Genomic DNA, 102,252 nt, shown 5'->3' with positions numbered 1-102,252 from the left:
CCGACGACGAACCTCACGCGGAAACCCAACACGACCACCCATAACCAACACCTCAATCAATCAGGTGTTGCAACGACCCCCTGAACCCAAGGGGCGCAAATGTCCGCTTCGGGCACAGTTACGAGACGCGAGGGAGGCTAGGCCGGCGGGGTGGGGGTGATGCCGAACTGGGCCAGGCCCGCGGCGCCGCCGTCTTCGGCGGTGAGCACCCAGATGCCGTCCTTGTGCACGGCGACGCTGTGCTCCCAGTGCGCGGCAGCCTTGCCGTCGCTGGTGGCGACGGTCCAGTCGTCGTCACGGGTGTAGGTCTCGATGTCGCCGAGCACCACCATCGGCTCGATCGCCACGACCAGGCCGGGCTTCACGTCCGGGCCCTTCTGGCGCACCCGGTAGTTGAACACCGGCGGTGCCTCGTGCATCGACTTGCCGATGCCGTGGCCCACGTAGTCGGTGAGAATCCCGTAGCTGCCTTGCGATTCGATGTAGTCCTCGATGGCCTCGCCGACCTCGTTGAGGTGCCGCGCCTCGGCCAGGCGGGCGATGCCGTGCCAGAGCGACTGCTCGGTCACCCGCGAGAGTTCCTCGCGCTCGGCGACGAGCTCGGGCCGCGACGGGTCCGGCAGCACGAAGGTGAATGCCGCGTCGCCGTTCCAGCCGTCGATGATCGCGCCACTGTCGATTGACACGATGTCGCCGGCACCGAGCACTCGACCATTGGGGATGCCATGCACCACGTCGTCGTTCACCGAGGCGCACACCGTGTGGAAGTAGCCCTGCTCGAGCTTGAAGTTGGGCCGGCCGCCCAACGCCACGATGGCCGCCTCAGCGGCGGCATCCAGCTCGAGGGTAGTGACGCCCACCTGCATGGCTTCCCGCGCCGCCACGAGCGACGCAGCGGTCGCCAGGCCGGGGGCCAGCATCAGGCGCATCTGCGCCGGGGACTTGTAGATGGAGCGGCGAAGGGCCACGGTCATACCTGCAAACTAAGTCGTCGTACGGAGCCGGCGCCGGAGAGCGCCCGGGTGAGAAAACGAAAGGGCGCCGACCGAAGCCGACGCCCCATCACAGCAAATCTAGACGGATGCCGCCACGGCGTCGGTGGGACCGACGGCGTGCAGACCGCGTTCGGCCAGCGCGGCCACGATACGGTCGGTGACCTGGTCGACGGCACCGAGGCCGTCGATGGTGACCACGACGCCGCGCTTGTCGTACAGGTCGATGAGCGGTGCGGTCTGCTCTTCGTAGACGTCGAGACGGTGCCGGATGACCTCGGCGGTGTCATCCGCGCGGCCCTGCTCGGCGGCCCGTTTGAGCAGCCGGGCGACGACCTCGTCGGTGTCCGCGACGATCTGCACCACGGCGTCGAGCGAGGTGCCTTCGGCGTCGAGCAGGCGGTCGAGCTCGAGCACCTGGTCGGTGGTGCGCGGGTAGCCGTCGAGCAGGAAACCACCACGGGCATCCGGCTCCTGGAGGCGGTCGGCGACGATCTCGTTGGTCAGCGAGTCGGGCACGTACTTGCCGGCCTCGATGAACGCCTTGACCTTCAGGCCCAGCTCGGTTTCGGTCTTCACGTTGTGACGGAAGATATCGCCGGTGGAGATGGCGGGAATGCCGAAGGCTTCGGCCAGGCGCACGGCCTGAGTGCCCTTGCCGGCCCCGGGGGGTCCGATCACGAGAAGACGGGTCATCGCAGGAGCCCTTCGTAGTGGCGCTGTTGCAGCTGGGAGTCGATCTGCTTGACCGTCTCCAGGCCGACGCCGACGATGATCAGGAGGCTGGCGCCACCGAACGGGAAGTTCTGGTCGGCGCCGATCAGCGAGAAAGCGATCAGCGGGATCAGCGCGATGAGGCCGAGGTAGAGGGCACCGGGCAGAGTCACGCGGGTGAGCACGTAGTCGAGGTACTCGGCGGTGGGCCGGCCGGCACGGATGCCGGGGATGAAGCCGCCGTACTTCTTCATGTTGTCGGCGACCTCTTCAGGGTTGAAGGTGATCGCGACGTAGAAGTAGGTGAAGCCCACGATGAGCAGGAAGTAGAACGCCATGTACAGCGGGTGGCTGCCCTGTGTGAGGTTGTTGGTGACCCAGGTGACCCAGGCCTGCGGCGTCTCGCCGGCGGCGGGCTGGTTGAACTGGGCGATCAGGGCCGGCAGGTACAGCAGCGACGATGCGAAGATGACGGGCACAACGCCGGCCATGTTCACCTTGATCGGGATGTAGGTGTTGTTGCCGCCGTAGGTACGGCGACCCACCATGCGCTTGGCGTACTGCACCGGGATGCGGCGCTGCGACTGTTCGACGAAAACCACACCCGCTACGACCACGAGGCCGATCGCGAGGACGACCAGGAAGATCTCGATGCCCTTCTGCTGGGCGATGGAGATCAGCGAGTTGGGGAACTGGGCAGCGATCGACGTGAAGATCAGCAGCGACATTCCGTTGCCGATGCCGCGCTCGGTGATCATCTCACCCATCCACATGATCACGCCGGTACCGGCGGTCATGGTGATGACCATCAGCATGATGGCGTACCAGGCGTCGTTGGTGAGCAGCTGGGAGCACTCGGAGGAGGCCGAGGTGCCGAACAGGGCGCCGCTGCGGGCCACGGTGATCAGCGTGGTCGACTGCAGGATGCCCAGGGCGATGGTGAGGTACCGGGTGTACTGCGTGAGCTTGGACTGGCCCGCCGCACCCTCCTTGTAGAGGGTCTCGAAGTGTGGAATCACCACGCGCAGCAGCTGCACGATGATGGAGGCCGTGATGTACGGCATGATCCCCAGCGCGAAGACTGACAGCTGCAGCAGGGCGCCACCGCTGAACAGGTTCACGAGCTCGTAGAGGCCGCTCGTTCCCTGGTTCGCTGCAAGACAGGCTTGCACGTTGCCGAAGTCCACGAACGGGGCGGGGATGAACGAGCCCAGACGGAACAGGGCGACGATGCCCAGGGTGAACCCGATCTTCTTACGAAGGTCCGGCGTGCGGAATATCCGCGCAATGGCGCTAAACAAAAAAGGCCTCCAGTTAGTAACAAAGAACGAGCTTGCCGAGTCAGCACCAGCGCTTTAATCGCTGGGCAGGCTCGACAAGCTCGATCTCGTCTACGGGTCTTACTACTTGATCGAGCCACCTGCTGCGACGATCTTCTGCTCTGCTGAGCGGGAGACCTTATCGACTGCAACAGTCAGCTTAACCGCAATGTCACCATTGCCGAGAACCTTGACCTTCTCGTTGTCGCGAACGGCACCCTTGGCGACCAGCGAAGCGATGGTTACATCGCCGCCGGTCGGGTACAGCTCGGCGAGGCGCTCCAGGTTTACAACCTGGTACTCGACGCGGAACGGGTTCTTGAACCCGCGCAGCTTCGGGGTGCGCATGTGCAGCGGCATCTGCCCACCCTCGAAGCCGATACGCACGGTGTAGCGCGCCTTGGTGCCCTTGGTTCCACGACCCGCGGTCTTACCCTTGGATCCTTCACCACGGCCAACGCGCTGCTTGTCCTTCTTCGATCCGGGCGCGGGACGAAGGTGGTGCACCTTCAGTACCTGCGGACGGACCTCAGTGGGCTCAGTCGGCGCGGCGGCCTTCTTAGCGGCAACAGTCTTGGCCGGAGCCTTGGCTGCAGCAGCCTTCGTGGTCGTCGCCTTGGGGGCGGCGGCCTTCTTAGCGGCGGGCTTGGTTGCTACCTTCTCGGTAGCTTCCTTCTCGTCAGCCATTAGTCAATCTCCTCGACCTTCACAAGGTGAGCAACGGTGTTGACGTAGCCACGGTTCTGCGAGTTGTCCTCGCGGATCGTGACGGCGCCAATGCGACGCAGGCCCAGGCTGCGCAGTGTGTCGCGCTGGTTCTGCTTCTCACTAATTTTGGACTTGATCTGCGTAATCTTCAGCTGAGCCATTAGGCACCTGCCTTCGCGCTTGCGGCGGCTGCTGCTGCAGCCGCGTCGGCACGCAGAAAACGGGCCGGAGCCACGTCTTCGTAGGGAAGGCCACGGCGAGCCGCGACTGCACGAGGCTCTTCGAGCTGGTGCAGGGCCTCCACCGTGGCGTGCACGATGTTGATGGTGTTCGACGAACCGAGCGACTTGCTCAGAACGTCGTGGATGCCGGCGCATTCGAGTACGGCGCGCACCGGGCCACCGGCGATAACGCCGGTACCTGCTGCGGCCGGACGGAGAAGAACGACTCCGGCAGCTGCTTCACCCTGAACGGGGTGCGGGATGGTCAGGCCGACGCGGGGAACGCGGAAGAAGTTCTTCTTCGCTTCCTCGACGCCCTTGCTGATTGCGGTCGGGACCTCGCGGGCCTTACCGTAACCAACGCCTACCAGGCCGTTACCGTCTCCGACGACGACCAGAGCGGTGAAGCTGAAGCGACGACCACCCTTGACGACCTTGGAAACACGGTTGATCGTGACGACGCGCTCGAGGAACTGGCTCTTCTCGGCGTCACGGCTTCCGCGCTCACGGTTCGGGCTGCGCTCACGGCCACCACGGCGAGCCTCACGAGGCTCGTTCTGCGGCGGCGTGGTCGAAGCTGCGGTTTCCACCGGAACTTCAGTGACGACGTCAGCTTCCTTCGCTGCTGCGGTGCTACTGGATTCAGTGCTCACAGGTCCAACCCTCCCTTTCGGGCTCCTTCGGCGATGGCTGCGACGCGTCCTGCGTACTTGCTGCCACCACGGTCAAATACGACGGCTTCGATACCGGCGGCTTTGGCGCGCTCGGCGACGAGCTCGCCGACCTTGTGCGCCTTGGCGGTCTTGTCACCATCGAAGGTGCGCAGACCGGTTTCGAGAGTCGACGCCGACGCGAGGGTGAAACCCTTGCTGTCGTCAACGACCTGCACGAATACGTGGCGAGCCGAGCGGGTGACGACGAGACGCGGACGAAGCGCGGTCCCCTCGATCTTCTTGCGAAGACGTGCGTGCCTGCGTCCGCGGGCAGCCGACTTGCTTTTTCCTCTAGTTCCGAGACCCATGGTTACTTACCACTCTTTCCGGCCTTGCGGCGAACAATCTCGCCGGCGTAACGCACACCCTTACCCTTGTAGGGCTCAGGCTTGCGAATCTTACGGATGTTTGCGGCAACCTCACCGACGGCCTGCTTGTCGATACCGCTGACCGTGAGCTTGTTAACGCCCTCGACGGTCAGGGAGATACCAACGGGCGGCTCAATGAGGACCGGGTGCGAGAAGCCAAGGGCGAACTCAACGGAGGTGCCCTTCTGCGCAACGCGGTAACCGGTACCGACGATCTCGAGTCCCTTGGTGTAACCCACGGTGACGCCGATGATCTGGTTGGCGATCAGGGTACGGGTCAGTCCGTGCAGCGAACGCGAAGCGCGCTCGTCGTCGGGACGCGTGACCAGAACCTGGCCATCGGTGACCTGAACCTCGATGGGGTTGGCGACGGTGAGCGCGAGCTCACCCTTCGGACCCTTGACGCTAACGGCCTGGCCGTTAGCTTCGACCGTGACACCCGCGGGGATCTCGATCGGAAGTCTTCCAATACGTGACATTGTCGGCTACCACACGTAGGCGAGAACTTCTCCGCCTACGCCCTTCTTCTCAGCCTGGCGGTCGGTGAGCAGACCGCTGGAGGTGGACAGGATGGCAACGCCGAGGCCGCCGAGAACCGTGGGGATCTCAGTCGACTTTGCGTACACGCGCAGGCCGGGCTTGGAAACCCGCTTGATGCCGACGATGGAACGCTCGCGGTTGGGGCCGAACTTGAGGTTCAGCGTGAGGGTCTTTCCGACCTCTGCATCCTTGACATCCCAGGCAGAGATGTAACCCTGTGCCTTGAGGATGTCTGCGATGTGCGCCTTGAGCTTGCTGTGCGGCATCGACACTGTGTCGTGGTACGCCGAGTTAGCGTTGCGCAGTCTGGTCAGCATATCTGCGACCGGATCTGTCATTGTCATTTGTGGTGCCTTTCTCGCCTGGTTTCGTGCACCCGTTACACGGATGACGACCTGTGGTGGTGGAGGGGGCCGAACGGTTGTCCGGCCCCCGGGGTAAAGCTAGTTTAGGAGTTCTCGGCCGTCTTGAACGGGAAGCCGAGCGCCTTGAGCAGCGCGCGACCCTCGTCGTTGTTCTTGGCGGTCGTCACAACAGTGATGTCCATACCGCGAACACGGTCGATCCGGTCCTGGTCGATCTCGTGGAACATGACCTGCTCCGTGAGACCGAACGTGTAGTTGCCGGCGCCGTCGAACTGCTTGTCCGAGAGGCCGCGGAAGTCGCGGATACGGGGCAGGGCGAGGCTGAGCAGCCGGTCGAGGAACTCCCACATGCGGTCGCCACGAAGTGTGACGTGCGTGCCAATGGGCTGTCCTTCACGCAGTTTGAACTGCGCGATGGACTTGCGTGCCTTGGTGACCTGCGGCTTCTGGCCGGTGATCTTGGTGAGGTCGGCGACGGCGCCATCCATGATCTTGCCGTCGCGTGCTGCCTCGCCGACACCCATGTTGACGATGATCTTCGTCAGGTTGGGTACCTGGTGGACGTTGGTGAAACCCAGGTCCTTGGCGAGCTGCAGGGAGATCTCTTCGCGATACTTCTGCTTGAGACGCGGCAGAACGACGGGCTTTGCGCCCTCGGTTGCGATGTCAGTCATTAGAGGTCCTTACCTGACTTCTTGGCGTAACGAACGCGGACCGTCTTGGTGACGCCGTCCTTCGTTACCTCTTCGAGACGGAACCCGACCTTGGTCGGCTTCTTGGTCTCCGGGTCGACGAGCGCGACGTTGGAAGCGTGAATCGATGCTTCCACAGTCTCGATGCCGCCGGTCTTGGAGCCGCGCTGGGTCTGGCCGACGCGAACGTGCTTCTTGACGAAGTTGATTCCTTCGATCAGGACGCGGTTCTTCTCGACCTGTACCTCGAGCACACGACCCTGCTTGCCACGGTCTCCGCCGCGAGCCTGGGTGCGGCCGGTGATGACCTCTACGAGGTCACCCTTCTTGATTCTGGCCATGATTTAGATAACCTCCGGTGCCAACGAAATGATCTTCATGAACTTCTTGTCGCGGAGTTCGCGACCGACCGGTCCGAAGATACGGGTACCACGGGGGTCTCCGTCAGCCTTCAAGATCACTGCGGCGTTCTCATCGAACTTGATGTACGAGCCGTCTGGACGACGGGTCTGCTTTTTGACGCGAACGATGACGGCTTTGACGACGTCACCCTTCTTGACGTTGCCGCCCGGGATGGCGTCCTTGACGGTGGCGACGATAACGTCACCCAGTCCGGCGTAACGACGGCCGGAGCCACCGAGAACGCGGATCGTCAACAGGACCTTGGCACCGGTGTTGTCGGCAACTTTGAGTCGTGATTCTTGCTGAAGCACTTTCTAACTCCTTCTATCAAGTAAGCGCGAGGCTTACTTGGCCTTCTCGAGAATCTCGACCAGGCGGAAGCGCTTGGTAGCGCTCAGCGGGCGAGTTTCGCTGATCAGGACCAGGTCGCCGACGCCGGCGGTGTTCGCCTCGTCGTGAACCTTCAGCTTGGACGTACGGCGGATGACCTTGCCGTACAGGGGGTGCTTCACGCGGTCTTCGACCTCGACAACGATGGTCTTATCCATCTTGTCGCTGGTCACGTAACCACGCATCGTCTTGCGGTAGCCGCGCACGAGAGCCTCGGCGGGGACGACCGTTTCGTCAGTCTTCGCCATGATTAGGCCTCCTTCGTCTCGACGGCGTCAGCCTCGGGAGCATCCGTGGATGCGTCCTTGGCCTTGGCCTTCTTGGTCGTCTTCTTCTCAGCCTTGGCCGGAGCCTCGACTGCGACGGGAGTGGCACGAATGCCCAGCTCGCGCTCACGGAGAACCGTGTAGATGCGTGCAATGTCCCGCTTGACCGCGCGAAGGCGGCCGTGGCTTTCGAGCTGGCCGGTGGCCGACTGGAAGCGCAGGTTGAACAGCTCTTCCTTGGCCTTCTTCAGCTCGTCGAACAGTCGTTCGTTTTCAAAGGTGTCGAGCTCGACTGAGGCGAGCTCCTTGGATCCGATCGCCATTATGCGTCGCCCTCCTCGCGCTTGATGATGCGTGCCTTGAGGGGCAGCTTGTGAATTGCACGGGTGAGCGCTTCGCGAGCAACGGTGTCAGAGACACCGGAAAGCTCGAAGAGCACGCGGCCCGGCTTGACGTTCGCGACCCACCACTCGACCGAACCCTTACCGGAACCCATGCGGGTTTCGGCAGGCTTCTTGGTGAGCGGGCGGTCCGGGTAGATGTTGATCCAGACCTTGCCGCCACGCTTGATGTGACGCGTCATGGCGATACGAGCGGACTCGATCTGACGGTTGGTCACGTACGCGGGGGTGAGGGCCTGAATGCCATACTCGCCGAACGAAACAGTGGTACCACCGGTTGCGTGGCCGGTACGGCCGGGGTGGTGCTGCTTGCGGTGCTTAACTCTGCGGGGAATCAACATTATTTAGCCTCAACTCCTGCTGCAACCGGAGCCGCGCCCTCTGCGCGAGGCGCACGGCGGGGACGGTCGTCACGACGCTCGGGGCGGGACGACTTAGCGTTGGCCTGCTCACGAGCGAGTTCCTTGTTGGTGATGTCGCCCTTGTAGATCCAGACCTTCACGCCGATGCGGCCGAAGGTGGTCTTGGCTTCGTAGAAGCCGTAGTCGATGTTCGCGCGCAGGGTGTGCAGCGGCACACGACCTTCGCGGTAGAACTCCGAACGGCTCATCTCAGCGCCACCGAGACGACCGGACACCTGGATGCGAACACCCTTGGCGCCGGCGCGCTGGGCGCCCTGCAGGCCCTTACGCATCGCGCGGCGGAAAGCCACACGAGCGGAGAGCTGCTCTGCAATGCCCTGCGCGACGAGCTGTGCATCCTGCTCGGGGTTCTTGACCTCGAGGATGTTCAGCTGGATCTGCTTGGCGGTGAGCTTTTCAAGGTCGGACCGGATGCGCTCTGCTTCCGCGCCGCGACGACCGATCACGATGCCCGGACGGGCGGTGTGAATGTCGACACGGACACGATCGCGGGTGCGCTCGATCTCGATGCGGGACACGCCGGCGCGGTCGAGGCTGGTGCTCAACAGGCGGCGGATCTTGACGTCTTCAGCGACGAAGTCGCTGTAACGCTGGCCCGGCTTCGTGCTGTCAGAGAACCAACGCGACACGTGGTCGGTCGTGATTCCCAGACGGAAGCCATACGGGTTTACTTTCTGACCCATTACTTCGTACCCTCCTCAGGAGTGGCGAGCACAACAGTGATGTGGCTCGTACGCTTCTTGATCTGGAATGCGCGACCCTGTGCGCGGGCCTGGAAACGCTTGAGCGTCGTGCCCTCGTCGACGAATGCCTGGGAGATGAACAGATCCTGTTCGTCCAGGAACTCGTTCGCAGCATCGGCCTTGACCCGTGCGTTCGCGATGGCCGATTCGACCAGCTTGTACACGGGGTCGGACGCGCCCTGCGGCGCGAACTTGAGAATTCCCAGCGCTTCGTGCGCCTGCTTGCCACGAATCAGGTTGACAACGCGACGGGCCTTCTGGGCGGTAACGCGGATGTGACGCACGCGTGCGATCGACTCCACCATTTCTCCTCCTTCACGTCACCGCGTTAGCGGCGACGACCCTTCTTGTCATCCTTCACGTGACCACGGAAGGTGCGGGTGGGAGCAAACTCGCCGAGTTTGTGCCCAACCATGCTCTCGGTGACGAACACCGGGATGTGCTTGCGACCGTCGTGAACCGCGATGGTGTGCCCGAGCATGTCGGGGATGATCATCGAACGGCGCGACCAGGTCTTGATTACGTTCTTGCTTGAGGCTTCATTCGCCTTGACAACCTTGCGAAGCAGGTGGTCGTCAACGAAGGGGCCCTTCTTAAGACTTCTTGGCATCGTCTACTCCTACTTACGCTTCTTGCCGACGGTACGGCGACGAACAATGAGCTTGTCGCTTTCCTTGTTCGGGTGGCGGGTGCGCCCTTCCTTCTGGCCCCAGGGGCTGACGGGGTGACGTCCACCGGACGTCTTACCCTCACCACCACCGTGCGGGTGGTCGACCGGGTTCATGGCAACACCACGAACGGTCGGGCGAACGCCTTTCCAGCGCATCCGGCCGGCCTTGCCCCAGTTGATGTTCGACTGCTCGGCGTTGCCGACCTCACCGATCGTGGCGCGGCAGCGAGCGTCGACGTTACGGATTTCTCCGGACGGCAGGCGCAGCTGGGCGTAGATGCCATCCTTCGCGACTAGGCGAACCGACACTCCGGCGGAGCGGGCCAGCTTGGCGCCACCACCCGGACGGATCTCGATGGCGTGAATGATGGTACCGGTGGGGATGTTCTTCAGCGGCAGGTTGTTGCCGGGCTTGATGTCAGCACCGGCACCCGACTCGACGATGTCGCCCTGGTTCAGCTTGTTCGGCGCAATGATGTAGCGCTTGGAGCCGTCCATGAAGTGCAGCAGCGCGATGCGCGCCGTGCGGTTGGGGTCGTACTCAATGTGAGCGACCTTGGCGTTGACACCGTCTTTGTCGTTACGACGGAAGTCGATCACGCGGTACTGGCGCTTGTGGCCACCACCGATGTGACGCGTCGTGATGCGACCCTGGTTGTTACGACCACCGGTCTTGGACAGCGGACGAAGCAGCGACTTCTCGGGCGTCGAACGGGTGATCTCTGCGAAGTCCGCAACAGATGAACCGCGACGACCGGGGGTCGTGGGCTTGTACTTACGAATAGCCATTTCTTATTCCTCTAGTCCTGGCCGCTTAGCCGACGGCCGTGAAGATGTCGATGGAACCGGACTTGAGCGTGACGATGGCACGCTTGGTGTCCTTGCGCTTACCCATGCCGAACTTGGTACGGCGAGTCTTGCCGATGCGGTTCATGGTGTTGATCGACGCAACCTCAACCTTGAAGATCTTCTCGATCGCCAGCTTGATTTCGGTCTTGTTCGAACGCGGGTCCACGATGAAGGTGTACTTGCCCTCGTCGATCAGGCCGTAGCTCTTTTCAGAGACGACCGGAGCGATGATGACGTCGCGGGGGTCCTTTTGAATCGGGGTAGCCATTATGCGGACACCTCTTCCTTCTTGGTCTTGTGCGCCACGAACGCGTCAAACGCGCCCTTGGTGAAGACGATGTCGTCAGAGACGAGAACGTCGTAGGCATTCAGCTGGTCCCACGACAGCACGTGCACCGTCGGGAGGTTGCGGATGCTGCGGAGAGTCATCTCGTCGGTGCGCTCGAGGACGACCAGCACGTGCTTGCTGCTGGCGATCTGGGTGAGCAGCGTGATGGCGCCCTTGGTGCTGGGCGTCTCGGACGAGAACAGCGCGGTCACCACGTGCAGACGGTCACCACGGGCGCGGTCAGAGAGTGAACCCTTGAGCGCGGCGGCAATCATCTTCTTCGGGGTGCGCTGGTCGTAGCTGCGCGGGGTCGGTCCGTGGACGATGCCACCACCGGTCATCTGAGGGGCGCGGATCGAGCCCTGACGAGCGCGACCGGTTCCCTTCTGCTTGAACGGCTTGCGGCCGGCACCGGAAACTTCTCCGCGGCTCTTTACCTTGTGCGTTCCCTGGCGTGCGGCAGCGAGCTGCGCGACAACAACCTGGTGAATCAGCGGGATGTTGGTCTGGACGTCGAAGATTTCGGCGGGCAGCTCAACGGAGCCGGCCTTCTTGCCGTTGGCATCGATGAGGTCGAGTGCGGTAGCCATAGGACTACGCTCCCTTCACTGCGGTGCGGACGAATACGAGGCGGCCCTTGGCGCCGGGAACGGCACCCTTGACCAGAATGAGGCCCTTGTCGGCGTCGATCGCGTGAACCTTGAGGTTCAGCACGGTCACGCGCTCGCCACCCATACGACCGGCCATGCGCATGCCCTTGAAGACACGGCTGGGGGTCGAGGAGGCACCGATGGAACCGGGCTTGCGGTGGTTGCGGTGCGAACCGTGCGAAGCGGAAACACCCTTGAAGTTGTGACGCTTCATAACACCGGCGAAGCCCTTGCCCTTGGAAGTGCCCATGACGTCAACCTTGGTGCCGGCGACGAACACACCGTCAACGGTGAGCTCCTGGCCCAGGGTGTAGTCAGCGGCATCCGCGGTGCGGAGCTCGGTAACGTGACGGCGCGGCGTGACGCCGGCCTTCTCGAAGTGTCCTGCGGACGGCTTGTTCACCTTGCGGGGGTCGATGGCGCCAGAGGCAATCTGGACGCCGGCGTAGCCGTCGATGTCCTTCGTGCGGATCTGGGTGACGACGTTCGGCGAGATCTCGATGACGGTAACGGGAACAAGCTTGTTGTTCTCGTCCCACACCTGAGTCATGCCGAGCTTCTTGCCGAGGAGGCCCTTGGTGGTCTTGGTATCTGCGTACGACATCGCGGGCCCTAGAGCTTGATCTCGATGTTGACGTCTGCCGGGAGGTCGAGACGCATGAGCGAGTCGACGGCCTTCGGCGTCGGGTCAATGATGTCGATCAGACGCTTGTGGGTGCGCATTTCAAAGTGCTCCCGGCTGTCCTTGTACTTGTGAGGGGAACGGATGACACACACCACGTTCTTCTCGGTCGGAAGCGGCACGGGGCCGACAACGGTTGCACCCGCACGGGTGACGGTGTCGACGATCTTGCGCGCCGAGATGTCGATGACCTCGTGGTCATACGACTTAAGTCGAATGCGGATTTTCTGTCCCGCCATGTCGAACTCTCTTTCTTGTCAAGGCTTCTTACATCCCGAGGGCTGCATTGGACGCCGTAGTAGCACTGCTGCTATCGCACCACTGTTCATCTGTCAATTTCGATCCGGCCGGGAATCCGACCTTCTCGAGCCAACTCCCCCAGGCCGGGGCCTGGCGGATGACATGGTTTTACCCGGGCATCCAAGGAGTTGATTTAAGCTTCGTTCTGCTACCCGCGGCCTAACTCCGACCCTCAAGGGGCGAGCTATGCACTGCCTGGTAGTGATTCCGGTCTCGCGTGCAGCGCGATCCGAAAGTGTTGAACTAGAAGAGTCTGCCACAGGAATAGGTCATTGTGCAACCCGGGCGTGTCGCGTTGGGCGTGTCGCGCGATCCGCGTCGTTCCGCGGGAGTTCAGCTACGCCCCTCAGTTACTCGAGCTGCTTGAGACCCCGGAAATTGAGGCAATCTCCAGCCGCCTAAGCCGCTCCTTTGGGAGTCACCACGGCACGCATCGTGCGGCACAGAATCCGCATGTCGGCCATGTTCTGGGCGTGATGCCAACGACAAAGTCGGTGTGCGGCCTTACAGAGTCGACGCTGAGGTAGATGTTACGGCCGGGGCCGCTACTTCGGCTCGGGAGTGCTGTCGCGGCCGGCGGTGCCGTCGTTGCGGCCGATGTGCTTGTCCGCCGTGTCCCGGGCATTCTGGATTTTGTCGGCGTGCTTGTTGCCGGTGACCTTGTTGGCCGCCGCGGCTGCGCCGTCGATGACCTTGTCGGACATCTCCTCGCCCTTGTCGCTCTTGAGGAAGTCCTGGGCCTTGCGGGTGATGTCGTTGAGGTTCACGCGTGTCTCCGATCCTTGGGGGTGCTTACGAGGTTAGTTCGGGTTGCGGTGTCTCGACAAGCTCGACCAACGAAACGCGCTCGACCAGGGCAACGCGCTCGATCGGCGACGGCCGGGGACGACAAAAGGGCCGGTCCCGAAGGACCGACCCTGTTGTTGTTGACTAGCTCAGCGAGTGAGCAGGTCTACTGAATTACTTGAGAACCTTGATGACGGTTCCGGCGCCGACGGTGCGGCCACCTTCACGGATAGCGAAGCCGAGGCCCTCTTCCATGGCGATCGGCTGGATCAGCGCGACAGTCATTTCCACGGTGTCGCCAGGCATGACCATCTCGGTGCCCTCGGGCAGCGTGATGACGCCGGTGACGTCCGTGGTGCGGAAGTAGAACTGCGGGCGGTAGTTCGCGTAGAACGGGTTGTGACGCCCACCCTCATCCTTTGACAGGATGTACGCGGTGCCCTCGAAGTCGGTGTGCGGCGTAACCGAACCCGGCTTGACGACAACCTGACCGCGCTCAACGTCTTCGCGCTTGGTGCCACGAAGAAGAAGACCACAGTTCTCGCCGGCCCATGCCTCGTCGAGCTGCTTGTGGAACATCTCGATACCAGTGACCGTGGTCTTGATGGTCGGGCGGATGCCGACAACCTCGACCTCGGAGTTGATCTTGAGGGTTCCACGCTCGGCGCGGCCGGTGACAACGGTTCCACGACCGGTGATCGTGAAGACGTCCTCGATCGGCATCAGGAAGGGCTTGTCCTTGTCGCGCACGGGCTCCGGGAAGTAGTCATCCACTGCCTGCATGAGCTCGAGGATCTTTGCAACCCACTTGGGGTCACCCTCGAGCGCCTTGAGGGCGGAAACCTGAACGACGGGGGCGTTGTCGCCATCGAAGCCCTGGCTGGAGAGCAGTTCACGAACCTCGAGCTCAACGAGCTCAAGGATCTCTTCGTCGTCGACCGCGTCGGACTTGTTCAGCGCGACGAGCAGGGACGGCACGCCGACCTGCTTGGCGAGAAGAACGTGCTCACGGGTCTGAGCCATCGGGCCGTCAGTAGCGGCAACCACGAGGATCGCGCCGTCCATCTGAGCAGCACCGGTGATCATGTTCTTGATGTAGTCAGCGTGGCCCGGAGCGTCAACGTGTGCGTAGTGACGCTTCTCGGTCTCGTACTCAACATGCGAGATGTTGATCGTGATGCCGCGCTGGCGCTCTTCGGGAGCGGAGTCGATCGACGCGAAGTCGCGCTGAACGTTGGTCTTGGAAGGGAACGTGTCGGCAAGGACCTTCGAGATAGCTGCCGTCAGCGTGGTCTTTCCGTGGTCAACGTGACCGATCGTTCCGATGTTTACGTGCGGCTTGGTCCGCTCGAACTTGGCCTTGGCCACTGTGGGTCCTCCTCAGGACTCTCGGCTCCACCGGACGTTGGTTTACGCCCGGTGGAACTGCTGGATTTGTGTACTTATGTTACTCGGGCCAGGAGGCCTAAGCGATTCGGCCCGAAGGCCGGTGGGTTATTCGCCCTTGTTCTTCTGGATGATCTCGTCGGCAACAGCCTTCGGGACCTCCTGGTAGCTCTCGAAAGTCATCGAGTACACCGCGCGGCCCGAGGTCTTGGACCTCAGGTCGCCGATGTAACCGAACATCTCCGACAGCGGAACGTGTGCGCGGATAACCTTCACGCCCTGTGCGTCCTCCATGGTCTGGATCTGGCCACGGCGAGAGTTGAGGTCTCCGATGACGTCACCCATGTATTCCTCAGGGGTGCGCACCTCGACGGCCATCAACGGCTCGAGAAGAACCGGGTTTGCCTTACGAACGGCTTCCTTGAAGCCCATCGATCCGGCAATCTTGAACGCCATCTCCGAGGAGTCGACGTCGTGAGCGGCACCGTCAAGCAGGCTCGCCTTGACGCCGACCATCGGGTAGCCGGCGAGCACACCCACGTTGAGTGCATCCTGGATTCCGGCGTCAACCGAAGGGATGTACTCACGCGGGATACGGCCACCGGTGACCTTGTTCACGAACTCGTACGACTTGTCGGCAGTGATTTCAAGCGGCTCGATCGCGAACTGAATCTTCGCGAACTGGCCGGATCCACCGGTCTGCTTCTTGTGCGTGTAGTCGTGACGCTCGACGGCCTTCTTGATCGTCTCGCGGTAAGCAACCTGGGGCTTGCCGACGTTCGCCTCAACGTTGAATTCACGCTTCATGCGGTCGACGAGGATGTCCAGGTGAAGCTCGCCCATTCCCTTGATGACCGTCTGACCAGTTTCCTGGTTCTGCTCGGTACGGAAAGTGGGGTCTTCTTCGGCCAGCTTCTGGATCGCGAGACCCAGCTTTTCCTGGTCCTGCTTGGTCTTCGGCTCGATGGCAACTTCGATAACCGGGTCGGGGAACGTCATCGACTCGAGTACGACCTGCTGGGCAGGGTCGCACAGGGTGTCGCCGGTGGTCGTGTCCTTGAGGCCGATGACCGCGTAGATGTGACCAGCGGTAACGAAACCGACCGGGTTCTCCTTGTTGGCGTGCATCTGGAAGATCTTCCCGATGCGCTCCTTCTTGCCCTTGGTGGAGTTGATGATCTGGGCGCCGGATTCGATGCGACCGGAGTAGACGCGCACGTAGGTGAGGCGACCGAAGAACGGGTGCACCGCAACCTTGAACGCCAGAGCCGCGAAGGGCTCGTCCGCGTTCGGGTGCAGCATGACAACCTTCTCTTCGTCGCGTGCGTCGTGCGCCTCAATGGCGGGAACGTCGAGCGGCGTCGGCAGGTAGTCGACAACGGCATCCAGCATCGGCTGCACACCACGGTTCTTGAACGCGGAACCGCAGAGGACCGGGTAGATCTCGCTGGCGACCGTGAGCTTGCGGATCGCGTGCTTGATCTCGGACACGGTGAGCTCTTCGCCGGAGAAGTACTTCTCCATGAGCTCGTCGTCGGTCTCGGCGACGGTCTCGAGGAGCAGCTTGCGGTATTCCGCAGCCTTCTCGACGAGGTCGGCGGGGATCTCTTCGATGGCGTACTTGGAGCCCATCTCGACGTCACCCTTGGAGTCGCCGCGCCAGGTCAGCGCGCGCATCTCGACGAGGTCAACGACCCCTTCGAAGTTCGACTCTTCACCGATCGGCAGCTGGATGACCAGCGGCTTGGCGCCGAGGCGCTTGATGATGGTGTCGACGGTGTAGTAGAAGTCGGCGCCGAGCTTGTCCATCTTGTTGACGAAGCAAATGCGGGGCACGTCGTACTTGTCGGCCTGGCGCCAGACGGTTTCGGACTGGGGCTCAACGCCCTCCTTGCCGTCGAACACGGCGACAGCGCCATCGAGGACGCGGAGCGAACGCTCCACCTCGACGGTGAAGTCCACGTGGCCGGGGGTGTCGATGATGTTGATCTGGTTGCCGGCCCAGAAGCACGTCGTAGCAGCGGACGTGATCGTGATGCCACGTTCCTGCTCCTGTGCCATCCAGTCCATCGTGGAGGCGCCATCGTGCGTCTCACCGATCTTGTGGTTCACACCCGTGTAAAACAGGATGCGCTCGGTCGTGGTGGTCTTGCCGGCATCAATGTGGGCCATGATGCCGATGTTGCGGACCTTGCTCAGGTCGGTGAGCACGTCAAGTGCCACGGGTGTCCTCCGGAAGTTTTGTGATAGATGAGGTTGAACAGGCCTTGCGCCGGTCGAGCTTGCCGAGACCGTGGTCCCGGCAGGCTCGACCGGCGTGGACGACTACCAGCGGTAGTGAGCGAAAGCCTTGTTCGCTTCAGCCATCTTGTGAGTGTCCTCACGACGCTTCACAGCGGCGCCGAGGCCGTTGGACGCGTCGAGGATCTCGTTGGTGAGACGCTCGGTCATGGTCTTCTCGCGACGCGCCTTGGCGTAGCTAGTCAACCAACGCAGCGCGAGAGTGTTCGCACGGTGCGGCTTGACTTCGACGGGCACCTGGTAGGTGGAACCACCGACGCGGCGCGAACGCACCTCGAGGGTCGGGCGCACGTTGTCGAGTGCCTTCTTCAGCGTGACAACAGCATCCGCACCGTTCTTGGCAACGACGCCTTCGAGTGCATCGTAAACGATGCGCTCGGCGAGGCCCTTTTTGCCGTCGAGGAGGATCTTGTTGACCAGCTGGCTAACAATGGGGGCGCCGTATACCGGGTCAGCGATAACGGGACGCTTGGGCGCTGGGCCTTTACGAGGCATTACTTCTTCTCCATCTTGGCGCCGTAGCGGCTACGAGCCTGCTTGCGGTTCTTGACTGCCTGGGTGTCCAGGGCGCCACGAACGATCTTGTAACGAACACCGGGGAGGTCCTTAACACGACCACCGCGAACGAGCACCATCGAGTGCTCCTGCAGGTTGTGGCCTTCACCGGGGATGTAGGCGGTGACCTCGGTACCGTTGGACAGCTTGACGCGAGCAACCTTGCGGAGAGCCGAGTTCGGCTTCTTCGGGGTGGTCGTGTACACACGCGTGCAAACGCCGCGCTGCTGGGGGTTGGACTTCAGGGCGGGAGCCTTGGTCTTGGTGACCTTGGGGCTGCGTCCCTTTCGCACCAACTGCTGAATGGTGGGCACTAATAACTCCTTGTTTTTGCTGCACGGTGACAGCTGACTGATGTCAAAGCATTCGAATCGCACTTCTCAGTGCTCATCGAGTTCATCTGGACCCTCCGGACATCACGGAATTGCTTCCGGTCGTTCTGGTGGGTATGCCGTGGGGGCCGCTCGGAGAGCAAACCCTGTTTGCGTGGAGTGTCGGGGCGTCTGAAGTGCAACCCGATGTCAGACAACGAAGCGGCATAACTGAAGCGCACGACAAAGCGCACACCGGATAATTCTAAACCCCGCCGGGGTGGCGGGTCAAGCGAGCCCCGTCGGTCGAGCCTGTCGCGACCCCGCAAGCCGATCTGCTCACGTACTGTGCGGGTCCAGCGTGCTGCCCAGATCGGCCAGCAGCGCCTGCACCTGCGGTTCCACGAACGCGGCGATGGCCTGCTGAAGCTCGGCGCGGTGCCCGCGCAGGTCGGCGCAGACCCGCTTGCCCACCAGGGTGGCGTAGTCATCCGCCAGCCGCATCTCCACCCGCAGGCCCGCCTTTTCCTCGATGCTCAGCGGCGGCGGCACGAGCTCGGGATCGTCGGCGGTGAGCGGCTGTACGAACTCTTCGAAGGTGAACAGGTAAGGAGAGCCCGGCTCGGCGGGCGGGTCGAGGTCGATGCCGTCGAACTCCGGCTCGAGGCCCTCGAGTGGCCGGTACGCCTGCGCGGACCGGCGCAGTTCGATGAGGCCCAGCTCGCGGTTGAGGAGCGGCAGGCTCTGCGCGGTGTACGTCTCCACCTCGTCGTCGACGAGCGTTTTCATGCGCATTGAGAGCGGATGCTGCACCGCGTGCGGCACATCGGTGTCGAGTCCGGCGGCGCGCAGCACCGGGGAGCCGAAGCAGTGTTGGCAGAGTCTGGAGCGTGCCCGGTGCGTGCCGGGCCGCCACCGCGGAACCCAACGCAACCAGGCCTCGACCTCGCGGTCGACCCGCGACTCGATGGATGCATCCATGGCTGTCAAGTTTAGTCGCTGCCGGCCCCGGAGTCACCAGGTTTCGACAAGCTCAACCAGCGGACCGGGCCGAGCGGGCCGATTAGCCGAAGTAGCGGTCGGGGCGGTGGTTCATGGCGATGATCATGTTGAGGATGACCGCACCCACCACCGAGAGCAGCACCATCGGCAACGGCAGCGTCGCGAAAGCGGCGAGCACGATGAGCACGTCGACGACGAGCTGCACGTAGCCGGCGCGCCATCCGCGGCTCTTCTGCAGGTACAACGCGAGGATGTTGACCCCGCCCAGGCTGGCCTGGTGTCTGAACAACACGATGAGACCGATGCCGGCCAACAGACTGCCCAGCAGCGTGGCGTAGATCGGGTCGATGTGCCGAATCTCCAGCAGCAGCGGGTGCACCTCGGAGAAGACCGAGACCAACACCACGGCGATGAGGGTTTTAACGGTGAAGCGCCAGCCCATCCGCCAGATCGCCAGCGCGAAGAACGGCAGGTTGACCAGCACGAACCACACACCGAACGACCAGGTGGTGACGTAGCTGGCCAGCAGCGCGATACCGGCGGTGCCGCCGGTGGCCACGCCGACCTCTTTGAGCAGGTACAGCCCGAACGAGACGGCGAAGGTGCCGATGAACAGCGCCACCACGTTCTCGAACCGGGAGTGCGGCACCCGCTGCGGGCGCTCGGACGGGTCGACGATGGGTACAGAACCGGTGCGCGTCACGCGCGCGGCTCGGGGGTGAAAATGGCACAAGTCATTACGCCATGGTATCGAGCCGTGGGGTCAGCCCAGCGCGGCCGGCTTCTCCGGCACCGGGCCGGGCCAGGGACCGTACCGGTCGGCCATCTCGTCCATGGAAACGGCGAGGGTGGGGCCGGTCATGCCCGTCCAGCCGAGGGCAGCTGCGGCCGGAGCCAGGTCCAGTGCCGAATCCCCGTCCCGGAACGCCACGGCCGCCGTGGTGGTGGGTTGCTCAACGGTTGCGGACCAGGCCATCGCGAGCGTGTAGTCCAGCAGGGCGGGCACGTCCCCCGGGTAACCGGCCTCGAGGTTGAGCCCGACGGTCAGTTCCAGTTGGTTGGGCAGCCCCACCGGCCCGGTCGACACGAACGCGGCGCTCACTCCGGGCAGCTGGCCCAGCTCGTCGGTGACCTGCGCCGTCGTCCGGCTGTCGGATGCCGGGTCGTTCGGTGACGTGGACGCGGGCTGGCCGGACCGGCCGACGGCGACGCATCCGCCCAGCGTTACAGCAGTCAGGGTTGCGACGACGAGCAGAGCCATTCGGCGGGTCGTCAACGATCGGTACTGGCCGTTCATGGTTGGCGTTGCGCTCCGTAGTCGGTGGTTTCGGATACGACCGCGCCGGTTTCGGTGTTGGTTGTGGTGGTCGTGGTGATGTGGGTTTCGGGGTCGGTGATCATTGTCACTTCGAGCTTGTCGCCCGCGTCCGGGAAGTACCCCGCTGCGGAGTCGGTCCACGCGGCGATACTGGGATCGGAGGAGCCCTCGACCTCGCCGGCCGTGATCGCGTACCGTTCGGCGTTGTGGGCGCCCTGTTCGCCGGCGATACCGACCGGAACACCGTTGTCGCCCGGCAGCGACGGGGCAGGCGCCTGCACGGTGGTCCAGTTCGCGGCGTCGGGGTTGTTGTGGCCGTCGAGCTTGGCCACCGGGTCTTCGTCGAACTCGAGCGAGAGCACCTGCACGTCGCTGGGGATGTCGAAGTTGGCGACGGGTGATCCCCCGGTGACAACGTGGGTGAAGTTGTAGTTCAGGCTCGGGTCGGCCGCCATCTGCCCGGCGACGATGCCGCCCAGGCTGAAGCCCTGGATCATCACGGGATTCTCGTTGGTGATGCCGGCCTCCCTCATCGCCGCATCCACGGCGCTGGAGAGCGCCGTCTGCTGGGCCAGCATGGCGTGGGTGTCTGCGGTGACGTCGTTCGGGGTGCTGCCGGCGGCCGGGTCCCACACCTGGGTGCTAGGCACCTGCACGATGAAACTCGGCGGGTTGCCGGGCACCTCGGTGATTCGGATGCGCGCCAGCGCGTCCTCGTCGCCCGTGGCGGAGGTGTCGTACTTGTCTATCTGCGCCGACCCGGTGAAGAGTCCCTCGAGGCTGGTGGGGGTGGCGACATCCGGACCGATGATTTCCGGCGGGTTGATCAGGTCGTCGCGGGTGAGCAGCGGACCGTCGTCGAAGAGGCCGGCCTTGTTGCCGCCGCCGATGATGGCCTGCAGGGCCTGTTCGTAGCTGGTGGGCGGCCACGGCACCCCGGTGAGTGCCGTCAATGCCAGCCGGGTGCGAGCCGGACCCAGGACCAGTGCGAGCGGCAGGGTGAGACCGGCGAGGAGCCCCGGGGCGCCCTGTGCGATCAGGTCGACGGCCCAGGCGTTCTCCCCCGCCAGCTCGTTGAGCTGGGCCAGCTGGTCGGCGAGAGTGCCGGCCACGGTCTCCTGTGCCTCGTCGGAGTCATAAGCGTCGACGGTGTTGGCTGCCAGGCTGCCCAGGAAGACGCCGGGCAGGGCGAGTTTCCACGGGTCGGCCAGGGTCTCGTTTAGGCCCTCACCGAGCGACTCGAGCGCTTCGCCGCCGTAACCGGCAACGTAGACCAGGGCCACATCGGCGGCGGCCACGGCGGCGAGGCCCACGGCCAGCGGTACGGCCACCACCCCGATGAAGAAGGTGGTGGTGTTCGCGGCCGCGTCGGCCAGGATCGACAGGCTGCGGTCAACGGCTTCGTAGGCATCCACGGCGCCGGCCAGGAACACCGCGGTGACGCCCGCCTCGGTGGCGAAGAGCAGCATCTGGCCGGTGGCGAACACGATCTGCTGCTCGGCGGCCGCCGCGGTGATCGGCGAGAGGATGGCGGAGGCCAGCAGGTCGCCGTCCACGGCGATGCCGGCCGCGGTGAGAGCCTGGTCCACGAGCTGCTGGGCCATCGCGGCGAGGTGCCCGGATTCGGTGCGCATGTCGTCGAGGTTCGCGCCGATGCCGCCAGCTCCCCCGGACACGGTGAATGTGGGCTCAGCCACGGAGCACCCCGAGCAGCGAGCCGATGGCGGTGGTGACCTGGCCGGTGATCGCGGCCGGGCCGGTGGTCTCGATGCGCACCCGGCTGGAGTCGACGAAGTCGACGGTGGACTCGATGCGACCCACCAGTGGGGTGTCGGCGCTCATCTGGAACCAGCCGGCCGCGCTGCGGAACCAGTGCACGGCGAGGCTGTCGCCGGTGAGGGAGGTCGCCGCGACGCTGTAGCCGGCGTCGATGCCGAACGCGGGTCCTTCGAGGACGTGTTCGGCCTGCGGCAGCCCCACCGTGAGCGCGGCGGCGTGGATGATCTCGGGGTTGCCGGTGCGGATGGCGCCGATCATGCCCTGCGCCAGGGTGAGCGGCAGCACGACGGCAGCGGCGGGCCTGCCGTGCGGGGGCCGTGGGTGGTATTTCGGTTCGAGGCGCACGAGCGAGCGCAGCGTTTCGCCGATCAGGGCCGAAACGGGGAACGCGGAGAGTTCCACGGCATCCTCGTTGGCGGGATGGCTGCCGTGGTCGTCCAGTCGTTGGCCGCGCACCAGGGATGCGGCGAAGCCGGCGCGCACGGCGATGGTTTGCACGATGGTGCGGCCGCCGCCCCAGGAGTGCACGGCCAGGAGCAGGGCGGGTTCGGTGAACAGGCCGAGGAAGCCGAGCACGGCCGGGTGCACCCGGGCGGCGAAGTCGTCGGTGGGTGTGTCGGTGGGTGCTGCGGTGAGGGTGTCGGTGGGCGCCGCGCGCAGCAGGCCCTGGTCAATGAGACCGAGTTCGGCGACGAGCATCCGTTCGGTGCGTTCGATCTCGGGTGCCTCGGCGGCCCAGGCGGAGTAGAACTCGGCCGGCAGGGTGAGGTCGGGGCAGCGGTTCTGCAGCAGGTGCAGCTGGTCGGCGGTGAGGCCGAACCGGGCCGGCGTGGTTGGGGAGGTGGGTGCGGTGGAGAAAGCCATGATTACCAGCCCCGTCGGTGGAAGGTGTCGGCCAGGTCGAGCCAGCCGGGCGAGCCCGGGGTCGGCAGTTCCCGCACCGTGCGGATGAGTTCGTCGGCTTCGCTCACGAGCGCGCGGGGCACCTCGGTGCCGAAGAATTCGAAGACGTTCTCGGCGCCCTCGGTGATCACCTCGACGGTGTTTCCCACCAGCCGGGCGGCATCGTTCCAGCGCTCCGAAATCCACTGTTCGGCTTCGACGATGGCCTGTTTCACGGCTTCGACCGAGCGGATGTGGGCGTCGATCGCGTCGGCCGCCTCGTCGAGCGAGGTGGCGGAGGCGTCGAGGTTATTGGCCCGCTGGCCGAGCTGTTCGATGAAGGTCGCCGCGGCGGACGACACCCAGGTGGTTCCCACGGCCGAGCGCAGCGTGGCGGCGCGGGTGCGGGTGTCCTCCGCCAGGGTGCGCAGCTCGGTGGACTGCCGGCCGAGTGCCGCCATATCGCCGTACATGCGGTCTCCCTGGGGTTGGCTGCTCGGGGTGGGGCTTGTGGCTTGGGGTGGTGCGGATTGACCAAAGGCGTGACCGGAATCCGGTCACGCCTTTGCTCTGAAGAAGCGGAATTAGCCGCCGATGCCGCGGGCGAGCTCGCTGTCGACGTTCTCCAGGGCGGTGGCCGCCCGGGTGAGGAACTCCGACATGCCCTGGAGGCCGTTGACGGCCTCGGTGGTGCCCTTGGTGAACTGCTCGTACGAGGTGTGGAAGGCGCCCGACGCGGCGTCGGTGACGAAGCCACCGGCGACGAGGTTGTTGACCAGGCTCTGCAGCTGGGACAGCTTGGCGGTGAGGTCGTCCTTGCCAGCGATCAGGCTGCGCGACGCGTCGTTCATTTCGCCGTAAGTTACGTTCATATTCGCCATGAGTTACTGCTCCTCTTTTTAGTAGTTCGGGGCCAACCCCCAAAGGCCGACCGACTACGTACAACCTAACGAACCCAGGTCGCAATGCGGAATGGGCAGCACTCCCCATGCTCTCCCCCGCCGCTGGCCGACCGGGTCGAACGAGGTGAGACGCATCCGTCGGTAAAGGCGGAGTTTTAGGGAAGCGCCGTGCTGTGCGCCACGACACGCCGACCCCGGCCGAGGATCTCCGCCTTTACGTTCGAGAACCTCGGCCAACGGACTGCGCGCCGGACGAAGACCCGGGTTAGGAGTAGGACTCGCCCGCGCCCAGGGGCTCGCCGGCACGCCAGTAGTTCACCGCGAGCAGCAGGCCGGCCGCCAGCAGGGCCAGGCCGATAGCCAGGGTGGTGACGAAGAACGGGGTGTCGTCGAAGCCGAGGGCGATCCAGCACAGCCCCACGAAGGCCCCGCCGAGTCCGGCCAGCCACAGGTCGAAGCGCCAGCGGAAGGTGACCCAGCGCCAGAGACCCTTACCGGCGCTGCCATCAACGGCCTCCGGGTGCCGGGCAACACGCGCGGTGTAGACGACCTTCTTGATCAGCGACACCACGATCGCCGCGAACAGCGCCGCGGCCAGACCGCCGTACGCGGCCAACAGCATCCATACCGCCGAAGAGTTCTCGTCCTTCAGACCCGCCGGCCAGGCGGTACCGCCGATGAGGTTGCGCAGCGGAATCACGACGAGCAGCACCCATGCGGCCAACGGCAGCAGTGCCCACGCCGCGTGCAGGCCCAGCGGCAGGGGCTTGTACTTGGCGGTGTGGGAGCCGCCGCGCCAGAAGGTGGTGTCGCGTTCGGCGATCACGCCGCGTCGGCGCAGGTAACCCGGAATGAGGAAGCACACGGCGACGATCAGCAGCATGGCCGGGACCGCGGTCATGGCGGAGAGCACCGAGAGCTCCCGCTCGACGAAACCGAACTCGGCCCGGTACGACAGGTTCTGCTCGTTGATTCGGGCTAACGCGTCGGACTGCAAGGTGGAGATACCGACCACGGTGATGAAGAGCATCACCACCGCCGCGATGGCGAACACCACCCCGGTCGAGAGCAGGAACAGTCCGCGGGTGTTGCGACCGGTCGTGGCTTCGGGCGTGGTGGTGCTCTGGGTCATAGGGTCTCGGCCTTCCAGGCGATCGAATCAACGATCGCGTCGAACAGTTCGGTGAAGAGGTCGGCATCGTCGACCATGGGCGCGGAGATCGTGATGCGCAGCAAATCGTCGGTCTGTGGCCTCGGCAGCCAATAGGTGGCCCGCAGCGACGGCACCGTTTCCTGGCCCACCCGCTGCCGGGCGCTTTCGGCCTGCCGGGCCACCAGGCCGCTGCGCTGCTCGAGCACCACGGCATCGGGCACCATGGCCCGCAGCCGGTCGGCCGGGTCCAGCTCTGCGGATGCCGATACCGGCCAGGTCTCCACAGTGGTGATCATCGCGGCGGGAAACGGCACGCCGGGCAAAAGTTCCATCGACAGAGCGAACGAAATGGCGCCGGCATCCCGGGCCTGCTGGGCCGTCTTCACGAACTCGTCGCGGGTCTGCCGGCGCAGGCGGGCCGCACGGTCACCGCCGCCGACCTGTTTCTTCACCAGGGCCACGATGCGCTTGGTCATGGCCACTTCGTCTTGCAACGGGATGACCGCCCAGGTCCCGGGCAGGATGATCGAAAAGGTCTGGTCAGGGCTGACTACCTTGCGGGTCACGCGGTCGCCTCCAGTTCGATGCGCAGGGCCGCGACAACCTCTTCGGTCTGTCGGGGCATGTTGACGAACGCGCCGACACTCTCGGCGGAGAAGACCAGCTGCACCATCTGCGCGGCGCCGGGCGGGAAGACGGCGAAGACCGTGCGTTCCTCAATGACGGCTTCATCGTCGCCCGGGTTGCGCAGGGCGATGAGGTTGTGCGCGGCGACGAACGGACCGGCCGCGACCTCACCCTCCCAGGTGGTGACGCTCAGGTATTCGATGCCGGGTGTACGGCGGCCCTCGTCGGCGCGAAGCTCGGCGAGGTAGCTGTCAGCGGCCGCTTCGGAGGTGCCGGCGGGCAGGTCGTTGAGCTGGAAGGCCAGCGCGCTGGACGCCCGGCCCGTTTCGGGGTACGGGATCCAGACGGCACAGCTCATCCGCGGGTTGCCGATGCCGATGAGCCGGATCTGCAGCGCTTCGAGCTGACTGCCGAGCGTGCGCCGGCTACTTCCGGCCCCGGTCACCTCGGCGGCCAGGGTCTCACCCCAGAGCAGCTGTTCAGACCGGTCGAGCGGAACTGGATACCAGGTGGCGTCGGCGTCAACGCTGAGGTCGACAATGTCCCTGGTGGAAGGCGAATTGCGAAATGTCATCGGTCTAGTCTCTCCCGAAGGTCTTCTCGACCTGGTGCACCAGAGGCGCGTACTCGCCGAGGAACGGGTCGATCGGGTTTTCCATCAGGCTCTGCACGGCCGTGACCGAGGTGTGCATCTGCACCACCGTGAGGGAGACACCCTGCACGACGAGCGGCGTATCGAGGATCTGCGGCGCCTTGCCGGCCATCCGGTAGAAGTCCATCAGGTCGTCGTTCAGGCTCAGCAGACTGGAGGGCGTGAAATCGTCGAGGGTCGGCAGGGCTTTCTTCGCCGCCTCCTTGAACATCTCCATCGCTTTGACGGGCGCACCATCGGGAACCAGGTCCTTCTTGAAGGCCCCGAGCACCGAATCCTTGAACGGCTTGCTGACCACCTTCGCGGCGTCGTCGATGCTCATGAACGCCTTGCTGTGCCGGCCGACCCCGCTGAGCTGGCGGGTCAATGCCGGGGCGCCGTCGAGCCTGGCGGCGGCCTTGGTGATCATCGAGGCACGCACGTACTTCGCGCCCACGGAGAAGATCTTGCCACCGAAGATCGACATCACCGCACCGACCGCGGCGCCGGCGACTGCCCACCAGCTGCCGTCGCCGTTGACGGCCGCGATGGTGGCCTCGATGAGGGTGAGCACCGCGCCGACGGCTGCGAGCACCATCAGCACCTGGCCGAGGATGGGCACCCAGGCCAGGAAGACGGCGAACACGCCGGCCCAGTCGCAGATGGTCTTGAGGATGTCGAGCGCCTTGGCGCCCCAGTCGTCCCACCAGGTGTCGTTGAGGTCCTGGCTCTTCTTGCCCTCGACGACCTCGAGGATGGCCGTGATCGCCGACTCGGCCGCCTGGTTCTTGATCGCGAGGGCCGAGTGCCATTCCGCCTGGGCCGCCTGCAGCGCCTGGCCGGCCGCTTCGGCGGCATCCTCGGCCTTGTCGGCGGCGGCGGTGTCGGTGGCGCTGGACTCCGGGGTGGCGCTCTCGGCCGTGGCGGCGGTGCGGGTGGCTGTGCGACCGGCGGTGTCGGCGGCGGTTTCCTTGTCGCCGATGTGCGCAATGGCGGTGGTCGCGGCATCCTGCGCCAGGCGCAGCTGCGCCGAGTAGGTGATCAGGGCCTGAGCGGTGCCGGCGTACCGGTCCTTGGCCTTGCCGATGTCGTCGGCGACGTTACCCGCCTCTTCGCGGATCGCGTCGATGGCTTTGGACGTCATGCCCTCCACCGACTTGATCGAGTTGAGGGTGGTCACCGACCGGGCGATGGCGTTGGCGATCTCGGCGTAGTGCTGCGCCTTGGTGCGCACCAGGTCGGGGTCACCCTCGAGGGCACGGAATTCGGTGTCGGTCATGATGATTCCTTCGGCAGGCTGCGGGAAGATCTCGGGGTGGCCGGGCGGGCGGACGGCATGGGGTGGGTCACAGGGGGGTGGCGGTCTGCAGCGGCGGAGTGGCGTCGGTCAGGGCTTTCGCGAGGCCGTCATCCACCTGGGTGAACCCGTCGGTGATGCCCTCGATCTTCTTGCGCAGACCCTCGACCGCCTCGGTCATGGCTTTGCGCTTGTCGTTCCACTTGTGTGCGAAATCGCTGACGTGGTCACCGAGGTTCTCGTGACCGGTGGCAATGGCCACGTCGTCGCTGAAGTCGTCGGCGTTGGTGAATTCCTTCACGACGGCGTCCAGGTCGTCCCGCAGCTGATGAAGCAGCTCCAGGTTGATGATGAGATCACTCATGATCGGTTCCCCCTAAGTGTTCGGCTTGACCGGCCTCGTTGCGACGGATGCGCGTGGGCCGGCTGCCTGTTAGAACAGTACCGAACCCGGTGAACGGGTTCGATGGGCAGCGGTCCCCATGACGCGAACTGTTGCCCATGCGGACATTTGCGGCCGGCGTGCCGGACGCAAATGTCCGCTTCGGGAACAGAAGGTCACGAGAGCAGCGGCAGCTGCACCCGCACGAAGTTGCCCTTAGCAATCAGCACGCCACGGCCGGGCGGGAACTCCGCCCGGTTCATCCGCGGCAGAGCGGTCTTCAGCAGGATGTCCCCCTCGACCGATTCGGGCTGCAGCAGCAGTCCGCGTCGGGCGTTCTTGATCTCGCCGAACAGCGGCCAGGACGAGTTCCAGGCGCTGGTCTCGGCCTCGGCGAGCAAGAAGTGATCGCTGCGCTTGACCGCCCGGGTGAGTTCGAGGATGCCGCCGTCGGCGGGCGTCTGCAGGAAGTCACCCAGACTCTCGACGAACACCGCGATGCGGCCCTCGGTGTCGGGGTCGGCGACCGCCGCCGCAAGGTCCTTGGCCAACGCCGCGATGGCGTCCACCGTGGTCGCGGCCTCGGTCCACAAACCCAGCCGGGAGATCGGCGAGCGGGCGTTGCCGAAGTAGTACAGGCGCGCATCCGGTTCGAACCGTTTGAACGCCAGCGCGATCGATTCGATGGCGGTGCTGCGGCCGCTGGCCGGCGGGCCCGCCAGCAGCAGGGTGCCGCTGGGCTCGAAGCCGGCCGGGCCCAGGTCGATGTCGCCAAGGCCGAGCACCACCCGGTCGCCGATCCGGGCGGGCAGCTGCGCCTGCGGGAACTCCTTGGGCAGCGCCCCGATCGACGGCGCCTCGGCCACGCCGGCACGGCGCATGGCGTCGGCGAGCCGCTTGGTGGCGGCCGACTGCGCGGACTGCGCCGACAAGCCGCCGAGGATGGCGATCTGGGTTTCGAAGCCGTCCACAATGGCGCGGCCGGCCGGCGACTTGATGCTCAGGATGTCGCCGGGCACGTCGAGCATGCCGTAACCGTCGTCGGCTAGGCGCAATACCACCTTGCGCTGGATCGCGGAGGAGATCGACGCGGGCACCGCGCCGGCCCGGTCGGCGGTGATCGCCACGTGCATGCCCAGCTGACGGCCGTCGGAGAGGATGTCCTTGAACACGTCGAACCACTGCGCGCGGCCGGCCGCGATCTCGAAGTCGTTGCGGAAGTTCGGGAACCCGTCGATGAGCAGCAGGATGCGCGGCTCGGCCGGCTGGTTGGCCAGCTGACGGTACTCGGTGATGTTCGACGCGTTCGCCTCGGCGTACAGCGCCTTGCGGCGGTCGATTTCACCCTGCAGGGTGCGGAACAACCGCACGACCCGTTCGACGTCCTCACCCATGATGATCGAACCGACGTGCGGCAGCTGCTCGAGCATGCGCAGGCTGCCGGCACCGAAGTCGAGCCCGTACACGTGCACCGGGCCACCGCGCGGGGTGATCGCGGCCGCGCAGGCGAGGGTGCGCAGCACCGCGGACTTGCCGGAGCCGCCGGTGCCGAAGATAGAGATGTGACCGTCGATGTCGGGCCGGAAGTACGCGGAGACCTGTTGCTGCTGCTCGGCGATGTCGGAGACGCCGAGCAGGAGTTCGGCATCCGTGCGCTGCCTCAGCAGGCTGAGGTCGTAGGCGCCGGCGAGTTCGTCGAGCCACGGCCGGCGGGGCGCGGGGATGCCGGTGGCGGCGTTGGCGCCGATGATGGTGGTGACCAGGCGTTGCTGGTCGGTGGGGCCGAGGTCGCGGTCCTCGTCGACGTAGTCCACCGCTCGCGGCTCCTCCCAACGGCTTTCCGCGCCGAACCGCAGCTCGTGCACGTCGATGCCGGCCCGCTCGGGTTCGCGGCTGGTCCAGCCGCCGGCGTAGGCGGACTGGAACTGGGCAAGCCGGCCGGGGCCGGTTTTGGCGACGCCGCGGCCGGGGATGGCCGGGTCGAAGTGGGCGGATTCCTTGGTGCCGATCACGTCGGTGCTGTCGGACTCGTCGGCCATCCGCAGGGCGATGCGCAGCGGGGTGTTGGCGCGCAGGTTGTCCTTGATCACACCGGCGGGACGCTGGGTGGCCATGATCAGATGGATGCCGAGCGACCGGCCGCGCTGGGCGATGTCGACGACACCGTCGACGAACTCGGGCACCTCGGTGGCCAGGGCGGCGAACTCGTCGATCACCAGCACCAGGGCGGGCGGGCTGTCGGGGTCGCCGCGCTTCTCCAGCTCGAGCAGGTCCTTGGCCTTCTTGCGGTTGAGCAGGTGCTCGCGGTGGTGCAGTTCGGCGCGCAGGCTGGTGAGCGCGCGGCGCACCAGGTGCGGGCTGAGGTCGGTGACCAGTCCCACGCAGTGCGGCAGGGTGACGCAGTCGGCGAAGGCCGAGCCGCCCTTGTAGTCCACGAACAGGAAGGTGACCCGGTCGGGGCTGTACTCGGCGGCCATGCCGAGCACCCAGGCCTGCAGGAACTCGCTCTTGCCGGCGCCGGTGGTGCCGCCCACGAGGGCGTGCGGGCCCTGGGTGCGGAGGTCCAGGTGCATGGCGTCGACGCCGGCGGAGCCGATGATGGCGCGCAACTTGCCGGCCCGGCGCGGTTTGGGGGTGCCGCCGCTTCGGTCGTGGATGGAGGTGTTCTGCTGCCACCGGTCGATGACCGCGGCGCTGGTCTCGACCATGTCATGGCCGAGCAGGGTGACCAGCGACACGGTGCGGGGCAGGTCGCTGGCGTCGGCGACGAGGGCGCCGGCGTCGATGACCGGGGCCATCCGCTTGGCGAATTCGAGGGCGGCGGCGGAGTCGACCTGTTCGGTGACGACGTTGTCGATGGTCTCGCCCAGGCGCACGAAACCGACGGTGGCGATGCCGGGTTCGTCGCCCAGGTGCAGGTAGGTGCGGCAGACGGCGGGCAGTGCCGCCACGGTCGGGCCGATCCAGATGGGGTACACGCCGGCGTCGGCGGCGATTTCGGCGAGCTGCACGAGCCGGGCCCGGTCGATAGCCACGTCGTCGGAGATCAGCAGCACAATCGCGGGGATGGCCGACTTGGTGCCCTCCTTGGTGCCGGATGCGCCGACCTCGCCGCCGCGCTCGAGCGCGGCATCCGTTTGCACCATGGCGCCGCGGCGGCTGGCCTTGGCCTGGGCGAGGCGCTGCTCCACAACACCCTCGATGCCGGAAAGCACCGCGCTGGCACTGGCGGCGCTGTCGGCGAGGTGGCTCCCTTCAATGGGGCTGTGCGGGGAGGAAGTGTGGGGCATCCACTTGAGCCATTCCAGCTCACGGGACCAGCGGGGCGTGACCAGGGAGGCGACGACAAGTTCGGCCGGTGAGTGCAGTGCGGTGAGCTGCACCAGGATCGAGTTGATCGAGCCCATCGCCTGGGCGGGTGAGCCGGCGATTCCGAGTGCGCCGGAGTCGTAGAGGTTGTCGATCAGCGGCACGCCGTCGAGGGTGCGATTGGCGTTGATGACTTCGGTGAGCTTCTCCTCGAACTCCGGCAGCATGTCGCCGCGGCTGGAGTCGGAGATGGTGTTGCGGGAGTTCATGGTGCCGCAGCCGAGCCGCACGTTCAGGAACGACCAGTGTTCGGGACGGCGGGTCCAGAGCATCGGCCCCCGGTTCATGGCGTGTTCGTGTGCTTCCAGAGTGGAGGGCGACTCCTTGAGCCGTAGCTCGTGCTCGATGACCCGTTCGGTGGCCAGCCGATTGGTGAGTACCTCGAGCCTGGCGCTGAACTTGGCCACGGCCTTGGCCATCCGGCGTTTGTCACGGCCCTTGGTGGTGAAGAAGTTGCCGATCAGCATGACCGGGGAGAGCAGACAGAACAGCAGGGTGGTGGGGCTCTTGGTGAGCGCGAACATCGCCCCGCCCAGCAGCAGCGGGGTGATCATCGCCAGCAGCGGGAACGGTGCGTCCTCCTTCTCGGTGGGCACCTCCGGGGAGACGAACTCCTGGCCGATGTAGCGTTTCTCCACCTTGGGCGACCGGTTGAAGAAGATCGGGCCGGGTTTGGGCGCGCTTTCGGGCGCGGCGCCGGCGACCAGACTGATTTCGACCTCGGAGTCGCCGAGCAGCATCCGTTCGGTCTTGGCAATGCGCAGCCGGCCCACGATGCCGCCGTCCACGACGACCCCGTTGGCGCTGCCGAGGTCGATGACCTCCACGGCCTCGCCGATCTCCAGCCGCACGTGCTTCTTCGATACCAGGCTGTCGTGCAGCACGATGTCGCAGGCGGCGTCGCGGCCCACCAGCAGGCTGCCGGGCGCCAGCGGGAACTCGCGGCCTTCATCCGGCCCGGAGAGCACCTTGAGTTGGGCTACCGGCTGCGCCGTCAGCGTTGACGGGGCCTGGTAGAGCACACCGGCGTCGGCGAGGCTCACGGATGCGCCGGAGCCGATCCAGGCCTCCCCCACCGGTCCGTCCGGCGGCAGGGTGAGTGGCACGCTCTGGCCGGGCAGCGTTGCCCGCAGGGTGAGGAACCGGTCCGGTGAGTGCGTGGTCTGCGCGTCGACCCGGCTGATGGTGCCGGCGATTTCGGAGATCGTGGCTGCCGCATCCGCGGTGACGATGATGTCGCTGGCGGCGCCGTTGGGGCGAACCAGGGTGAGCTTGAGGCGCATTCAGTTCCTATGTCAGTAGAGCTGGCGGTGCGGGGTGACGTGCTATTCGCCGCGGCGCTCCCACGGCCAGAGCGGCCGGCCGTGCTCGCCGTAGTGCGAGGCCAGCAGGATCGAGTAGACGAGCGCGACGAGAAAGGCCAGCGCACCCACGGTGAGGGCGAACGGGCTGGCGAGCATGCTGCCGGCGAACAGCAGCACGCCCAAGGGTTGGCCGTTGCCGGCGGCCACGAGGATGGCTCCGGTGACGATGAACAGGCCGTACGCGGCGATGCCGGTGGCAACAGCAAACCCCACCACGACGCGTTGCTTGTCGGGTGGGGTGTTGACGCCGAGAACGATCAGCATGAGCAGCACCAGCAGCACGGCGACGGCCGTCATGGTGGGGCCCACCAGGGTGCCGGCCGACCTGTCGGCGATGACCTCGAGGTTGGTGGCCAGGCTGATCAGGCCGAACGCGGCCACGAGCAGTGCGGCGTAGAGCACGGTCGCGAAAACCGCGACGACGGTCGCATATTTCTGGTAATCGCGCATTCTGTGCTCCCCCCGCACTGCCAGCGGTTAGACCGGACGGGCGAGCTGCGGTCCTTCGGCGAGCTGACGCTCGTATTCGGCCTTGGCGGCGATGTTCTTCGCGGTGATGCTGCGGCCGCGGCGGGCGATCCAGGCGCCGAACCAGATGGGCACCTCGCGGGCCACGACGGCCGCGGCGATGGCGCCGGGGTTCAACCACTGAGTGCTCACGAAGCGGGCCGCTTCGGCGGGGGACAGGTTCCACGCCTGCACGGCGAGCAGGGCGCCGCCGATGTAGGAGAAGTACACGACCACGGCGACAAGGAAGCCGCCGAGCACGTAGGCCCACCAGCCGGCACGGTTGAGCACCGCGACCAGCAGCGCGAAGGCGAGGAAGAAGAAGATCACCGGCACGTAGAAGACCGGCAGCACCAGGAAGTCGGTGAACCGGGTGGTGGCGTCGGCGACGGTGGCGGCGTTGGCGGCGGAGATGAAGAACGCGATGACCGCATAGACGCCGGCGAAGACCGCGGTGGCAATCAGGCCGATGAGGATGCCGGCGGCCCGGTTGCCCAGGGTCTTGGGCGGGGTGGGCGCGGTGACGTACACCGGGCTCTGCGAGAACTGCTGGGTCTGCTGCTGCACCGGCGGCTGCACGGTGGGCTGCGCGGCTGCGGCGGGGACCGTCGCGGCTGCCGGGGTGGGCACGTAGGTGGGCGTGTAGTTCTTCTGCTCCGCAGCTGCTTCATCCCGGGCGACCTCGGCCGGGGTGGGCTCGGCGGTGAGGCGCTCGACCTTCTCGGTCGGCGCCTCCGACGCGTTGACCGTCACCGGGGTGGCCGGCTCGTAGTCGATCGGCTCGCCGGGAACGTAGGCAGGCTCCGGCGTCGAGGTCTCGGCCACCGGTTCGCGCACAGGCTGGTCGACGGTCTTGCTCGGGTCGGCCACGGTGGTGGGCTCCGGGCTCGCATCGTCGTAGATGTGCTCGGTGGGCGCATCCGGGTTGTGGTTCTTGTTGCCCTCGGGGGGCGTGGTGTCGGTCATGCTGCACTCCTCGTGAGCCTCGCGGCCGTAGCTCTGTGCTGCCACTGTAGCAATGCACGCGCCAGAACTGAGGGAGGCCGAACCCGCACAGGCAGGAATGTCGGCGGGCTACTCCGCTACCGCAGCCGCAGGGGCACCTTGCGGGACGAGCACGTAGACGAGGCCCGAGATGGTGGCGTCGACAACACCGGACGTTGCCGCCGGGGCAACTGCGTTTGAATCTGTGTCGCCGTCAGTCGCGGCGACAGATGGAGCGTCGATAACGGCCACAGTGCTCACCCCTGACACCAGAAAGAGCCGTGCGCCGGTCTGCAATCCGTTGACGAAATCGAGTACGCGGTTGTAGTCGCCCGTCAGAGTGATCTGAACTGCCAGCGAAGCGAAGTTCCCGGCTGTGATCAGAGGATCGACGACGGGCGGAATACCGGCCGTTGCGACTGTTGCCTCCGGGGCCGGGACTAGCTCGGTGGTTGCACCGTCCTCGGCTACGGGTGCTGCCACAACTGCGGCTGCAACGGGCGTGTACGCAACTGCGTCGGCCACTGTGATCGACGCGACCGTTACTTGCGACCGGCCGGCGAGTTCGGAGAGTTGCTTGACGAAAGCAGGCATTTCCGTTCCCGTTGGGACCGAATCGTCCAGCGGGGCCAACTCGGCACGCAGGTCATCGATTCCAGCGAAGTCAAGCTTTAGTTGGTCCAGCACCACGGTCTGCTCCGCGTTGACGGCTTGCACTGCCAAGCTTTCCGCGCGGGCCGCGGCGGCGGCCTTGAGTTGCGGCTGAACGCCGAGCATAAATCCAAAGGCAACCACGGCAACCATGGTGAGCACCGAGCCGATGAGCCAAATTCTGTTCTTGTCCATGGCTACTACTCCTTTTCGACGAAGCGCTGCGCGAATGCGGCATCGTTGATGTGCATGGTTATGTTCACGGTGTAGAGTCCGGTCGTTTTATCCAGGCTCACAGAACCGGGGAGCGCATCCGCGAACCCCGGCAGCGTGGCGAGGCCATCCAGCCACGTAGGCACGTCGGGTAAACCGCTACTGGTTGCGGAGAAATTAAGGGTCGCAATCCGTGCCCCCTGAAGCGGAGCCGTAGGCTGCTCGTACGCCAGGATCGGGGTGGCGGAGTCGGCGGTGACTGACTGGATGACCACGCCGGCTGGGAGGATCCTCTGGACCTCGTTGAGATACGACTTCCAGTCAATCTCGGTCGAAACGCCAACGCGCTGAGCGGCCTCCACGAGAGACACCTGAGACTGCGCGCTACGAACCTCTGCGTACTCGATCTGTTCGGCAAGGAGCTCGCCCGTGAGAGCCTGGTCCGCGAGCAAATTTGTCTGCGCCTGGCTCGATAGGAAAGTCGCTCCGGCTGTACCGGCGAGTACCAAAACGAGCAGCCCAACCACGCCAAGCCCCAGGATCCTGCGGGTGGATTTCGCCCGACGGCGCTGCAACACTTCGGGAGGCAAAAGGCTCACACGGGGTTCACCCCCGACCGCCAGTTCCTCTTCAATGGTCCTGCGGCTCACGCGACACTTCCCAGGGCTAAACCCAGTGCAACGAGATAGGTACTTTGCGTCTGTCTGAAGGCGTCAGCACGAACCCCTCGCCCGAGCCCAACCGATTGAGACGGATCAGGGGCTAACACCGGAAGCCTAGTGATTTCGGTCAACGCCTCGGCAAAGCCGGCCAGTCGAGCGCCACCTCCGGTCAGCACAATTCGACTCACCGGCACGGCATTACGGGTATTGACAAAGTAGTTGACCGTGTTCCGCAGGCTGTTGAGGAGCTCCGTTGTGACCTCACGGATGACTGAAGCCGCAGTCTCCTGCCCCAAGGGCGTGGACACATAGCGCTCGGATCTTTTGAGCACTTCGGCTTGGTCTTCCGAGATTTCCAGGCGTTGCATGAGGGCCCGGGTGAGATCCTGACCGCCAGTGGGGATCAGCCGCACGAATTGTGGCGTTCCGGCGTAAGTGATGACGACGGTGGTGGTGCCAGCGCCGATATCAATCTGCACAACAGCGTCGCCGGACTGCGCGCCCCGGAAGATGGACCGGCTCAAGGCGAAGGCAATCAGATCAACGTCAACCGGATTCAGACCGGCCAACTCGACTGCCTGCACGTTTCCCAGGACGGCCTCCTTGACGGCGGCCACGAGTAGACCGTTGACGTGCGGGCCGTCGTCACCGTCGCTCTCGGAGATCGGGTAGAAGTCGAGAAGGGCTTCGGCTACAGGGACGGAGATCATGTCCTGCGCTTGGAAGGGGAGGGACTCCCGGATCCGTTTGAGCGACATTTTCGGTAAGGACAGGTCGCGAGCGACCACGCGGTGGTTGCCGATGCCCAGTACAACATTCTTGCTTTTGAAGCCGCCCGTGGACCAGAGCTGCTTGAGCGCGGATGCCACGGTGTTCGGTTCGAGCACCTCACCTCGGCTGACGGCGCCGTCGGGCAGCGGCACCTCGTGATAACGCACAAGGGTAGGTCGGGAATGTCCGGCGTCGCTCACCTCGACGGCACGCACCGACGCACTTCCAATGTCGATTCCGACGACGTTCGCAGTCATTGCTTCTCCCTAACCATCCGTGCTGTCATGTCAAGCCAAATATCGACAGATAGCCCGTTGCTATCCTCTCGCCGCCGAAGATACCCAGCCACGCCCCAGCGAGCATCCACGGGCCAAACGGTATGCCGCTATCCCGATTGGCCTTCCGAGTCAGGATCAAGACAAGACTAAACAATCCGCCGAGCAGGAATGCGCCGAACGCGCCGACTGCCAGGGCATCCCAGCCCAGCCACCCCAAGTAGAGACCCAGCACTCCGGCGAGCTTGACGTCACCGAGCCCCATCCCCCCGGGGTATAGCAACGCCATCAACAGGTACAGGCTGAACAAAACGACACATCCTGCGGCGGCCGGGATGAGTCGTTGGGACTGATCGCTCAGAATCGCAGCTGAGGTGAGCAAAGCTGAACCAACGATGTAAGCCGGAAGTACTATCCGATTCGGAAGGGTGTGGGTGTCGAGATCGATCATGGCCAGCGCAACGCTCACGGCGGCGAGATAAAGGAAAGCAATGAGCGTCAATCCAAAGGCCAGCACCGGCCGATACCCGGTCGCCATGGGCACCTCCGACAGAGCCCACCAGGTGACAATTCCGAAAAAGATCGCGGTTCCGAGTTCCACCAACGGATAACGAGGTGAGATCGGTGCGGCACAGTCGCGGCACCGTCCTCGTAAAAGCAACCACGAGACAACGGGAATATTGTCCCACGGGCGAATGCGAGCGGCGCAGGAACCGCAAGAGCTCGGGGGCGACACGAATGAGCGGCCAGCCGGGATGCGGAAGATCAGCACGTTGAGAAATGAGCCGATGAGCAAGCCGAATCCTCCGAAAACGACACTCGGAATGAGGATCACCCGACACGATCCCGCGACGAGACCAGGGCGCCCAGGACGGCCGGCGAGCCAGCCGAGCCACCCGGCGTGTACGTGCCGTTACTAAGGTTGGCACCGGGAAGTCCGATTCCGACGTATCCGAAGAGTGCGTTATTCCAGTTGGAAATTGTCCCCGCATACATTTGGCCTCGCCAGGTAAAGCCGTTCCCGGTTCTGATACTGCATGGCGTGTACAGCATCGCTGTGATCGGCGAATCAATCTGGAGGTTGTTCCCGATATCGAAGTCACCCTGATTCGCACTGCAGGTTGCCGTGTTACCTGCGGGCACCAGATCTGGCGTGATGAACCAAACCCGATGCGGCACCGCAGGGTTGGAGGACCTGAAGTTCAAGCTGTTGGCAAAGTCGAACTTGTGGGCGACGACCACGAGGTCGTTGTAGAGGGTGACATCGCCTGAATCGGAAACGCCTGCACAGTTGAGGGCGTTGAAGATAACCGGGTTCGTGCCGTTGTTCTGGGGCAACGGGCAAAGCCCAGCGGTCGCGGGTCGAATGTTCTCGTTGAAGAGGACCCCGGCGGGGGTAGCCCAGTCGTTTCGGTTGTAACCGAACTCAGTCCAGACCGGAACCGTTGGCATTGCCATCGCCGGGTTCCAGCGCGCGGCCGGGTGCGTCCCAGGTTTGGCGCCCGATGCCCTCAGAATGCCGCCAATCGTGCCTCCAGGCGGTAGGAACTGAGTCACGCCTGAGGACCATGCGTCTCCGGTGATCGTGCAGCTCTTGAGCGTGATCGTTCCGGTCACGACGACGACGTTTCCAGTGACCACCGTGTTGTTGTCGCAGTCAAGATTGCCGGTCTTCACCTGGATGGCGGGAACAGTGGCCGAGGACGTAATGGTTCCACCATTGTTGAAACTCGCGCCGTTGGCAAGAAAAATGGCCGGTCCGCTCGGGATGGACGCCGGAGTAGAGGGCGGGGTGGCCGGGGTATATGAATAGATGGCCTCGATCTTGCTTACATCCCCAGCGGTAGACCCGCTCACGCCGAGAGAGTGAGCTGTGCCCGTTGACTCGATCTTGACCTGAGTAGCGATAGCACAGGCCACCGGAGACCCCGCGGCGTTCTGAAACTCGAGCACCGCAGACGCAATTGGATCGCTGGAGACTACCGGCGACACACAAGATCCTCGGGATATGGATTCCACGGCGAGGGCGGTCCCCGCCTGGGCCGCTGCACGAGACTGCACGTGCGCTCTGCTCCCACTCGTAGTCGCAAGTCCGTTCACAGTCGCAGCGGTGATCGTGAGGCCGATCACTAACGTGACCGCCATCACACCGAGGACGGCCATCAGGGCGCTCCCACGCTCTTGGAACGCGGTCAATTTGAACCTCAGAAACATGGCAAACCTACCAATCCGGTCACCGGCACAGGAACGGGCAAGGGCTGAAGACTGCTCACGGCATTGTTTATCCGCACGGGCTCACCATCGACTGTGCTGACGTCGAGAGTGAGAATGATCCCTCGTGACGGCGCAGGAGGAGGAGGCGCTGGGCCAGGAACTGGGGTCGAAACAGGGGTAAGGCTAACTATGGGAACGCCTGAAACGGCGTTCATTCCGTCTCCAAGGAGTGTCCAGGTATCAAAATCAGTGGCTGATATCAGCAAACTGGACGTCTTGGTTCGAACTTCACCGCCGCCGAAGTACCAAGCTTGGCAGCGCCAGACCGGCGTAGTAGCCATGCTTGCGGTGCGCACGGTCAGTAGCTGCGTTCCCGGGCTGGGCGTGGTGAGTGCTAGCGCACTGGCGTTGCGCACTCCCTGCCCGATCGATTCTGCAACAAGCTGACCAGCGTTGCTCGCCTGGGTGGCATTGCGGACCGTGCGCTGAGTTGCCAACGAATTGATGAGCACTCCGCCGACGATAACCAGCACTATCACCATCATCGAGATGTATATGAGCAGTTCGATTAGCGTGAAGCCAGAGGTCGTGTCTCCTCTGTCGAACTCGGGACGGGAGTCGGCCATCAGGCGGACTTGAGGTAGACCCGTGTGGTCGCCGTTGCCGGCGCGATAGTCGAACCGACCACCGATACCGCCACCGTGACTCTGACTGTTCCCGGGTACGTCAACGGGCAAGTGCTAACGGAGCGTGTCGGCTGGTAGCTCACGCCTCGCGCGTCAGGCGGTACGGCGGCAACGGTTGCGACCTCGTACGCCTCGATGAGAGCGCACGTGTCTCCGGCGGTTCGGGCCTGATCCATCTGGTCGTTCACTAACTGTGTGGCCGTAGCAACGGAGGAGTTGATGACCGTGGACGTCATCGAGGTGACAAGGAGTGGCAGGAAGGCTATCGCCAGAAGGCCGAGGAGGAACATCGATACGACGATCTCAATGAGGCCGAATCCATCGTCACGGTTCTTTATACGCCGCGGACTGAAATCGGATTCCACTGCATCCTCCTTTCATGTGGCCCGGGAAAGGTAAGGGGCTGGTGGACGCAATCTTTGTGATCCGCGTCATGCCAGCCCCTACCCAGAAATTGGGGTTAGCAGCCGCCAGTGGTGACCCCTGCGGTGTCAGTCGCGTGGAATGTGTGCCCCGTCGCTGTATTGACAGTATCGAATCCAGCGATGCAGAAACCCGCGGGCGTAGTGGTTGTCGCGGCAATTGTCAGGTTTGAGGATGTGGGCGCCGAGAAACCAGACAGGCCGGTCAGTGTGGTTGGAATGACCCCGTTGCTGGCCACCATAGATGCCACAACTGCAGTCTTCGCATTCGCGATGTCTGATTTCACGGCGCTGTCACGTGCCGACACTTGCTGGCCAAGGAAGATCGGGATGGCAACGGCAGCGAGGATGCCGATGATGATAACGACGACCAGGAGCTCGATGAGCGTGAAGCCCTTCTCCTTCTGGTCAAGTGCTGAACGCTTGTTGGCAAGCGATGCCGAGATTCTGCGGATCATTAGGGGGGTCCTTTGCTGAGAGAGAACTGGGAAGAGCGATTGCGTTGCCTGATTTGAGCATATGGTCTCGGAGACCGTGTGCTCTCCCGCAGGTGGGGGCAGTTCAAAGAGGCACTACCCCCATTTCGGGGGGTATGACTACTTGATGTACTCGAAAATACTGAACATCGGCATGTACAGCGCCACGATCATCCCGCCGACCACGACGCCGATGAACGCGATCATGAGCGGCTCAATGAGCGCGGTGAGCTGCTCGGCCGTGGCTTGCACCTCCTGATCGTAGAAGTCCGCGATCTTGCCCAGCATCTGCTGCAGCGCTCCGGCATCCTCGCCGACGGAAATCATTTGCACCACCATCGCGGGAAACACTGGCTCCAAGGCGAGCGGTCCCGCAATCGACTTGCCCTGACGCACCGACTCCTGCACCTTGCGCAACGCGGACTCAACCACCCAGTTGCCGGAAGTCTCACCGACGATGTTCAACGATTGCAGGATCGGCACGCCAGCGCCGATCATTGTCGAAAAGTTGCGGCTGAACCTGGCGATGGCCAGTTTGGTCATGAGCGGGCCGAAGACGGGCACCTTGAGTTTGATCGGGTCGACGACCTTGCGCACACGTTCGGTGTTCTTGTTCTTGCCCCACCAGACAGTGAAAATGATCCCACCGACAATGAGCACAGGCAGGAGCCACACCATGGCGCTGGACAGCACGACAAGTATCTGAGTGGGCAACGGAAGCTGGCCACCGAAGCCGGCAAACATCTTCTCGAAGACCGGAACGATGAACGTCAACATACCGATCACCGCGAGCACCGCCATGATGAGCACAATGGTCGGGTACGCCATCGCCGACTTGATCGTGTCCCGCAGCTTCGTCTCTGACTCGAAGTTACCGGCGACCGAGTTGAGGGAATCCTCCAGGAATCCACCTGTTTCTCCGGCCCGAATCAGGTTGATCATGATCGGCGGGAAGGTGGTCGAGTACTTGCCGATGGCATCCGACAGGGACACGCCCGTTTCAACGTCGGTCCGGACGGCCGCGAGGATCTTTGCGAGTTCTTTGTTCTCCGTTTGCTCAGAGAGGATGTTGAGAGTACGGAGCAGGGAGAGGCCAGCCGAGGTCATGGTCGCCATCTGCCGGCTCATGATGGCCAGGTCCTTCAGGCCGATCCGTTTGCTAAACCCAGGAATCGTGATGTCCGTGTTGAGCCCGGTACCGACGGCAACTTCCGACACAGAGATCGGTGACAGCCCCATCGTGCGCATCCGCGTCATGGCAACGCTCTCCGAGGAGGCGTCCAATCGGCCCTTGATGACCTTGCCTGCGGCATTACGGCCCTTATAGGCGAAAGCTACACTAGCGGGCATCAGTAGCCACTCCCTCCGGAAAAGGCGTCGTAGTCGATGCCGTCGCTCGACATCGGTGACGTAGCCGTGCCCGTTGCGGTCGGGTCGATCCGACGAATGAGCTGGGCGAGACCCTCAAGATCTTGGGCTTTCTCCTCGGCGGATTCTCGGCTGATGAGACCGGCATCGACCAGTTCGGCCAGGTGCTGGTCCATGGTGTGCATGCCCAGGGCACGGCCGGCCTGCATTGCCGAAGGGATTTGGTAGGTCTTGCCCTCACGGATGAGGTTGGCGATCGCGGAAGTGGCGAACATGACCTCAGTCGCCACCACCCGGCCGTCATCGACGCGCTTCACCAGGGTCTGACAGATGACACCTTGCAGGGTCGCGGCCAGCTGGGAGCGCACCTGGGCCTGCTGGTGGGGCGGGAAGACATCGATCATGCGGTCGATAGTCTGCGGAGCGCTCTGGGTGTGCAGCGTCGCGAAGACGAGGTGGCCGGTCTCAGCGGCAGTGATTGCAACGGAGATGGTCTCGAGGTCACGAAGCTCGCCGATCAAGATCACGTCGGGGTCTTGCCGAAGGACGTGTTTCAGGGCTGCGGCGAAGCTCTTGGTGTCGCTCCCGACCTCACGCTGGTTCACCAGGGACATCCGATGCTTGTGCAGAAACTCGATCGGGTCTTCCACGGTGACGATGTGGTCGGCACGGGTGCGGTTGACCTCGTCGACGAGTGCGGCTAGAGTCGTTGATTTGCCCGACCCGGTCGGACCGGTAACGAGCACGAGCCCTCGCGGCAGCGCCGCGAACCGGGCCACCGACTCGGGCATCCCCAGCTCTTTGAGCGGTTTGATGTCTCGCGGGATCAGTCGGAATGCTGCGCCTATCGAGCCTCGCTGCTGGTAGTAGTTGACCCGAAACCGGGCACCGTTGGCGGTATATGCGAAGTCCAGTTCCAGTTCCCGTTCGAACTCCATGTGCTGCGCGGGAGTGAGGATGCTAAGCAGAGCGCTCGATACCTTGTCGAACAACCAGCGAGTCGTGTTGTCGAGTGGGCGCAGGCTGCCGTTCACCCGGAGGTTGGGCGGTGCACCCACCGTGATATGGAGGTCCGAGCCGTTGAGGTCGAGCACCTCCTGCAGGGCATCAAGAAGGTCCTGATCGACGCCCGAAGGCTCATCCGTGCGCTGGGCGCGGCGAGAGCGAACGGGGTCGGCGCCCTCCGACCGAGGCCGGAGCACCCGGACCTGCTCCGCCCCCTCCAGCGCCGAGCGGGTGAGGTCCGGGCGGATGTCCTCGCCCGACCAGGCCGGTTCGGCGTGTGTCGGCGACACGGTCACGATTTCCGCGGGCAGGTCGTACTTGGAGACGAAGGGCGCTGAGTCTCCAGCGGGGGAATCTGCCGGGTCCTTGAGATACCACGGCTCAGGCTCGATGGCGGCGGCCGCCGGGTCGGCTCTGGCATCCTCGTCGCCGTTTGGACGCTGCGGCGGGGTCACCGGAATGTCGTAGATGGGCTGGCTCATGTTGGTGTCCCCTTTTGCACTACGCGACCACTCGCAAAATTTCTTCGATCGATGTCAAACCCAGGCGGGCTTTCGCCCAGCCGTCTTCGCGGAGTGTGATCATGCCCTGGTCGCGGGCGACGCGGGCGATCTCAGCGCTGGAGGCGCGAGCGACGGCGAGTCGCTCGATCTCCTCGGTCACCGTCATGACTTCGTGGACGGCGAGTCGGCCCCGATAGCCGGTCTTGGAACAGCTCGAGCAGCCGACCGGTTCGTAGATCGTCGGCAACGGCAACTCCGGGTCGAACGCGAAGCGCAACCGAGTGAGGCCCTCGGCGGTCAGCGCTGATGGCGCCTTGCACTTGTCACACAGCCGTCGGGCCAGTCGTTGGGCGACGACGCAGTCGATGGCAGAGCCGACCAGGAACGGTTCGATGCCCATTTCGGTGAGCCGGGTGATGGCGCTCGGCGCGTCGTTGGTGTGCAGGGTCGACAGCACGAGGTGGCCGGTAAGTGAGGCCTCGATGGCGATCTGCGCGGTTTCGTGGTCGCGGATCTCACCCAGCAGCACCACATCCGGGTCGCTGCGCAGGATGGAACGCAGGGCGCTGGCGAAGGTGAGGCCCGCCTTCACGTTCACCTGCACTTGATTGATGCCCGCCATGCGGTACTCCACCGGGTCTTCGACGGTGATTACGTTGACCTCGGGGCGGGCGACTGCGCCGAGGGTCGTGTACAAGGTTGTGGACTTGCCCGAGCCGGTAGGGCCGGTGATCAGGATCATGCCGTATGGCTTGGAATATGCGGTCTTGTAGGCCTCGAAGTTGTGCTCAAGTAGGGCCAGCGCCCGCACGTCCAGGGTGGTGCTGGAGTTGTCGAGGATTCGCATGACGACCTTTTCGCCCCACACCGTGGGCAGCGTCGCCACACGCAGGTCGATTTGCCGGCCCGCGTGCCGCACCGTCATACGGCCGTCCTGGGGTTTGCGGCGTTCGGCAATGTCGATGTCGCTCATGATCTTGAGCCGGGAAATGACACCGTTTTGGATGCTTTTGGGTGCGGTCTGCATTTCGTGCAAGACCCCGTCGATGCGGTAGCGCACCCGCAGGCTGTGCTCGCCGGGTTCGATGTGGATGTCGGATGCGAGGTCCTGGATGGCCTGGCTGACGAGCAGGTTCACGAACCGCACGATCGGGGCGTCGTCGTCTCCCGCATCGGAGACGCCGAAGGAGGCGCTTTCGGCGGCAGCGGCGGCGTTCTCTTCTTCGAGTGTGGAGGTGAGATCGCTGAGTTCGCCATCGGCCCGGTGGTAGCGGCTGATGGCGGCGAGCAGGTCGGAGCGTTCGGCGACGACCTGGGTGACACGCATCCCGGAGGCCTCGCGCACATCGTCGACAGCAAAGACGTTGCCGGGGTCGACCATGGCCAGCACCAGCCGGTTGCCGTCTATGAGCACCGGGAGTACCTCGTGCCGCCGGCAGACCCCGACGGGCACGAGGGCCACGGCTAGTCGGTCGACGGGGTAGTCGGCGAGCTCGACGAAGGGCAGGTTCGCCTGCGCTGCCCGGGCCTTGGCGAACTGTACCTCACTGATAACGCCCTGGGCGACAAGCGCACGCACGGCAGATTCGTCGGCCGGATCCCCGGCCAGGAGCGTATCCAGTACTTCGATTGGCAACAGGCCGTGCAGAATCAGGATCTCAGTGAGCGTCGCCATGAGAACCTCTCCATCCGGGCTGTGGCTGCAGGGAGACGAGCGCACGCAGCTGGTCAACCAGCGCCCGAATGAGATGACGAGTCACGATAACCCAGGCCTCATGAGGTGGCGACTCCCACAAACAGGGGGCCCAGGGTCGGCCCGGCCGGTCCGGTGTCAGCTAGGTCGGTCGATGCTTATCTGTACCTTATCGGCTGGGCCGCCGCTCTGCGCACATATATGCCTCGGCCCGTCGCATTGCTGGGTCAGGCACCGGCCCAGATCGTGTTAACCATGTCGTGGGTGTAGCCATCCGGGCCGGCGTTCACCCAGAGGGTGGCCAGCCAGATGCCGCCGCGCAGGAAGTGCGACTGGCCGTAGCGGCCGACGTCGGTGGTGGTTTCGGTGATGCAGCGCAGCCCGTCCAATTCCTCGTAACACTCCATGCCCAGCGCACGGAGGCGGGCCTCGACGGCGGCGGTCTGGTCGGCGGCGACCCACACCACACTGGTGGACACGCCGCTGTCGGACGCCCCGGCGGGGCTGACCCACCGGCAGCTGAGGTGCTCGCTTCCGTTGATGATCGCGCGCAGCTCGGGGTCGTCGGCGCCGTCGCGCACATCGGCGCCGGGCTGGGTGGTCCAGGCCGGGTTGAGTACCAGGTCGCCGAACGCACCGACCATCGTGGGGCTGTAGATCTGCTCGCAGGCGGCCGGCTTGGGGGTGCCAGGTTCGAGCACGGCGGTGGGGGCGCTGACCGCGGCAGCCGCCGCCGGCGCTGCTGGCACGGGCCGGGCGTCGGGGTCCACTGCGGGGGTGGGCACGGGCCGGGGTGAGAAGACCACCCACACCGCGGCCAGCACGACGAAGACGGTCACGATACCGCCCAGGATCAGCAGCACCCACTGTGCTCCGGCCGTGATCGTCGGTGTTCCATGAACGGACATTCGGCCTCCCTGAGCGCAATCCTTCCGGAGGATTTTGCGCACAGCATAGCCCGACGGGGCCAGGGAGGTGCTGGTTAGGCGCCGGCCCAGACGGTGGCGACCATGTCGTGGGTGTAGCCTTCCGGGCCCGCGTTCACGTAGCGGGTGGCCAGCCAGATGCCGTCGCGCAGAAAGTGCGACTGGCCCGCGATGCCCTCGGCACCCTCGGTCGATTCGGCGATGCAGCGGATGCCGCCGAGCTCTTCGTAGCAGTTCAGGCCGTCGCCGAGCAGCCGCTGGTGCACCGCTTCGGACTGCTCGGCCGTGACGAAGACCACGTTGGAGGTGAGGCCGCTACCCGAGCCGCCGTCGGGGTTGCCCCATACGCAAGTGAGGTGCTCTGCGCCCTCGATGACGACGATGAGTTGTTCGTCGTCGGTACCGAACAGCACGCCGGAATTGACGTCTTTCTCGGCCCACTCGGGGTTAAGGGTGCCGGTCTCGTTGAGGGTGGCCAGCATGGCGGGGCTGTAGATCGCCTCGCAGCTGGTGGGGCGCGGCCCGGCGGCCACCGCGGGCGCGGCGCTGGCGACGGCCTGCGGCTCGGCGGTTGCGGTGGGCGTGGGGCGGGTGCCCGGCAGGGAGTCGTCGGAGCCGGAAGGAGTGCCCGCTCCCCCGCGCCAGACAACGAGCACCACGATCAAGGCCACGACCAGCAGCACGCCGACGGCGCCGAGGGCGAACCACAGCGGGCGCCGGGACGGTGAACCAGTCGGCAACGTTGCAGCACCCATGGCGGTGACCCCCTTCGAGATTTTCCCCCAGCCTAGCTGGCCGTTTGCCTCCGGGCCGGATGCGGGGCATCATGGGTCGCGAGCCACCGTGTGTTCATGACTCCTTGTTGCGCGACCTAGTCCGCACTGTCTGTCACACGGTGGCTCCTCGCATCCGCTGGTCGCGCTTGTCGGCGACGAGCCTAAGAACGAGCGAGTCAGGTGGCGAAGACGACCGCGGGGGAAGCGCTGGGAGTCGGCTTCGAGAAGAGGTAACCCTGGCCGTAGCGGCAGCCCATCGCCTGCAGCAGGTCTCGCTGGTTGGTGGTCTCGATGCCCTCGGCGACCACATCCAGATTGAGGGAGTCCGCCAAACGGAGGATTCCTTCCACTATCGCTCGATCGTGTTCGGACCGTTCAAGGTCGCGGATGAACGACAGGTCGATCTTCAACAGGTCCACGGTGAACTCGCGCAAATGTGTGAACGACGAGTAGCCGGTGCCGAAGTCGTCGATGGCGAGCCGCACTCCGATGGCGCGCAGCTCCTGGAAGGTTCGGGCGGCGGAGTCGATCGCCTCAAGCACGGCGCTCTCGGTGAGCTCCAGCCAGAGCTGGTCAGGGGCCAGACCCGAGTCCCTGAGCGCGCGCTTGACGACAGCGCCGAAGTCGTCCTGCACGAACTGCCGGGCCGAGACGTTCACGCTGACGGCCACGTTGCGCTCCAGGGCGGTCGCCGCGTGGCAGGCCTGGCCCAGCACCGTGGCACCGATGCCCTTGATCAAACCGACCTCTTCGGCAATAGCGATGAACTCCCCCGGGGAGATCATCCCGCGCTCGGGCCGCCGCCAGCGCGCGAGGGCCTCGGTCGCCACGACTCGGTTTTCCTGCAGGTCCACGATGGGCTGGTACCACGTCTCGATCTCGCCCTGAGCGACGGCGTCGCGCAGAGCCAGCTCGGTGTCGAGCCGCTGGTGAATGCGGTAGCGCAGGTCGTCGTCGAAGACCTCGTATCGGGCGCGGCCCCGTCCCTTGGCCAGGTACATCGCCTGATCAGCGTTGCGCAGCAATGACTCGGCGTCGTCATGACCGAGCCCGAATGCTATGCCGATGCTGGCATCCACGGATGCGATCTGGTCACCGAACTGGATCGGCTCTGAGATGGCCTTCTGGAACGCCTCGGCGATCTTGTTGACGTCCCCGCTGCGGCCGACATCCGGGCAGATGACCACGAATTCGTCCCCGCCGATGCGGGACACCGTGTCGGTCGCCCTGGCATGCTGGCGCAGCCGGAGCCCAACCTGCATTAGGACGGCGTCGCCGGCGTGATGGCCGAGGCTGTCGTTGACGAATTTGAATCGGTCGAGGTCGATGAACAACACGGCGACGCCGGTACCGCGACGCGACGCCTGGAGGAGAGCCTGATTCAGCCGGTCGAGTAGCAGCAGGCGATTGGGCAGGTTTGTCAGCGGATCGTGGAAAGCTAGATGCTCGACCCGGGCTTCGGCCAGGCGCCGGGCGGTGATGTCCTCGAGTTGGTACAGGAACCCGCCGGCCTGCTCACCCTCGTTGATCTCGGCGATGCTGACCTTGACCCAGGTTTCCTCACCGTCGTCGCGTCGCATCCGACGGTCCATGCGGCGGCCCGTCGGGCCGTCGAGTCCGACCGTCGCGGATGCCGCGCCATCACCGGCATTCGCCGGGCTGAACATCGACTCGATGGGCTGATTCACCACCGGGATCAATGACCCGGCCAGGTCGAAGAGCCGCTTGTTCGCCTCGACGACTATTCCGTCCAGGGACACGATGGCTGTTCCGAGCGGCGACGAGGCGAAGGCGGCCTCGAAGCGGGCACTGGCCGCCGATGCCGCGTGTTCGGCAGCGCGCAGCGCGGTCACGTCGGTCACGCTGGCAAGGTGCCCCAACACAACCCTCGCGTCTGTAATCGGGGCGGTGCTCACCTGCACCCAGTTGACCTGGCCGGAGGGAGTGCGGAATCGCATGGTCGTCTCGTAGGCCTCCCCGGCGGCGGCGTACTGGTGCCATTCCTGACGCACTCGGTCGGCGTCGTCGGGGTGCATGGCCGCGACCCAGCCGTCGCGCCGCGACTGGCGCTTCGTGAGCCCGCTCAGCTCGAGCCACTGGTCGTTAGCCGAAATGATTCCGCCCGCAGCATCCAGTTGCACGATGCCAACCGGTGCGATCTTGATCAGCGTGTGGAGCGTGTCCGCCGTCTCCGCCAGCTGCCGGGTGCGAGCGTCAACCGTCTCCTCAAGGGTGTGGTTGGCCTCGGCGAGGGCCTGCATGGCCGCGTCCCGCTGGCGATCGAGGGTGCGCAGCCGGCGCGCCGCGATCCAGGCGAGCCCCGTGCCGAGAACTGTCATGACCGCGATCAGGATGGCGACGCCGAACACCGTGTCGTACCAGCCCAGGCGGCGGCCCGCAAGGTCGGCCAGCCCCAGGACGAACGGGCCGAGGAACAAGACAGGAATGACCGGGCGGAGCAGATGCCCCGCGCTGCCCGGGTCGCCCAACAGCGCGATCAGACCGTTGGCGGGACGCTGCAGCAGGATCGACAACGACAAAATGGCCAGCCCGAGCGCCGAGGGCAAGGCCATGCTCGCGAACCCGCCGACACTGTAGAGCGAGGAGACCCCGTAGGCGTAGCCGAGAATCGCGATCAGGCTGATTATGAGCGTCCCGAAGGCCAGTCCGAGCATCACGCTGGCGCGGGCGAGCCGGCTGGCGACGACGGATGCCCCGAGCAGCAGCAGCGACACCGCCGTGGCCGGCGCCATGCGCGCGGTCTGCCCGTCGAAGTCGATACCCGCAAGCTCGTCAATGCCGAGTGATATCCCGAAGATGTACTCGGCCAGGGTGAGCACACCGATCATGGCAACAGCGAGACCCAGACCCAGGCTGACTCGGCGCCGGTCCAGCATTGCCACGGCAGCAGAGACGAGAATGAAGCCCACTGCGGTCATCGGTTTGATCGTCCACAGGCCGGCGATGGCCCCGGGGATCGCGCCGAGCCCGACGTACCATCCGATCAGGAGGATCACACCGACCGCTCCGGCGACGGCCGCTCCGGTGAGACTGGCCAACCGCATGATGTGCCTCTGCTCCCGATGGGCAGGAGCGCCACTCGTCATGATGATTCTACCGGGCCGACGCTCGTCGCAGGTTCTTAACGCAGAATGGGCCCCTGCCGAAGCGTCGGGCATCCGAAATCACGTTGACGGCGTCCGGGGAAGACCGGTGCCGGCCGGGATCAACTCACGGATGATCACGTTCTCCTTCAGGCCCGTTGGCTGAGGTTGTCCAAACCTGGTGACGTGCATTCAGAGGTCCACTCACGGGGTCTCGACAAGCTCGACCGACGAGATGGGGACGCGCCGGAGGATGGCTCACGGGATCTCGACAAGCTCGATCAACGAGGGGGCTCGATTAACGGGGAATGGCCCCCTGCCTAAGCAGGGGGCCATCCGGGAATCACACTCGGTTAGTTGTACGTACCGGGGGTGAAGTCGTCCGACGAGAAGCTGTCGAAGTCGACGAAGCTCAGGTCACCCTCGGTGAACGCTGCATCATCAGTGAAGATGCGGTTCGGGTAACGCTCAGCCTTGGCTTCATCCGTTGCCTCGACGTTGACGTCGCGGTAACGGGGAAGACCGGTGCCGGCCGGGATCAACTTACCGATGATCACGTTCTCCTTCAGGCCCATCAGCGGGTCGCTCTTGCCTTCCATGGCCGCCTGGGTCAGAACCCGGGTGGTCTCCTGGAAGGAAGCGGCCGACAGCCACGACTCGGTAGCCAGCGAAGCCTTGGTGATACCCATGACTTCCTGACGAGCCGAAGCCGTCTTCTTGCCCTCGGTGAGCGCGGTGCGGTTGAGCTCGTTGTACTTCAACCGGTCAACGAGCTCGCCCGGCAGCAGGCCGGTGTCGCCGTGCTCCACCACAGTCACCTTGCGAAGCATCTGACGAACGATGACCTCGATGTGCTTGTCGTGAATCGGCACGCCCTGCGAACGGTAGACATCCTGCACGCCACCAACGAGGTGCTTCTGCACCGCACGGACACCCTTGACGCGAAGAACTTCCTTCGGGTCGACGGCGCCGATGATGATCTGCGTGCCGAGCTCCACGTGCTGGCCATCCTCAACGAGGAGGGTCGCGCGCTTGAGCACCGGGTAGGCGATTGCTTCGTCACCGTTGTCGGGGGTCAGGATCACCTTGCGGCTACGATCCGTGTCCTCGATGGTGATGCGGCCAGCAACGTCGACGATCGGCGATGCGCCCTTGGGGGTACGCGCCTCGAAGAGCTCCTGCACCCGGGGCAGACCCTGGGTGATGTCGTCTGCGGATGCGGAACCACCGGTGTGGAAGGTACGCATGGTCAGCTGCGTGCCGGGCTCACCGATCGACTGTGCGGCGATGATGCCGACGGCCTCTCCGATGTCCACGAGCAGGCCGGTAGCGAGCGAACGGCCGTAGCAGACCGCACACACACCGACAGCAGACTCGCAGGTCAGCACCGAGCGCACCTTGATGTTCTCGACGCCGGCGGCAACCAGCTTCTCGATCATCACGTCACCGACGTCGTCTCCGGCGTCAGCAACGACCTCACCCTTGGCGTTGACCGCGGGGGCGGCCAGGCTGCGGGCGTAGACCGCGTTCTCCACGTTGGGGTGACGTGAGAGAGCGCCGGCGGCGTCGACCGTGGCGATCGGCAGTTCCAGACCCTTGGTCGTACCGCAGTCGTCTTCGCGGATGATGACATCCTGCGAGACGTCGACGAGACGACGGGTGAGGTACCCGGAGTCTGCGGTACGCAGAGCGGTGTCGGCCAGACCCTTACGAGCACCGTGAGTAGCAATGAAGTACTCGGCGACGGACAGGCCTTCGCGGTAGCTCGAGATAATCGGGCGAGGGATGATCTCACCCTTCGGGTTGTTAACCAGACCACGCATACCGGCGATGTTTCGCACCTGCAGCCAGTTACCACGAGCACCAGAGGTAACCATCCGGTTGATCGTGTTGTCGGCCGGGAAGTTCGCCTGCATGGCCGCGGCGACGTCTTCGGTCGCCTTGGTCCAGATCTGGATGAGCTCCTGACGACGCTCGAGGTCGGTCGTGAGACCCTTCTCGAACTGCGACTGAACCTTCGCGGCCATCTTCTCGTAGGTACCGACGATCTCCTTCTTGTTCGGAGGCGTCAGGATGTCGCTGAGCGCGACGGTCACACCGGAGCGGGTGGCCCAGTAGAAGCCGGCGTCCTTGATGCGGTCCAGCGTTGCCGCTACTTCCACCTTCGGGTACCGCTCTGCGAGGTCGTTCACGATGGCCGAGAGGGTGCCCTTGTCGGCAACCTTCTCGAAGTACGGGTAGTCAGCCGGCAGCGCCTCGTTGAAGATTGCGCGGCCCAGCGTGGTGTTCACCAGTACGGTTCCGACGGCCTGACCATCGACCAGCTCAACACCATCGGGCTGAGTGCCCTCGGTGAAGTACAGGTCGCTGATGCGGATGCGCACCTTGGCGTTCAGGTCGAGCGACTTCTGGTCGTGGGCCAGGATGGCCTCCGAGACAGAGGTGAACGCGCGGCCTTCGCCGGTGACGCCGTCCTTGAGCGTGGTCAGGTGGTGCAGACCGATGATCATGTCCTGGGTGGGCAGGGTCACCGGGCGACCGTCAGACGGCTTCAGGATGTTGTTCGAGGCGAGCATCAGGATGCGCGCTTCGGCCTGGGCCTCCATGGACAGCGGCAGGTGCACAGCCATCTGGTCACCGTCGAAGTCGGCGTTGAACGCCGCACAGACGAGGGGGTGCAGCTGGATGGCCTTACCCTCCACGAGCTGAGGTTCGAAGGCCTGGATACCGAGGCGGTGCAGCGTGGGTGCACGGTTCAGCAGAACCGGGCGCTCACGGATGATCTCCTCGAGCACGTCCCACACCTGGGGGCGGCTGCGCTCGACCATGCGCTTGGCGGCCTTGATGTTCTGAGCGTGGCTCAGGTCGATCAGGCGCTTGATCACGAACGGCTTGAAGAGCTCCAGGGCCATCTGCTTGGGCAGACCACACTGGTGCAGCTTCAGCTGCGGGCCGACAATGATGACCGAACGGCCGGAGTAGTCAACGCGCTTACCGAGCAGGTTCTGACGGAACCGACCCTGCTTACCCTTGAGCATGTCGCTAAGGGACTTGAGGGCGCGGTTACCGGTACCCGTGACGGGACGGCCACGACGACCGTTGTCGAAGAGCGCGTCAACGGCCTCCTGCAGCATCCGCTTCTCGTTGTTCACGATGATCTCGGGGGCACCGAGGTCAAGCAGACGACGCAGACGGTTGTTGCGGTTGATCACACGACGGTAGAGGTCGTTGAGGTCGGAGGTCGCGAAACGGCCACCGTCGAGCTGCACCATCGGGCGCAGTTCCGGCGGGATGACCGGCACGACGTCGAGCACCATCGCGGCCGGCGAGTTGCCGGTCATGATGAAGGCGTTGACGACGCGCAGACGCTTGATGGCGCGGATCTTCTTCTGACCCTTGCCCTCGGCGATCTGCAGGTGCAGGTTTTCGCTCTCGGTGACCAGGTCGAAGGCCTCGAGGCGCTTCTTGATGGCCTCGGCGCCCATGAAGGCCTCGAAGTACATGCCGAAGCGGTCCTGGAGCTCGTGGAAGACGGAGTCTTCCGGCTTCAGGTCGCCGACCTTGAGGGTGCGGAAGTCTTCCCAGACACGCTCGAGGTGAGCAATCTGCTCGTCGAGGGCCTTGCGGACCTGCGACATCTCCTTCTCGGCGGCGTCCTTGGTGCGCTTCTTCTGGTCGCTCTTGGCGCCTTCGGCCTCCAGTGCTGCGAGGTCGGTTTCGAGGCGCTGCAGGCGGTCGGCGATGCGGGAGTCGCGGCTGCCTTCGAGGGTCTTGATCTCGAGACGCAGTTCGTTCTCCAGCCCAGGCATGTCCTGGTGGCGACCGTCTTCGTCAACCTCGATGACCATGTAGGCAGCGAAGTAGATGACCTTTTCGAGGTCCTTCGGAGCCATGTCCAGCAGGTAACCGAGACGCGAGGGCACACCCTTGAAGTACCAGATGTGGGTGACCGGGGCGGCGAGTTCGATGTGGCCCATGCGCTCACGGCGCACCGACGACTTCGTGACCTCTACGCCACAGCGCTCACAGACGATGCCTTTGAAGCGCACTCGCTTGTACTTGCCGCACGAGCACTCCCAGTCGCGGGACGGTCCGAAGATCTGCTCTCCGAAGAGACCGTCCTTTTCCGGCTTGAGTGTGCGGTAGTTGATGGTTTCGGGCTTCTTGACCTCACCGTGCGACCAACGACGGATGTCGTCAGCGGTGGCCAGGCCAATGCGAAGCTCGTCAAATGTTGTTACGTCGAGCAATTTCTCTCCTTGGAAAGTTTTCGAGTATTCGTCAGTGGCCTGGTTTAGATGTCGTCGATTGACGACGACTCAAACCGGGTGGAAATGTTGATGCCCAGTTCCTCCGCTGCGCGGAAGACCTCGTCATCCGTGTCGCGCAGGCTGACTGCGGTTCCATCGGCCGAGAGCACCTCGACGTTCAGGCACAGCGACTGCATTTCCTTGATCAGAACCTTGAAGCTCTCGGGGATACCGGGTTCCTGGATGTTCTCGCCCTTAACGATGGCTTCGTACACCTTGACGCGGCCGAGGATGTCGTCCGACTTGATGGTCAGGAGTTCCTGCAGGGCGTAAGCGGCTCCATATGCTTCGAGCGCCCACACCTCCATCTCACCGAAACGCTGTCCACCGAACTGCGCCTTACCACCCAGCGGCTGCTGCGTGATCATGGAGTACGGGCCCGTCGAACGTGCGTGGATCTTGTCGTCGACGAGGTGGTGCAGCTTCAGGATGTACATGTATCCGACCGCGATGGGCATCGGGTACGGCTCGCCGGAGCGACCATCGAACAGCTGCGTCTTTCCAGTCGAGTCGATCAGGCGGTCGCCGTCACGAGTCAGAGTCGTCGAGTCGAGCAGACCGGCGATTTCTTCCTCGAGCGCGCCGTCGAACACCGGGGTCGCGACCTTGGTGTTCGGGGCGGCGCTGTGCGCGGCTTCGGGAAGACGGCCGGCCCACTTGGGCTTACCCTCGACCTGCCAGCCCTGCTTGGCGATCCACCCGAGGTGGGTCTCCAGCACCTGACCGAAGTTCATGCGGCCCGGGATACCCAGCGGGTTCAGGATGATGTCAACCGGGGTTCCGTCGGCGAGGAACGGCATGTCCTCGACCGGCAGGATCTTCGAGATGACACCCTTGTTGCCGTGACGACCGGCGAGCTTGTCACCCTCGGTGATCTTGCGCTTCTGGGCGATGAAGACGACAACACGCTGGTTGACGCCCGAGCCGAGCTCGTCGTCGCCATCCTGCGAGTCGAAAACCTTGACACCGATGATGGTGCCACGCTCACCGTGAGGAACCTTCAGGGAAGTGTCGCGAACTTCGCGGCTCTTCTCGTTGAAGATCGCGCGCAGCAGGCGCTCCTCGGCGGACAGCTCGGTCTCGCCCTTCGGCGTGACCTTGCCCACGAGGATGTCGCCGGGGCGAACCTCGGCGCCGATGCGGATGATGCCACGCTCGTCCAGGTCTGCAAGCAGGTCCGGGGAGACGTTGGGCAGGTCGCGAGTGATCTCTTCCTTGCCCAGCTTGGTGTCGCGCGCATCCACTTCGTACTCTTCGATGTGAATCGAGGAGAGAACGTCGTCCTTCACCAGGTTCTGGCTCAGGATGATGGCGTCCTCGAAGTTGTGACCCTCCCATGACATGAATGCCACGAGGAGGTTCTTTCCGAGTGCGAGCTCACCGTTGTCGGTAGCGGGACCATCGGCGATGACCTCGCCGGCCTCGATACGCTCGCCGGCGTTGACGATGACGCGGTGGTTGTAGCTGGTGCCCTGGTTGGAGCGGCTGAACTTGCGCAGGTAGTAGTCCTGCGTTCCGCCCTCGTCGAGCTGGATGGTGACGACGTCAGCCGACACCTCCATGACCACACCGGACTTCTGTGCGGTGAGCACGTCGCCGGCGTCGATGGCCGCGAAGCCCTCCATACCGGTCCCGACCAGCGGGCTGTCGCTGAGCAGCAGCGGCACAGCCTGACGCTGCATGTTGGCACCCATGAGTGCGCGGTTAGCATCGTCGTGCTCGAGGAAGGGGATGAGCGAGGTCGCGACGGAAACCATCTGGCGCGGCGAGACATCCATGTAGCCGATGTCTTCTGCCGGGAAGAGGTCAACCTCTCCACCCTTCTTACGCGCGAGAACACGGGTCTCGGCGAAGCGGGCGGCCTTGGTCAGCGGGGCGTTGGCCTGCGCGACGATGTACTCGTCTTCCTCACTTGCGGTGAGGTAGTCGATCGTCGTGGAGACGACACCATCGATGACACGACGGTACGGGGTCTCGATGAAACCGAAGGCGTTGATCCGCGCGAACGAGGCGAGCGAACCGATCAGGCCGATGTTCGGGCCTTCCGGGGTTTCAATCGGGCACATGCGGCCGTAGTGCGACGGGTGAACGTCTCGCACCTCGACACCTGCGCGGTCACGGGACAGACCACCCGGGCCCAGCGCGGACAGGCGACGCTTGTGCGTCAGTCCGGCGAGCGGGTTGTTCTGGTCCATGAACTGCGACAGCTGCGACGTACCGAAGAACTCCTTGATCGCGGCGACGACGGGGCGCACGTTGATCAGGGTCTGCGGGGTGATCGCTTCGATGTCCTGCGTGGTCATGCGCTCGCGAACGACGCGCTCCATGCGGGACAGGCCGGTGCGGACCTGGTTCTGGATGAGCTCGCCGACGGCGCGGATACGACGGTTGCCGAAGTGGTCGATGTCGTCGATGTCGATGCGGATGTCGGTCTCGACGCCGTCGCGGGTGCCGCGGATCGTGGTCTGGTTGTCGTGCAGCGCAACCAGGTACTTGATCGTGGCCAGGATGTCCTGGAGCGTGAGAACGGAGTCGGTGAGCGGCGCCTCGAGGCCCAGCTTGCGGTTGATCTTGTAACGACCAACCTTGGCCAGGTCGTAGCGCTTGGAGTTGAAGAAGAAGTTGTCCAGCAGCGCACGCGCGGCCTCGGCGGCGACCTGTTCTCCCGGGCGCAGCTTGCGGTAGATGTCCTTGAGGGCTTCTTCCTTGGTGAGGATGTTGTCCTTCTCGAGGGTGAGCTCGATGGACGCAAAGCCCTTGAACTCCTCGAGGATCTCTTCGGAGGTGAGTCCGAGGGCCTTGAGGAACACCGTGACGGACTGCTTGCGCTTGCGGTCGATGCGAACGCCGACCTGGTCGCGCTTGTCGATCTCGAATTCGAGCCAGGCACCACGGCTCGGGATGACGCGGGCGGAGTAGATGTCCTTGTCGGAGGTCTTCTCCTGTTCGCGGTTGAAGTACACACCGGGCGAACGCACCAGCTGCGACACGACGACACGCTCGGTGCCGTTGATCACGAAGGTGCCCTTGGGGGTCATCAGCGGGAAGTCGCCCATGAACACGGTCTGGGTCTTGATCTCACCGGTGAGGTGGTTCATGAACTCAGCGTTCACATACAGCGGTGCGGAATAGGTCTTGCCCTTTTCCTTGCACTCGTCGATGGTGTACTTCTCCGGCTCGAGCTCCGGGTTGGTGAAGGACAGCTGCATCGTCTCGCTGAGGTCCTCGATCGGCGAGATCTCCTCGAAGATCTCGTCGAGACCGGTGCGAGCGTTCAGGTCGTGACGACCGGCAGCCTGGGCCTCGGCGAGGCGAGCTTTCCAGATGTCGTTTCCGACGAGCCAGTCAAAGCTCTCGGTCTGCAAAGCGAGCAGATCGGGAACCGTGAGGTTGTCAGAAATCTTTGCGAACGAAAGACGGCCAGCAGCTCGTCCGTTCTTGGGTGAATTGGTGGTTGCGTTGCGCGCAGCAGCCAAGGAAGTAACCTCCGTGGACCCCGTCAGGTCTAATCACTGTTAGTAATTTGGTATGGACTCCGCAGATCCTGAGCAGGGATGTCCATCCTTGGATATGAGGACATCCGGCTCAGAAATGTGCTGCAAGGTGGCTTGAGCACGCAAAGCCGACCGCAATATGAAGGCAGAGTTAAATCTGGGAGCGCAAAGGTCAACTATATGCCGTTGTTGCGCCCGTGTCTACTGGAATATTGACCTTCGCCAAATTCTCAGGTATAACCCGGTTTCACCGGCCGGCTGGAGCGGCGGGCGGGGTGTTGAGTTGCTCCATTGTGCCTCATCCGGCAGCGTCCTGCTGCGGCCGTCGAGCGCGTGTCGTCGGTATCGCGCAGCCATCCGCTCCGGGCGTGGTCGCCGACTTGCCAGTTGGCGCCGTGTGGCGGGCCCTGAAGGGGCGTCAAGTGGCACCTCACCGCAGGGGCCGGTGGTGAATTGCCAGTTGGCGCCCGCCGCTGGCCCCTGTGGGGGCGTCAACTGGCAACTCAGCTCAGCGACGGCCGCATCGTGGCTCCCGATTTGCCGCAAAGTGCCCCTTCCGGGCCAGCTAAGGCTGCATTTGGCACAAGTCGGCGCACGGATGCGCGGGGCTGTCAGACTGGGGGGATGAGCAGGGGCGAGCACGAACATCCGACGATCACACTGAAACTGAGCGGGCACCAGGCCGTCATCGAGCCGGACCGGTTCACGCCGGGCAGCTACCAGCTGGTGGTGGACGGCACCCCGCAGTCGCACGTGAACATCGACAACCCCGACGAGTTGTTCTTCGAGTACATCCAGCGCATCGGGCACGTCATCGACCTGATCGGCGACCCTGGCGAGGCCATCACGGCCGTGCACCTCGGCGCCGGCGCGCTCACCCTGCCCCGCTATGTGGAGGCGACCCGGCCCGGCTCCCGCCAGCAGGTGGTGGAGATCGAGAGCGACCTCATCGACTTCGTACGCGCCGAACTGCCCTGGGACAAGCGCGCCAACCTGCGGGTGCGGCACGGTGACGCCCGCGAGGTGCTGGGCAAGTTGCCCGCTGGGCTGCACGGCTCGGTGGACCTCGTGGTCGTCGACATCTTCTCGGGCGCCCGCACCCCGGCGCACGTGACCAGCCGGGAGTTCTACGAGCTGGCCGCTCCGCTGCTGTCGCCGCGCGGTGTGCTCGCGGTGAACGTGGCGGATGGGCCGGGCCTCGCGTTCGCCCGCAGCCAGGCCGCCACGCTGTCGGCCGTGTTCGGGCACGTCATCGGCCTCGCCGAGACGCAGGTGCTCAAGGGGCGCCGGTTCGGCAACATCGTCTTCGTGGCCGCGCACACCCCGCTCGACCTGCACTGGGTGCCGCGGCTGCTGGCCGGCGGCCCGCATCCGGCCAAGGTCGTCGAGGGCGCCGAGCTGGCCCAGTTCATGTCGGCCGCGTCGGTGTCCACGGATGCTACCGCCACGCCGTCGCCGCTGCCCGGCCGCACCGTGTTCCAGATCGGCAACTGAGCGCCCTCGCTCACGGTTCTCAGGACCAGGCCAGCGCGCTAGCGGCTGAGCCGGATGGTGTCCCCCAGCGTTGCCGTGCCCTCCGCATCGGGCCGGTAGTACTGGAGCACGAACTCATCGGCCGTCGCCTCGATCACGCTCGCACCGGTCCCCTCCAGGCAGAGCCGACTTCCCTCTCGCAGTTCGACGGGACACACGCGGGTGTTGGCCGTACCCCCGATGCCGGCTGTGAGGTAGTGCAGACCATCGACCACGACGTCCTCATAGATGTGCTGATGGCCCGCGATGACAATATCGGCCCCCCACCCGGCGTAGTCCCAGCCAGCGGTGGGCCGCATCTCCCGGTTGTCTTCGTGGACGCCGGAGGTGTAGGCGGGGCGGTGGAACAGCACCACGTTCCAGGCATCCGGTCGCTCGGCACGCTGGTCAGTGAGTGTTTCCTTCAACCAGCCCCGCTGGATCTCCAACTCCTCTGGGGTGGTCTCGCTGTCCAGCACGATCAGGGTAACGTCGCCGATATCCTGTGTGTACCAGCGCTGCTGCTCGTCGGCGGCCGTGCTGAGGTACGGGAAGGCCGCACGATAGGCGTCGAGGCCGGCACCCACATCGGAGTAGTCGTGGTTGCCGAGCGTGGGCCACAGAGGTGGCGCGCCCCGCCCGCCCTCGCCTTGCTCGAAGTAGCCCCAGACCGATTCGGCATACGGAGTGCAGTCGACTTCGTTCTGGGTGTTGTCTCCGGCGGTCACGATGGCGTCAACGCCCCAGGAGGCGACCTGATCCGCCGTCCATTGTTCTCCGGCGTCGCACGTCCCGAAGTCGGAGATCAGCGCCAACCGGGTCGGCGGTGGCGGAGACGGTTCGATGCTTTCGGAGGGTCTCGGGTCGGAATTGGCCGGGGGAACGAATACGCATCCGGCCAGGACGAGAACAGCAGCCGCGGAGGCGACCACGCCCGCCACTGTGCGGCGGGCGCTTCGGCCATCCACTGCTCTCGTCTTCCGAGTCCTCACGTGTGACAGACCCCAATTCGGCTCAACACTTCGTCGCTCCCTAGGGCAGCGCCGGAAGGGTGGGCGTTGCCTTGGCCAGCAGGCGCACCTGGATCGCCTCGATTTGCTTGGACTGACCGGTCGTGCCCGCAGAGGCACCATTGCTCACCCACGGCTGCCAGCCGATGTCCTGCACGTGGGTGCGGTACGAGATGTCGTACTGGGAGGCCAGCTCCCCGGTCAGGCGGAACTGGATTCCCTCCATCTGCAGGGCTCGCCCGGTCGTCCCGATGTTGGAGGTAGGACGCCAACCCATCCAGCCGATGTTCTGAACGTGGGCGTTGGCCTCGATGTTCGCGACCGCAGGGGATCCCGGCGTCTCGACGACGAGCGATTCCATCTGCCTGAACTGGCCAAGGGTGCCCCCTACCTGGCCGGTGTTCACTTTGCGCTGCCAGCCGACGTCCTGCAGGTGGGCCTTGTACCGGAGCATCGGTGTGGCGCCCTGTTCCTTGATCAGCATCGTGGCGCGCGTGGCCAGCCAGTCGCGGAGGTAGCCGACCTCGCCGGCGTAGGTGCTGTGGTAGTTCTTGCCGAAACCGGCGATCAGTAGCGTCGGCGTGCCCAAAATGGGCCACACGGCGAAGTTCGCAGCGGCGGAGGCCGCGATTTCGCTCTCCCAGCGGGTGATCTTGGCCGGCATCAGACCGACCTCGTGGGAGATACCCGCTTGCCACAGCTCGTTGGCGCGCTGGACGAACTCCTTGGAACGGAACAGGTCGAAGTAGAAGCCGTTGCCCTGCTGCCGCAGAATCTGCGCATTCTTCGCGTAGTCGGCCTGCGGATCCGAGCCGAGATGCAGCGCGCGGTCGTAGTTGCCCAACGCGCTATCGAAGTCCCACACCGGTCCGGCGAACAGCTTGCTGGCAGGTCCGTTTTTGTAGAAGTAGACGCTTGACTGCGTGATCTCAGGATTGGCTGTCTGTTCGAACACGTAATAGAACTTGACGAACGAGTCAACGTCGATCAGGGCGCTCAGCGCCACCCAGTCGACCTGCGGCGCCGCCAGGATCGCGTCCACCCTGTTCAGGGTGTTCTGGATGTCGTTCCAGCCGGCCTGGGTCTCGGCTGGAAGCGGACCCCCGTCCGGAACGCCGGCCTTCGAGTCCTTCAGGACGAACAGTGACCTACTGGTCGCGGTTCGGAAGTTGTAGGGCTCGGCCAGGCCATAGTTGTTGTCCAACTCGACCATCACGCCCGTCGGGTCAGTGAGGTCCACGCGGTTCGTCTTGACCTCGGTCTTCTCGCTGATCAGATAGTTGCCGAGGTAGGTGCCGTTGACCCGGAGGTCGACCCATCTGGACTCGGGCGAGTAGGCCAGCCCAATTGACGTGGCCAGCTCGAAGGCGGCCTTGTTGCGCATCAGCGACGCATCGGCGGCGTTCGCGAGAAGAATCCACGTCTTCGACGGGGCCATGCCCAGAACAGCGGTGTTCTGCTCGAACTTGATCTGGTACGGCTTTTTGGCCAGGTTCCAGGTGTAGTTGCCACGGCCCTTGATCTCGCCGAGAGCCGGCACCGAGATGCTGTTCACCCCGGCAGGGTCCTCGACAGTCATCGTTGTCGCGACCTTATTGTCTTTGGATGCGTGCACGTAGCTCAGCGTGTTGCGCGAGGCGTCTGGGTCGCTGAGGGTGATGTTCAGGGTAGGCAGGTTCGGTGTCTGTGGTGCTGCGGTGGCGTGTGTCGGGTCACCGACATTGACGAGGGTGATGGTGAGGGCGGCGGTCATGATGACGACCAACGCTCGCAGGGCTAGGCCCTCGCGAGACTGTATCTGCATTGGAGAGGCCTTTCGTGTGGTCCCCTCAACACGGGGACATAAGCCGGATAGCGAGTCGGCGTCGGCGTTGACGACGATGCCCGTCTGGTGGCACACCATACGCCTAACCTGAGGATCTCTCATGCCTCTTGCGCAGATGAAAGCTCGGGACATACCCCCGATCGGGCGTCAGCGCCTCGCCACCGGGGTTACTCTGGAGGGGAACCCGACCTCCCCGCGGCACCCCACGGCCGCCCTGTCAAGGACATCATCCTGACCATCATCACTGGCTACGACGCCGTCACCCTCCGGGAAAAAGTCGACCTTCCTGCCGCCGCAGAACGTCTCGACGACCTCGGCCAACTCCGCAGCCTCTCGGCGCTGAACGAGAAGGTCACCCTGCTGCGCTTGCTCGACCGCCTCGACGAGGCGTTCGAGATCGCCAACCAGGCATTGCGCCAGGCCCGGTTCACCGGTGACCGGCAGGACTTCGTACTGTGCCGCATCCGCCGCGCCCAGGTGATGCAGTTTCAGGCCAAGCTCGAGGAGGCCGCGTCCGAACTGACCCAGTGCGTGCTCGAGTCGGAGACGCACGAGTGGAACCTCACCGCCGCGTTCGCCCGGGAGACTCGCGGCAAGGTGCACTTCGAACAGGACGACCTCGACGGCGCCTTGGCCGACTTCACCGCCGCGGTGTTTCTGCGCGACAAGTCCGGGGCCTCGCCCGATGAGCTGGAGAGCGCCCTGATCGCCGTGGCCGTCGTGGAGTCCTTCATCGGCGAGCGCCGCGCCCTGCGCTGACGCCCCACCGCGCACCGCTCCCGGTGCCGGGGCACGGATCTGACCAATTCCAAGAGTTTCGTGGCATTCTGCAGGAGATATGCATCACAGACGGGTTTGGGCCGGCGTGGTCGCCGCGGGCATGGTGACATTGCTGTGCGCCTGCACGGCGAGCACTCCCCGGCCCAGCGCCAGCACCAGCACGCCGGCGCGGCCCACTCCGGCGGCGACCGCCCCGGCGGCGGACGCGACGCCCGTGCCGGTGCGTCCGCTGGGTGAGCCCGTCGTGATCGCGGAGGGGTTGGACGCTCCGTGGTCGATCCTGCGGTTGCCCAGCGGCGCCACCCTGATCAGCGAACGTGACACGGCCCTCCTGCGCGAGCTGCTGCCGGACGGTGGCCTGCGGGACGCCGGGACCGTCGCCGGGGTCGAACCGGTGGGCGAGGGCGGGCTGCTCGGGCTGGCGTTCCTGGCCGCGGGCGACGGCGCGGCCGACCCGACCACCCCTGATGCCGGCTGGGTCTACGCGTACTTCACCGCCGCATCCGACAACCGCATCGTGCGGATGCCGCTGACCGGCACCGCGGGCGGCCTCGGTCTCGGCGAGCCGGAGTCGGTGCTCAGCGGCATCCCCGCGGCAAGCAACCACAACGGCGGGCGCATCGGGTTCGGCCCGGACGGCCTGCTCTACGCCACCGTCGGCGACGCGGGCGAGTCCGGCAACGCGCAGGACCTCGGGTCGCTGGGCGGCAAGATCCTGCGCATGACCCCGACCGGGCAGGCCCCGGCCGACAACCCGTTCGGCAGCCTGGTCTACTCGTACGGCCACCGTAACCCGCAGGGCCTCGCCTGGGACTCGTCCGGGCAGCTCTGGGCCAGCGAATTCGGTCAGAACACCTGGGACGAGCTCAACCTGATCACCGCCGGCGGCAACTACGGTTGGCCCGAGGCGGAGGGTGCAGGCGGCGGTGGCGCCTTCATCGACCCCGTGCAGCAGTGGTCCACCGATGAGGCGAGCCCGAGCGGCCTGGCCGTGGTGAACGACACCCTGTTTCTGGCCGCGCTCCGCGGCGAGCGGCTGTGGCGCGTCGATCCCTCCACAGGCACCGTCGATGGGTGGTTTGTCAACAGCTTCGGGCGCCTGCGCGATGTGGTGTCCGGGCCGGATGGCACACTGTGGTTCGTGAGCAACAATACGGATGGCCGGGGCGCCCCCTCCCCCGGCGACGACCGTCTTTACCAGGTGCAGGTGGGGCCCTGATGGCCGACCTGGTTCGGGTGCGCCACTGGGCGGACGCGCTGATAACCCTGCACCTTGACCCCAGCTGGTCCTTCGACTTCGACAACGCCAAGAAGCGCGCGGGGCTGTGCAACTTTACCGCCAAGAAGATCACCGTGTCCCGGTACCTGGCCGCTCGGTACGGCGACGACGAGATCCACCAGATCCTGCTGCACGAGGTGGCGCACGCCCTGGCCGGCGCCCGGGCCGGGCACGGCCCCGTCTGGCGGAGCGTGGCCCTCGGGCTCGGCTACGACGGCAAGCGCACCCACGACGGCGAGATCGCCGACGACTTGGCGCCGTGGGTGGGCACCTGCTCCGCCGGCCACACTCACTACCGGTACCGCCAACCCACTCGTCCGCTGGCCTGCGGGCTGTGCGGCCGCGGCTTCACGGCCGCGCACGTGATCACCTGGACCCGGCGCGAGATCACTCCGGCCGCCCGACGCCGGGCCGCCGCCGCCGCCCGCTGACGTCCACAGGCGGGACACACCTCGATCCCCGCCGCAGCAGCCGCGGTGGGGATCGAGGAATCAGCCGACGCCCGGGATGGGCGCCTTCTGGTGCTACCCGATGGGACGGGGATCGGGCGTGTCCGGGACATCCGCGATTTCGTTCGCGGGGATGTCGGCGTATGCGCCCAGCCCGTCGGTTCCGTAGCTGCGGTCGACGAGCACCTCAGCTCCATTGATGTCCACCCTCACCGTCGGCGCCAGCGTTCCGCCTCGACGGAAGTCATCCGACGTTCCGATGGTGTCGATGAAGGACTGAACCAGGCCGTCGGGCATGACGTAGTGCGAGTACGCCTGGAACTGCCCCGGGTGCTGGTTGAAGTCGGGCGCGAAGGGGAACCCGGCCGCGTAGTTGAGGTTGGACGGGCTGCCCAGGGCAAGACCCGAACCCCGGTTGACCGGCTCGAAGTCACTGCGCACGCCGTTACCGACGAAGCCGTACACACCTTCGGGACCGTCGATGCCCGGCGCGAACGTCGAACGGTGACTGATCGTGAAGATGTAGTACTTGCCGTCCTTCATGTAGATCTGAGGACGTTCCGTCTGGTCGGTCACGCAATTCGCTGACAGGATCGGTGGCAGGAAGTGCCACTGGGTCAGCGCCTTGTTGTCCGCGACCGCCAGGCCGACGTTACCCATCCGCAGGTTCGCGTCAGACGCGATCTCCGGCGGACCGCCCGGAACCCCCTGTCCGACCGGCACCTCACGTTGCGGATCGGCGGGATCGTAACCGAGGTCCTCTGCCGTGCACTCGACCGCCTCGCGGTCTCCTGCCGTGTTGCCCTCGAAGACCATGAAGGTCTTGCCGGGGTGAGCGGGATCCTCGAAGGTGAACGGGTCACGGAAGTTCACGGACGAGTTCTGGTCCTTGGTTTGGTACAGGGTGCCGTCTGGAACCAGCAGCTGGTGCTGGTCGCGGAAACCGGTGAGCCACACGCCGGTGTCATCGGCGAAGATCCGACCCTCGGTCTGCACGATACGCGGATCGGCCGGCTTCACGTCCTGACCGGCCGCGTCGCGGTAGAAGGCGACCGCCGTGTAGAACGTACGCAGCTTGTTGCCGGCGAAGATCCGGGTGGAACCGGACCATTCCGTCTGATGGCTGAACGACTGGTCCTCGTAGATCGCCCCGGAGGCGCCGTCAGGGAAAACCAGACCGCCGTAGGTCCAACCGCCGTTCTCCGGCCTCTGCTCGATCGGAACATCCGCCTTGCGGAAGAAGAAGCCGAGCTTGGCGTAGGTGTGTCGCTCATCAAAACCCAGATTGCGATCAGCGACCAGCGAGAAAATCACCTCCCACCCCTTGAAGCTGAGCTGATCGGCTTGACCGTTGGTCAGGGTCCAGGTGTCCCAGACCCACACCTGCCCGCCGCTCATGTCGGGAAAGCTCTGCGGGATGGTCGGCATGGTGTATTCCTCGGGCATCGAGTTCTCCCGCGGTGGTGCGCTGGGGTCACTCATCGCCTTCAGCTGCCGCGCGTCAGCGCGCGTCCAGCGTGAGGTGAAATCCGCCTCAGGCTCATAGGCCTGTTGGCTGTGCGGTGTGGGATTGGGAAAGCCCGGGTTGACGGGAACGAAGTCCGCCGCCTGGGCAGGAAGTGTGCCTAGGGCCAATGTGCCCGCGATGAGCATGGTGGCGGAGAGCAGGCCAATGGCCGCCCGCCGCGCTGGCCGGTATTGAATTTTCACGATGTCCGCTTTCGATCAAAGTTGGATGATCGACCGCTCAATGACGCTTACCCCAGGGCCAACCATCTGCCTCCCATCGCGAAAGGTCAAGCGTTCTTGAGAAAAAGTCAAGACTCCAGTCCGGGTCCTCGGCAATGTTGAGGGAATATCAAAGCTTGAGATCCGCGTGAGACTGCGGCAGGGGTGCCTCAGGGCACTCTCGCACCGAAATGGCGCTCTTGACGGTGGTTCTGGCACAGGCGTAACCTCCACGGAGATCTCTCAGGTGGCGTCTCTCCCCAGAAGCACCATCCATCGCGGTCGTCCCCCGACGACCCAACACCTGGAGAATCATGGATACCAAAACATCACGGCGCGCGGGCACCCTAGGACGGGGCTTTACCGCCGGCGTGGCCGCCGTTGCCGCCATACTGCTGACGGCCGCTCCCGCTCTCGCCGCCCCGTCCGTGTCAGTGTCGACACTGCGCGAGGTCTCTGCAGCGCAATTGGCCGATTCGCTCGCCGGCCGCGGGCTCAGAGTGCAGGACGCCACGTTCTCGGGCGTCGACGTGCAGGCCGGACTGTACAAGGCTCCGATGCTCGAAAAACGGAATTCGTCCGGCGTCGCGCTCTCGACAGGGAGCCTCATCAACGCGGATCCACAGTCGGATGCCGACGTCGACTTCACCAGATCCTCGCTGATCGGACCCAATACGAGCCTGACGACAACGGGCGACTTCGGTGGAGCCGGCGATGCTGACCTCACCGCGCAAGCGGGAGTCTCCAGCTACGACGCCGCCGTGCTGACACTCACCGTGAAGCCCAAGCACAAGCATCTTTACCTCGAATACGGATTCGGCAGCGAAGAGTATGCGAACTGGACCGCCCAGGGATACAACGATGCGCTCGGCATCTGGGTGAACGGCCAGCTGTGTTCCACCGTTCCCCGCACCTCGGAACCCGCCGGAGTCAGCACCATCAACCCGACCGCCAACCCAGAACACTACGTGCCCAACTTCACCGACCGCACGCCGGGCACCCTGCCCACGGAAATGAACGGATTCACCAAGCCGCTCCAGTGCCACGCGAGAGTCACGCCCGGCACACCGGTCACTGTGAAGATCGCCGTGGCCGACACCCTTGACGGCCAACTCGACACGACTCTGCTGCTCGCGGCAAAGTCGCTCTACTCCAGCCCGTCGCGTCGCTGACGACATGGAGAGCTCGCCGGCCACTGCCGGGACCCCGACGGGAAAGAACGCTGGGAAGAAGCGGCGTGCCCGCCTCATCGTGATCGCCTCCGTCGTGGTCCTCGCGGTGGCCGGCGCCCTAACGTGGGCGCTGCTGGCGCGGCCTACCGCGCAGCCACCCGTCACGTCGTCGCAGACGCCCGCGCCTCAGCCCACCGACGCCCGGCAATTCGAGCGACCGACTGACTGGTCCGACTACCGCCCGGCGTTGCACCTCACGCCTGCGCACAACTGGATGAACGACCCGCAACGCCCGTTCCTCCTTGACGATGTGTGGCATTACTACTACCTCTACAACGCCGACTACCCCAACGGGAACGGCACCGAGTGGTACCACGTCACCTCCACTGACCTCGTGCACTGGAAGGACGAGGGCGTGGCGATCGAGAAATACGGCAACGGCCTCGGTGACATCGAGACCGGAAGCACGGTCATCGACGTCGACAACACCGCCGGTTTCGGCGCCGGAGCGGTCATCGCGATCATGACCCAACAGGCCGACGGCATCCAGCGCCAGTCCCTGTTCTATTCGACGGACGACGGGTACACCTTCACCTCGTACGAGGCGAACCCCGTGATGGAGAACCCTGGGACGACGGATTTTCGCGACCCGAAGGTGATCTGGGATGCCGCCGGTCAGGTCTGGGTCATGGTGCTCGCCGAGGGAGCCAAGGTCGGCTTCTACACCTCGCCGGATCTCACCGAGTGGACCTACGTATCGAGTTTCGAGCGGGACGACCTGGGCACACTGGAGTGCCCCGACCTGTTCCAGATGTCCGTGGACGGGGACCCAGCGAACACCCGCTGGGTGCTGGCCGCCAGCGCCCACGGCTCGAAGTACGACAAAACCACCGGTTTGGCCTACTGGACGGGAGACTGGAACGGCACATCGTTCACGCCCGACAGCGAGGCTCCGGGCTGGCTGGATGACGGGGCGGACTTCTATGCCGCGGTGACCTGGGACGACCCCCGCGAAAGCGCCGAGGAGAGACTGGCCAGCCGTTACGCGATCGGCTGGCTGAACAACTGGGGGTACGCCGGCGACCTGCCCACGACGGACTGGCAGGGCGGGATGTTCTCGATTGTGCGCAGCATCCGGCTGGTGGACCTCGACGGTGCCGCGACCCTCGTTTCGCAACCGGTTGATGCTCTTTCCGAACTCGGCGGGGAGGCGATAACCGCCGAAACGACTGTGCTGCCGCCCGGCGACTCGGATACTCTGCCGCAGCCCGGGACCGGTTCCTATCGGCTGCAGGTGACCCTGTCGCCCGACGAGGCCGGCCCGGCGCGGGAAGTGCGGTTGAAGATCAAGGACGGCGGCGGCCATTTTGTCACCGTCGGCTATGACTTCGCGCTGCAGAACGTGTTCATCGCCCGGGATGCCGATGCGGCCGCAGCCACCATGCCGGAGCTGTACCGGGCGGTCCGCGGGGTGTCCAGCCCACTGCGAGATGGCGCCGTGGACCTCGACATCTTCGTCGACTATTCCTCCGTGGAAGTGTTCGCCGACGGCGGCCGGCAGACCCTCAGCTCGCTGGCTTTCGGGGAGCCGGGCGCCAACGGCCTTCGCGTGGAATCCGTTGACGGCAGCACGGTGGTCAGGTCACTGACCCTGACTCCGCTGGCCGTCGCGGCTCCGGAGCGCCAGTAGCTGCTCTCAGGCGGGGAAGGTGAAGTCGGTGACGACAGCGACCGCGGCATCCGTGGCCGGGGCCAGTGCGGCGGCGACCGCTGCGGTCCGGCCGGTTTCAGCGAGGGCCTGACCGGTTTCGGAGGCCTTCACGAGGTGCTTCACGGCACGCTTGAGGCCCCCGAAGCTCGCGGCAGCGGCGGCGGCTTCGGGTGAGCAGTGGTCGATGCCCCGTTCGGCAAGGGCATCGATCACGGCGCCGGCCACGAGCAGGTCCTCCATGGCGAAGCGGATGGTGCCGTCGGCACGGCGCTCCCCCACCGCGACGACCGCCACCGAGAAACGGTCACCCTTCTCGGTCTGGCGGGCCAGCGCCCAGTCGGCCACGAGGGTGCTCGTGGCGAGGTCGGCCGCGATCACGGTGTGTGCGCCGAGCGGCGTGGGGAAGCCGCGCGCGACATCCACGGCCGGCAGGGCATCGGCGAGCACGACCACGTCGGCCTCGGCGGCGAGGGCCTGGAAGCCGGCGACGCCCCAGTCGAATCGGACCTGGTACTTGATCTGGGGCTCGGCGTCGCTCACCGGTTCAGAGTACCGGGCGCGGTGCTCTCCCGGCCGGGATTCTCGTCACCGGACGACACTGTCGGCGGGCAGAACCACTCCGAAGGCGGGCAACTCGGCGAGCTAGCGGGCGTCGTAGTGCGCGAGGGCGTCGGCGTCGGTGGCGTGGGTCATGGCCCGGCGGGCGGCGTCGAGCGCGGTCACCGGGTCGGCCTCGGCCTCGGCGAGGGCGAGCTGGCGTTCGGCCTCGGCCAGACGGGTGCGGGCGCCGGCGCCGACCCGGGCGCGGTTGGCGGTGATGAAGTCGCGGGTGATGCCGATTTGACTGCGAGCGGCCAGCCGGGCGCCCACGTAGGCCTCGCGGGCGTTGTCGCGGCGCAGCTGCCGGTTGCGGGCCTCGGAGCGGGTGACGTCGAGGCCGTCGAGGGCCTCGCGCAGCCGGGCGAGGTCGGCGGACGGGTCGCTCACCCGGCCGGGACGGCGCAGCTCAGCCACGACCGCATCCGCGGCGGCGATCACCCGGTTGAGGTCGGCGCTGGCGTCGGACTCCTCGTGCCGGTCGCGCAGCGCGCGCGCCTCGGCGAGTTCGGTCTCGGCCACGGCGAGGGCCGTGCCCAGGCTGGCGAAACCCACGTGCAGCTCGTCCTCACCGGTTTCAATGGCGTCCAGCAGCGCCGAGGCGGTGAACAGGGCGTGCTCGGCGGCGCTGACCTGCTCGCCGACCGGTTCCGTGGCCCCGGCCGCCAGGCGCGCGTCGGCGGCATCCGCGGCCCTGAGGCCCACATCAATGGCGGCACGGGCGCGCTCGACATTGCCGCTGATCGAGGCGAGCGCCGACGCGGAGTAGCTGGTGGCGAGCCGGTTGAGGGTGGCGGCGCCGCCGGCCAGCCGGTCGTTCGCGCGGTCGAGGCGGCGTCGCAGCCGCTCGAGTTGCAGCGGAGCGTTCTGCTCGACGACCCGTTTGGTATCAAAATCGCGCGTCTGCGCGTCGAGGCGGGCGGTGGCCTCGTCGGCGAGACGGGTGATCTTCTCGGTCCACTGGCGGACCTGCGCGTCGGTGTCCGGGTCGCTGTCGTCGAGCTGGTGTTTCAGCGCGAAGGCCTCGCGCAGCTGGCGCCTGGACGCGGTGAGGGCGTCGGCGAAGTCGGCTGTGGCTCGTTCACCGAACTGGGCGATCGCGAAACCGAGCTCATCGGTGGCGGCCTCGATGAGGTCATCCGCCCGCACCAGGCTGATCGCCGCGGCGCGCTCTCGTTCGGCGATCTCGGCGATCTCGGCCGCACGGATGCCGCGGGCCTTGCGCCGGGACGCCGACACGAACAGCCAGATGACGCCCACGACCACGCCGAGGACGATGACGGACGGGAGCCACCACAAAGCATCAGTCATGCGGCCATCCTATTGAGCGAAGCTGGTGGAATGGCTGGTGGCAGGCCGGTCCCGGGCGCGTTTCGGACGGCGCCCGGAGGGAGCGGGACCACCCCGAGACCACCCCGAGCTGCTCACTGCACCTCCTGCGGCCCAGCGCGCCCGCTATAGCGGGCGCGGCCAGCCATACGAGGTGCAACGAAGCCTCACGGGCGCGAGGCACGGGCGGGCGGCGAGGCCGCGCGGCTAGCGGCGGCGGTCGTCGGCGCTGGGCCGGCGCATCTGCGCCCGGATCAGCTCGAAGTCGTGCCGGCTGATCTCCAGCAGCCCTCGGCGCAACTGCCGGCCCCAGTCGGGGTCGTCGCGGGTGAGGTCGAGCACCTTCAGCAGCGGCCGGATCGACGCGGGCTCGGCGGCCGGGTCGTACTGCACCCGTCGCCGCCAGGGCCGGTACTCGCTGCCGGAGTCACCCACCTGCACCACCACGTTGTCGCTGACATAGCCGATCGCCGTGAACTGCCGCAGTCGCTCCCCCTCGAATTCGGTCTTGGGCGAGTAGTAGACCAGCCCATCGGATTCGTTCATGCTTTCGAGGATCTCGCGGGCGGCAAAGTTCATCTGGGCCAGGCCCATGGCGACGCTCCGCAGCACATACTCCTGCTGCACCACCCCGAGCCAGTACCGAATCGCCACGTACCAGTTGTACTGCATCGCTCTGACAGCACAGACTGAGAGCATGCGCGTACTGCTGAAAGAGATCCTCGACTGCACCCCGGATGCCGCCTGGCGGGCCCTGGCGAGCCCCACGGTGTTCCGCGAGGTCAGCGGCCCGCTGATGAGCATCGCCTCCCTCGAAACGGAAGGCTTCCCCACCCGCTGGACGCCGGGAGAGCACCCGGTGACCATGAGCGGTCTGGGCCTGGTGCCGCTGGGCGAGCAGATGATCCGGCTGGAGATGCGCACCACCCCGGACGGCGTGCGCATCGTGCACGACACCGGCAACGGCGTCTCCGGCGCGATGAAGACGCTCACGCACTGGGACCACCGCATGGCCATCTCCCCCGACCCGGCCGGCACCGGCAAGACCCTCTACCGCGACCAGCTGATCTTCTCCGCCGGTCCGGCCACTCTGGCGGTGTGGCCCGGCCTCTGGGCGTTCTGGCAGCTGCGGATGCGTCGACTCAAGGCCCTGGCGCCCACCTGGCAGTACGACCTGGGCGCCGACGATCCCGCATTCGTGGCCTCGGGCGCGGCCGAGGGCCCTGACGGGAACGACGGGTTAGCCTGACGGTATGAGCACAAGCATCGGAGCCCTGCAGATCGCCGACTGGCGCCGCCGCGTGTTCGGGCTTTACGGCGGGGTGCGGCAGCTGAGCGCTCGCAAGCCGGCCGCCGGCCACGAACTCTGGCGCTCCGGGCGCGATGAACTCTTCGCCGGGCATCCGGCGTCGCCGCTGCTGCCGGACGACAGGGCCGCATTCACCGGGCTCACCGTCGCAGCTTACGACCCGGACTGGCGCTTCGAGGTGGAGGTGCACCGGGCAGCGGAGCCGCTGCGCATCACGGTGGAGACCGGCACCGACGGTGTCGTGCCGTTCGACCTGGTCGGCTCCGTGCGGCTGCCCTACATCGGCTCCCTCGACCTCTGGCGGCTCGCCAGCTACGGCGGCGGCCTGTTCCTGCCGCTCAAGGACGCCCTCGCGGGTAAGTCCGGCGGCACCTACGGCGGCGGCCGCTACCTGCTGGACACCATCAAGGGCGCCGACCTCGGCCCGGGCACCGGCGACGACAGCCTGATCCTGGACTTCAACTTCGCGTACAACCCGTCCTGCGCGTACGACCCGATGTGGGCCTGCCCGTTGCCGCAGGCCGGCAACATCGTCACCGCCGAGGTGCCGGTCGGCGAACTGTACCTGCCCAGAGACTAGAGTCGAAAGTCCCGGCCAGCCCCTGATACGGCGGGATTCTGGCTGCGCGCTTGACAGCATCCGCTAGAGTAGGGGTACTTGTGAGTGCGTAGTTGCGCTCACTGCGTCGTAGAACGCCCTCTTCTTATCGACGGCCGCCTCGCCCGAGTATGACTCGTTGCTGGCGGCCCTCTCGATTTCCGAATGAAACTTTCTTACGGCGAACGGATGTGCCCATCGGCACCTTCGCCATGTGAATCCTCCTGGCTCCGGCCGTCGCTCTGTGCGTCACCGGTTCGAGCGAGGAGACTGATGCCCCGAAAGGCACCACTTTGTCTGAAACTTCCTTTGGCGCGCTTGGCGTGCCCGCTCCCCTCGTTGCCGTGCTCACCTCGCAGGGCATCGACAGCCCGTTCCCGATCCAGGTCGACACCCTGCCCGACACCCTCAAGGGCCGCGACGTCCTCGGCCGCGGTAAGACCGGCTCCGGCAAGACCCTGGCCTTCTCCATCCCGATGGTGTCCCGCCTCGGCGGCAAGCTCGCCGGCGGCAAGCGCCGCCCGGGCCGCCCGCTCGGCCTGATCCTCGCGCCGACCCGCGAGCTGGCCACCCAGATCACCGCGGCGCTCACCCCCCTCGCCGAGGCCTACGGCCTGAACACCACCACCATCTTCGGCGGCGTCTCGCAGAACCGTCAGGTCGCCGCGCTCAAGGCCGGCGTCGACATCGTCGTGGCCTGCCCCGGCCGCCTCGAGGACCTCATGAAGCAGGGCTTCGTGAACCTCGACTCCGTTGAGATCACCGTGCTCGACGAGGCCGACCACATGGCCGACCTGGGCTTCCTGCCCGTCGTCACGCGCATCCTGGACAAGACCCCGTCCAGCGGCCAGCGCCTGCTGTTCTCGGCCACGCTCGACAACGGCGTGGACAAGATCGTGCGCCGGTTCCTGCACAACGAGGTTCTGCACTCCGTCGACGAGGCCACCAGCCACGTCTCCGCGATGACCCACCACGTGTTCGAGGTCGATGGCGCCGACAGCAAGAAGGAGCTCATCGAGAAGCTCGCTTCGGGCAGCGGTCGCCGCATCCTCTTCATGCGCACCAAGCACCACGCCAAGAAGCTGGCCAAGGCGCTGACGGATGCGGGCATCCCCTCCGTCGACCTGCACGGCAACCTGTCGCAGGTGGCCCGTGACCGCAACCTCGCCGCGTTCAGCGCCGGCGACGTGAAGGTTCTCGTCGCCACCGACGTGGCCGCCCGAGGCGTGCACGTTGACGACATCGAACTCGTCATCCACGTCGACCCGCCCGCAGAGCACAAGGCGTACCTGCACCGCTCGGGCCGTACCGCCCGCGCCGGCAGCGCCGGTGACGTCGTCACCATCGTGCTGCCCGCGCAGAAGCGCGACACCGACCAGCTGCTGCGCAAGGCCGCCATCACGGTGACCCCGCAGCGCGTGAACGCGTCGTCGCCCGCCGTTGTCGCCCTCACCGGTGACGTGGCCGCGTACGTCAAGCCGGTGCCGCGTGTCGAGCAGCCGCACGGCCAGTCGCAGGGCGGCCGCTCGCAGGGCGCCAACGCCCAGCGCAAGCGCGTCAACCGTGACGAGCGCGACAACGGCGGCCGCGGTTCACGCGACGCCGGTGGCCGCAGCGGCCGCAGCGGCGATGCCGTCGCCGCCGGTGGCGCCCGTCGCGACCGCACCGAGCGTCCGGCCTCCTCCGGCCGCAGCCACGCTCCCCGCACGGGTGGTTCAGGTTCGGGCACCGGCGGCTCCGGCCGCTCCGGTGGCCTTCAGGTCGGCGGACTGGTGCGCGGCTCCGGTTCCACCGGCGGCGGCGCCCGTCGCTCGGCTCCGCGCCGCGCGCAGGGCTAGTCAGCCCGTACTGCTTGTACGACCCGAACGGGCCGGCTCCTCACGGGGCCGGCCCGTTCGTCGTTCCCCGGCCCTGGCTGCATAACTCCTGCAGAGCTCTGCCCGGCCGGGGTTCCGCCGCGTGATTCTGGGGTGCCACCGGCGCATCCCTTGAAAGTGCAGGAGTAGTGCTCGGGCCGGGCCGGCGAGGGGCAGGGCGGGGCCGGCGGCTGGATGGTTCGGCGGGGTCGGTGGCCGGGGTTAGGGTCGAAGTATGAACACCACCGTTGTTGTTCGGCCCGTCACCGAGACGGATGCCGACAGCCTGGGCCGCGTCCACGCGGCTTGCTGGCACGAATCCTATGACCACATCCTCAGCCAGGCTGCACTGTCGCAGCTGCACCCGGAACGCCTTGCCCAAATGTGGCGCCGCTTCTCGGTGCAGGGCCCCGGCTACCGCCACGTCGTGGCTGAACTCGACGGCGAGATCGTCGGTTTCGCCGGCAGCGGCCCTGGCCGCGACGCCGGCAAGCCCACCGAGCACGAGCTCTACTTCGTCTACCTGCTGCAGGCCCACCAGGGCACCGGCATCGGCCAGGCCCTCTTCGACGCCGTCGTCGATCCCGGCCCCACCTACCTCTGGGTCGCCGCGGACAACCCCCGCGCGCACCGCTTCTACGCCCGTAACGGCTACCTGCCCGACGGCCAGGAGCGCACCGAAGAGGTGCTGGGCGAACCATTCCGTGAGGTGCGCCTCGAGCGTTAGCAGCCGGCCACCCAGGCCCTGAGCCGAGCCCGATCCCGCCCAGCGGGGTCGGGCTTTCGCGCGCCCACCAGCCACGCCCGGCACCGTAAAATCAGGGGATGCCTACGATTCCTGTGATCCTCGACGTCGACACCGGCGTCGATGATGCCCTCGCCATCCTCTTCGCCGTCGCCCACCCCGACATCGAGGTGCTCGGCATCAGCTGTGTCGCCGGCAACGCCTCACTCGAGCGGGTCGTGGAGAACACCCTGCGGATCCTCGATGTCGCCGGAGCTCCCGACATCCCGGTCGCGGCCGGCGCCCGCCGTCCGTTGATCTCGCCGGCCCGCAGCGCGTCGCACGTGCACGGCGAGGGCGGTCTGGGCACCGTGCACCTGCCGCCGGGCGAGCGCACGCCGGCGCCGGTCAACGCCGTCGAGCTGATGCGCCGGCTCATCACCGACAGCCCCCGCCCGGTGACCGTGGTGGCACTGGCCCCGCAGACCAACCTCGCGCTGCTGCTGCGCCAGTACCCCGACCTGGCCGAGAACATCGAACGGATCGTGTTCATGGGCGGCTCGGCCAGCGTGGGCAACGCCACTGCCGTGGCCGAGTTCAACGTGTGGCACGACCCCGAGGCGGCGGCGATCGTACTCGACGCGGGCATCCCCACCTTCATGTACGGGCTGGACGTCTTCAACCAGGTGAGCGTTGACCGCGACCTGGCCACCGCGCTGGAGAGCGGCGACTCCGGCTACGGGCGGGTGGTCGGAGCGCTGCTGGCGAACCGGGTCGCCCGCAGCGAGAACAGCGCGGCCGAGTACACCGGGCTGATCGGTGACGCCGGGGCGCTTTGCGCGCTCGTCGACCCGGATGCGCTGACCACCCGACTGTTGCCCGTGCGGGTGGAGCTCACCGGGTACGGTCGCGGCCAGACCATCGTGGACCAGCGTCGCCGGGTGGGCGAAGACATCCTGCACGGCACCGCGGGCACCTGGGAGGTCGTGGAGGTCGCCCTGGACGTGGACGCCCCACGCTTTGCCCGCCTGTTCCTCGACACCCTGGGCCTCTCCCCCCTCGCGAACTGAGAGAAAAGCCCAAAAACTCGCCCGCGAAGGTGCTTAGGTCACAGTTCGCGGATGCAGGGGTCAGCGCAGGGCGCCGACCGAGGCCAGGGCCATGCGCAGGAGGCCGCCGCGGCCGCCTTCCATCTCGGCCGAGACGGCGTCGGTGGCCGCCTCCTCCGGGGTCATCCAGGTGAGCTCGAGGGCATCCTGGCGGGGGTCGCAGGTGCCGGTGACGGGCACGACGTAGGCCAGCGACACGGCGTGCTGGCGGTCATCCGTGAACGCGGTGATGCCGGGCATCGGGAAGTACTCGGCAACCGAGTACGGCACCGGGCTCGGCGGCAGCTGCGGGAACGCCATCGGGCCGAGGTCCTTCTCGAGGTGCCGGAACAGGGCGTCGCGCAGGGTCTCGCCGTAGAGCACCCGGCCGGAGACCAGGGTGCGGGTCATTTTGCCCTCGGGGGTGGCGCGCAGCAGCACACCGACCTCGACGACCTGGCCCAGACCGTCGACGCGCACGGGCACGGCCTCGACGTACAGCAGCGGCAGCCGCTGGCGGATCTCGGCGAGCTCGACATCGCTCAGCCAACCCGGGTTCGAGTTGGGCGGCGGTGCGTCATCCCCGCCAGGCGTCCAGTCCGGATCGGGGTCAGGGGTGCGCACGCTCATAGTTCATTCTCACTCACGAGAGCCGCGGATGCACCACCGGGGTCCGCGAGTCCGCCCGCCCCGACCCCCCCGAGCTGTGAGAAAAGGCACTTTCGTGGGCCTTAGGTCTTAGTTCGCGAGACCCCGCGGGTCTCGGGCGGGCGTGGAAGGATTGAGGGAGTCGGCGCTGTACCTGCGTCGACACCGACGTGAGGAACCGACACATGGCCACCAGCATCCGCCCCGAGCCGATCGATCCGGCCGCCGTGCTGTGGTCGGCCGCCGCACCCGACCGGGTGGGGCGCCCGCTGCTGCTGGTGCTGCACGGCTATGGGTCGACCGAGGGCGATCTGTTCGCGCTGGCCCCGCACCTGCCGCTGCAGCCGACGATCGCGGCGCTGCGGGCGCCACTGCCGGCCGGTCAGGGTTGGTCGTGGTTTCCCATCGGGGTGCCCGGCGATCCCGTCGGTGACGCTCTCGACGCGGCAGCGCTCGGCATCATCGAGTGGCTCGACGCCCTCCCCGAGCAGCCCACGTCCATCGGCCTGCTCGGCTTCTCGCAGGGCGGCGCCATGACGCTGCAGCTGATGCGGCACGCGCCGGAACGGTTCGCGTTCGCGGTGCAGTTGTCCGGGTTCATCGGCAGCGGCACGCATCCGGGCGACGCACGGCTCAAAGAGCTCGCGCCGCCGGTGTTCTGGGGCCGCGGCACTCTGGACCCGGTGATCCCCGAGGGCGCTGTCGCCCGCACCCAAGCCTGGCTGCCGGCGCACTCCACACTCACCGAGGGCATCTACGAGGGAATGGGCCATTCCATCTCGCAGGCCGAACTCGGCGAGATCGTCGCGTTCCTGCGCGAGCAGTACGCGGCTCCGGCGGTGCCGACCGCCTGACCGGCGCACCCCGGCACGGATGCCCCGACGTGCCCCCGAACGGACGAATTGCCCCGTCCCAATGGAGCAACTCGTCCGGGGCGGGGCAACTCGGTGAAACCAGAGAGCTAGGAGTTCTTGCGGGCGGCCTTCTCGTTCTGTGCGGCGAAACGCTCGGCGTGCGCCTTCTTGCGGGCCTTCTCAGCATCGCGGTCCTTCACGCGGATCTGCTCCTCGCGCACCTCGAACTGGGTGGCGCGCTCTGTGACGAGCCAGGCCGGCGGCTGCTGCAGCAGTGCCTGGATCTCGGCGCTGGTCAGCGGCTCGGTGACCTCACCGCGCACCAGGCCTGAGATCGACACGCCGAGCTTGGCGGCGACGACCTGCTTGGGGTGCGGGCCGTTGGCGCGCAGCTGGGTGAGCCACTCCGGCGGGTTCGCCTCGAGGGCGGCCAGCTCGGTGCGGGACACCGGCGTGGACTGGAACTCCTCGGGTGCTGCTTCGAGCAGAATCCCGAGCTTCTGGGCAGCCGTGGCCGGCTTCATGGTCTGGGGCTTCTTCTCGCTCATGGTTCCAGCGTATAGCCTGAGAGCACTATGGTTTCGGTGTCCTGCGCCCGGACACCACCAAAACGGCCCGCCGCCGGCACGTCGCACGCGCCCGCGGAGCCACCACCCACACTGATTTTGCACACGAGAGGATGCCGGTGACCTTTTCCATTGCCTTCGTCGCCGGGGTCACCCCCACCAAATGGACCCGCATCTGGGCCGAGCGGCGCCCGGAGGTCGAGCTCTCGGTCTTCCGCACCAGCATCGCCGATCAGGAGCTCGTTCTGCGCGACGGCCGCGCCGACGTGAGCCTGGTGCGCCTGCCCATCGATGAAGACGGCCTGAGCCTGATCAACCTGTACAACGAGATCCCCGTGCTGGTGATGGCGAAGGATCACTTCCTGGCCGACGCCGACAGCGTGGTCGTGGCCGACCTGGTCGACGAGCACTTGCTGCAGGATCCCGACGACGTCCCCGAGTGGCGCGACGCGGCCGTTGAGGTGCGCGACGGCAGCCGCCGCCCGCTGCCGCCGATGCGCGACATGGACGAGACCATGGAACTGGTCGCCGCCGGCGTGGGCATCGTCATCCTGCCGCACTCGGTGGCCCGCCTGCACAGCCGCAAGGATGTCGTCTCCAAGCCGGTGGAGGACACCGCCGAGAGCCGCATCGCACTGGCCTGGCGCACGGTTGACACCACGCCCGACGTGGAGGAGTTCATCGGCATCGTGCGCGGCCGCACCCCGGACAGCTCACGCACCAACGCGGTCGCGGCCGGCGACGAGCCCGTGAAGAAGGAAAAGAAGACCGCCAAGGCCAAGGCCGCCGCCAAAGCAGTGCGCGCCGCGGCTGCGGCGGCCAAACCGGCCACCGCGCGCAAGACGCAGAGCGCCGGCCGCACCCGCAACTCCCCCAGCCCGCAGGCCGGCAAGCGCCGCGGCGGTCGCTGACCCGCCTCCCGCACGTCCCCGCGGGGAACACCACCCCCGAGATGCCCCGCTGCGGACGAGTTGCCCCGGCGCACCGGGGCAACTCGTCCGCAGGTGGGCAACTCGCGGAAGTGGGTCGCGCAATTACGCGAGCGACACCGGCTGCCGCACCACCGTGCGCAGCTTCTCCGGCGCGACGCGGCGCGGGTCGCCCAGGTAGACCTCGTGGTGCCGGCCGCGCTCGCGGAGGCCCGCCTGCGGGAGAACCTCGCCGTGCAGCCGGGCCAGCGCCGGCGCCTCGTCGTCGTAGGAGCCCACGTGCAGCAGCTGCGCGCAGAGTCCCTCGTCGAGCCGCTCTATGCGCACCCGGTCGAGGGCGGGCAGCGCCTTCTTCTTGCCGCGGGCCGCCGTGATGGCCTCCTCGATCGCCCCGTCGCTCACCCAGTCCGGTTGGCTGATCAGCATGGTCCAGCTCCACGCGGCCTTGTCGCGGGCACTGAACACGGATGCGTCGTCGGCGTACCAGAGCCCCTCCAGCGGGCCCACCACCAGGTCGCGGCCGCCACCGCGCTTGCTGGTGAACTTCACCGTGTACGACACCGCGTAGAGCGCCTCGACGGCCTCGACGTAGGCCGGCGCCGTGTTCGGATTCCCCGACCCGTCCACGGCGAGGAAGCGTTGCGGCGGCACCACCAGCGTCTCCCAGTCCCGGTTCTTCGGGGCGTAGACTGCGCGCAGTTCTCGCTTCACGTCGTACGGCGCGGTCGCGACCTCGGTCACCAAAATCAGGCTTCCATCACTGCGATGACGTTGCCGGCCGGGTCGGCGAACCAGCCGCCGGTTGGCATCCCGCCGCCGCGTACGATTCCCCGCTCGTCCTGCTCGAAGCCGTCGTAGCGCAGCATTTCCACACCACGTTCCACCAGGGCATCCACCGACAGCTCGATGTCGGCCACTGCGAGGTTGAGGATGGTGAACACCGCGGGTTCGTGGTCCTCTTTGGGGTAGACGATCACCATCGCGCCGCCCGGCAGGGTGATTTCCAGCAGGCCCATCGGGTTGTCCACGACGTCGAGTCCGAGCACATCCCGGTAGAAGCCGCGGGCTGCCTCCAGGTCCGGCACGGCGAACCCGCTGAAGCCACGCAGGTAGGTCAGTTCTGATGTTGTCATGATCAGCTCCCTCTGGTTGAGTTTCCGAACCCGGTCAGCGGGAGCTGATCGAGGCGAACTTACGGATGCACAATGGCACAAACACCACGAGCAGCACAACAACCCCGATGAGCACGGTCAGCACTGGATTCTGCAGCGTCCAGACATCCGGCACCGGAGCACTGCCCTCGTTGCCGAACAGTTCGCGGGCGGCCTGCACGAGCGCTGACACCGGGTTGAGTTCCGCGAAGACCCGCAACGGGTCGGGCAGGGTCTCGATCGGCACGAACGCGTTGGAGATGAAGGTGATCGGGAACAGGATGATGAACGAGGCGTTGTTGATCACCTCGGGTGAGCGCACGCTCATGCCCAGCAGCGCCATGACCCAGCTGAACGCATAGCTGAACAGCAGCAATAGCCCGAGTCCGGCGAAGAACTCGCCCATCGACGAGTTCACCCGCCAGCCGACCAGGAAGCCGGTTGCCATCATGATGATCATCGAGATGGTGTTGAGCACCAGGTCACCGTTGGTGCGGCCGACCAGCACCGCCGACGAGCTCATCGGCAGGCTGCGGAACCTGTCGATGATGCCGTCCTTGAGGTCCTGGGCCATGGCCGACCCGGAGAAGGTGGAGCCGAACACCACCGTCTGGGCGAAAATGCCGGCCATCAGGAACTGCACGTAGTCGGTGCCCTGCACCGCGATGGCGCCGGCGTACACCTGGCTGAACAGCAGCACGAACATGATCGGCTGGATGACGGCGAACACCAGCATGTCCGGGGTGCGCTTGATCTTGATGAGGTTGCGCTTGGTGGTCGTCCAGCCGTCCGAATACCACAGCGACAGCGGGTTCCAGGTGGGCGGCGCCGGGGCGGGCCGGGTGGCGGTGGCGGTCATTTCACCTTCTCCATCTTGTCGTCTTCGTTTTCGCCCGCCGCCATGTCGGCCTTGTGCCCGGTGAGCTTGAGGAACACGTCATCGAGAGTGGGCCGGCGCATGCCGGCGTCGTGCAGTTGGATGCCGGCGGTACGCAGGTCGGCGAGCACCTGTTGCAGCGCCGGCGGGCCGTCGGTCACGGCCACGTCGAGGCCGCGTCTGTCGCTGGAAACCTGCGGTTCACCCGCTCCGTACCGGGCGAGCACCTCGCGGGCGGCGGGGGCGTCGGCCGCGTCGACCAGGGCGATCACCACCCGGTGGCCGCCGATCTGCGCCTTGAGCTCGTCGGAGGTGCCCTCGGCGATGACCTTGCCATAGTCGATGACCGCGATACTGTCGGCCAGCTGGTCGGCCTCCTCGAGGTACTGGGTGGTGAGCAGCACCGTGGTGCCGTTGTCGACGAGCTTGTTGATCACGCCCCACAGCGCAATCCGGCTGCGCGGGTCGAGCCCGGTGGTCGGTTCGTCGAGGAAGAGGATCTTGGGGTTGAACACCAGGGCGCCGGCCAGGTCGATGCGTCGCCGCATGCCGCCGGAGAAGCCCTTCACCGGCCGGTTACCGGCCGCGGTGAGCTCGAACAGGTCGATCAGCTCCTGCGCCCGCCGCCGGGAGGCCGCGCCGCCGAGGTGGTAGAGCCGGCCCACCATTTCGAGGTTCTCGAAGCCGGTGAGGTTCTCGTCGACGGCCGCGTACTGGCCGGAAACCCCGATGATGCTGCGCACCGCCTTCGGGTCCTCGAGCACGTTGATGCCGTCCACGACAGCGGTGCCGGTGTCGGGCCGGATGAGGGTGGTCAGGATTTTGACCACCGTGGTCTTGCCGGCACCGTTGGGCCCGAGGATCGCCTTGACGGTGCCGCGCGGCACGGTCAGGTCGAGTCCGGCGAGCGCGTGCACCGGTCCGGACTTGGATTTGTAGGTCTTGGTAAGCCCGAAGGCTTCGATGATTGTCATGCCATACCCCTGCCGTCGGATGGCTACACTGATATGTGTACGTTGTGCACATGTGAGCTTTTATCGTAACGAAACGGATGCGCGTTGACAACGGGTCTCGGCAATTCTCCGGCGCGAACTTCGTACCGGCATGGCGACCTGCGCCGCGCCCTCATCGAGGCCGGCGTCGACCTGGCCGGCGAGGGCGGGCCGTCCGCTGTGGTGCTGCGGGAGGCCACCCGGCGGGTCGGGGTCACCCCCAGCGCGGCGTACCGGCATTTCGCTGACCGGCAAGCGCTGTTGGATGCCGTGTGCTCGAGCTGCCAGGCGCTGGTGGCGGGGGCCATCGAGGCCGATCAGGCGCGCATCCCCGCGACGGACGCGACAGAGTCGGCCCGGCTGCGCTTTCGCGCCGTGGGCACCGGGTACCTGCGTTTCGCCCTCGAGGAGCCCGGCCGATTCCAGACCGCGTTCTCGGCGTCGTCGGACCTGGAGAGCGCCACCAGCTCCGCGCGCGCCGGCGAGCGCGGCCTCACCCCGTTCCAGCTGCTCACCGTCGCGCTCGATGATCTGGTGACCGAGGGTCTACTGCCGGCCGAGCGCCGGCCGGCAGCGGAGTTCCTGGCCTGGTCTGCCGTGCACGGGCTGGCGGAACTGTTCATCGACGGGCCGCTGCGGGCCCTGCCGGACCCTGTGAAGCAGACCCTGATCACCCGGGTGATCGACATGGTGGAGCAGGGGCTGTAGCCGCCTCAGCCGACCGCTGCCTCGGAGCCCAACTCCACGCTCCCGTCGGGTCGCCAGGTGAGGTAGGTATTCAGCGGGCCCGTCAGGGAGCCGTCGACCGGCGACGAGAAGATTCCCTCCGCCCGCCAGTACAGCCGCAACCCCGTCGCCGGGAACTCCTGCTCCAGGGTGCACGTGGACAAATAGTCCAGGGTCTGGGGCACCACGATCAGGCAGACCATGTTCGAGGTCGTGCGGGCGACGTAGTAGACCAGCTGCGGCACGGATCCCGCCTCGACCGAGCCCATCGAACCCAGTTGCCGCAGGGTCGGCGGGTCAAACACCTCGGGGAGCGGGATCGCGGGCAGGTCCTCCGGCGTCTGCTCCCGCTGGAAGGCCGACAGCGCGAGGGGTGGTGAAGTGCTGGCAGCGGTGGTCGAGGGCGCGGGCGCGCCGCCCGGCACGGTGCCGGCGGAAAACTGTCCGCCGACGATCACGCCCACCAGCACCGCGGCGGTGAGTCCGCCGATGAGCAACAACCGCCGTCGCCCCGCGGCGGGACGAGGCGCATCCGCCGCCGGCCAGTCATCCGCTTCGCCGACCGCGTCGGGTTCGGCGGTGTCTCCGGGGCCACCCAGGTTGTCGGCTCCGGCGAGCGCCGCGCCGACACCCGTCTGCGCAGCGATCACGGCCGCATCGATGGCGCCGGTCTCCCGAATGATCTCGGCCTCGAGCCTGCGCAGGTCCTCGTGCACCCGATGATCGCCCGCGGCGTCGGCGTCCGCCGCGAACACCCGGTGTTGCAGAGCACGCACTCGGGCCAGCGGCGCGAGCAAGCCGCCCGGCGACGTGTCGAGCGGATGCGATGCCCACCACAGCGCGTCGAGAACGTCCCAACTCCCGGCGTGGTGAGAGCGCACCGCCTCGAGGAATTCGGGGTCGTTCAGCGCCAGGTCGTACAGGTCGTCGTGGTGCTGTGCCACTGGGTCCCCCTCATCGCTGGGCACAGCCTGACACACGGGCCGGCGGTGCGCTCACCCCGGTGGGGGGCTACGGGCCGGTGGGCGAGCGGAGCGTCATTTCCGAGGTGACCTCACCCGTGCGGCCCCAGATCACGGTGACATCACCGATCATGTCGCCCATCTCGTCCTCCACGTAGAAGTCCGGCGGCAACTGCGCGAGGTAGTCAGCGCTCTCCCAGGACAGGCGCAACCCGATCGACGGATATTCCGACTCGAGAGCGCAGGTCGACAGGTAGCCGCTGCCCTCCGGAATCGCAACGAGGCAGATCAGGCTGCCGCTCGCCCGCACCGCGTAGAACGGTGACCGCCCCACCAGGTTCGGGCCCTCTGCCCACCCCGCCGAGCCCAGATATCTGAAGGAGTCCGGCTCGAAGGTGGCGGACATCGCCCGCGCGGGGATGTCCTCCGGACGCTGCGCCTGCGCGAACAGCGCCGCCGGGTTGCCGGGTGTCTCGGCGGTGGCGCTCGCGGACGGCGCCGGCGACGAGGCCGCCTCGGTGAGCCGGCTGCCCAACACCGCGCCGATCACGGCTGCCGCGACCAGGGCCACGGCCACGATCGCGGAGGGCAGCAACCGTCGGCGCGCGGTGCGCCCGGTCGGGACCTCGGCGGGTGTCGCCGGTGCGGGTGAGTCGCCGGTGGCCTCGGTCGGGTCGAGGTGCGGCGGGCCGTCGGCTGTCGGGGCGGTCGGCTCCGGGTCGGCCATGCGGCGCCTGAGGTCAGCGTGGGCGGCGGTGATCGCGTCCGTCGCGGCCGAGCGTTCGGCCACGATCTCGGCCTCGAGCTCCCGCACGACCTGGGCCACAGCGTGGTCGCCGGCAGCGTCGCCATCCGCCGCGAAGACCCGGCGTTGCAGCTCCCGCAGCCGGTGGATGGGCGACGGGCTCCCGCTCGGGGCGGGGTCTTCAGGGTGCCACTCCCACCAGAGCGCATCGAGCAGGTTCCACCGACCGGTATGGGCCGCGGTCGCCGCCGCCAGGAAGCGCTGATCAGCCAGCGCCTGGTCATACGGGTCGTCGTAGACGTTCTCAACCAATGAAACCCCCATCATTGTTGCACCCAGCCTGTCACACCCCGCGGCCGGCTTCAGGGGACCAGCGCCCGGCCGGTGCCCCGCGTCTCGATCGTCGAGTCCCGCATCCAAGTCACCGTGATGTCCATCACCATCGCTGTCCGGCCGTTCTCTTCCACCGGAAGAACGTCGCTGCTCTGCCAGGACAGGCGGAGGCCGCCCCGGGGAAAGTCCGCCTCGAGGGTACAGGTGGTGAGATAGCCGGCGCCCTCGGGCATCGCCACGAGGCAGATCGTGTTCGACGCACCGCGCGCGGCGTAGTAGGGCGAATCCGTCACGCCGTTGGCATCGACGTCCCGCCACCCCGACGAGCCGAGATATCTGAACGAGGCGGGGTCGTAGGCCCCCGGCAGCGGCACCCGCGGGATGTCTTGGCCGGTCTGGACCCGGGCGAAGACCTGGGCCGCCAGCACCGGCACGGTCGGGGTGCGGGTGCTGGTTGCGGTGGGGGTGGGTTCCGGGGCGCCGGACCGACTGGCGCTGGTCACCTGGCTGCCCACGAGGGCTCCGAGCAGCAACGCTCCGACCAGGCCGGCGCCCAGCAGCAGGCGGCGGCGCGGAGGCACCCACCGGGGCGTGCTGCCGACGACACTGCTGCCGACGACGACGTGAGGAGCGAACGGCGTCCCGGTGGCCGGCAACTCGGTGGCCGGCTGCTCGGTGCCGGACGACTCGGTGCCCGGCCGCTCGATGGCCGGCGACTCGGTGTCCGGCGGCTCGCGACCCGCGTGCGCTGCAGCGAGCGCCGCGCCGATGTTCGCCCGTTCTTCCCCGATCTCCGCTTCCAGCTCACGCACGGCATCGGCCACGGCACCGTCGCCGGCCGCGTCGCCATCCGCCGCGAACAACCGGCGTTGCAGGCTGCTCAGCCGGGCGACGGGTGAGGGGCTGCCGCTCGGGGCCGCCTCGGCAGGATGCCTGCACCACCAGAGCGCGTCGAGCACCGGCCAGTGGCCCCGGTGGGCCGCGGTCACGGCGCGCAGAAAGTCCGGATCGGTCAGGGCGCGCTCGTACGGGTCATCGTCACGCCGCGCCTGTGCCACGAGACTCCCGTCATTGATGCGCACATCCTGCCACCATCCGGCCGATCCGGCCCCGGGCATCCGCCGGCCTTGCCCGGTCAGCGCGAGAAGGACACGGTGCTGTTTCCGCTGAAACGCCCGGTGCCCTACGCGCTGGTCGAGCGGCTCGCCCGCGCCCTCATCGCCGCGCGGGCGACGTAGAACCGTCGGCGCGGCCCCGCCGCCATTGGCCGGGTCCCCGGCCGGTGGCAGGATGCCCGCATGATGGCGACCGGCATCCGTACCAACCCGTGGGGCGGGCAGCGCCAGACACGCTGGCAACAGGCGGTGGACTGGCCGCTCACGATCGCAGCCATCCTCTTCCTGGTCGCCTATTCGATCACGGTGATCGGCGATGTGGATGTCGCCACCGCCGACCTCCTGCGGCTGCTGATCCTGGTCAGCTGGGCGCTGTTCCCGGTGAGCTACCTCGTGGAGATCGCCCTCGCCGACCACCCCTGGCAGTGGGTGCTGCACCATCCGGTCAACCTGCTCTTCGTGTTGCTGCCGCTGCTGCGGCCACTGCGGCTGCTGCGGGTCGTCGCGCACAGCAACGTCTTCCAGCAGTCTGCGGGCACGGCCTTTCGCGCCAGGGTGCTGGTCTACCTCGCCGGCGCCGCGACCCTGGTCACCTACATCGCCGCCCTCGCCGTACTCGAGGCCGAACGGGCGACCCCGGACGCCAACATCACCTCGTTCGGTGACTCCTTCTGGTGGGCCGCCGTGACCATCACCACCGTCGGCTACGGCGATTTCACTCCGGTCACCCTGCGCGGGCGCACCATCGCCACCGCGCTGATGCTCGGCGGCGTGGCCGTGCTGGGTGTCCTCACGGCCACCCTCTCGTCCTGGATCGTGCAGCGGGTGTCCGAGCTCGAGGACCGCCACAAGTAGCCGAAAACCGGCCGCGGACACGAATAGGGCCAGCGAGGCGGGAATGATACACTCTCCGAATACCCTTAACGAACCGCTGTGCCATTTTCAGTCGCGTGTTGTATCCAGTGAGTTGCCCTGGGTGCGTCGAATCGGCTGTGGCAGCACCGCGGCGGAGCACGGCCGGCGCCCCGCGCCGCCGTCCGGGTGATACGTCAACCACGCTCAACGAATTATGAGGCTGCATCAGATGATTTTCGAAGTCGGCGAGACCGTCGTCTATCCCCACCACGGCGCGGCAACCATCACCGCGGTCGAGACCCGCACGATCAAGGGTGTCGAGAAGCGTTACATCACGCTCACCGTCCACCAGAGTGATCTGGCCATCAACCTGCCCATCGACAACGCCGAGCTCGTCGGCGTGCGCGACGTCATCGACGCCGCCGGTGTCGAGGCCGTCTTCGACGTGCTCCGCAGCGATGTCGAAGAAGAGCCCAGCAACTGGTCGCGTCGTTACAAGGCCAACACCGAGAAGATGGGCAGCGGCAGCGTCTATCGCGTCAGCGAGGTCGTTCGCGACCTGTGGCGCCGCGACCGCATCTCCGGCGTTTCCGCCGGCGAGAAGCGGATGCTCATCAAGGCTCGCCAGGTTCTCGTCTCCGAGCTCGCGCTCGCGCAGAAGTCCACCGAAGAAGAGGCCTTCGTCACCCTTGACGACGTGCTGAACGCCAGCGTCGCCGAAGTCGCCTAGTTCACCACCTCTGTAGTTCATCACCTTGACGCGTCGCCGGATGCGCAGCCTGTCTGCTGCCGCCCGGCGGCGCGTTTGTGTTGTCGGGGTGCTGGTGGGCCTGGCGCTGTCCGGCTGCGCGTCCGGCCCGTCGCCCGCATCCGGCCCGGTGCCGCCGCCGGTGGGCGGTGGCCTCGACTATCAGCTCGGCGGCGCCTACGACCCACCAGCCGGAGTGGACATCGTCGTGCGTGACAGCACCGATGAGCCCGCGGCCGGCCTCTACTCGGTGTGTTACCTGAACGGTTTCCAGACCCAGCCGGCAGAGTCCCAGCGGATACTCGAGGATTCGCCCGAGCTGATCCTTACAGCCGGCGGCGGGCCGGTGCGCGACGAGAATTGGCCGGACGAGCTTCTGTTCGACACCGGCAGCGCCGGGAAGCGCACCGCACTCGCCGCGCTGCTGCTCCCCCTACTGACGAACTGTGCGACGTCCGGCTTCGACGCCGTGGAGATCGACAACCTCGACTCGTACACCCGGTCGGCCGGTCTGCTCACCGCCGAGGACAATGTCGCGTTCGCGCGCATCCTGGTCGCCGCCGCGCACGACGAGGGCCTGGCGATCGGCCAGAAGAACGCCGCCGACCTGGCGGAGCCCCTCGCCGAGCTGTTCGACTTCGCCGTCGCCGAGGAATGCGACCGTTGGCAGGAGTGCGGGCTCTACCGGGCGGCCTACGGCGATCGGGTGCTGGCCATCGAATACACCGACGACCTGCGCGTTGACTTCGCCGCAGTCTGCGCGGTGCCTGACCGGCCGCGGTCGATGATCCTGCGCGACCGCGATCTCGTCGTGACCGGTGCACCGGGGTACGTATACGAACGCTGCTGAGGCGGCTCCGCCGACCGGGTTCGGTGGGGCGACCAAACCATCCGGCCGACGGCGGCGAATCAGTGTCGTGAGGCAACGGGCCTTGCGGTTCACACTTCAGGAGCTCCCCCATGCGATTCATTCCCACCAAGGTCCACGCGGTCCTCGACTACGTCGTTGCGATCGCCCTGATCCTCGCCCCCACCATCTTCATGTTCGAAGAGGTCGGCGGCGCCGCGGTCATCGTTCCCCGCGTCCTCGGCGTCGGCCTGATCCTCTACAGCCTGTTCACCCGCTACGAGCTGGGCCTGATCAAGGTCATCGGCATGCCGATCCACCTCGTCTTCGACGTGCTGGCATCGATCGTCCTGATCGCGTCGCCGTTCCTGTTCGGCTTCGCTGACGAGGCGCCGAACGCCTGGCTGCCGCACATCGTAGTCGGCGTCGCCGTGATCCTCGTCGTGCTGTGCTCGAAGAGCCAGCCCGGCGTCAGCGTCTCCGGCACCAGGGCGCACGCCAACAGCGTCGCCTGACCCGCACGGCCCTCGACTGCGGCAGGCGCCCCCGGCACTGGGAGCGCCTGCCGCTTTTTCGCGCCCGGACATGCCGAGTTGCCGCAAGATGCCCCTCCGACCGTCCCTAGCGGGATCTTGCGGCACGTGCGTGTATCACCCGCGCTCGACTTGCCGGAAACTGCCCCCTCGGGCGCGCGATGGGGCGTTTTGCGGCAAGTCGGCGCCGCGCTACTGTCCGTACCGCGACGGGCTAGCGCGGCGGATTAGCGCGCCGGACGCAGCATCCGCCACAGCAGCGCTCGCTCGGTTACGCCCCAGAGCGCGCTCACCGTGAGGTAGATCGCCGCGGCCAGCGGCACGAAGGCCGCGAAGACCACGCTGATCAGCGGCAGCCAGCTGAGCACACCGGTCATGGTCGCCTGGGCGGCGGGCGAGAGCGCACCCGGGGCGGCCGGCGACGCCGCGCCAGGGGCGGGCGCGGCGGCGGATACGGCTCCCTGGGCCAGCATCAGCCGTCGGCTGAGCAGCTGGGCCACCAGCAGCACGCCGAGCAGCACGCCGCCGACCAGAAGCACCGTGGGGGTGGGCCCGGCACCCCAGCCGGTGAGGATGCTGGTGCCCAGCGGACTGCCGAACAGGCCAGCTGCGAGAAGGGCGTTGTCGTGCCCGTTGATGGTGCCCAACACAAACAGGCCGTAGACGATCGAGAGGATCGGCGCCTGCACCAGCAGGGGCAGGCACCCGGCCAGCGGCGAGGCGTTCTCGGCGGCGTAGAGGGCGGCCGTCTCGCGTTGCAGACGCTCCGGGTTAGTGCCGTGCAGCCGCCGCAGCTCGGTCAGCCGCGGGGCGAGGCGTTGGCGCAGCTGCTGCGCGCGCGCTTGGGATACCCCCACCGGGATGAGCAGCAGGCGCAGGGCGAGGGTGAGCACGATGACGGCGAGGGCCGCCGCGTTCGCGGTGGCGAACGGGGTGAGGAACAGGGTGAGGTTGTGCAGAACGGCGTAGGCCGCGTCGAGCACGGCCGCGATGGGGCCGAAGGCATAGATGTCCATGGAAAGCTCCCGGTCGGAATACGGAAAAAGAGGAACCGTATGGTCGCGACAGGGCGGCGGGGCACCCGGCGGGTGCGGCGCGAGAGAGCTCCCTAGGCGACCGGGAGGGCGCGGCCCGGGGCGCGCGGCTGAGGCTTCCCTGGCGCATCCGGAACGCTTTGGCCGACCTGGGAGGCCAGCTCGGGGTATGGCCGGGCGACGGGGGTGGGGGCGCCGGTGAGCACCATGACCAGCATCGCGAGCACCTGCTGGGCCGCGCCGGTGACGGCCACGGCCGAGGCGGCCAGGGTGAACAGCGCCGCGAGGGCGAGCAGCTCGCCGAAGCCGCGGCCGCCGAGGGAGAGCGCACCGAGGCCGAACCCGGAGCCCAGGCTCAGGCCGAGCAGCACCGACAAGCGGGCAGTCGGCGACGCCGGCGGCATCAACGTGCGTGCGCGCATCCGGGGCCCCTTTCTTGCGGTCGACCCGGCCAGCCTAGCCGGATGCAGCGCGGCTGCGCTCAGCGCGGCCGGACTCAGAGCGCCCGCATCGAATTGTTGCGCTTCTCGTGGGTGAGCTCGGCCAGGCCCAGGTGCTCGAGCAGCGGGGGCAGGTACATGCCGAAGCGACCGCGGTAGCCCTTGCGCAGGCCGTACCAGCCGCCGACCGGATTGTCCGGGGACCGGCCCCACGCTTCGACGCTGCCCTCCGGTGCGGTCTTCTGTTCGTCGCTGGCGCCGAGCGGCACCCAGTCGCCCTGCTCGACCAGCCAGGCGTGCAGGTCGTCGATGGCCCTGGCCTGATACTTCAGGGTCGTGGCGCCCACCTGGCAGACAAGTTCGTCGCCCTCGCGGTACATCGAGTACGTCGAGGTGCCGGGCGCTGTCGTGAGCTGCCAGGGCTCGGCAGGCGTTCCGTCGGTCATCAGGGTCTCCATTCGTCAGCGAATGCGGGGAACCCACCGGCTCCCGTCGGCCCCAGCCTAGGCCGGGCGCCGCGAAACGCCACGGCGCCGTCACGCCACCGAGTACGCTGAGCGCACGTGAATCAGGGAGGACCCGCGCATGGCGAAGAAGGATGCATCCGCCACACCCCGCATGGACAAGAAGCTCTACGAGGGCGAGCTGCGTCGGCTGCAGTCCGACCTCGTGACCATGCAGGAGTGGGTCCGCGAGTCCGGCGCCCGGATCGTGGTGATCTTCGAGGGTCGTGATGCCGCCGGCAAGGGGTCGGCCATCAAGCGGGTCACCGAGTACCTCAATCCGCGCATTGCGCGCATCGTGGCGCTGCCCGTGCCCACCGACCGCCAGCGCGGCCAGTGGTATTTCCAGCGCTACATCGAGCACCTGCCCACCGCGGGCGAGATCGTACTGATGGACCGGTCCTGGTACAACCGTGCGGGCGTCGAGAAGGTGATGGGCTACTGCACGCCAGACGAATACCGCCGGTTCCTGCACCAAGCTCCCCTGTTCGAACGGATGCTCGTCGAAGACGGCATCATCCTGCTCAAGTACTGGTTCTCGGTGTCCGACCGGGAGCAGGAACTGCGCTTCCGGTCACGGCTGAACGACCCGATGCGGCGCTGGAAGCTCTCGGACACCGATGTGCTCTCGATCACCAAGTGGGTGGACTATTCGAAGGCCAAGGACGAGATGTTCGTGCACACCGACATCGCCGAGGCACCCTGGTGGGTGGTCGAAAGCGAAGACAAGCGCGCCGCCCGCCTGAATATGATCAGCCATTTCCTGTCGATGGTGCCCTACGAGCAGATGGAGCCGCCGCCCGTGCACATCCCGCACCGGCCGCCGTCGTCGGACTACGAGCGGCCACCGCGCGAGCTCACGCGCCCGGTGCCCGATCACGCGGCGCGCATCACCGAGCTGGCCGCGGAGGCCAAGGCCAAGAAAAAGAAGAAGAGCTGACCCGGGGTCAGCCGATGGTGCGGGGTCGGGCGGGTTCGCGCAAGCGTGCCTTGGCCCCGTGCTCGATCAGCACCGGGACGTAGTCGCGGATCGGCTTGCCGTCGAGCAGGTGGCGTTCCTCGGTGACGACGCCTTCGATGACCGACCGCGGCCGATCGGGAAACTTCTCGGCCAGCCTGTCGATGACTTGGGAGACGGCCTGGTCTTCGTGCTGCTGACGTTCTTGAGTGTCCACGGGATCAGTTTGCGCCGACGCCCGCACCCGGGTCAACTTCGGAGATACTGAACGCCCCACCCTGCACGGACGTGCGCGCCCGCGTCGCGACGATGGTCAGGCCGCGCGGGGCCCGTCGAGCAGGGCCTCGGCGGCGGCGCGGGCCGATCTGGCGGCATCCGGGGTGCCACAGATGGCCGCGGTGGTCTGAGCGCCCTCGGCCAGCAACACCAGCATGGGTGCCAGCTCGGCCGGGGCGCCGGCCGCCGCGACCAGCTTCCCGACGTAGCCCTGGAAACCGACCTTCTGGGCCCGGGCGGCCTCGGCCACGGCCGGCACCGTCGCACCGAGTTCACCGAAGGCGTTCACGAATCCGCAGCCCCGGTAGTCGTCGCTGACGAAGCACTCGAGCAGATAGTCGTAAATCGACAGCACCCGCTCGCGCGGGGTCGTCGCGGTCGCGGCAGCGCGTTCCAGGCCGGCGGACCACTGCTCGTGCCTGCTGTGCAGCACGGCGAGCACGATCGCCTCCTTCGACGGGAAGAGGGCATAGAGCTTCTTCAGTGACAGCCCGGTCTCGGCGCGCAGTTCGTCCATCGACACGGCCTGGATGCCCCGGCTGTAGTACAACCGGTCGGCGGCGGCGGTCGCGACTTCACGCGGGCTACTTACAGTGTTCACACAAACCTCACTTGCATTGAGAACGTTCGTTCTCTAGGCTAGCAAACAGATCGGAGAACGCACGTTCTCTGGCAGACGAAGGGGACCATGACATGTCGTTCATCACGGTTGGCACAGAGAACAGCACCAACATCGACCTCTACTACGAAGATCACGGAACCGGCCAGCCGGTGGTGCTGATCCACGGCTTCCCGCTCGACGGGCACTCCTGGGAGAAGCAGTCTGCGGCCCTCCTCGACGCGGGCTACCGCGTGATCACCTACGACCGCCGCGGCTTCGGCCAGTCCAGCCAGCCCACGGTCGGGTTCGACTACGACACCTTCGCCGCCGACCTCAACGTCGTACTCGAGACCCTCGACCTGCGGGACGTCGTCCTGGTCGGCTTCTCGATGGGCACCGGAGAGGTCGGTCGGTACCTGGGCAGCTACGGGTCCGACCGGGTGGCGAAGGCCGTCTTCCTCGCCTCCCTCGAGCCGTTCCTGCTCAAGACCGACGAGAACCCGGGCGGCGCCGCGCCCCTGGAGTTCTTCGAGGGCATCGTCGACGCCGTCAAGGCCGACCGCTACGCCTACTTCACCGAGTTCTACACGAACTTCTACAACACGGCCGAGAACCTCGGCAGCCGGCTGAGCGTCGAGGCCCTGCAGAACAGCTGGAATGTGGCCGCCGGCTCCGGATCGTTCGCGGCGGCCGCGGCCCCGCTGACCTGGATCACCGACTTCCGCGCCGACGTGGCGAAGATCACGGTTCCCTCTCTGATCGTGCACGGCACGAGCGACAACATCCTGCCGATCGACTCCACCGGCCGACTCTTCGCGAAGGCCCTGCCGGCGGCCGAGTACGTCGAGATCGACGGCGCCCCGCACGGGATGCTGTGGACCCACGCGGCCGAGATCAACGAGGTTCTGCTGGCCTTCCTGGCCAAGTAGGCGGCACCCCTCGACCACCGCAACTGTTGCCCGTGCGGACAACTGTGCCCGGCGTACCGGGCGCACCTGTCCGCATGGGCAACGGTTGGGCCTAGGAGCATGCCTCAGGGGCGCTGGGCGGGCGGCGCCTCGGCCAGGAGGGTGCGGGCCGCGAGGCCGATGATGGCGCTGTAGGTGGGGTAGGCGAACCGCACGTGGGCGAGGGTCGCCACATCCACGCCGGCGGCGATGGCCGTGGTCACCGACTGCACCACCTCGATGGCGTTCTCGCCCACGGCGTGTGCACCGAGGATCAGCTCCCGGCGCCGGTCGGAGATCAGCATCAGGAACCCGCGTTCCCTGTCGTCGATCACCGCTCGGTCCAGGCTCGCATACGGCACCGTGGCCACCACGCAGAGCGGGTCACGGGCACGTGCCTGCTCCTCGGTGAGCCCCACCCCGGCATAGTCGGGATCGGTGAACCCGCCCGCGGGCAGCAGGTGGTGCGGGGTGCGACGGTTGGTGCCCAGCACCGCGTTCTCGGCCGCGGCCTCACCCTCGAACTGGGCGGCCTGCACGAGCATGTCACGGCCGTTCGCGTCGCCGACGGCGAAGATGTGCGACACCTCGCTGCGGAAGTACTGGTCGACGGGAATCGCGGACCGCTCCGTGGCCACGCCCGCGTTCGCGAGGCCCAGGTCGTCGACATCCGCCGGCCAGCCGGTCGCCATGATCACGGCATCGAACTGTCCTGACACCGGTTCACCGGCCGCACGCCAGGTCAGGAGGATCGAGCCATCCGGCTGCTTCACCAGCGACTCGACGGTCTCGATGCCGGTCTCGACCCGAGTGCCCTGCTCGCGGAACGCCGTGGTCACCCCGGCGGAGACGGCGGCGTCGGAGGCCATCAGGATCCGCGGTGCCACGTCGAGCAGCGTCACCCTCGAGCCGAACGAACTGAAAATGGTCACCAGCTGGGCGCCGGTGTTGCCGCCGCCGATCACCGCGAGGCGTTCGGGCAGGGCGGGCAGGGTGAGTACGTGTTCGGGCACCGTCGCCAGGTCGGCGCCGGGGATCGGCAGCCGGCGTGAGTGACCGCCCACGCAGATCAGGATGTTGTCGGCGCTGATGCGGCGGCCGCTGTCGAGCTCCACGGTGTGCGGGTCGACGAACCGGGCCCGTCCCTCGAGGACGAGGTCGATGCCGGCGGCGCTGAACCGCTCGGCCTCGCGTTTGATCGACCGTACTCTGTCGACGGATTCGGTGACCCTGGCGGCCGTGGTGCGCCAGTCGAATCGCTGGATGACGGCCTCGATGCCGTAGGTCTCGGCGGTGCGCACCTCGCGCATCAGCCTGGCCGCCTTCGCGAGCGCCCGGGTGGGCACGCAGCCGGTGTTCACACAGGTGCCCCCGGTGCGATCGGCCTCGACGACCACGACCCCGGCCCCCAGCTCGGCCGCGCGGAGGGCAGCGGCCGTGCCGGCGGGGCCGGCGCCGATCACCAGCACGTCGTAGTGCGAGCGGGGTGCGGTGGCCGCGGCGGAGCCGGCCGGGGAGGAGACAATGGGATCAGCGGGCATGGGAACCTCCTGGCAACAGAACGGAGCACCGACTCTGCCAGCGGGTCCTGAGAAAAGCCCTTGACCGGCAGCTAGGCGGGGCCTGGCACACCCTTGGTCGGCTTGCCCTGGCTGGACTTGGCCGCCCGGCCGGCCTTGCGCAGGGCGCGCTGGCGGGCATCCTCGACCTTCATCAGGGTGCGGGTTTCATCGAGGTCGCCGATCAGGGGGCGCCACCAGGCGGCCGCGGGGTCGGCATCCACCAGGATCGTTCGGATCAGCAGGGTGAGCGGAATCGCCAGGATCGCGCCGATGGCACCGAGCACGATCGCCCAGAACAGCACCGAGGCGAAGGTGAGGGATTGGCTGAGGGCGACGGCGTTGCCGACCACCCGGGGCTGCACGATCGACTGCACCACCCCGTTGACGATCGCGTAGATCACGATCACGGGCAGCGCGAGCTCCCAGCCGCCGGTGAGGAACGCGAACACCGTGGGCGGGATGATGGCGATGAAGTAGCCCACATTGGGGATGAAGCTGCACAGGAATGACAGCAGCCCCCAGAGGAACGCGCCCGGCACCCCGAGCAGCACGAGCGCCACGGCGTTCAAGACACCTTGGACGATGCCGAGGAGGGTGGTGGCCACCATGTAGCGGCGCACGCTGGAGGCGAAGTTCGTCAGGGCCTCCACCAGTGTGGGTCGGGTCGGCCGCAGTTGAGTGAGCAGGGTGGGCAGGTAGCCGGCGTCCGCCGCCATCAGGATCAGCATGGTCAACACGATCACGAGGGCGACCGTGATGTTGGTGATGCTGCCGAAGAGTCCGGAGACGACCGAAGCCAGATTGCTCGGGTCAAGGCTGTCCTCGACGGCCTGCACCTGCGCCGAGCCGAATCCGAGGCTCGCGAGCCAGTCGGTGATGGTGGTGGCGATGTCGCTGATCTGGCTGGAGAACTGGGGCAGCAGGGTGGCGAATTGGCCCAGGGCCAGGCCCAGCGCCGCCACGAAGGCCGCCAGCACGATGAACACCGTCGCGACAACGGATCCCGTGGCCAGACCCCGCGGCACGCCGCGCCGTTCCAGGCCCCGGCGCACCGGGTGCGCGCAGATGGTGAGCACCAGCGCCAGGAGGATCGGCGCCGCGATGCCGGCAATGGCGGCCAGGCCGAAGACCGCCACCGTGGCACCGCCCAGACCGACGAGGATCGAGGTGCTGCGGTGCGACGAGACCGGCGGACCGACGATCACCGGCTCGTCGCTGGCCACGCCTCGGGGGTGCGCCTCGTCCCTCTGGGGTTGTTTCCTTGATCGGCGTCGCCACATGGGGTCCCTTCCGCATCGGTTCGCGTCAGGCACAGTGTCCTCCCCCGCAGCCCGCCGCGGCGTCACCCGTTTCGGGTGAGCCCGCGGGGTCAGGCGGGCGTCAGAGCCCGGGTAGGTGCCGGATATTGGACCGCGCCATCTGCACCGCCTCACCCACCCCACCGTTGAGCACGGTCTTCGACAGGGCCAGCGCGAAGCCCTTCACCTGCTTGGCGGTCACGTTCGGCGGCAGGGACAGCGCCAGCGGGTCGGTGACGATGTCGACCAGGGCGGGCCCCTCATGGGCGAAGGCGGCCGTGAGCGCGGACCGCAGCACCGCGGGGTCTTCCACCCGCACGGCATGGAAGCCGAGCGCGGTGGCCACGGCAGCGTAGTCGACGGCGGGCACGTCGACACCGAAGTCGGGGTACCCGTCGACGAACATCTCCAGTTTCACCAGGCCCAGAGTGGAGTTGTTGAACACCACGACCTTCACCGGAAGCTGCTGCGCGGCGATGGTGATGAGCTCGCCGAGCAACATCGCCAGTCCACCGTCGCCGCTGATGGTGACCACTTGTCGGTCGGGGTAGGCGCTCTGGGCGCCGATCGCCTGCGGCACCGCGTTGGCCATCGACCCGTGCAGGTACGAGCCGATCAGCCGGCGACGCCCATTGGGGGTGAGGTACCGGGCCTGCCAGACGTTGCCCATGCCGGTGTCGGCGGTGACGATGGCGTCGTCGGCGACGAGCTCATCGAGCATGGCGGCCGCGAACTCCGGGTGGATCGGGCGGCCGTGGTCGACATCCGTGTAGGTGCCGACGACCGAGCTGAGCAGTTTCTCGTGCTTCTTGAGGGTGCGTTCGAGGAAAGCCCGGTCGGTCTTCTTCGTCACCAGGTCGGTGAGGGCCGCGAGCGTGGCCGCCACGTCGCCGTGTACCGGATGGGTGACGCTGACCCGACGGCCCAAGTGGGACGGGTCGGTGTCGACCTGGGCGATGACCACCTTGTCGCCGTCGGGCAGGAACTGCTCATAGGGGAAGTCGGTGCCCAGAAGCAGCACCAGGTCGGCGTCGTGGATGCCGGCGTGCGCGGCCCCGTAGCCGAGCAGACCGGTCATGCCCACGTCGAACGGGTTGTCGTACTGGATCCATTCCTTGCCCCGCAGGCTGTGCCCGATGGGCGCGGCGACGAGGTCGGCGAAGGCGATCACCGCGTCGTGGGCACCGGCGACGCCGGCCCCGGCGAAGATCGCGACGGTCTTGGCCCGGTTGATCGCGTCGGCCAGGGCACGCACGTCATCCGCTGCGGGCACCACGGTCGGTCGCCCCGGCAACACGAAACGGGGCACGGCGCCCTCGGCATCGAGTTCGGCGACGTCACCGGGCAGGGTGACCACCGATACCCCGCTCAGGGCGACCGCGTGCCGCATGGCCGCGTTGACCACCTTGGGCGACTGCTCGGCGGAGGAGACCAGTTCCCGGTAGTGCGAGCACTCGGTGAAGAGCCGGTCCGGGTGGGTTTCCTGGAAGAAGCCGCTTCCGATCTGACCAGTCGGGATGTGGCTGGCGATGGCCAGCACCGGCGCTCCGCTGCGGTGTGCGTCGTAGAGTCCGTTGATCAGGTGCAGGTTTCCCGGACCGCAGCTGCCGGCGCACACGGCGAGGCGTCCGGTGAGCTGGGCCTCGGCGCCGGCCGCGAAGGCCGCGGCCTCCTCATTGCGCACGTGCACCCAGTCGATGCCGCCCTTGGCGGCTCCGCCGGTTCGACGCACGGCGTCGACGACGGGGTTGAGGCTGTCCCCGACGATGCCGTAGATGCGGCGCACCCCGGCGTCCACGAGTTGGGCGATGATCTGGTCTGCGACGGTCTGAGCCATCGGTCCAGTAAACCCCGCGCGCCCGGCACGGCGATATCCCTCGAGGGCACAGTCAGCGAACTCTCAGCGGCGCTGGACTTGGCTCACGGAGAAACTCCAGGGGCGTCACCGTACCGAGGTCGGTCTAATCGCCCGCGGATACCGCGACCGGCGTGACGTCCCAGACCACGGGTGCGGGGTAGAACGGATTGACGGCGGGATCAGGCGCCGAGAAAGCCATGCCACCCAGGTTGTGCCAGCCCAACCCGACCACCGTGGAACCTTTGGGTGCCGTGTACAGCACACAGGCGAGGTACTCGTCCGGTCCCCGGTCCTCGTCGAGGTCGAACCGCTCGAGCTCGAACGGGCAGATCGTGTTCGCCGTCAAGGAGCCCATGTATTCGCGCTCCACGATGCCGCCTTCGGTGCCGTCGTCGAGCACCGGACGCAGGAGCGGGGTCGCGTAGGCGGTCACGCTGCCGGTGACCCAGCGGTACTGAATCACGGCGAAGAACGGGGTTTCCCCCGCGAACCCCGCACCGTTGTCGAAAACGTCCCAATAGGAGGGTTCTCCCTCGACGACACCCAACACGGTTGTTTCGATCGCGTCCCCCGGCACACCCTTGTAGTTGGACTGCGGAAGCAGGGCGATCTCGCCGACCTCGAGGTGCTGTCCGGGCGTGGCCGTTGGCGCCCTGTCGACCGGCATGGCGACGGTGTCGAACGGCAGCGCGGGCAACTGGTCGTCGTCGGCATTCCCCGAGCAGCCGGCCAGCAGAACGCCGACGGCGAGTGCGCCGACGAGCGGCAGCGCGGCCCCTCGACCCACCAGTTCACGAAGTCTCATGTGTATCCCCCTGTGGCAAACATCGCAGCGCGTCGGGACAAAAGCAATTCCGGGCAGGGGCATCGTCGTGGGAGGCTTACCGCGTGAACGGAAAACTGGCTGGCGGATTTGACGGCGGTGCCCATCTGGTCGACGGCACGATTCGTCGAATTCCCGGCCCCTGGACACCGGCCGTGAACGCCCTTCTGCAGCATCTGGCATCCACCGGTTTCGTCGGAGCGCCGCGCCCGCTCGGCTCTGACGCGCAGGGCCGCGACGTGCTCAGCTATCTCGACGGTTCGACCGTCGGCAACCTCCGCCCGTGGCCGCGCTGGACCCACAGCGACGGAGCGCTCCTGGATGTGGGCGACTGGCTCAGGCGCTATCACTCCGCCGTCGCCGACTTCGTCCCGCCCGCAGGGTCGCGGTGGCGCGAGGGCCGGGCGTGGAAACCCGGCTTGATCATCGGCCACAACGATGCGGCGCCCTACAACGCGGTCTGGAATGCACACGGGCTCGTGGGTTTCGTGGACTGGGACATGGCCGGCCCGACCACGAGCGCCGAAGACCTCGCCTGGGTCGTCTTCTCCTGGGTGCCGCTCCACGCGCGTCAGCTCGTTGTTGACGAAGGATTCACCGCATTCGGAGAGCGCCGGGCTCGTTTGGAGTCGATTCTCCGGGTCTACGGGTGGGGCGGAACGACAGACGATGTGCTCGAGCTCATCCGTCGACGCGTGCAGACGCAACGGGACATCATCCGCTCAGTGGCCAGCTGCGGCGACGAGACCTATCGAAGGATGCTGGCTCACGGGGTCGATCTCACCCTTCAGTCCGCGTTGGGTGAGCTCGATACGGTCTGATGGCGTCGCTCGTGGGGGTCGACACCGCGAGCCCCTGCAGGACTCGGCGTCAGCCGCGGGTGCGGGGCGCCGTGGTGCTGTCGCGCACGATCAGCTCCGGGGCGATCGCGGGAATCGTCTCCGCGCCCTCGCCGCCCATCAGCTGCAGCAGACGGCCGACCGCGAGGCGGCCGACCTCGTCGAAGTCGAGCCTGATCGTGGTGAGTCCGGGCTGGAAATACCTGGCCTCGCTCATGTCGTCGAAGCCCACGACGCTCACGTCGCCAGGCACCGACAGGCCACGTTCGGTCAGGGCCTTCATGATGCCCAGGGCCATGGAGTCATTCGCGGCGAGCACCGCCGTGATGGCCGGGTTCTCGGCGATCAACAGTCCGGCACGGTAGCCGGATTCAACGGTCCAGTCTGCCGTGGAGAACTCGGGGTTCACCGGGCGGTGGGCGACGGCCAGCTCGGCCAGCCAGCCGGCGCGGCGAGCGTCCGACGCCATCCAGCCCCGCGGTCCGGCCACATGCCACACGGTGTCATGCCCGAGGTCGAGCAGATGCCGGGTGGCCAGTCGCGCCCCGAGCCCGTCGTCCATGGTCACGGCGTGAGAGCTGGCCGGCGCGCCCTGTTCGAAGCGGACGATGGGCACGTCCAGGTCCAACCCGTTGAGTACCGGGGCCGCGGCGGACATCGGTGCCAGCACGACAATCCCGTCCACGGAGTCACCGAGCAGGGTGTCCACGGCCGCCCGGATGTCATTCGAATCGACATCGGAGATACTCACGAGGCTGGTGGCGTAGCCGTTGCGGCGCGCCTCCTCTGCGACGCCGAAGAGCACCATTGTCGAGCCGTGCACCGGCAGGGAATAGCTGAGCACCCCGAGGTTCATCGAACGATTGGTCGCCAACGCGCGTGCAGCCGAATTCCGGTTGTACCGCAGCTGGGTGATCGCCCGTTCGACCCGTTCCCGCACCTCGGGCCCCACATTGCTGTGGCCGTTCACGACCCGCGACACGGTTTGTTGGGACACTCCGGCGAGCCTGGCCACGTCGATCATGCGCACACTGCGGTTCGCCGGGCGCTGGCTCTCGCCCACCGGGCCCACGGGAGAAGTCGACATCGGTCAAGAATACCCTCATGGGGTGCGAGAGCGCACTATCGCGAGGGATCTCTGGTGCTTCGCCCAGTGACGAATATCAGTCGAAATTCACCTGTTCATCAGGGAGCGTGCCGCATCGACTGCGCGCTGGAAACCAGAAACCGTCGTGATAGTGCGCTAACATTTAGCGCTGATAGTGCGCTAACATACAACCGCGTGATAGTTGTCTCAAAGCGCAACACAACGAAGGCGGAATGCTAAATGAGTTCCTATGAACCCGAGATCGAGGTCGCGATCGCGCGTGTGCGGGCGGATATCGCTCGGCTGCATGGTGAGTTGACGGCCAATGGCTTGGTGGTGTGGACCGGCGGTAACGTGT

At 66.3% G+C, this 102,252-nt stretch carries 105 protein-coding genes and 1 pseudogene; 22 read left to right on the top strand and 84 right to left on the bottom strand.

Features of this window, described 5'->3' with window-relative positions:
* Positions 1 to 137 precede the first annotated feature (137 nt).
* The 59 genes from map to rpoB form a co-directional block, all read right to left on the bottom strand.
* Complete coding sequence (gene map, locus E3T19_RS04205) at positions 138 to 974, bottom strand: type I methionyl aminopeptidase (RefSeq protein WP_240632261.1); 837 nt, start codon at positions 972 to 974, stop codon at positions 138 to 140.
* A 99-nt stretch (positions 975 to 1,073) separates the two neighbouring features.
* Positions 1,074 to 1,688: an adenylate kinase gene (locus E3T19_RS04200; protein WP_088457167.1), complete on the bottom strand. Its 615-nt coding sequence runs from the start codon at positions 1,686 to 1,688 to the stop codon at positions 1,074 to 1,076.
* Positions 1,685 to 3,007 carry a preprotein translocase subunit SecY gene (secY, locus tag E3T19_RS04195; RefSeq protein ID WP_088457168.1) on the bottom strand — a complete coding sequence of 441 codons (1,323 nt, stop codon included), beginning with the start codon at positions 3,005 to 3,007 and terminating at the stop codon, positions 1,685 to 1,687. Before secY ends, E3T19_RS04200 begins: the two co-directional genes overlap by 4 nt.
* A 102-nt stretch (positions 3,008 to 3,109) precedes the next feature.
* A complete protein-coding gene (rplO, locus tag E3T19_RS04190; RefSeq protein WP_088457169.1) occupies positions 3,110 to 3,712 on the bottom strand; it encodes a 50S ribosomal protein L15 in 603 nt (200 codons plus the stop codon).
* Positions 3,712 to 3,894 carry a 50S ribosomal protein L30 gene (gene rpmD / locus E3T19_RS04185; protein WP_066597599.1) on the bottom strand — a complete coding sequence of 61 codons (183 nt, stop codon included), beginning with the start codon at positions 3,892 to 3,894 and terminating at the stop codon, positions 3,712 to 3,714. Before rpmD ends, rplO begins: the two co-directional genes overlap by 1 nt.
* Positions 3,894 to 4,607: a 30S ribosomal protein S5 gene (rpsE, locus tag E3T19_RS04180; RefSeq protein WP_088457170.1), complete on the bottom strand. Its 714-nt coding sequence runs from the start codon at positions 4,605 to 4,607 to the stop codon at positions 3,894 to 3,896. Before rpsE ends, rpmD begins: the two co-directional genes overlap by 1 nt.
* Positions 4,604 to 4,975, bottom strand: coding sequence for a 50S ribosomal protein L18 (rplR, locus tag E3T19_RS04175; RefSeq protein WP_088457171.1), 372 nt, complete (start codon positions 4,973 to 4,975; stop codon positions 4,604 to 4,606). The genes rpsE and rplR overlap by 4 nt, the downstream gene beginning before the upstream one ends.
* Before the next feature lie 2 nt (positions 4,976 to 4,977).
* Positions 4,978 to 5,514, bottom strand: a complete 537-nt coding sequence (rplF, locus tag E3T19_RS04170) for a 50S ribosomal protein L6 (protein ID WP_088457172.1) — start codon at positions 5,512 to 5,514, stop codon at positions 4,978 to 4,980.
* A gap of 6 nt (positions 5,515 to 5,520) precedes the next feature.
* A complete protein-coding gene (gene rpsH, locus E3T19_RS04165) occupies positions 5,521 to 5,919 on the bottom strand; it encodes a 30S ribosomal protein S8 (protein ID WP_066597609.1) in 399 nt (132 codons plus the stop codon).
* Between the two features lie 104 nt (positions 5,920 to 6,023).
* Positions 6,024 to 6,614 (bottom strand): 50S ribosomal protein L5, encoded by a 591-nt coding sequence (gene rplE, locus E3T19_RS04160; protein WP_088457173.1) that lies wholly within the window; start codon positions 6,612 to 6,614, stop codon positions 6,024 to 6,026.
* On the bottom strand, positions 6,614 to 6,973 hold the full coding sequence (gene rplX, locus E3T19_RS04155) for a 50S ribosomal protein L24 (RefSeq protein ID WP_088457174.1): 360 nt from the start codon (positions 6,971 to 6,973) through the stop codon (positions 6,614 to 6,616). The genes rplE and rplX overlap by 1 nt, the downstream gene beginning before the upstream one ends.
* A gap of 3 nt (positions 6,974 to 6,976) precedes the next feature.
* On the bottom strand, positions 6,977 to 7,345 hold the full coding sequence (gene rplN / locus E3T19_RS04150; RefSeq protein WP_066597616.1) for a 50S ribosomal protein L14: 369 nt from the start codon (positions 7,343 to 7,345) through the stop codon (positions 6,977 to 6,979).
* A gap of 33 nt (positions 7,346 to 7,378) precedes the next feature.
* Positions 7,379 to 7,672, bottom strand: a complete 294-nt coding sequence (rpsQ, locus tag E3T19_RS04145; RefSeq protein ID WP_088457175.1) for a 30S ribosomal protein S17 — start codon at positions 7,670 to 7,672, stop codon at positions 7,379 to 7,381.
* 2 nt (positions 7,673 to 7,674) lie between these two features.
* Positions 7,675 to 8,013, bottom strand: coding sequence for a 50S ribosomal protein L29 (gene rpmC / locus E3T19_RS19545; RefSeq protein WP_066597620.1), 339 nt, complete (start codon positions 8,011 to 8,013; stop codon positions 7,675 to 7,677).
* Positions 8,013 to 8,432 (bottom strand): 50S ribosomal protein L16, encoded by a 420-nt coding sequence (gene rplP, locus E3T19_RS04135; protein WP_066597622.1) that lies wholly within the window; start codon positions 8,430 to 8,432, stop codon positions 8,013 to 8,015. Before rplP ends, rpmC begins: the two co-directional genes overlap by 1 nt.
* Complete coding sequence (gene rpsC, locus E3T19_RS04130; RefSeq protein WP_066597624.1) at positions 8,432 to 9,196, bottom strand: 30S ribosomal protein S3; 765 nt, start codon at positions 9,194 to 9,196, stop codon at positions 8,432 to 8,434. Before rpsC ends, rplP begins: the two co-directional genes overlap by 1 nt.
* Positions 9,196 to 9,561 (bottom strand): 50S ribosomal protein L22, encoded by a 366-nt coding sequence (gene rplV, locus E3T19_RS04125; protein ID WP_066597626.1) that lies wholly within the window; start codon positions 9,559 to 9,561, stop codon positions 9,196 to 9,198. The genes rpsC and rplV overlap by 1 nt, the downstream gene beginning before the upstream one ends.
* Positions 9,562 to 9,584: 23 nt before the next feature.
* A complete protein-coding gene (gene rpsS, locus E3T19_RS04120; protein WP_066597628.1) occupies positions 9,585 to 9,866 on the bottom strand; it encodes a 30S ribosomal protein S19 in 282 nt (93 codons plus the stop codon).
* Between the two features lie 9 nt (positions 9,867 to 9,875).
* Positions 9,876 to 10,715, bottom strand: coding sequence for a 50S ribosomal protein L2 (gene rplB / locus E3T19_RS04115; RefSeq protein ID WP_066597631.1), 840 nt, complete (start codon positions 10,713 to 10,715; stop codon positions 9,876 to 9,878).
* A gap of 25 nt (positions 10,716 to 10,740) precedes the next feature.
* Positions 10,741 to 11,043, bottom strand: coding sequence for a 50S ribosomal protein L23 (gene rplW / locus E3T19_RS04110; RefSeq protein WP_088457176.1), 303 nt, complete (start codon positions 11,041 to 11,043; stop codon positions 10,741 to 10,743).
* A complete protein-coding gene (gene rplD, locus E3T19_RS04105; RefSeq protein ID WP_088457177.1) occupies positions 11,043 to 11,693 on the bottom strand; it encodes a 50S ribosomal protein L4 in 651 nt (216 codons plus the stop codon). The genes rplW and rplD overlap by 1 nt, the downstream gene beginning before the upstream one ends.
* Before the next feature lie 4 nt (positions 11,694 to 11,697).
* Positions 11,698 to 12,357, bottom strand: a complete 660-nt coding sequence (gene rplC, locus E3T19_RS04100; RefSeq protein WP_088457178.1) for a 50S ribosomal protein L3 — start codon at positions 12,355 to 12,357, stop codon at positions 11,698 to 11,700.
* Positions 12,358 to 12,365: 8 nt separating this feature from the next.
* Entirely contained in the window at positions 12,366 to 12,674 is a 309-nt protein-coding gene (rpsJ, locus tag E3T19_RS04095) for a 30S ribosomal protein S10 (protein ID WP_035834607.1), read from the bottom strand.
* A gap of 606 nt (positions 12,675 to 13,280) precedes the next feature.
* On the bottom strand, positions 13,281 to 13,502 hold the full coding sequence (locus E3T19_RS04090; protein WP_134408181.1) for an antitoxin: 222 nt from the start codon (positions 13,500 to 13,502) through the stop codon (positions 13,281 to 13,283).
* Positions 13,503 to 13,695: 193 nt separating this feature from the next.
* Complete coding sequence (gene tuf, locus E3T19_RS04085) at positions 13,696 to 14,889, bottom strand: elongation factor Tu (RefSeq protein ID WP_088457194.1); 1,194 nt, start codon at positions 14,887 to 14,889, stop codon at positions 13,696 to 13,698.
* A 126-nt stretch (positions 14,890 to 15,015) separates the two neighbouring features.
* Positions 15,016 to 17,130, bottom strand: coding sequence for an elongation factor G (gene fusA / locus E3T19_RS04080; protein WP_088457195.1), 2,115 nt, complete (start codon positions 17,128 to 17,130; stop codon positions 15,016 to 15,018).
* Between the two features lie 102 nt (positions 17,131 to 17,232).
* Positions 17,233 to 17,703, bottom strand: a complete 471-nt coding sequence (gene rpsG, locus E3T19_RS04075; protein ID WP_066597688.1) for a 30S ribosomal protein S7 — start codon at positions 17,701 to 17,703, stop codon at positions 17,233 to 17,235.
* Positions 17,703 to 18,077: a 30S ribosomal protein S12 gene (gene rpsL, locus E3T19_RS04070; RefSeq protein WP_055811472.1), complete on the bottom strand. Its 375-nt coding sequence runs from the start codon at positions 18,075 to 18,077 to the stop codon at positions 17,703 to 17,705. Before rpsL ends, rpsG begins: the two co-directional genes overlap by 1 nt.
* Positions 18,078 to 18,413: 336 nt before the next feature.
* On the bottom strand, positions 18,414 to 19,055 hold the full coding sequence (locus E3T19_RS04060; RefSeq protein WP_134408180.1) for a spermidine/putrescine ABC transporter substrate-binding protein: 642 nt from the start codon (positions 19,053 to 19,055) through the stop codon (positions 18,414 to 18,416).
* A gap of 82 nt (positions 19,056 to 19,137) precedes the next feature.
* Complete coding sequence (locus tag E3T19_RS04055) at positions 19,138 to 19,779, bottom strand: YitT family protein (protein WP_241979992.1); 642 nt, start codon at positions 19,777 to 19,779, stop codon at positions 19,138 to 19,140.
* A 60-nt stretch (positions 19,780 to 19,839) separates the two neighbouring features.
* The gene (locus tag E3T19_RS04050) at positions 19,840 to 20,337 is read right to left on the bottom strand and encodes a hypothetical protein (protein WP_134408179.1); all 498 of its coding nucleotides are present in this window, start codon (positions 20,335 to 20,337) and stop codon (positions 19,840 to 19,842) included.
* Positions 20,338 to 20,369: 32 nt separating this feature from the next.
* A complete protein-coding gene (locus tag E3T19_RS04045; protein WP_134408178.1) occupies positions 20,370 to 22,091 on the bottom strand; it encodes a hypothetical protein in 1,722 nt (573 codons plus the stop codon).
* The gene (locus E3T19_RS19495) at positions 22,084 to 23,037 is read right to left on the bottom strand and encodes a hypothetical protein (protein ID WP_134408177.1); all 954 of its coding nucleotides are present in this window, start codon (positions 23,035 to 23,037) and stop codon (positions 22,084 to 22,086) included. The genes E3T19_RS04045 and E3T19_RS19495 overlap by 8 nt, the downstream gene beginning before the upstream one ends.
* A gap of 2 nt (positions 23,038 to 23,039) precedes the next feature.
* Positions 23,040 to 23,528: a hypothetical protein gene (locus E3T19_RS04035; RefSeq protein WP_134408176.1), complete on the bottom strand. Its 489-nt coding sequence runs from the start codon at positions 23,526 to 23,528 to the stop codon at positions 23,040 to 23,042.
* Between the two features lie 111 nt (positions 23,529 to 23,639).
* Positions 23,640 to 23,936, bottom strand: coding sequence for a WXG100 family type VII secretion target (locus E3T19_RS04030; protein ID WP_088457201.1), 297 nt, complete (start codon positions 23,934 to 23,936; stop codon positions 23,640 to 23,642).
* A gap of 286 nt (positions 23,937 to 24,222) precedes the next feature.
* On the bottom strand, positions 24,223 to 25,089 hold the full coding sequence (locus tag E3T19_RS04025) for a hypothetical protein (protein WP_134408175.1): 867 nt from the start codon (positions 25,087 to 25,089) through the stop codon (positions 24,223 to 24,225).
* The gene (locus E3T19_RS04020) at positions 25,086 to 25,676 is read right to left on the bottom strand and encodes a hypothetical protein (RefSeq protein WP_134408174.1); all 591 of its coding nucleotides are present in this window, start codon (positions 25,674 to 25,676) and stop codon (positions 25,086 to 25,088) included. Before E3T19_RS04020 ends, E3T19_RS04025 begins: the two co-directional genes overlap by 4 nt.
* Complete coding sequence (locus E3T19_RS04015; RefSeq protein ID WP_088457204.1) at positions 25,673 to 26,311, bottom strand: hypothetical protein; 639 nt, start codon at positions 26,309 to 26,311, stop codon at positions 25,673 to 25,675. The genes E3T19_RS04020 and E3T19_RS04015 overlap by 4 nt, the downstream gene beginning before the upstream one ends.
* A 4-nt stretch (positions 26,312 to 26,315) precedes the next feature.
* Entirely contained in the window at positions 26,316 to 27,647 is a 1,332-nt protein-coding gene (locus E3T19_RS04010) for a hypothetical protein (RefSeq protein WP_088457205.1), read from the bottom strand.
* Positions 27,648 to 27,714: 67 nt separating this feature from the next.
* Positions 27,715 to 28,029 (bottom strand): hypothetical protein, encoded by a 315-nt coding sequence (locus tag E3T19_RS04005; RefSeq protein WP_088457206.1) that lies wholly within the window; start codon positions 28,027 to 28,029, stop codon positions 27,715 to 27,717.
* Between the two features lie 194 nt (positions 28,030 to 28,223).
* Positions 28,224 to 32,699: an FtsK/SpoIIIE domain-containing protein gene (locus E3T19_RS04000; protein ID WP_134408173.1), complete on the bottom strand. Its 4,476-nt coding sequence runs from the start codon at positions 32,697 to 32,699 to the stop codon at positions 28,224 to 28,226.
* A 42-nt stretch (positions 32,700 to 32,741) separates the two neighbouring features.
* Positions 32,742 to 33,230, bottom strand: a complete 489-nt coding sequence (locus tag E3T19_RS03995; RefSeq protein WP_088457208.1) for a hypothetical protein — start codon at positions 33,228 to 33,230, stop codon at positions 32,742 to 32,744.
* 27 nt (positions 33,231 to 33,257) lie between these two features.
* A complete protein-coding gene (locus tag E3T19_RS03990; protein ID WP_134408172.1) occupies positions 33,258 to 34,253 on the bottom strand; it encodes a hypothetical protein in 996 nt (331 codons plus the stop codon).
* Positions 34,254 to 34,361: 108 nt separating this feature from the next.
* Positions 34,362 to 35,117: a hypothetical protein gene (locus E3T19_RS03985; RefSeq protein ID WP_134408171.1), complete on the bottom strand. Its 756-nt coding sequence runs from the start codon at positions 35,115 to 35,117 to the stop codon at positions 34,362 to 34,364.
* 5 nt (positions 35,118 to 35,122) lie between these two features.
* On the bottom strand, positions 35,123 to 35,785 hold the full coding sequence (locus E3T19_RS03980; RefSeq protein ID WP_134408170.1) for a hypothetical protein: 663 nt from the start codon (positions 35,783 to 35,785) through the stop codon (positions 35,123 to 35,125).
* Entirely contained in the window at positions 35,782 to 36,825 is a 1,044-nt protein-coding gene (pilM, locus tag E3T19_RS03975) for a type IV pilus assembly protein PilM (RefSeq protein ID WP_134408169.1), read from the bottom strand. The genes E3T19_RS03980 and pilM overlap by 4 nt, the downstream gene beginning before the upstream one ends.
* A 25-nt stretch (positions 36,826 to 36,850) precedes the next feature.
* Positions 36,851 to 37,678: an A24 family peptidase gene (locus E3T19_RS03970; protein ID WP_134408168.1), complete on the bottom strand. Its 828-nt coding sequence runs from the start codon at positions 37,676 to 37,678 to the stop codon at positions 36,851 to 36,853.
* On the bottom strand, positions 37,675 to 38,835 hold the full coding sequence (locus tag E3T19_RS03965; protein WP_134408167.1) for a hypothetical protein: 1,161 nt from the start codon (positions 38,833 to 38,835) through the stop codon (positions 37,675 to 37,677). Before E3T19_RS03965 ends, E3T19_RS03970 begins: the two co-directional genes overlap by 4 nt.
* A gap of 212 nt (positions 38,836 to 39,047) precedes the next feature.
* Positions 39,048 to 39,683: a hypothetical protein gene (locus E3T19_RS03960; RefSeq protein ID WP_134408166.1), complete on the bottom strand. Its 636-nt coding sequence runs from the start codon at positions 39,681 to 39,683 to the stop codon at positions 39,048 to 39,050.
* The gene (locus E3T19_RS03955) at positions 39,683 to 40,108 is read right to left on the bottom strand and encodes a prepilin-type N-terminal cleavage/methylation domain-containing protein (RefSeq protein WP_134408165.1); all 426 of its coding nucleotides are present in this window, start codon (positions 40,106 to 40,108) and stop codon (positions 39,683 to 39,685) included. The genes E3T19_RS03960 and E3T19_RS03955 overlap by 1 nt, the downstream gene beginning before the upstream one ends.
* A gap of 95 nt (positions 40,109 to 40,203) precedes the next feature.
* Positions 40,204 to 40,623, bottom strand: coding sequence for a type II secretion system protein (locus E3T19_RS03950; RefSeq protein WP_134408164.1), 420 nt, complete (start codon positions 40,621 to 40,623; stop codon positions 40,204 to 40,206).
* A gap of 138 nt (positions 40,624 to 40,761) precedes the next feature.
* Positions 40,762 to 41,991 (bottom strand): type II secretion system F family protein, encoded by a 1,230-nt coding sequence (locus E3T19_RS03945; protein ID WP_134408163.1) that lies wholly within the window; start codon positions 41,989 to 41,991, stop codon positions 40,762 to 40,764.
* Entirely contained in the window at positions 41,991 to 43,496 is a 1,506-nt protein-coding gene (locus E3T19_RS03940) for a type IV pilus twitching motility protein PilT (protein WP_134408162.1), read from the bottom strand. Before E3T19_RS03940 ends, E3T19_RS03945 begins: the two co-directional genes overlap by 1 nt.
* Positions 43,497 to 43,515: 19 nt before the next feature.
* Complete coding sequence (locus E3T19_RS03935) at positions 43,516 to 45,192, bottom strand: GspE/PulE family protein (protein WP_134408161.1); 1,677 nt, start codon at positions 45,190 to 45,192, stop codon at positions 43,516 to 43,518.
* A gap of 245 nt (positions 45,193 to 45,437) precedes the next feature.
* Positions 45,438 to 46,118: a hypothetical protein gene (locus E3T19_RS03930; protein WP_134408160.1), complete on the bottom strand. Its 681-nt coding sequence runs from the start codon at positions 46,116 to 46,118 to the stop codon at positions 45,438 to 45,440.
* 74 nt (positions 46,119 to 46,192) lie between these two features.
* On the bottom strand, positions 46,193 to 46,891 hold the full coding sequence (locus E3T19_RS03925; RefSeq protein WP_134408159.1) for a hypothetical protein: 699 nt from the start codon (positions 46,889 to 46,891) through the stop codon (positions 46,193 to 46,195).
* Between the two features lie 197 nt (positions 46,892 to 47,088).
* Positions 47,089 to 49,977, bottom strand: coding sequence for an EAL domain-containing protein (locus E3T19_RS03920; protein WP_166788787.1), 2,889 nt, complete (start codon positions 49,975 to 49,977; stop codon positions 47,089 to 47,091).
* A 392-nt stretch (positions 49,978 to 50,369) separates the two neighbouring features.
* Positions 50,370 to 54,266, bottom strand: coding sequence for a DNA-directed RNA polymerase subunit beta' (locus E3T19_RS03915; RefSeq protein WP_088457226.1), 3,897 nt, complete (start codon positions 54,264 to 54,266; stop codon positions 50,370 to 50,372).
* Between the two features lie 44 nt (positions 54,267 to 54,310).
* The gene (gene rpoB / locus E3T19_RS03910; protein ID WP_103429995.1) at positions 54,311 to 57,802 is read right to left on the bottom strand and encodes a DNA-directed RNA polymerase subunit beta; all 3,492 of its coding nucleotides are present in this window, start codon (positions 57,800 to 57,802) and stop codon (positions 54,311 to 54,313) included.
* A gap of 642 nt (positions 57,803 to 58,444) precedes the next feature.
* Here rpoB and E3T19_RS03905 point away from each other — a divergent pair.
* Positions 58,445 to 59,314, top strand: a complete 870-nt coding sequence (locus E3T19_RS03905) for a spermidine synthase (protein WP_088457228.1) — start codon at positions 58,445 to 58,447, stop codon at positions 59,312 to 59,314.
* 38 nt (positions 59,315 to 59,352) lie between these two features.
* Here the strand turns inward: E3T19_RS03905 and E3T19_RS03900 are convergent, their stop codons facing one another.
* Complete coding sequence (locus tag E3T19_RS03900) at positions 59,353 to 60,264, bottom strand: metallophosphoesterase (protein ID WP_166788786.1); 912 nt, start codon at positions 60,262 to 60,264, stop codon at positions 59,353 to 59,355.
* A 100-nt stretch (positions 60,265 to 60,364) separates the two neighbouring features.
* Entirely contained in the window at positions 60,365 to 62,146 is a 1,782-nt protein-coding gene (locus E3T19_RS03895) for a CotH kinase family protein (RefSeq protein ID WP_166788785.1), read from the bottom strand.
* 87 nt (positions 62,147 to 62,233) lie between these two features.
* Between E3T19_RS03895 and E3T19_RS03890 the strand changes: the two genes are divergently transcribed.
* The 3 genes from E3T19_RS03890 to E3T19_RS03880 all read left to right on the top strand — a co-directional run bounded on the left by E3T19_RS03890 (position 62,234) and on the right by E3T19_RS03880 (position 64,657).
* Positions 62,234 to 62,926 (top strand): hypothetical protein, encoded by a 693-nt coding sequence (locus E3T19_RS03890; RefSeq protein WP_240632265.1) that lies wholly within the window; start codon positions 62,234 to 62,236, stop codon positions 62,924 to 62,926.
* A gap of 79 nt (positions 62,927 to 63,005) precedes the next feature.
* Positions 63,006 to 64,166, top strand: a complete 1,161-nt coding sequence (locus tag E3T19_RS03885) for a sorbosone dehydrogenase family protein (RefSeq protein WP_088457231.1) — start codon at positions 63,006 to 63,008, stop codon at positions 64,164 to 64,166.
* Entirely contained in the window at positions 64,166 to 64,657 is a 492-nt protein-coding gene (locus E3T19_RS03880; protein WP_088457232.1) for a SprT-like domain-containing protein, read from the top strand. Before E3T19_RS03885 ends, E3T19_RS03880 begins: the two co-directional genes overlap by 1 nt.
* Positions 64,658 to 64,750: 93 nt before the next feature.
* Here the strand turns inward: E3T19_RS03880 and E3T19_RS03875 are convergent, their stop codons facing one another.
* Entirely contained in the window at positions 64,751 to 66,328 is a 1,578-nt protein-coding gene (locus tag E3T19_RS03875) for a glycoside hydrolase family 68 protein (protein ID WP_088458115.1), read from the bottom strand.
* Positions 66,329 to 66,717: 389 nt separating this feature from the next.
* Here E3T19_RS03875 and E3T19_RS03870 point away from each other — a divergent pair, with 389 nt between their 5' ends.
* The gene (locus E3T19_RS03870) at positions 66,718 to 67,575 is read left to right on the top strand and encodes a choice-of-anchor L domain-containing protein (protein WP_134408155.1); all 858 of its coding nucleotides are present in this window, start codon (positions 66,718 to 66,720) and stop codon (positions 67,573 to 67,575) included.
* Between the two features lie 4 nt (positions 67,576 to 67,579).
* Positions 67,580 to 69,265 carry a glycoside hydrolase family 32 protein gene (locus E3T19_RS03865; protein WP_134408154.1) on the top strand — a complete coding sequence of 562 codons (1,686 nt, stop codon included), beginning with the start codon at positions 67,580 to 67,582 and terminating at the stop codon, positions 69,263 to 69,265.
* 6 nt (positions 69,266 to 69,271) lie between these two features.
* Here E3T19_RS03865 and E3T19_RS03860 read toward each other — a convergent pair whose 3' ends face one another.
* From E3T19_RS03860 to E3T19_RS03850, 3 genes are all read right to left on the bottom strand, one after another.
* The gene (locus tag E3T19_RS03860) at positions 69,272 to 69,826 is read right to left on the bottom strand and encodes a 2-phosphosulfolactate phosphatase (protein ID WP_134408153.1); all 555 of its coding nucleotides are present in this window, start codon (positions 69,824 to 69,826) and stop codon (positions 69,272 to 69,274) included.
* Between the two features lie 102 nt (positions 69,827 to 69,928).
* A complete protein-coding gene (locus E3T19_RS03855; protein WP_134408152.1) occupies positions 69,929 to 71,194 on the bottom strand; it encodes a hypothetical protein in 1,266 nt (421 codons plus the stop codon).
* A 225-nt stretch (positions 71,195 to 71,419) separates the two neighbouring features.
* Complete coding sequence (locus E3T19_RS03850) at positions 71,420 to 71,866, bottom strand: EVE domain-containing protein (RefSeq protein WP_241979989.1); 447 nt, start codon at positions 71,864 to 71,866, stop codon at positions 71,420 to 71,422.
* Between the two features lie 43 nt (positions 71,867 to 71,909).
* On the opposite strand from E3T19_RS03850, the gene E3T19_RS03845 reads away from it, so the two are divergent.
* The 5 genes from E3T19_RS03845 (at position 71,910) to E3T19_RS03825 (ending at position 76,769) form a co-directional block, all read left to right on the top strand.
* Positions 71,910 to 72,461, top strand: a complete 552-nt coding sequence (locus E3T19_RS03845; RefSeq protein WP_134408151.1) for a hypothetical protein — start codon at positions 71,910 to 71,912, stop codon at positions 72,459 to 72,461.
* Between the two features lie 4 nt (positions 72,462 to 72,465).
* Positions 72,466 to 73,101: a DUF1684 domain-containing protein gene (locus E3T19_RS03840; RefSeq protein WP_088457238.1), complete on the top strand. Its 636-nt coding sequence runs from the start codon at positions 72,466 to 72,468 to the stop codon at positions 73,099 to 73,101.
* Positions 73,102 to 73,412: 311 nt separating this feature from the next.
* Entirely contained in the window at positions 73,413 to 74,957 is a 1,545-nt protein-coding gene (locus E3T19_RS03835) for a DEAD/DEAH box helicase (RefSeq protein ID WP_134408150.1), read from the top strand.
* Positions 74,958 to 75,210: 253 nt separating this feature from the next.
* Complete coding sequence (locus tag E3T19_RS03830) at positions 75,211 to 75,702, top strand: GNAT family N-acetyltransferase (protein ID WP_088457240.1); 492 nt, start codon at positions 75,211 to 75,213, stop codon at positions 75,700 to 75,702.
* 98 nt (positions 75,703 to 75,800) lie between these two features.
* On the top strand, positions 75,801 to 76,769 hold the full coding sequence (locus tag E3T19_RS03825) for a nucleoside hydrolase (RefSeq protein ID WP_134408149.1): 969 nt from the start codon (positions 75,801 to 75,803) through the stop codon (positions 76,767 to 76,769).
* Between the two features lie 60 nt (positions 76,770 to 76,829).
* Here the strand turns inward: E3T19_RS03825 and E3T19_RS03820 are convergent, their stop codons facing one another.
* Positions 76,830 to 77,417: an NUDIX hydrolase family protein gene (locus E3T19_RS03820; protein ID WP_088457242.1), complete on the bottom strand. Its 588-nt coding sequence runs from the start codon at positions 77,415 to 77,417 to the stop codon at positions 76,830 to 76,832.
* 203 nt (positions 77,418 to 77,620) lie between these two features.
* Between E3T19_RS03820 and E3T19_RS03815 the strand changes: the two genes are divergently transcribed.
* Entirely contained in the window at positions 77,621 to 78,289 is a 669-nt protein-coding gene (locus E3T19_RS03815) for an alpha/beta hydrolase (protein WP_088457243.1), read from the top strand.
* A gap of 107 nt (positions 78,290 to 78,396) precedes the next feature.
* Here E3T19_RS03815 and E3T19_RS03810 read toward each other — a convergent pair whose 3' ends face one another.
* A complete protein-coding gene (locus E3T19_RS03810; protein WP_088457244.1) occupies positions 78,397 to 78,837 on the bottom strand; it encodes a DUF5997 family protein in 441 nt (146 codons plus the stop codon).
* A gap of 131 nt (positions 78,838 to 78,968) precedes the next feature.
* Here E3T19_RS03810 and E3T19_RS03805 point away from each other — a divergent pair, with 131 nt between their 5' ends.
* Complete coding sequence (locus E3T19_RS03805; RefSeq protein WP_103430495.1) at positions 78,969 to 79,766, top strand: LysR family substrate-binding domain-containing protein; 798 nt, start codon at positions 78,969 to 78,971, stop codon at positions 79,764 to 79,766.
* Between the two features lie 123 nt (positions 79,767 to 79,889).
* Here the strand turns inward: E3T19_RS03805 and E3T19_RS03800 are convergent, their stop codons facing one another.
* Genes E3T19_RS03800 through E3T19_RS03785 form a run of 4 tightly spaced genes read right to left on the bottom strand, consistent with a single transcriptional unit; the run spans position 79,890 to position 82,786 of the window.
* On the bottom strand, positions 79,890 to 80,525 hold the full coding sequence (locus E3T19_RS03800) for a GyrI-like domain-containing protein (RefSeq protein ID WP_134408148.1): 636 nt from the start codon (positions 80,523 to 80,525) through the stop codon (positions 79,890 to 79,892).
* Positions 80,526 to 80,530: 5 nt separating this feature from the next.
* Positions 80,531 to 80,917, bottom strand: coding sequence for a VOC family protein (locus tag E3T19_RS03795; protein ID WP_088457246.1), 387 nt, complete (start codon positions 80,915 to 80,917; stop codon positions 80,531 to 80,533).
* A 34-nt stretch (positions 80,918 to 80,951) separates the two neighbouring features.
* Positions 80,952 to 81,794: an ABC transporter permease gene (locus E3T19_RS03790; protein WP_088457247.1), complete on the bottom strand. Its 843-nt coding sequence runs from the start codon at positions 81,792 to 81,794 to the stop codon at positions 80,952 to 80,954.
* Positions 81,791 to 82,786 (bottom strand): ATP-binding cassette domain-containing protein, encoded by a 996-nt coding sequence (locus E3T19_RS03785; RefSeq protein ID WP_088457248.1) that lies wholly within the window; start codon positions 82,784 to 82,786, stop codon positions 81,791 to 81,793. The genes E3T19_RS03790 and E3T19_RS03785 overlap by 4 nt, the downstream gene beginning before the upstream one ends.
* A gap of 84 nt (positions 82,787 to 82,870) precedes the next feature.
* Here E3T19_RS03785 and E3T19_RS03780 point away from each other — a divergent pair, with 84 nt between their 5' ends.
* The gene (locus tag E3T19_RS03780; protein WP_088457249.1) at positions 82,871 to 83,512 is read left to right on the top strand and encodes a TetR/AcrR family transcriptional regulator; all 642 of its coding nucleotides are present in this window, start codon (positions 82,871 to 82,873) and stop codon (positions 83,510 to 83,512) included.
* Between the two features lie 5 nt (positions 83,513 to 83,517).
* On the opposite strand, the gene E3T19_RS03775 is transcribed toward E3T19_RS03780, so the two are convergent.
* From E3T19_RS03775 to E3T19_RS03765, 3 genes are all read right to left on the bottom strand, one after another.
* Positions 83,518 to 84,474: a hypothetical protein gene (locus E3T19_RS03775; RefSeq protein ID WP_088457250.1), complete on the bottom strand. Its 957-nt coding sequence runs from the start codon at positions 84,472 to 84,474 to the stop codon at positions 83,518 to 83,520.
* Between the two features lie 67 nt (positions 84,475 to 84,541).
* Positions 84,542 to 85,549 (bottom strand): hypothetical protein, encoded by a 1,008-nt coding sequence (locus tag E3T19_RS03770; protein ID WP_088457251.1) that lies wholly within the window; start codon positions 85,547 to 85,549, stop codon positions 84,542 to 84,544.
* Between the two features lie 50 nt (positions 85,550 to 85,599).
* A complete protein-coding gene (locus tag E3T19_RS03765) occupies positions 85,600 to 86,688 on the bottom strand; it encodes a hypothetical protein (RefSeq protein WP_134408147.1) in 1,089 nt (362 codons plus the stop codon).
* A gap of 180 nt (positions 86,689 to 86,868) precedes the next feature.
* Between E3T19_RS03765 and E3T19_RS03760 the strand changes: the two genes are divergently transcribed.
* The 4 genes from E3T19_RS03760 (at position 86,869) to E3T19_RS03745 (ending at position 89,650) form a co-directional block, all read left to right on the top strand.
* Positions 86,869 to 87,540, top strand: a complete 672-nt coding sequence (locus tag E3T19_RS03760; RefSeq protein WP_088457253.1) for a potassium channel family protein — start codon at positions 86,869 to 86,871, stop codon at positions 87,538 to 87,540.
* A 229-nt stretch (positions 87,541 to 87,769) separates the two neighbouring features.
* Complete coding sequence (locus E3T19_RS03755) at positions 87,770 to 88,270, top strand: CarD family transcriptional regulator (RefSeq protein ID WP_066597804.1); 501 nt, start codon at positions 87,770 to 87,772, stop codon at positions 88,268 to 88,270.
* A gap of 40 nt (positions 88,271 to 88,310) precedes the next feature.
* On the top strand, positions 88,311 to 89,138 hold the full coding sequence (locus E3T19_RS03750; protein WP_088457254.1) for an endo alpha-1,4 polygalactosaminidase: 828 nt from the start codon (positions 88,311 to 88,313) through the stop codon (positions 89,136 to 89,138).
* 110 nt (positions 89,139 to 89,248) lie between these two features.
* Positions 89,249 to 89,650: an SPW repeat protein gene (locus E3T19_RS03745; RefSeq protein ID WP_088457255.1), complete on the top strand. Its 402-nt coding sequence runs from the start codon at positions 89,249 to 89,251 to the stop codon at positions 89,648 to 89,650.
* Between the two features lie 245 nt (positions 89,651 to 89,895).
* Here the strand turns inward: E3T19_RS03745 and E3T19_RS03740 are convergent, their stop codons facing one another.
* From E3T19_RS03740 to E3T19_RS03730, 3 genes are all read right to left on the bottom strand, one after another.
* Positions 89,896 to 90,684, bottom strand: a complete 789-nt coding sequence (locus E3T19_RS03740) for a membrane protein insertase YidC (RefSeq protein ID WP_088457256.1) — start codon at positions 90,682 to 90,684, stop codon at positions 89,896 to 89,898.
* A gap of 92 nt (positions 90,685 to 90,776) precedes the next feature.
* Positions 90,777 to 91,124 carry a DUF6412 domain-containing protein gene (locus E3T19_RS03735; protein ID WP_103478879.1) on the bottom strand — a complete coding sequence of 116 codons (348 nt, stop codon included), beginning with the start codon at positions 91,122 to 91,124 and terminating at the stop codon, positions 90,777 to 90,779.
* Positions 91,125 to 91,198: 74 nt separating this feature from the next.
* Positions 91,199 to 91,588 (bottom strand): DUF6855 family protein, encoded by a 390-nt coding sequence (locus E3T19_RS03730; protein WP_088457258.1) that lies wholly within the window; start codon positions 91,586 to 91,588, stop codon positions 91,199 to 91,201.
* Positions 91,589 to 91,727: 139 nt separating this feature from the next.
* Between E3T19_RS03730 and ppk2 the strand changes: the two genes are divergently transcribed.
* Entirely contained in the window at positions 91,728 to 92,585 is an 858-nt protein-coding gene (gene ppk2 / locus E3T19_RS03725; protein ID WP_240632267.1) for a polyphosphate kinase 2, read from the top strand.
* Positions 92,586 to 92,592: 7 nt separating this feature from the next.
* Here ppk2 and E3T19_RS03720 read toward each other — a convergent pair whose 3' ends face one another.
* Both E3T19_RS03720 and E3T19_RS03715 read right to left on the bottom strand, forming a co-directional pair.
* Positions 92,593 to 92,820: a three-helix bundle dimerization domain-containing protein gene (locus E3T19_RS03720; RefSeq protein ID WP_088457260.1), complete on the bottom strand. Its 228-nt coding sequence runs from the start codon at positions 92,818 to 92,820 to the stop codon at positions 92,593 to 92,595.
* Between the two features lie 96 nt (positions 92,821 to 92,916).
* Entirely contained in the window at positions 92,917 to 93,480 is a 564-nt protein-coding gene (locus E3T19_RS03715; protein ID WP_088457261.1) for a TetR/AcrR family transcriptional regulator, read from the bottom strand.
* A 92-nt stretch (positions 93,481 to 93,572) separates the two neighbouring features.
* Here E3T19_RS03715 and E3T19_RS03710 point away from each other — a divergent pair, with 92 nt between their 5' ends.
* Complete coding sequence (locus E3T19_RS03710) at positions 93,573 to 94,409, top strand: alpha/beta fold hydrolase (protein ID WP_088457262.1); 837 nt, start codon at positions 93,573 to 93,575, stop codon at positions 94,407 to 94,409.
* 104 nt (positions 94,410 to 94,513) lie between these two features.
* Here E3T19_RS03710 and E3T19_RS03705 read toward each other — a convergent pair whose 3' ends face one another.
* The 4 genes from E3T19_RS03705 to E3T19_RS03690 all read right to left on the bottom strand — a co-directional run bounded on the left by E3T19_RS03705 (position 94,514) and on the right by E3T19_RS03690 (position 99,950).
* Complete coding sequence (locus E3T19_RS03705; protein ID WP_134408146.1) at positions 94,514 to 95,968, bottom strand: NAD(P)/FAD-dependent oxidoreductase; 1,455 nt, start codon at positions 95,966 to 95,968, stop codon at positions 94,514 to 94,516.
* A gap of 71 nt (positions 95,969 to 96,039) precedes the next feature.
* The gene (locus E3T19_RS03700; protein ID WP_241979986.1) at positions 96,040 to 97,212 is read right to left on the bottom strand and encodes an AI-2E family transporter; all 1,173 of its coding nucleotides are present in this window, start codon (positions 97,210 to 97,212) and stop codon (positions 96,040 to 96,042) included.
* A gap of 157 nt (positions 97,213 to 97,369) precedes the next feature.
* Positions 97,370 to 99,124, bottom strand: a complete 1,755-nt coding sequence (locus E3T19_RS03695) for a pyruvate dehydrogenase (RefSeq protein WP_134408144.1) — start codon at positions 99,122 to 99,124, stop codon at positions 97,370 to 97,372.
* Positions 99,125 to 99,248: 124 nt separating this feature from the next.
* Positions 99,249 to 99,950, bottom strand: coding sequence for a hypothetical protein (locus tag E3T19_RS03690; RefSeq protein WP_134408143.1), 702 nt, complete (start codon positions 99,948 to 99,950; stop codon positions 99,249 to 99,251).
* 83 nt (positions 99,951 to 100,033) lie between these two features.
* On the opposite strand from E3T19_RS03690, the gene E3T19_RS03685 reads away from it, so the two are divergent.
* The gene (locus tag E3T19_RS03685; protein ID WP_134408142.1) at positions 100,034 to 100,789 is read left to right on the top strand and encodes a phosphotransferase; all 756 of its coding nucleotides are present in this window, start codon (positions 100,034 to 100,036) and stop codon (positions 100,787 to 100,789) included.
* 49 nt (positions 100,790 to 100,838) lie between these two features.
* Here the strand turns inward: E3T19_RS03685 and E3T19_RS03680 are convergent, their stop codons facing one another.
* Positions 100,839 to 101,894, bottom strand: coding sequence for a LacI family DNA-binding transcriptional regulator (locus tag E3T19_RS03680; protein ID WP_370294247.1), 1,056 nt, complete (start codon positions 101,892 to 101,894; stop codon positions 100,839 to 100,841).
* Positions 101,895 to 102,134: 240 nt separating this feature from the next.
* Here E3T19_RS03680 and E3T19_RS19580 point away from each other — a divergent pair.
* Positions 102,135 to 102,252: pseudogene (locus tag E3T19_RS19580) on the top strand (L-ribulose-5-phosphate 4-epimerase); the annotation flags it as partial.

It is taken from the genome of Cryobacterium sp. TMT4-31, assembly GCF_004403385.1.
Taxonomy (GTDB): domain Bacteria; phylum Actinomycetota; class Actinomycetes; order Actinomycetales; family Microbacteriaceae; genus Cryobacterium; species Cryobacterium zongtaii.
The sequence above is the reverse complement of the archived record's forward strand: the minus strand, read 5'-3'. Positions and strand labels throughout refer to the sequence as shown.

What these genes read in the sequence shown, in the direction of transcription:
- E3T19_RS03985 (WP_134408171.1), bottom strand. Translation starts at nt 35,117, where the DNA reads ATGGACAAGAACAGAATTTGGCTCATCGGCTCGGTGCTCACCATGGTT.
- rpsQ (WP_088457175.1), bottom strand. Translation starts at nt 7,672, where the DNA reads ATGGCGAAGACTGACGAAACGGTCGTCCCCGCCGAGGCTCTCGTGCGC.
- E3T19_RS03760 (WP_088457253.1), top strand. Translation starts at nt 86,869, where the DNA reads ATGATGGCGACCGGCATCCGTACCAACCCGTGGGGCGGGCAGCGCCAG.
- E3T19_RS03710 (WP_088457262.1), top strand. Translation starts at nt 93,573, where the DNA reads ATGTCGTTCATCACGGTTGGCACAGAGAACAGCACCAACATCGACCTC.
- E3T19_RS03735 (WP_103478879.1), bottom strand. Translation starts at nt 91,124, where the DNA reads ATGCGCGCACGCACGTTGATGCCGCCGGCGTCGCCGACTGCCCGCTTG.
- rplR (WP_088457171.1), bottom strand. Translation starts at nt 4,975, where the DNA reads ATGGGTCTCGGAACTAGAGGAAAAAGCAAGTCGGCTGCCCGCGGACGC.
- rpmC (WP_066597620.1), bottom strand. Translation starts at nt 8,013, where the DNA reads ATGGCGATCGGATCCAAGGAGCTCGCCTCAGTCGAGCTCGACACCTTT.
- rpmD (WP_066597599.1), bottom strand. Translation starts at nt 3,894, where the DNA reads ATGGCTCAGCTGAAGATTACGCAGATCAAGTCCAAAATTAGTGAGAAG.
- rplX (WP_088457174.1), bottom strand. Translation starts at nt 6,973, where the DNA reads ATGGCCAGAATCAAGAAGGGTGACCTCGTAGAGGTCATCACCGGCCGC.
- map (WP_240632261.1), bottom strand. Translation starts at nt 974, where the DNA reads ATGACCGTGGCCCTTCGCCGCTCCATCTACAAGTCCCCGGCGCAGATG.
- E3T19_RS03745 (WP_088457255.1), top strand. Translation starts at nt 89,249, where the DNA reads ATGCGATTCATTCCCACCAAGGTCCACGCGGTCCTCGACTACGTCGTT.
- E3T19_RS03905 (WP_088457228.1), top strand. Translation starts at nt 58,445, where the DNA reads ATGAGCAGGGGCGAGCACGAACATCCGACGATCACACTGAAACTGAGC.
- rplB (WP_066597631.1), bottom strand. Translation starts at nt 10,715, where the DNA reads ATGGCTATTCGTAAGTACAAGCCCACGACCCCCGGTCGTCGCGGTTCA.
- pilM (WP_134408169.1), bottom strand. Translation starts at nt 36,825, where the DNA reads ATGACTGCGAACGTCGTCGGAATCGACATTGGAAGTGCGTCGGTGCGT.
- E3T19_RS03950 (WP_134408164.1), bottom strand. Translation starts at nt 40,623, where the DNA reads ATGATCCGCAGAATCTCGGCATCGCTTGCCAACAAGCGTTCAGCACTT.
- E3T19_RS03815 (WP_088457243.1), top strand. Translation starts at nt 77,621, where the DNA reads ATGGCCACCAGCATCCGCCCCGAGCCGATCGATCCGGCCGCCGTGCTG.
- E3T19_RS03990 (WP_134408172.1), bottom strand. Translation starts at nt 34,253, where the DNA reads ATGACCGACACCACGCCCCCCGAGGGCAACAAGAACCACAACCCGGAT.
- E3T19_RS03865 (WP_134408154.1), top strand. Translation starts at nt 67,580, where the DNA reads ATGGAGAGCTCGCCGGCCACTGCCGGGACCCCGACGGGAAAGAACGCT.
- E3T19_RS04005 (WP_088457206.1), bottom strand. Translation starts at nt 28,029, where the DNA reads ATGAGTGATCTCATCATCAACCTGGAGCTGCTTCATCAGCTGCGGGAC.
- rpsG (WP_066597688.1), bottom strand. Translation starts at nt 17,703, where the DNA reads ATGCCTCGTAAAGGCCCAGCGCCCAAGCGTCCCGTTATCGCTGACCCG.
- E3T19_RS03925 (WP_134408159.1), bottom strand. Translation starts at nt 46,891, where the DNA reads ATGGGTGCTGCAACGTTGCCGACTGGTTCACCGTCCCGGCGCCCGCTG.
- E3T19_RS03995 (WP_088457208.1), bottom strand. Translation starts at nt 33,230, where the DNA reads ATGCGCGATTACCAGAAATATGCGACCGTCGTCGCGGTTTTCGCGACC.
- E3T19_RS03680 (WP_370294247.1), bottom strand. Translation starts at nt 101,894, where the DNA reads ATGTCGACTTCTCCCGTGGGCCCGGTGGGCGAGAGCCAGCGCCCGGCG.
- E3T19_RS04025 (WP_134408175.1), bottom strand. Translation starts at nt 25,089, where the DNA reads ATGACCCAGAGCACCACCACGCCCGAAGCCACGACCGGTCGCAACACC.
- rplO (WP_088457169.1), bottom strand. Translation starts at nt 3,712, where the DNA reads ATGGCTGACGAGAAGGAAGCTACCGAGAAGGTAGCAACCAAGCCCGCC.
- E3T19_RS03940 (WP_134408162.1), bottom strand. Translation starts at nt 43,496, where the DNA reads ATGAGCCAGCCCATCTACGACATTCCGGTGACCCCGCCGCAGCGTCCA.
- rplF (WP_088457172.1), bottom strand. Translation starts at nt 5,514, where the DNA reads ATGTCACGTATTGGAAGACTTCCGATCGAGATCCCCGCGGGTGTCACG.
- E3T19_RS04035 (WP_134408176.1), bottom strand. Translation starts at nt 23,528, where the DNA reads ATGTACGGCGATATGGCGGCACTCGGCCGGCAGTCCACCGAGCTGCGC.
- E3T19_RS03820 (WP_088457242.1), bottom strand. Translation starts at nt 77,417, where the DNA reads ATGAGCGTGCGCACCCCTGACCCCGATCCGGACTGGACGCCTGGCGGG.
- E3T19_RS04000 (WP_134408173.1), bottom strand. Translation starts at nt 32,699, where the DNA reads ATGCGCCTCAAGCTCACCCTGGTTCGCCCCAACGGCGCCGCCAGCGAC.
- E3T19_RS19495 (WP_134408177.1), bottom strand. Translation starts at nt 23,037, where the DNA reads ATGGCTTTCTCCACCGCACCCACCTCCCCAACCACGCCGGCCCGGTTC.
- E3T19_RS03785 (WP_088457248.1), bottom strand. Translation starts at nt 82,786, where the DNA reads ATGACAATCATCGAAGCCTTCGGGCTTACCAAGACCTACAAATCCAAG.
- E3T19_RS03840 (WP_088457238.1), top strand. Translation starts at nt 72,466, where the DNA reads ATGAGCACAAGCATCGGAGCCCTGCAGATCGCCGACTGGCGCCGCCGC.
- E3T19_RS03740 (WP_088457256.1), bottom strand. Translation starts at nt 90,684, where the DNA reads ATGGACATCTATGCCTTCGGCCCCATCGCGGCCGTGCTCGACGCGGCC.
- E3T19_RS03870 (WP_134408155.1), top strand. Translation starts at nt 66,718, where the DNA reads ATGGATACCAAAACATCACGGCGCGCGGGCACCCTAGGACGGGGCTTT.
- rplD (WP_088457177.1), bottom strand. Translation starts at nt 11,693, where the DNA reads ATGGCTACCGCACTCGACCTCATCGATGCCAACGGCAAGAAGGCCGGC.
- E3T19_RS03755 (WP_066597804.1), top strand. Translation starts at nt 87,770, where the DNA reads ATGATTTTCGAAGTCGGCGAGACCGTCGTCTATCCCCACCACGGCGCG.
- E3T19_RS03705 (WP_134408146.1), bottom strand. Translation starts at nt 95,968, where the DNA reads ATGCCCGCTGATCCCATTGTCTCCTCCCCGGCCGGCTCCGCCGCGGCC.
- E3T19_RS04030 (WP_088457201.1), bottom strand. Translation starts at nt 23,936, where the DNA reads ATGGCGAATATGAACGTAACTTACGGCGAAATGAACGACGCGTCGCGC.
- E3T19_RS03690 (WP_134408143.1), bottom strand. Translation starts at nt 99,950, where the DNA reads ATGAGACTTCGTGAACTGGTGGGTCGAGGGGCCGCGCTGCCGCTCGTC.
- E3T19_RS03885 (WP_088457231.1), top strand. Translation starts at nt 63,006, where the DNA reads ATGCATCACAGACGGGTTTGGGCCGGCGTGGTCGCCGCGGGCATGGTG.
- E3T19_RS04060 (WP_134408180.1), bottom strand. Translation starts at nt 19,055, where the DNA reads ATGGATGCATCCATCGAGTCGCGGGTCGACCGCGAGGTCGAGGCCTGG.
- rpsS (WP_066597628.1), bottom strand. Translation starts at nt 9,866, where the DNA reads ATGCCAAGAAGTCTTAAGAAGGGCCCCTTCGTTGACGACCACCTGCTT.
- ppk2 (WP_240632267.1), top strand. Translation starts at nt 91,728, where the DNA reads ATGGCGAAGAAGGATGCATCCGCCACACCCCGCATGGACAAGAAGCTC.
- E3T19_RS04200 (WP_088457167.1), bottom strand. Translation starts at nt 1,688, where the DNA reads ATGACCCGTCTTCTCGTGATCGGACCCCCCGGGGCCGGCAAGGGCACT.
- rpsJ (WP_035834607.1), bottom strand. Translation starts at nt 12,674, where the DNA reads ATGGCGGGACAGAAAATCCGCATTCGACTTAAGTCGTATGACCACGAG.
- rpsH (WP_066597609.1), bottom strand. Translation starts at nt 5,919, where the DNA reads ATGACAATGACAGATCCGGTCGCAGATATGCTGACCAGACTGCGCAAC.
- E3T19_RS03730 (WP_088457258.1), bottom strand. Translation starts at nt 91,588, where the DNA reads ATGACCGACGGAACGCCTGCCGAGCCCTGGCAGCTCACGACAGCGCCC.
- E3T19_RS03855 (WP_134408152.1), bottom strand. Translation starts at nt 71,194, where the DNA reads ATGACTGATGCTTTGTGGTGGCTCCCGTCCGTCATCGTCCTCGGCGTG.
- rplE (WP_088457173.1), bottom strand. Translation starts at nt 6,614, where the DNA reads ATGACTGACATCGCAACCGAGGGCGCAAAGCCCGTCGTTCTGCCGCGT.
- E3T19_RS04010 (WP_088457205.1), bottom strand. Translation starts at nt 27,647, where the DNA reads ATGACCGACACCGAATTCCGTGCCCTCGAGGGTGACCCCGACCTGGTG.
- E3T19_RS03875 (WP_088458115.1), bottom strand. Translation starts at nt 66,328, where the DNA reads ATGCTCATCGCGGGCACATTGGCCCTAGGCACACTTCCTGCCCAGGCG.
- E3T19_RS03930 (WP_134408160.1), bottom strand. Translation starts at nt 46,118, where the DNA reads ATGTCCGTTCATGGAACACCGACGATCACGGCCGGAGCACAGTGGGTG.
- E3T19_RS03825 (WP_134408149.1), top strand. Translation starts at nt 75,801, where the DNA reads ATGCCTACGATTCCTGTGATCCTCGACGTCGACACCGGCGTCGATGAT.
- E3T19_RS03880 (WP_088457232.1), top strand. Translation starts at nt 64,166, where the DNA reads ATGGCCGACCTGGTTCGGGTGCGCCACTGGGCGGACGCGCTGATAACC.
- E3T19_RS03765 (WP_134408147.1), bottom strand. Translation starts at nt 86,688, where the DNA reads ATGCCCGGGGCCGGATCGGCCGGATGGTGGCAGGATGTGCGCATCAAT.
- rplV (WP_066597626.1), bottom strand. Translation starts at nt 9,561, where the DNA reads ATGGTGGAGTCGATCGCACGCGTGCGTCACATCCGCGTTACCGCCCAG.
- E3T19_RS04050 (WP_134408179.1), bottom strand. Translation starts at nt 20,337, where the DNA reads ATGGCTCTGCTCGTCGTCGCAACCCTGACTGCTGTAACGCTGGGCGGA.
- E3T19_RS03920 (WP_166788787.1), bottom strand. Translation starts at nt 49,977, where the DNA reads ATGCGGTTGGCCAGTCTCACCGGAGCGGCCGTCGCCGGAGCGGTCGGT.
- E3T19_RS03895 (WP_166788785.1), bottom strand. Translation starts at nt 62,146, where the DNA reads ATGCAGATACAGTCTCGCGAGGGCCTAGCCCTGCGAGCGTTGGTCGTC.
- rplP (WP_066597622.1), bottom strand. Translation starts at nt 8,432, where the DNA reads ATGTTGATTCCCCGCAGAGTTAAGCACCGCAAGCAGCACCACCCCGGC.
- rplC (WP_088457178.1), bottom strand. Translation starts at nt 12,357, where the DNA reads ATGTCGTACGCAGATACCAAGACCACCAAGGGCCTCCTCGGCAAGAAG.
- E3T19_RS03695 (WP_134408144.1), bottom strand. Translation starts at nt 99,124, where the DNA reads ATGGCTCAGACCGTCGCAGACCAGATCATCGCCCAACTCGTGGACGCC.
- E3T19_RS03810 (WP_088457244.1), bottom strand. Translation starts at nt 78,837, where the DNA reads ATGAGCGAGAAGAAGCCCCAGACCATGAAGCCGGCCACGGCTGCCCAG.
- E3T19_RS03935 (WP_134408161.1), bottom strand. Translation starts at nt 45,192, where the DNA reads ATGGCGACGCTCACTGAGATCCTGATTCTGCACGGCCTGTTGCCAATC.
- E3T19_RS04015 (WP_088457204.1), bottom strand. Translation starts at nt 26,311, where the DNA reads ATGACATTTCGCAATTCGCCTTCCACCAGGGACATTGTCGACCTCAGC.
- rpsC (WP_066597624.1), bottom strand. Translation starts at nt 9,196, where the DNA reads ATGGGTCAGAAAGTAAACCCGTATGGCTTCCGTCTGGGAATCACGACC.
- E3T19_RS03845 (WP_134408151.1), top strand. Translation starts at nt 71,910, where the DNA reads ATGCGCGTACTGCTGAAAGAGATCCTCGACTGCACCCCGGATGCCGCC.
- E3T19_RS03750 (WP_088457254.1), top strand. Translation starts at nt 88,311, where the DNA reads ATGCGCAGCCTGTCTGCTGCCGCCCGGCGGCGCGTTTGTGTTGTCGGG.
- E3T19_RS03960 (WP_134408166.1), bottom strand. Translation starts at nt 39,683, where the DNA reads ATGGCCGACTCCCGTCCCGAGTTCGACAGAGGAGACACGACCTCTGGC.
- E3T19_RS03945 (WP_134408163.1), bottom strand. Translation starts at nt 41,991, where the DNA reads ATGCCCGCTAGTGTAGCTTTCGCCTATAAGGGCCGTAATGCCGCAGGC.
- E3T19_RS03805 (WP_103430495.1), top strand. Translation starts at nt 78,969, where the DNA reads ATGCCGGTGACCTTTTCCATTGCCTTCGTCGCCGGGGTCACCCCCACC.
- E3T19_RS03790 (WP_088457247.1), bottom strand. Translation starts at nt 81,794, where the DNA reads ATGACCGCCACCGCCACCCGGCCCGCCCCGGCGCCGCCCACCTGGAAC.
- E3T19_RS03830 (WP_088457240.1), top strand. Translation starts at nt 75,211, where the DNA reads ATGAACACCACCGTTGTTGTTCGGCCCGTCACCGAGACGGATGCCGAC.
- rplW (WP_088457176.1), bottom strand. Translation starts at nt 11,043, where the DNA reads ATGGCTACCCCGATTCAAAAGGACCCCCGCGACGTCATCATCGCTCCG.
- E3T19_RS03795 (WP_088457246.1), bottom strand. Translation starts at nt 80,917, where the DNA reads ATGACAACATCAGAACTGACCTACCTGCGTGGCTTCAGCGGGTTCGCC.